This window comes from Streptomyces shaanxiensis (assembly GCF_039537145.1).
GTDB lineage: Bacteria > Actinomycetota > Actinomycetes > Streptomycetales > Streptomycetaceae > Streptomyces > Streptomyces shaanxiensis.
Genome location: NZ_BAAAZY010000029.1, coordinates 1 through 90,810, shown reverse-complemented (window position 1 = coordinate 90,810; position 90,810 = coordinate 1). Strand labels below are relative to the sequence as shown.

At 70.8% G+C, this 90,810-nt stretch carries 68 protein-coding genes, 10 tRNA genes, 2 pseudogenes and 1 riboswitch; of the genes and pseudogenes, 32 read left to right on the top strand and 48 right to left on the bottom strand.

Annotation, left to right across the window (positions count from 1 at the left end; translation table 11 throughout):
• Window positions 1-311: 311 nt before the first annotated feature.
• Entirely contained in the window at window positions 312-860 is a 549-nt protein-coding gene (locus ABD932_RS40520) for a MarR family winged helix-turn-helix transcriptional regulator (protein WP_345021073.1), read from the bottom strand.
• A 134-nt stretch (window positions 861-994) separates the two neighbouring features.
• Between ABD932_RS40520 and ABD932_RS40515 the strand changes: the two genes are divergently transcribed.
• On the top strand, window positions 995-2,257 hold the full coding sequence (locus ABD932_RS40515) for an MFS transporter (RefSeq protein WP_345021076.1): 1,263 nt from the start codon (window positions 995-997) through the stop codon (window positions 2,255-2,257).
• Between the two features lie 146 nt (window positions 2,258-2,403).
• Here ABD932_RS40515 and ABD932_RS40510 read toward each other — a convergent pair whose 3' ends face one another.
• Both ABD932_RS40510 and ABD932_RS40505 read right to left on the bottom strand, forming a co-directional pair.
• Entirely contained in the window at window positions 2,404-4,083 is a 1,680-nt protein-coding gene (locus tag ABD932_RS40510; protein ID WP_345021071.1) for an ATP-binding SpoIIE family protein phosphatase, read from the bottom strand.
• Between the two features lie 238 nt (window positions 4,084-4,321).
• Window positions 4,322-5,701, bottom strand: a complete 1,380-nt coding sequence (locus ABD932_RS40505; RefSeq protein WP_345021069.1) for an NAD(P)/FAD-dependent oxidoreductase — start codon at window positions 5,699-5,701, stop codon at window positions 4,322-4,324.
• A gap of 386 nt (window positions 5,702-6,087) precedes the next feature.
• Here ABD932_RS40505 and ABD932_RS40500 point away from each other — a divergent pair, with 386 nt between their 5' ends.
• Both ABD932_RS40500 and ABD932_RS40495 read left to right on the top strand, forming a co-directional pair.
• Window positions 6,088-6,858 (top strand): TetR/AcrR family transcriptional regulator, encoded by a 771-nt coding sequence (locus ABD932_RS40500; RefSeq protein WP_345021067.1) that lies wholly within the window; start codon window positions 6,088-6,090, stop codon window positions 6,856-6,858.
• 323 nt (window positions 6,859-7,181) lie between these two features.
• Window positions 7,182-9,158: a sigma-70 family RNA polymerase sigma factor gene (locus ABD932_RS40495; protein ID WP_345021065.1), complete on the top strand. Its 1,977-nt coding sequence runs from the start codon at window positions 7,182-7,184 to the stop codon at window positions 9,156-9,158.
• 61 nt (window positions 9,159-9,219) lie between these two features.
• On the opposite strand, the gene ABD932_RS40490 is transcribed toward ABD932_RS40495, so the two are convergent.
• Both ABD932_RS40490 and ABD932_RS40485 read right to left on the bottom strand, forming a co-directional pair.
• Window positions 9,220-12,597 carry an AfsR/SARP family transcriptional regulator gene (locus tag ABD932_RS40490; protein ID WP_345021063.1) on the bottom strand — a complete coding sequence of 1,126 codons (3,378 nt, stop codon included), beginning with the start codon at window positions 12,595-12,597 and terminating at the stop codon, window positions 9,220-9,222.
• Window positions 12,598-12,976: 379 nt separating this feature from the next.
• Window positions 12,977-15,076 (bottom strand): asparagine synthase-related protein, encoded by a 2,100-nt coding sequence (locus ABD932_RS40485; protein ID WP_345021061.1) that lies wholly within the window; start codon window positions 15,074-15,076, stop codon window positions 12,977-12,979.
• A gap of 757 nt (window positions 15,077-15,833) precedes the next feature.
• Here ABD932_RS40485 and ABD932_RS40480 point away from each other — a divergent pair.
• On the top strand, window positions 15,834-17,258 hold the full coding sequence (locus tag ABD932_RS40480) for an NsdA family TPR-like regulatory protein (RefSeq protein ID WP_345021059.1): 1,425 nt from the start codon (window positions 15,834-15,836) through the stop codon (window positions 17,256-17,258).
• 110 nt (window positions 17,259-17,368) lie between these two features.
• On the opposite strand, the gene ABD932_RS40475 is transcribed toward ABD932_RS40480, so the two are convergent.
• Complete coding sequence (locus ABD932_RS40475) at window positions 17,369-18,715, bottom strand: histidine-type phosphatase (protein WP_345021057.1); 1,347 nt, start codon at window positions 18,713-18,715, stop codon at window positions 17,369-17,371.
• Window positions 18,716-18,983: 268 nt separating this feature from the next.
• Here ABD932_RS40475 and lhgO point away from each other — a divergent pair, with 268 nt between their 5' ends.
• From lhgO to ABD932_RS40455, 4 genes are all read left to right on the top strand, one after another.
• The gene (gene lhgO / locus ABD932_RS40470; protein WP_250087713.1) at window positions 18,984-20,192 is read left to right on the top strand and encodes an L-2-hydroxyglutarate oxidase; all 1,209 of its coding nucleotides are present in this window, start codon (window positions 18,984-18,986) and stop codon (window positions 20,190-20,192) included.
• A 280-nt stretch (window positions 20,193-20,472) separates the two neighbouring features.
• Window positions 20,473-21,306: a tRNA (guanosine(46)-N7)-methyltransferase TrmB gene (gene trmB, locus ABD932_RS40465; protein ID WP_345021055.1), complete on the top strand. Its 834-nt coding sequence runs from the start codon at window positions 20,473-20,475 to the stop codon at window positions 21,304-21,306.
• Between the two features lie 127 nt (window positions 21,307-21,433).
• Window positions 21,434-22,822, top strand: coding sequence for a PrsW family intramembrane metalloprotease (locus ABD932_RS40460; protein ID WP_345021053.1), 1,389 nt, complete (start codon window positions 21,434-21,436; stop codon window positions 22,820-22,822).
• A gap of 36 nt (window positions 22,823-22,858) precedes the next feature.
• Window positions 22,859-23,104 (top strand): hypothetical protein, encoded by a 246-nt coding sequence (locus ABD932_RS40455; RefSeq protein ID WP_345021051.1) that lies wholly within the window; start codon window positions 22,859-22,861, stop codon window positions 23,102-23,104.
• 135 nt (window positions 23,105-23,239) lie between these two features.
• Here the strand turns inward: ABD932_RS40455 and ABD932_RS40450 are convergent, their stop codons facing one another.
• The 4 genes from ABD932_RS40450 to ABD932_RS40435 form a co-directional block, all read right to left on the bottom strand.
• Complete coding sequence (locus ABD932_RS40450) at window positions 23,240-24,268, bottom strand: M23 family metallopeptidase (RefSeq protein WP_345021049.1); 1,029 nt, start codon at window positions 24,266-24,268, stop codon at window positions 23,240-23,242.
• 11 nt (window positions 24,269-24,279) lie between these two features.
• Window positions 24,280-24,437: riboswitch (cyclic di-AMP (ydaO/yuaA leader) on the bottom strand.
• 244 nt (window positions 24,438-24,681) lie between these two features.
• Window positions 24,682-25,566: a PP2C family protein-serine/threonine phosphatase gene (locus tag ABD932_RS40445; RefSeq protein WP_345021047.1), complete on the bottom strand. Its 885-nt coding sequence runs from the start codon at window positions 25,564-25,566 to the stop codon at window positions 24,682-24,684.
• A gap of 131 nt (window positions 25,567-25,697) precedes the next feature.
• A tRNA-Met gene (locus ABD932_RS40440) sits at window positions 25,698-25,771 on the bottom strand.
• An 80-nt stretch (window positions 25,772-25,851) separates the two neighbouring features.
• On the bottom strand, window positions 25,852-26,985 hold the full coding sequence (locus tag ABD932_RS40435; protein WP_345021046.1) for a dihydrofolate reductase family protein: 1,134 nt from the start codon (window positions 26,983-26,985) through the stop codon (window positions 25,852-25,854).
• A 66-nt stretch (window positions 26,986-27,051) separates the two neighbouring features.
• Between ABD932_RS40435 and ABD932_RS40430 the strand changes: the two genes are divergently transcribed.
• Window positions 27,052-27,567 carry a MarR family winged helix-turn-helix transcriptional regulator gene (locus ABD932_RS40430; RefSeq protein ID WP_126393254.1) on the top strand — a complete coding sequence of 172 codons (516 nt, stop codon included), beginning with the start codon at window positions 27,052-27,054 and terminating at the stop codon, window positions 27,565-27,567.
• A 151-nt stretch (window positions 27,568-27,718) separates the two neighbouring features.
• Window positions 27,719-28,363 carry a GTP cyclohydrolase II gene (locus tag ABD932_RS40425; RefSeq protein ID WP_345021044.1) on the top strand — a complete coding sequence of 215 codons (645 nt, stop codon included), beginning with the start codon at window positions 27,719-27,721 and terminating at the stop codon, window positions 28,361-28,363.
• Between the two features lie 68 nt (window positions 28,364-28,431).
• Here ABD932_RS40425 and ABD932_RS40420 read toward each other — a convergent pair whose 3' ends face one another.
• The 4 genes and pseudogenes from ABD932_RS40420 to ABD932_RS40405 all read right to left on the bottom strand — a co-directional run bounded on the left by ABD932_RS40420 (window position 28,432) and on the right by ABD932_RS40405 (window position 33,912).
• The gene (locus ABD932_RS40420) at window positions 28,432-31,713 is read right to left on the bottom strand and encodes a S8 family serine peptidase (RefSeq protein ID WP_345021042.1); all 3,282 of its coding nucleotides are present in this window, start codon (window positions 31,711-31,713) and stop codon (window positions 28,432-28,434) included.
• Between the two features lie 245 nt (window positions 31,714-31,958).
• Window positions 31,959-32,114 (bottom strand): annotated as a pseudogene (locus ABD932_RS40415) (arsenite S-adenosylmethyltransferase); the annotation flags it as partial.
• Window positions 32,115-32,201: 87 nt separating this feature from the next.
• Entirely contained in the window at window positions 32,202-32,993 is a 792-nt protein-coding gene (locus ABD932_RS40410; RefSeq protein WP_345021040.1) for an MBL fold metallo-hydrolase, read from the bottom strand.
• 388 nt (window positions 32,994-33,381) lie between these two features.
• Window positions 33,382-33,912, bottom strand: coding sequence for a hypothetical protein (locus ABD932_RS40405; protein WP_345021038.1), 531 nt, complete (start codon window positions 33,910-33,912; stop codon window positions 33,382-33,384).
• Between the two features lie 146 nt (window positions 33,913-34,058).
• Here ABD932_RS40405 and ABD932_RS40400 point away from each other — a divergent pair, with 146 nt between their 5' ends.
• Window positions 34,059-34,592 carry an SMI1/KNR4 family protein gene (locus tag ABD932_RS40400; RefSeq protein ID WP_345021036.1) on the top strand — a complete coding sequence of 178 codons (534 nt, stop codon included), beginning with the start codon at window positions 34,059-34,061 and terminating at the stop codon, window positions 34,590-34,592.
• 376 nt (window positions 34,593-34,968) lie between these two features.
• Here ABD932_RS40400 and ABD932_RS40395 read toward each other — a convergent pair whose 3' ends face one another.
• The 5 genes from ABD932_RS40395 to ABD932_RS40375 all read right to left on the bottom strand — a co-directional run bounded on the left by ABD932_RS40395 (window position 34,969) and on the right by ABD932_RS40375 (window position 40,882).
• Window positions 34,969-35,841, bottom strand: a complete 873-nt coding sequence (locus ABD932_RS40395) for an alpha/beta hydrolase (RefSeq protein ID WP_345021034.1) — start codon at window positions 35,839-35,841, stop codon at window positions 34,969-34,971.
• 52 nt (window positions 35,842-35,893) lie between these two features.
• The gene (locus ABD932_RS40390; RefSeq protein WP_345021032.1) at window positions 35,894-36,604 is read right to left on the bottom strand and encodes an ABC transporter ATP-binding protein; all 711 of its coding nucleotides are present in this window, start codon (window positions 36,602-36,604) and stop codon (window positions 35,894-35,896) included.
• The gene (locus ABD932_RS40385) at window positions 36,601-37,437 is read right to left on the bottom strand and encodes an ABC transporter ATP-binding protein (protein WP_345021031.1); all 837 of its coding nucleotides are present in this window, start codon (window positions 37,435-37,437) and stop codon (window positions 36,601-36,603) included. Before ABD932_RS40385 ends, ABD932_RS40390 begins: the two co-directional genes overlap by 4 nt.
• Entirely contained in the window at window positions 37,434-39,449 is a 2,016-nt protein-coding gene (locus ABD932_RS40380) for a branched-chain amino acid ABC transporter permease (RefSeq protein ID WP_345021030.1), read from the bottom strand. Before ABD932_RS40380 ends, ABD932_RS40385 begins: the two co-directional genes overlap by 4 nt.
• A gap of 119 nt (window positions 39,450-39,568) precedes the next feature.
• Complete coding sequence (locus tag ABD932_RS40375; protein ID WP_345021029.1) at window positions 39,569-40,882, bottom strand: ABC transporter substrate-binding protein; 1,314 nt, start codon at window positions 40,880-40,882, stop codon at window positions 39,569-39,571.
• 342 nt (window positions 40,883-41,224) lie between these two features.
• Here ABD932_RS40375 and ABD932_RS40370 point away from each other — a divergent pair, with 342 nt between their 5' ends.
• Complete coding sequence (locus tag ABD932_RS40370) at window positions 41,225-41,929, top strand: hypothetical protein (protein ID WP_345021028.1); 705 nt, start codon at window positions 41,225-41,227, stop codon at window positions 41,927-41,929.
• Window positions 41,930-42,212: 283 nt separating this feature from the next.
• On the opposite strand, the gene ABD932_RS40365 is transcribed toward ABD932_RS40370, so the two are convergent.
• The 7 genes from ABD932_RS40365 to ABD932_RS40335 all read right to left on the bottom strand — a co-directional run bounded on the left by ABD932_RS40365 (window position 42,213) and on the right by ABD932_RS40335 (window position 50,785).
• Window positions 42,213-42,285, bottom strand: a tRNA-Lys gene (locus ABD932_RS40365).
• A gap of 130 nt (window positions 42,286-42,415) precedes the next feature.
• The gene (locus tag ABD932_RS40360; RefSeq protein WP_345021027.1) at window positions 42,416-43,996 is read right to left on the bottom strand and encodes an amino acid permease; all 1,581 of its coding nucleotides are present in this window, start codon (window positions 43,994-43,996) and stop codon (window positions 42,416-42,418) included.
• Window positions 43,997-44,044: 48 nt separating this feature from the next.
• Window positions 44,045-46,654, bottom strand: coding sequence for an FG-GAP repeat domain-containing protein (locus ABD932_RS40355; protein WP_345021026.1), 2,610 nt, complete (start codon window positions 46,652-46,654; stop codon window positions 44,045-44,047).
• A gap of 35 nt (window positions 46,655-46,689) precedes the next feature.
• A complete protein-coding gene (locus ABD932_RS40350; protein ID WP_345021024.1) occupies window positions 46,690-47,151 on the bottom strand; it encodes a hypothetical protein in 462 nt (153 codons plus the stop codon).
• 206 nt (window positions 47,152-47,357) lie between these two features.
• On the bottom strand, window positions 47,358-49,535 hold the full coding sequence (locus ABD932_RS40345) for a DEAD/DEAH box helicase (RefSeq protein ID WP_345021023.1): 2,178 nt from the start codon (window positions 49,533-49,535) through the stop codon (window positions 47,358-47,360).
• Window positions 49,536-49,778: 243 nt separating this feature from the next.
• The gene (locus ABD932_RS40340; RefSeq protein ID WP_345021021.1) at window positions 49,779-50,324 is read right to left on the bottom strand and encodes a hypothetical protein; all 546 of its coding nucleotides are present in this window, start codon (window positions 50,322-50,324) and stop codon (window positions 49,779-49,781) included.
• A gap of 110 nt (window positions 50,325-50,434) precedes the next feature.
• Window positions 50,435-50,785 carry a metallopeptidase family protein gene (locus ABD932_RS40335; RefSeq protein ID WP_188142321.1) on the bottom strand — a complete coding sequence of 117 codons (351 nt, stop codon included), beginning with the start codon at window positions 50,783-50,785 and terminating at the stop codon, window positions 50,435-50,437.
• A 94-nt stretch (window positions 50,786-50,879) separates the two neighbouring features.
• On the opposite strand from ABD932_RS40335, the gene ABD932_RS40330 reads away from it, so the two are divergent.
• The 8 genes from ABD932_RS40330 to ABD932_RS40295 all read left to right on the top strand — a co-directional run bounded on the left by ABD932_RS40330 (window position 50,880) and on the right by ABD932_RS40295 (window position 58,113).
• Window positions 50,880-52,451, top strand: a complete 1,572-nt coding sequence (locus ABD932_RS40330) for a metallophosphoesterase family protein (protein ID WP_345021017.1) — start codon at window positions 50,880-50,882, stop codon at window positions 52,449-52,451.
• An 80-nt stretch (window positions 52,452-52,531) separates the two neighbouring features.
• Window positions 52,532-52,604: transfer RNA gene (locus tag ABD932_RS40325), tRNA-Glu, on the top strand.
• Between the two features lie 37 nt (window positions 52,605-52,641).
• Window positions 52,642-52,716 (top strand) — tRNA-Asp (locus ABD932_RS40320).
• Between the two features lie 22 nt (window positions 52,717-52,738).
• Window positions 52,739-52,812: transfer RNA gene (locus tag ABD932_RS40315), tRNA-Phe, on the top strand.
• 174 nt (window positions 52,813-52,986) lie between these two features.
• Window positions 52,987-53,060 (top strand) — tRNA-Phe (locus tag ABD932_RS40310).
• A gap of 136 nt (window positions 53,061-53,196) precedes the next feature.
• Window positions 53,197-57,198: an ATP-dependent RNA helicase HrpA gene (gene hrpA, locus ABD932_RS40305; protein ID WP_345021015.1), complete on the top strand. Its 4,002-nt coding sequence runs from the start codon at window positions 53,197-53,199 to the stop codon at window positions 57,196-57,198.
• 93 nt (window positions 57,199-57,291) lie between these two features.
• A tRNA-Asp gene (locus ABD932_RS40300) sits at window positions 57,292-57,366 on the top strand.
• A gap of 552 nt (window positions 57,367-57,918) precedes the next feature.
• A complete protein-coding gene (locus ABD932_RS40295; protein WP_345021013.1) occupies window positions 57,919-58,113 on the top strand; it encodes a DUF6274 family protein in 195 nt (64 codons plus the stop codon).
• 495 nt (window positions 58,114-58,608) lie between these two features.
• On the opposite strand, the gene bldC is transcribed toward ABD932_RS40295, so the two are convergent.
• Both bldC and ABD932_RS40285 read right to left on the bottom strand, forming a co-directional pair.
• Window positions 58,609-58,815, bottom strand: coding sequence for a developmental transcriptional regulator BldC (gene bldC / locus ABD932_RS40290; protein ID WP_003949541.1), 207 nt, complete (start codon window positions 58,813-58,815; stop codon window positions 58,609-58,611).
• Between the two features lie 578 nt (window positions 58,816-59,393).
• The gene (locus ABD932_RS40285; RefSeq protein ID WP_345021011.1) at window positions 59,394-60,236 is read right to left on the bottom strand and encodes a DUF8083 family protein; all 843 of its coding nucleotides are present in this window, start codon (window positions 60,234-60,236) and stop codon (window positions 59,394-59,396) included.
• A 220-nt stretch (window positions 60,237-60,456) separates the two neighbouring features.
• Between ABD932_RS40285 and ABD932_RS40280 the strand changes: the two genes are divergently transcribed.
• Entirely contained in the window at window positions 60,457-61,545 is a 1,089-nt protein-coding gene (locus ABD932_RS40280) for a Leu/Phe/Val dehydrogenase (RefSeq protein WP_345021009.1), read from the top strand.
• Between the two features lie 372 nt (window positions 61,546-61,917).
• Window positions 61,918-62,175 (top strand): DUF3073 domain-containing protein, encoded by a 258-nt coding sequence (locus ABD932_RS40275; protein WP_126393280.1) that lies wholly within the window; start codon window positions 61,918-61,920, stop codon window positions 62,173-62,175.
• Between the two features lie 106 nt (window positions 62,176-62,281).
• Here ABD932_RS40275 and purM read toward each other — a convergent pair whose 3' ends face one another.
• The 6 genes from purM to ABD932_RS40245 all read right to left on the bottom strand — a co-directional run bounded on the left by purM (window position 62,282) and on the right by ABD932_RS40245 (window position 69,326).
• On the bottom strand, window positions 62,282-63,349 hold the full coding sequence (gene purM / locus ABD932_RS40270; protein ID WP_345021007.1) for a phosphoribosylformylglycinamidine cyclo-ligase: 1,068 nt from the start codon (window positions 63,347-63,349) through the stop codon (window positions 62,282-62,284).
• Between the two features lie 45 nt (window positions 63,350-63,394).
• Entirely contained in the window at window positions 63,395-64,924 is a 1,530-nt protein-coding gene (gene purF, locus ABD932_RS40265; RefSeq protein WP_345021006.1) for an amidophosphoribosyltransferase, read from the bottom strand.
• 61 nt (window positions 64,925-64,985) lie between these two features.
• On the bottom strand, window positions 64,986-65,759 hold the full coding sequence (locus ABD932_RS40260; protein WP_345021005.1) for an META domain-containing protein: 774 nt from the start codon (window positions 65,757-65,759) through the stop codon (window positions 64,986-64,988).
• 84 nt (window positions 65,760-65,843) lie between these two features.
• Window positions 65,844-66,644, bottom strand: a complete 801-nt coding sequence (locus tag ABD932_RS40255; RefSeq protein WP_345021003.1) for a maleylpyruvate isomerase family mycothiol-dependent enzyme — start codon at window positions 66,642-66,644, stop codon at window positions 65,844-65,846.
• Between the two features lie 10 nt (window positions 66,645-66,654).
• Complete coding sequence (locus tag ABD932_RS40250; RefSeq protein WP_345021001.1) at window positions 66,655-68,085, bottom strand: hypothetical protein; 1,431 nt, start codon at window positions 68,083-68,085, stop codon at window positions 66,655-66,657.
• Window positions 68,082-69,326, bottom strand: a complete 1,245-nt coding sequence (locus tag ABD932_RS40245; protein WP_345020999.1) for a hypothetical protein — start codon at window positions 69,324-69,326, stop codon at window positions 68,082-68,084. Before ABD932_RS40245 ends, ABD932_RS40250 begins: the two co-directional genes overlap by 4 nt.
• Before the next feature lie 368 nt (window positions 69,327-69,694).
• Here ABD932_RS40245 and ABD932_RS40240 point away from each other — a divergent pair, with 368 nt between their 5' ends.
• Window positions 69,695-70,240 (top strand): hypothetical protein, encoded by a 546-nt coding sequence (locus ABD932_RS40240; RefSeq protein WP_345020997.1) that lies wholly within the window; start codon window positions 69,695-69,697, stop codon window positions 70,238-70,240.
• Between the two features lie 44 nt (window positions 70,241-70,284).
• Entirely contained in the window at window positions 70,285-70,971 is a 687-nt protein-coding gene (locus ABD932_RS40235; protein ID WP_345020995.1) for a hypothetical protein, read from the top strand.
• Window positions 70,972-71,033: 62 nt separating this feature from the next.
• Here ABD932_RS40235 and ABD932_RS40230 read toward each other — a convergent pair whose 3' ends face one another.
• From ABD932_RS40230 to purS, 9 genes are all read right to left on the bottom strand, one after another.
• On the bottom strand, window positions 71,034-71,429 hold the full coding sequence (locus tag ABD932_RS40230) for a hypothetical protein (protein ID WP_345020993.1): 396 nt from the start codon (window positions 71,427-71,429) through the stop codon (window positions 71,034-71,036).
• Between the two features lie 26 nt (window positions 71,430-71,455).
• Window positions 71,456-71,941, bottom strand: a complete 486-nt coding sequence (locus ABD932_RS40225) for a protease inhibitor I42 family protein (protein ID WP_345020991.1) — start codon at window positions 71,939-71,941, stop codon at window positions 71,456-71,458.
• 4 nt (window positions 71,942-71,945) lie between these two features.
• Window positions 71,946-73,496 (bottom strand): WXG100 family type VII secretion target, encoded by a 1,551-nt coding sequence (locus tag ABD932_RS40220; RefSeq protein ID WP_345020989.1) that lies wholly within the window; start codon window positions 73,494-73,496, stop codon window positions 71,946-71,948.
• A gap of 53 nt (window positions 73,497-73,549) precedes the next feature.
• Window positions 73,550-73,978, bottom strand: coding sequence for a WXG100 family type VII secretion target (locus ABD932_RS40215; protein ID WP_345020987.1), 429 nt, complete (start codon window positions 73,976-73,978; stop codon window positions 73,550-73,552).
• Window positions 73,979-74,122: 144 nt separating this feature from the next.
• Window positions 74,123-74,962, bottom strand: a complete 840-nt coding sequence (locus tag ABD932_RS40210) for a M23 family metallopeptidase (RefSeq protein WP_345020985.1) — start codon at window positions 74,960-74,962, stop codon at window positions 74,123-74,125.
• A 22-nt stretch (window positions 74,963-74,984) separates the two neighbouring features.
• Complete coding sequence (locus tag ABD932_RS40205) at window positions 74,985-75,485, bottom strand: ArsR/SmtB family transcription factor (protein WP_250087759.1); 501 nt, start codon at window positions 75,483-75,485, stop codon at window positions 74,985-74,987.
• A 120-nt stretch (window positions 75,486-75,605) separates the two neighbouring features.
• Window positions 75,606-77,864, bottom strand: a complete 2,259-nt coding sequence (purL, locus tag ABD932_RS40200) for a phosphoribosylformylglycinamidine synthase subunit PurL (RefSeq protein WP_345020983.1) — start codon at window positions 77,862-77,864, stop codon at window positions 75,606-75,608.
• On the bottom strand, window positions 77,861-78,541 hold the full coding sequence (gene purQ, locus ABD932_RS40195; protein ID WP_345020981.1) for a phosphoribosylformylglycinamidine synthase subunit PurQ: 681 nt from the start codon (window positions 78,539-78,541) through the stop codon (window positions 77,861-77,863). The genes purL and purQ overlap by 4 nt, the downstream gene beginning before the upstream one ends.
• Window positions 78,538-78,801, bottom strand: a complete 264-nt coding sequence (purS, locus tag ABD932_RS40190; protein WP_015659417.1) for a phosphoribosylformylglycinamidine synthase subunit PurS — start codon at window positions 78,799-78,801, stop codon at window positions 78,538-78,540. Before purS ends, purQ begins: the two co-directional genes overlap by 4 nt.
• A gap of 280 nt (window positions 78,802-79,081) precedes the next feature.
• Here purS and ABD932_RS40185 point away from each other — a divergent pair, with 280 nt between their 5' ends.
• The 8 genes from ABD932_RS40185 to ABD932_RS40150 all read left to right on the top strand — a co-directional run bounded on the left by ABD932_RS40185 (window position 79,082) and on the right by ABD932_RS40150 (window position 83,660).
• On the top strand, window positions 79,082-79,399 hold the full coding sequence (locus tag ABD932_RS40185) for a histone-like nucleoid-structuring protein Lsr2 (protein WP_126393296.1): 318 nt from the start codon (window positions 79,082-79,084) through the stop codon (window positions 79,397-79,399).
• A 165-nt stretch (window positions 79,400-79,564) separates the two neighbouring features.
• Window positions 79,565-79,636 (top strand) — tRNA-Gly (locus tag ABD932_RS40180).
• Window positions 79,637-79,716: 80 nt separating this feature from the next.
• Window positions 79,717-79,789 (top strand) — tRNA-Gly (locus ABD932_RS40175).
• Between the two features lie 143 nt (window positions 79,790-79,932).
• Complete coding sequence (locus ABD932_RS40170) at window positions 79,933-80,892, top strand: ABC transporter ATP-binding protein (RefSeq protein ID WP_345020979.1); 960 nt, start codon at window positions 79,933-79,935, stop codon at window positions 80,890-80,892.
• Window positions 80,889-81,668, top strand: a complete 780-nt coding sequence (locus ABD932_RS40165; protein WP_345020977.1) for an ABC transporter permease — start codon at window positions 80,889-80,891, stop codon at window positions 81,666-81,668. Before ABD932_RS40170 ends, ABD932_RS40165 begins: the two co-directional genes overlap by 4 nt.
• A 17-nt stretch (window positions 81,669-81,685) precedes the next feature.
• Window positions 81,686-82,918, top strand: a complete 1,233-nt coding sequence (locus ABD932_RS40160; RefSeq protein ID WP_345020975.1) for a sensor histidine kinase — start codon at window positions 81,686-81,688, stop codon at window positions 82,916-82,918.
• The gene (locus ABD932_RS40155) at window positions 82,915-83,565 is read left to right on the top strand and encodes a response regulator (RefSeq protein WP_345020973.1); all 651 of its coding nucleotides are present in this window, start codon (window positions 82,915-82,917) and stop codon (window positions 83,563-83,565) included. The genes ABD932_RS40160 and ABD932_RS40155 overlap by 4 nt, the downstream gene beginning before the upstream one ends.
• Window positions 83,566-83,587: 22 nt before the next feature.
• Window positions 83,588-83,660 (top strand) — tRNA-Gly (locus ABD932_RS40150).
• 46 nt (window positions 83,661-83,706) lie between these two features.
• On the opposite strand, the gene ABD932_RS40145 is transcribed toward ABD932_RS40150, so the two are convergent.
• From ABD932_RS40145 to ABD932_RS40125, 5 genes and pseudogenes are all read right to left on the bottom strand, one after another.
• Window positions 83,707-84,606 (bottom strand): phosphoribosylaminoimidazolesuccinocarboxamide synthase, encoded by a 900-nt coding sequence (locus tag ABD932_RS40145; protein ID WP_345020972.1) that lies wholly within the window; start codon window positions 84,604-84,606, stop codon window positions 83,707-83,709.
• Window positions 84,607-84,727: 121 nt separating this feature from the next.
• Window positions 84,728-86,218 carry a N,N-dimethylformamidase beta subunit family domain-containing protein gene (locus ABD932_RS40140; RefSeq protein ID WP_345020970.1) on the bottom strand — a complete coding sequence of 497 codons (1,491 nt, stop codon included), beginning with the start codon at window positions 86,216-86,218 and terminating at the stop codon, window positions 84,728-84,730.
• A gap of 262 nt (window positions 86,219-86,480) precedes the next feature.
• Complete coding sequence (locus ABD932_RS40135) at window positions 86,481-88,358, bottom strand: hypothetical protein (RefSeq protein WP_345021074.1); 1,878 nt, start codon at window positions 88,356-88,358, stop codon at window positions 86,481-86,483.
• 381 nt (window positions 88,359-88,739) lie between these two features.
• Entirely contained in the window at window positions 88,740-89,993 is a 1,254-nt protein-coding gene (gene purD, locus ABD932_RS40130) for a phosphoribosylamine--glycine ligase (protein ID WP_345020968.1), read from the bottom strand.
• A gap of 107 nt (window positions 89,994-90,100) precedes the next feature.
• A pseudogene (locus ABD932_RS40125) lies at window positions 90,101-90,810 on the bottom strand (DNA polymerase III subunit gamma and tau); the annotation flags it as partial.

The window sequence follows — 90,810 nt, the reverse complement described above, 5'->3', positions numbered from 1 at the left end:
TTCTCGGCCTGACCCCCAGTCAGCGGGGCTTGTCTTCGCGGCTGTTGGGCCGTTCCGACGTCTCAAACCTTAGCGGATCCTCTCGGCGATTCCCAATCGGGCCGCCGAGCCCCAATTCGAATTGAATTCGGGCATGCCGAAATCAACCCCGTGGGGAGATCGTGCTGTGGTTTGGTTTGCCGCTCGCGCGGCGGGAGGTGCTGTCGCAGAACCGTTACGGCTCGGCGGCAACCCGAAGAACTTTACGGATCGGGCAGGGGGCTGTCAAGCATCCCTTGTCAAGATCTTTTGCTGTCCGGGGCAGCGTCGCATCAGTCCAGGTCGCTGAGGCGTCCGCCGGCGTCCGGCTGGGCGTGTTCCACCCTGCGGAGCAGGCGGGTCAGGACCTCGCCGAGGGTGGTGCGCTCCTCCGCGGAGAGGTCCTGGAGAAGGTCCTCCTCGAAGACGGAGGCGAGGCGCATGGCCTCGAGCCACTTCTCGCGACCCTCGACGGTCAGCTCGACGATGACGCGGACGCGGTTGGACTCGTCGCGCTCCCGGGTGACCAGGCCCTCGGCGACCATGCGGTCGATGCGGTGGGTCATCGCGGCCGGGGTGAGGCCGAGGCGCTTCGCGAGGTCGCTGGGGCCCATGCGGTAGGGGGCGCCGGAGAGGACGAGGGCCTTGAGGACCTCCCAGTCGGCGTTGCTGATGCCGAGGGCAGCGGTCTGGCGGCCGTAGGCGACGTTCATGCGGCGGTTCAGGCGGGACAGTGCCGAGACGATCTTCTCGACCTGGGGGTCGAGGTCCTGGAACTCGCGCTGGTAGGCGGCGATCTGTTCTTCGAGTGTCGGCTCACTGGCGCCGGGGGTGTCGCCCATGGGCCGAGTATGGCACGGGCCTGCTTGGCGTTGAAGTCCTTCCCTGTGTACTCTTTAGCTTCGAAGTTTAGCTTTGAAGTCTTCAGGTCTGCATATGAGGAGAGGTGAACGTGACCAGGGCGATGGGCGCAGCGATGCGCCGGATCCACGTGGGCAATGCACTCAGCGCGTTCGGGCTCGGTTTCACGGTCCCCTACCTGTACGTCTATGTGGCGCAGGTGCGGGGGCTGGGTTCCATGACGGCGGGGCTCGTCCTCGCCGTCTTCGCCGTCGCCGCGCTGGTCGTGCTTCCGTTCGCCGGGCGGGCGATCGTCCGGCGGGGCCCGCTACCGGTGCTGCTCGCCGCTCTGGTCACCGCCGCACTGGGGGCGCTGAGCCTGGGGCTCGCGGGGAGTGCGGCGGCCGTGCTGTTGTCGGCGGCTGCGCTCGGGGCGGGGCAGGCCGTGATGCAGCCGGCGCTCGCGACGATGATCGTGGACTTCTCCAGCGCGGAGACCCGGTCGCGGGCGTTCGCGACGCAGTTCTTTCTGCAGAACCTGGGGCTGGGCGTCGGCGGGCTGATCGGTGGCCATCTCGTCGACACGTCGAGCGTCTCGTCCTTCACTCTGCTGTTCGCGATCGAGGCGGCGATGTTCCTGCTGCTCGTCGTGGTGATGTCGACGGTGCGGATGCCGCGGGCGCCGCGGATCGAGGGGGCACCGGGGGCCGCGAAGGGGAGCTGGAAGCAGCTGCTCGGGAACCGGGCGATGGTGCAGCTGTGTGTGCTGGGCTTCGTGCTGTTCTTCGCTTGCTACGGGCAGTTCGAGTCGGGGCTCAGTGCCTACGGGGTCGAGGCGGCCGGGGTCTCCACGTCCGCGCTCGGGACCGCGCTGGCGGCGAACACGGCGATGATCGTGGTGGCGCAGTTCGCCGTGCTGAAGTTCGTCGAGCGGCGGCGGCGGTCGCGGGTCATCGCCGCTGTGGGGTTGATCTGGGCCGTGGCGTGGGTCGCGGCGGGGTACGCCGGGCTGGGGCACGGGAGCCAGGAGATGGCCACGGCGGCCTTCATCTCGACGTACGCGCTGTTCGGGCTGGGGGAGGCGATGTTGTCGCCGACGGTTGCTCCGCTGGTGGCGGACTTGGCGCCGGAGGGGATGGCTGGACAGTACAACTCTGCGTTCGCCCTGGTGAAGCAGCTTGCGTTGGCTGTTGGGCCGGCGGTGGGTGGGCCCATGGGGGCGGCTCTGCACGGGCCGTATGTCGTGACGTTTCTGGGGTTCTCGCTGGGGATCACGTGGCTTGCGTTGCGGATGGGGCGTCAGCTCACCGCCGTGCAGGATCAGCCGTGGCTGGCCAAGAGCCGGGTGGTGGCTCAGGGGAGTGCGTCGCCCAGCGGGCAGGCTCGTGCGCACGCCTGAGTTTGCTCGCCCCCGCCGCCCCTACCCCGTCCCTTCCCTGGGGGCTGCCGCCCCCAGACCCCCGCTACGGCCCTTAAAGGGCCTTGTCCTCAAACGCCGGACGGGCTGACATGCCTGGGCCGGGCTGAAACACACAGGTCCTCCGGTCAGGTTCTCGCGGCGTCCACGGCTGCCTTCGGCAGTACGAACTCGCACCACACCGCCTTTCCACCGCCTGGTGTCCGCCGTGAGCCCCACGCGGAGGCGATGGTGGCGACGATGGCGATGCCTCGGCCCGACTCGTCGGCCGGTTCGGCTCGGCGGCGCCGGGGGAGGTGGTCGTCGCCGTCGGTGACCTCGATGATCAGGCGGCGGTCGGTGCGGCGGAGGCGCAGGCGCATGGGTGGGGTGCCGTGCTGGAGGGAGTTCGCCACCAGTTCGCTGGTGGCCAGGACGCCCAGGTCGTGCAGGTCCTGCGGGAAGCGCCAGCTCGTCAGGACGCCGGAGGCGAAGGCACGCGCGCGGGGAGCCGCTTCCACGCCGCCCAGGAGCTCCAGGGCGGCGTTGCGGAAGAGGTCGCCGTCGGGGCCGGTGCGGGCCGGGTGCTGGAGGACGAGGACCGCTACGTCGTCGTCGTGGTCGGCGGTGACGCCCGCTGTGCGGACCAGGCGGTCGCAGATCACCTGCGGGGTGCCGGTCGCGCCGGCCAAGGCGCGCTCCAGGGAGGCGATGCCCTCGTCCAGGTCCTCGTCGCGGCGTTCGACCAGACCGTCGGTGTAGAGGACCGCCGTGGAGCCGGGGCTCAGGGCGATCGAGCCGGACGCGTGCATCCAGCCGCCCGTGCCGAGGGGCGGGCCGGTGGGTTCGTCGGCGCGCTCGACCGCGCCGTTCTCGTCGCGGACCAGGATGGGGAGGTGGCCGGCGGAGGCGTACACCAGGCGGCCCTCGTTCGGGTCGTGAATGGCGTAGACGCAGGTGGCGATCTGGTTGGCGTCGATCTCCGTGGCCAGGCCGTCCAGGAGCTGGAGGACCTCGTGCGGGGGGAGGTCCAGACGGGCGTACGCCCTCACCGCCGTACGGAGTTGGCCCATTACGGCCGCGGCGCGCACTCCCCTGCCCATCACGTCGCCGATCACCAGGGCCGTGCGGCCGCCGCCCAGGGTGATCACGTCGTACCAGTCGCCGCCGACCGCGGCCTCCGTGCCGCCGGGGTGGTAGGTGGCGGCGATGCGCAGGTCGTCCGGTTCTTCGAGCTCCTGGGGGAGGAGGGAGCGCTGGAGGGTGACGGCCGTTTCGCGTTGGCGGCGTTCGCTGGCGCGGAGGCGTTCGGCGGCTTCCGCGTGGTCGGTGACGTCGGTGGCGAATACGAGGACTCCGCTGCCGCTGCCGTCGCCCTCCATCACGGGGGTGCAGGTGAAGGTGTAGGAGCGGCCGTCGGGGGCCTTGCGGGACTTGAGGGTGCGGGGCTTGCCGCTGCGCAGGACCTGGTCGAGGAGCGGGAGCAGGCCCAGTTCGGCCAGTTCGGGGAGCGCCTCGCGGGCCGGTTCGCCCGGGGGGCGTACGCCGAAGGCCGCCACGTAGGCGTCGTTGACGTAGGCCAGGCGGTGGTCGGGGCCGTGGACCAGGGCGACCAGGGACGGGACTCGGTCGAGGACCTCGCGGACCGGCAGTTCGTCCAGGGCGGGGATCGGCTTGGCCTCGTCGGTGAGGTGTTCGGCGCGGGCCGCGGGGACGGCGCCCGGGCTCTCTCCCCGGCGTTCCTGGGTGACCGCCGCCGCGGTCTCGGTCCGCGCTGCGGCGCGGCGCTGCGTTCCGGGGAGCCGGGCGCTCCAGCGCGTGAAGTTCACGAATCCTTGCCTCGTGTCGTCGTCTTCGGCCTGCTCCGACCCGGCCTGGGGTCTGAGGGGCGGCACCAGCACCCCGGGAATGCAGCACTGTGGGGGAGCCTCGTGGGTCGAAGGGCGGGCGGGTGCCCGTCCGGGGTCGTCCAGGGTCGGGATCGGTTCGGGGATCAGTCTGGCAGTGCGGCCGACCTGGCCGACACCCGTCAGACGCCTGCCCCGTCGGTGGAGTTCCTGGGTCCGGTCAGGACGACCCCTTCGTGTCGTCTCCCCGGTTGAGGTGATGCTTTCCACCGGCCGCGAGTTCGAACTCCGCTCGGGGATGTTCGAGCGATCCGAGGGAGACGACCTCCCTCTTGAAGAGCCCCGACAGTGTCCACTCGGCCAGGACACGGGCCTTGCGGTTGAAGGTCGGCACCCTGCTGAGGTGGTAGACGCGGTGCATGAACCAGGCAGGGTAGCCCTTCAGCTTGCGCCCGTAGACGTGTGCGACGCCCTGGTGGAAGCCGAGGGAGGCGACCGAACCCGCGTACTTGTGGGCGTAGGCCTCCAGGGGTTCGCCGCGCAGGGCGTGAGCGATGTTGTCGCCGAGCGTCTTCGCCTGGCGCAGGGCGTGCTGCGCGTTGGGGGCGCACTCCTTGCCGGGTGCGCCGGCGGTGACGTCGGGGACGGCGGCGGCGTCTCCCGCGGCCCACGCGTGCGTGGTGCCCTCGATCGTCAGCTCGGGGGTGCACTTCAACCTGCCGCGCTCATTGAGTGGCAGGTCGGTCGCGGCGAGGATCGGGTGGGGTTTGACGCCGGCCGTCCAGACGACCGTGCGGGTCGGGAAGCGTGCGCCGTCGCTGAGGACGGCGACGCGGTCCGTGCAGGACTCCAGGCGGGTGTGCAGGCGTACGTCGATGTTGCGGCGGCGCAGTTCGGTCACGGTGTAGCGGCCCATGTCCTCGCCGACCTCGGGCAGGATGCGGTCGGAGGCCTCGACGAGGATCCACTTCATGTCCTCGGGCCGGACGTTGTGGTAGTAGCGCGTGGCGTAGCGGGCCATGTCCTCGAGTTCGCCGAGCGCCTCCACGCCCGCGTAGCCGCCGCCCACGAAGACGAAGGTGAGGGCGGCGTCGCGGATCGCGGGGTCGCGGGTGGAGGAGGCGATGTCCATCTGCTCGATGACGTGGTTGCGCAGGCCGATGGCCTCCTCGACGGTCTTGAAGCCGATGGCGTGATCGGCGAGCCCGGGGATCGGGAGCGTGCGCGAGACGGAGCCGGGGGCGAGGACGAGTTCGTCGTACGACAGTTGTTCGGTGCCGGTGCCCTCCTCCTCGGTGGCGAGGGTGCTGAGGGTCGCGGTGCGCTTGGCGTGGTCGATGGCCGTGGCCTCGCCGATGATGACCCGGCACTGGGGCAGGACGCGGCGCAGCGGTACGACCACGTGACGCGGGGAGATGGAGCCGGCGGCCGCTTCCGGGAGGAAGGGCTGATACGTCATGTACGGGTCGGGAGTGACGACCGTGATCTCGGCTTCGCCCCGGCCGAGTTCCTGTTTCAGCCTTCGTTGAAGGCGCAGGGCCGTGTACATCCCGACGTAGCCACCGCCGACAACTAGAATGCGCGCACGTTCCTTCACCATCCCATGACGCACCCGACGCTTGCGTTTGTCCACAGGCTCGACAATTTGTGTGACCGGAGGCCGTCGACCTCACGGTTTGGCCGATTTGCCGGAGTGCGCGGAAACATCCCAGGTCAGTGGGTGTGCGCCGGGGCATCACAGGTGGCTCAATCGGGACGTAAACGACTCGTACTCCGATCGAGGGGCGCTCCGTGCGGAACGTGCCCCTTCTGAATTGACCCTCGCTCAACTATGTTCTTGTGTCGACGGGGTGTAGGGGGATGCGCTCTTCGGGTCCGTGAGTCACACACGGCGGGCTCGTTGTCCGGGCTGGTTCCGCGACGCTCCGGCTTTTGCAATGACGGGGAGTGTCTCCGGGGGGAGACGTCATTACCGGGGGATCGCTTATGCATGTTCAGGATTCTCGATGGTCTTCCGCATCCGCCATCGCATCGGGCGGCGGAGCGGTGGGCGGCACGATGAGCGCGGCGGCGGGCAACGGACGCGCGGATGCGCGTACGACGCCGCTGCGCGTGGACGCACAGCGCAATCTGGAGCACGTGCTGCGTGCGGCGCGCGAGGTCTTCGGCGAGCTGGGGTACGGCGCGCCGATGGAGGACGTGGCGCGGCGCGCGCGGGTCGGCGTCGGGACGGTGTACCGGCGCTTCCCGAGCAAGGACGTCCTGGTGCGGCGGATAGCCGAGGAGGAGACCTCCCGGCTGACCGACCAGGCACGTGCGGCGCTCGGCCAGGAGGACGAGCCGTGGTCGGCGCTCTCGCGCTTCCTGCGCACTTCGGTGGCGTCGGGCGCGGGTCGGCTGCTGCCGCCGCAGGTGCTGCGGGTCGGGGTCGCCGACGACGGTTCCGGGCTCGACGAGGCCCGGGTGCCGCAGCAGCGGACGCAGCCGGGCACGGGTGAGCTGCGGCTGGTGTCCGAGCCGTCCGCGGCGGTGCCGACGGACGACGCGGGGGCGGCGGCGCTGCTCGACGTGGTGGGCCAGCTCGTGGAGCGGGCGCGCGCGGCGGGTGAGCTCCGGGCCGACGTGTCGGTGTCGGACGTCCTGCTGGTGATCGCGACGGCGGCGCCCTCGCTGCCGGATGCGGCGCAGCAGGCGGCGGCCTCGTCGCGACTGCTGGACATCCTGCTGGAGGGGCTGAGGTCGCGGCCTCAGTCGTGAGCCGGCCGAGGTGACCGTCGTGGCTCGGTGACCAGGAGAGTGACCAAGAGGCTGACCACGCGGGTGACCGAGAGGCGGGGTGCTGCGCCGCCCTCGCCTCGAACAGCGTCGCGGAATACGCCAGACATTTCCGGCATCATGGTCAACTTTCGCCCTGTGAAGGTTCTTTGAGCGTTTCCCACATGGGCGAGAGGTAGTACTACGGTGCTGGAAGTCCCCACGGATGGGTGGATGTCCGTACGGGTGGGGCCTGACCAAAAGCCCATATGGCACCCTGACCCGGTGTCCGGGACTGGTAGAGCTGGCGGCGGGGGCTTTCCGCGATGAGCAGTGACGGGTGGGACGAGTCACGCGGTGACGGTGACTCGGCGACTCCGCAAGTGCCGAGTCAGGGCGGACGGGCGGACCTGCCGCTGGGCGGCGGCCCCGCCGAGGGCCGCCGAAAGGCGCGCGCGGAGGGCAGCGTCCCCGCACAGCGCGACCGGCGCGAGGACGGCGCGTTGCCCACGCCGCGCGACCTGCCGCCGTCGGACGCCGACCTGATCGGGCGGATGCGCGCCGGTGACGACAGCGCGTACGAGGAGTTGTACCGGCGCCACGCGGAAGCGGTGCGCCGGTACGCACGCACCTGCTGCCGTGACGCCCACACCGCGGACGACCTCACGGCCGAGGTCTTCGCCCGCATGCTCCAGGCGGTGCGCGGCGGCTCCGGTCCCGAGCACGCCGTACGCGCGTATCTGCTCACCTCGATCCGGCGGGCCGCCGCGGACTGGACGAAGTCGGCTCGGCGCGAGCAACTGGTCGACGACTTCGCGGTGTTCGCCGCGCAGTCCGCGCGCGTGTCCGAGGTCTCGGGCGACGACACCTTGGACCTGGGCGCCGATGTGCGGGCGATGCACGAGGCCGAGCAGTCCATGGCCATGCAGGCCTTCCGGTCGCTGCCGGAGCGCTGGCAGGCCGTGCTGTGGCACACCGAGGTCGAGGACGAGTCGCCCAGCGAGGTGGCCACGCTCTTCGGGCTCGACGCCAACGGCACGCGCGTGCTCGCCAGCCGTGCCCGCGAAGGCCTCAAGCAGGCTTACCTGCAGGCCCACGTCAGCGCCAGCCTCGTCGGCGACGAGGGGTGCGCCCGCTACGCCGACCGGCTCGGCGCGTACGCCCGCGGCAGCCTGCGCGCCCGTGCCGAGCGAGGGCTGCGCAAGCACCTGGAGGAGTGCGCCAAGTGTCGGCTGGCCGCGGGCCAGATCAAGGAAGTCGCCAGCGGTATCCCGGCCGTCGTGCCGGTCGCGGTCATCGGCTGGTTCGGCGCCGCCGGGTACGCCAAGGTGGCCGGGCTGATCGCCGGTGGTGCCGGGGCGGGCGCGGCCGGTGCCGCGGGGGCGGCCGCGGCTGCGAGCGGCGGTTCGTCGAGCAGTGCGGCGGGGGGCGCGGCCGCGGCGGGCGGCAGTTCGTCCGGCGGGGCGGGTGCCGGGGGCGGTGCGGCAGCCTCCGAGGGGCTGGGCGCTCCGCTGAAGGCCGGTATCGCGGCCGGGGTGGTCGCCGTGGGTGTGGCGGCGGCGATCGTGCTCGCGCTGGCCGGCAACGACCGGCCGGCCCACAAGGAGGACGCCAAGCAGCCCCCCGTGCCCTCCCCCATCGTCGAGGAGACGCCGACGCCCGAGCCGTCGAAGGAGGAGCCCGTCCCGCAGCCGCCGGCGATCGTCCCGGCCGCGAAGCCGAAGCCGGCCCCGACACCCAGCCCGGCCCCGACGCCCACCCGCACGCCCGGTCAGACGCCCACGCCCTCCGCGGCGCCGACGCCTCCCCCCACCCCCACCCCCACACCGACACCCACGCCCACGCCGACTCCGACTCCCCCGCCCGCCCCGGTCGTCTACCAGCTGAGCGAGCTGTCGTACGACGTCGCCGGCGACGGCAGCGCACCCGAGATCCGGATCGGCGAGAGCAGCTGGGTGTGGCAGCGGTACGGCGTCTCGATCGCCGACAAGCGGTATGCGCACGGCGTCACCGTGCACGGCCGGTCCTCCGTCGTCATCGACCTCAACCGGGAGTGCTCGGCCTATGACGCGCTGGTCGGCGTCGACGACACCGCCCTGGGGCTCGGCAGGTTCTCCTTCTCGGTCTATGCCGACGGCGTCCGTCTGTGGCGGTCCGGAGTGCTCAAGGGCGGGGATCCGGCGGTGCCCGTCCATGTGAACCTCGCCGGGCGCGAGACCGTACGGCTGGTGGTCGAGCCGCACAGCACCGTCGACACCCTGATGTTGGCGGACTGGGCGGAGTCGAAGTTCAGCTGCGTGTAGCGGGTTCATCTGCGTACAGCGGGTCCAGCCGCGTGTAGCGGCGTTCAGCCGGCCCTCGGGTTCATGGTGCCCGTTCGGCGGGGACGTGGAGGTCGCGCACGGCCTCGTCGAGGTCGCGCAGGACGGCGTCGTAGGTGAGGGCGGTGCCCCGGGTGTGCTCGGCGGTGAACCGCTCGGCTCCCAGGGCGGAGCGGGCGGCGGACTCGGCCCGCTCGGCGTGCGTGCGCTCCGGCAGGAGGCGTGGATGGCCACCGCGCCAGTGCTCCGAGGCGGCGAGCAGACGGACCGCGCGCGGATGGTCGCCGAGGCGGGTCAGCAGCTCCGACGCGGCATCCGCGAGGGTCGCCGTGATCACGTCGGAACAGCGGTTCTCCACGGCCATGCGCAGGGTGTCGGCCAGGCGGGGCAGCCCGTGGGTCGGACCCGACTCCGCCGTCACCGTCAGGGCGTCGACCGCGTTCAGCATCGCGAGGAACTGGGGCGGTGGCGTGGCGCGCCCGGTCTCCACGCGGGCCGCCTCACACAGCTCACGCGCGCGTGCGGTGTCCTTGTCGTCCAGCGCGATCTGGGCGCGCATCAGCAGGACGAACGCCCGGGAGTCCGCCACGCCGTACCGGTCGGCCGCGGCGCTCGCCTCGTCCAGCGCGGCCACGGCGGCCGTACGGTCGCCCGAGCGATAGGCGATCTCGGCGAGCCGGGCGATGAGGAAGGGCGTCTCGGCGTACGCGCCCACCTCGTGGGCGAGGCGCAGCGCCTCCTCGAATTCGCCCCTGGCCTCCTCGAAGCGGCTGCGCAGCATGGCCGTCTCGCCGACCGCGCTGCACACCTGGGCCCGCATCCACCGGTCGCCGGCCCGGCGGCTGAGGCTCCGCAGCTCCGCGAGGTCGACGTCGACGTTCGCCAAGCCGCCCGGTGAGTCGACCAGCATGTGGGTGCGGAACATCAGGATGCAGCCGACCTCCCAGTCACCGCCGTACGCACGGCAGTTGGCCAGTACGGCGTCCATGACAGGCCCGGCGTTCGCCGTCTCGCCCAGCATGTAGTGGGTCAACGGCCAGACCAGGCCCGGGAGGCGGGCGGATTCGGGGCCGCCCGGCGCGAAGTGGGCCCGCACCCGCCCGACGTACCGCCTCAGTCGCTCCTCCCGCCAGTGCTCCACCGGTTCGAATTCGATGGCGAGGAACAGATGCAGCACGCGCAGACTCATCCGGGGTGCGTGCCGCGGGTGGTGTGCCTGGGCCTCCGGGGCGGAGAGGAAGGCGTCCACCGGGTCCGCTGCGGGAGCGGTCCCGAGGGCGGCGGCATCCAGGGAGACGCACAGGCGCAGGATCCGGTCGACCCAAGCCGCGCCCTCGACGCGGTAGTTGCGCAGCCACCAGAACCAGCCCATGGCGAGGGCGATGGACGTCGCGTCCGCTTCGTCGCCTGCCGTCAGGGAGCGGTCGAGGGCCGCCCGGATGTTGTCCAGCTCCGTCTCCAGGCGGGATATCCACGGGAGTTGGCGGGCGGAGCGCAGCAGCGGATCTGCCTCCTCGACGAGCGCGCGCACCCATGCGCGGTGTCGGCGCTCGGCGGCGAGGAGCAGCTCGGGGGCCTCGGCGGCGCGCTCGACGGCGTATTCGTGGATGGTCTCCAGCATGCGGTACCGCATGCCGTCGGAGCCGTCCCGCTCGCACGGGGTGGCCACGATGAGGGACTTGTCGACGAGCGCGCCGATGAGGTCGGCGGCCGGGCCGGTGCACACGGCCTCCGCCGCCGCGAGGTCCCAGCCGCCGGCGAAGACGGACACCTCGCGCAGCACCGTCCGCTCCCGCTCGTCGAGCAGCTCCCAGGACCAGTCGACGACGGCGCGCAGGGTCTGCTGGCGGGGCAGGACCGTACGGCTTCCGGAGGTGAGGAGGCGGAAGCGGTCGTCGAGTCGGTCGGCGATCTGGCGGGGTGTGAGCAGCCGTAGCCGGGCCGCCGCCAGCTCGATGGCGAGGGGCAGTCCGTCGAGGCGGCGGCAGATCTCCGCGACGGCACCCTCCTCGCGCGCGTCGCGCAGCACGGCGTCGGCGTCGGGGCGGACGGCCGCCGCGCGCTCCGCGAAGAGGCGGTGCGCCTGGTCGGGGAGCAGGGGCTCGACCGGACGCACGGACTCGCCGGGGACGCCCAGGGGTTCGCGGCTGGTGGCGAGGATCGTGAGGCCCGGGCAGCGGGTGAGGAGGTTCTCGGCGAGGGTGGCGGCCGCGCCGATGACATGTTCGCAGTTGTCAAGGATCAGGAGTTGGCTGCGCGGGGCGCAGTACTCGATCAGCAGGGCGAGCGGGTCGTCCTGCGGGGCCGTCAGTTCGGTGGTCTTGAGCACGGTCTCGCGCAGACCGAGCGCGCTGACCACCGCGCCTGGCACCGCCTCCGGGTGGTCGAGCGGGGCGAGCTCGACCAGCCATGCCTGTGGGAGCCCGGCGGCGGCTTCCTCGGCGAGGCGGGTCTTCCCAGAGCCGCCCGGTCCGGTGAGCGTGACCAGTCTGGCCCTGTGCAATTCGGAACGGATGGCGTCGAGTTCGAGTTCCCGGCCCACGAAAGAGGTAAGGCGGCGACGGAGGTTGCCGTTGCGTTCGGGGTGGAGAGGGGGGTGAGGGTTGAGAGGGGGGTTTGGGTGGTGAGGGTGGTGAGGGGACGGTGGGCTGGGCTGCGGTTGGGGTTTCGCAGCAGGGGACGGCTCCGTACTCGTCTCGACGGGCGCCGGTGTCAGCAGGTCGGTGTGCAGGGCGCGGAGCTGCGGGCCGGGGTCCGTTCCCAGGCCTTCGGCCAGGGTGCGGCGGGCGGTTTCGTACGCGGCCAGGGCGTCCGCGGGGCGGGCCGTGTCGCGCAGGGCGCGGATGAGCAGGGCGTGCAGTGATTCGTCGTACGGGTGCGTGGTGGTCAGTTCTCTGAGTTCGGGTACGGCGGCGTGGGCGCGGCCGAGTCGTAGGTCCGCCTCGATGCGGGCTCGGGTCGCCTCCAGGCGCAGGGCCTCCGGGCGGGTGGCGGCGGTGCGGTCGGGGAGGTCGGCCAGGGCCGGGCCGCGCCACAGGGCGAGGGCGGTGGTGAGGGTCTGGGCGGCGGATGACGGGTCGCCTCGGTCGAGGGCCGCGGTGCCCTGGTGCACGAGGCGTTCGAAGACGAAGAGATCCACGTCGTCGTGCGCTGCCGTGAGGCGGTAGCCGCCGGGGGCGGAGGTGACGGTGTCCTTGCCGAGGGTGCGGCGCAGGCGGGCGATCAGGGCCTGGAGGGCAGCGGGGGCGTCGTGGGGCGGGGCGCCGGCCCAGACCTCGTCGATCAGGGTGTCGGGGGTGGTGATGCGGCCGGGGCGCAGGGTGAGGGACGTGAGCAGGGCGCGGAGGCGGGGGCCGCCGATGGGTACGACGGTGCCCTGGTCGTCTTCGGCCTGGGTGACGCCCAGGATTCTGTACCGCACCGGGTCATTGTCGCGGGGGTGGATGTTGGGGGCACGGGTTTTGTCGGCGTCGGGTGTCGTAGGTGCGGTGGGTGCTGTGGGTGCGGTGGTCGTTCGGCGCGCCGGGAGGGGTTTCGCCCCCGCCGCCCCTACCCGTCCCGTCCTCCAGGGGCTCCGCCCCTTCGACCCCGGCCCCCTTTCTGGGGGCTGCCGCCCCCAGACCCCCGCTTCGGCCCTTAAGGGGCCTCGTCCTCAAACGCCGGACGGGCTGACATTGCCTGGGTCGGCGTCGAGAAGTCGCCCTTGTGAGGGATCGGGACAGCCCTACGCAGCCTCGAACGCCGGACCGGGTCGATGACGGGTGCGCCGGCGTCCACAGCAGCCACAGCAGCCACCGTCCCTACCCCCGCCGCACCGCCGCCCCCGCCCCCAACGCCCCCCTCTGCGGCGTGATCCCCGCCGGTACCGCTCGCTGTCGGGCGGGGGTGCCAGTCCAGCAGGTGCCGCGGCGGGCCAGTAGGCGGCGTAGCCAGAGTTCCAGGGAGACGAGGTCGGCGAGGCCGTCCAGGGGGAGGGGTTCGCCCTCGGCCGCTGCTCGGAGGGCCTTGCGGACGACTCGGGCCTCCACCAGGCCCGCCTGGGCCAGGAGGGGGGTGCCGAAGAGGGCCATCAGGGAGTCGGCGGCCACCCTCAGGCCGGTTCGTGCCGCTACCGCCGCCGAGGCGTGGGACGGGGCGCCCCAGCCGGGTGGGAGGTCGGCGACTCCGGCGCCCTCCAGGACCGTACGGAGGATCGCGGCGCGGGCGCCGGGCTGGACTCGCAGGGCCTCGGGGAGGGCGCGGCAGGCGCGGACGACCTGGTTGTCGAGGAAGGGGGCGTGCAGGCGCTGGAAGCGGATCTCGGCGGCCTGTTCCAGGACGCGGAGGTCCGCGGCGTGGCGGGCGAGGGCGGCACGCGCGCGGTAGTCGCCGGGACGCTGGCCCGGGCCGACCCCGTTGCGGTGCGACGCCGCTTGCAGGCGAACCGATACTTCAGCGAGCGCCTCGCCGGTCAGCCAGCGTGCCGCCGGGCCCGGTCTGGCCCAGGTGAGCGCGGCGAGCGACGCCCCTACGGCACCTCCGGGTTCGTCGAAGCGGCGGTGCAGGAGGCGGTCCGCCAGGGAGTCCAGGCCCGTTCGGTAGGGAGTGCGGGCCAGCTTGCGTGCCGCGCCGTACACGCGCGCGGGGACCAGCACCGAGCCGTCCGCCTTGGCCAGCGCCGCGACCGGGCGGACCAGGTGGCGCCGTTTGCGGTCCATCAGGAGGTCGGCGAGGCGGGCCGGGTGCGCGTCCAGGACCTGGCGGGCGCCGTAGCCGGTGAAGTGGTCCGCACTGCCGGACGCGAGGCGTGCGCGGTGTCTCGCCGCCGTCACCAGGCTCGGGCCCGGCTCGTCCGTCAGCGGGCCGTCCAGGTCGGCGTACGGCAGTGTGTCCTCGCCGCCGGTCACCACCACGTGGTGCAGGCGCGGGTTGGCCGCCAGGGTTCCGGCCCGTTCCAGCTCGGCCTCGCGGCCGCCGACCGCCAGGTCGTTGAACGTGACGGCCAGGAGGCGCTCCCCCGCGCCCGTGCCGTGGCCCAGGACCGTGCCCGGCATCCCCGGGAGGCCCGCGGCGAGCAGCGCCAGCGTGCCGGACGCGGGGCCGCCGGACAGGTCCGCTCCGATGCCCGGAACCGGCATCCCGCGCGCGGCACGCCGTTCGGCCGGGCCCATCCCTGGCACCGGTCCGGGGTCTATGTCGGCGCCGGGGACATGGCGGGGCGCGGACAGACGCGCGCGTACCGCCTCCACCAGGGCGTCGCGTACGGCGTCCACCGCGCTGTCCGGATCGGCCGTCGGCGCCGCCACCGCCAGCGAGGCGACCGGTTCGTACCCGGCGATCTCGCGCGCCCCGGCGCGCAGGATCAGCGCATGCCCCGGCGGAATGCGCCGTACGCCGTCGTACGGGGTGGAGTCGTGCAGGGCGGCCGGTACGTCGGGGGCGGCGAGCAGTGCGGCGAGGTGGCCGAAGTCGAGGTTGGCCTCGATGAGGTCGGCGAGGGGGAGCGCGGCCGTCGCGTACGCCGTACCGCCCGCCCAGGGGGTGTAGAACACCGGCCGCGCGCCCGCCAGATCGCCGCACACCGTGACCCGGCGGCCGACCTGGACGACGGCCGTGTAGCTGCCGGACCACGCCGTCAGATGCCGAAGTGCCCCTCCGCGCGCGGCGAACAGGCCGACCCGCAGCTGCTCGTCGCTCGCCCCGCAGGTGCCGAGCACCGCGATCCGGGTCTGCGCGTCGGCCTTCACCACGCGCACCTCGTCCGGGCGCCAGTCGCCGACCGCCCACAGCGGATCGGGGTCGCCCCAGAGGAGTTGGGAGCCCACCGGGTGCACGGTCTCGCCGTCGCTTCCGGTCGCCCCCGCGGAGCCGCTCCCGGCTGCCACCGCGGTGGTGCTGCTCCATCCCACCAACCACCGCATCGACGCCTCCACAGGCTGTGGACAACCAGTGCACCGTACGAACCGGTTCACCATGCTGCCATGAAGGACGCGCGCGGGAGGGGTGGCGGAGCCGCTCGAGCTCCGGTAACGCGCCCGCGTGGGCACCCCCGGGCGGCTGCGCGGCATCTGAACACCCGGACGGGGAAAGGGGATCCACCCTGGCGGAGCGAAGGGATCCAGTCGGGCTCAGCGAGGAGATCGCGTCACGCCTGCGACGCGAATGCGCCCCCGATGCGCTCCCCGAAAACGCCCTCTGCGCCCTCAAGTACCGTGGTCGGAGGGGTAATCACCCGAGAGAACCGGGGTCGATTTTCGGCCAAATCGGCGTCGTAGGGACAGGCTCACGCACGCTCCGTACAAGCCCTCCGCACTACTCGCCGTGCTCGCCGTGCGCGCAGTCCGGGGAACGGGATGCGCCCCCCGGACCGATCCGCCGCCCGCGGGGATGAAGGCGGCGGAATCCCCCAGCCCACTGGATCCAGTACAGCGGGCCGACCCACGCAAGAGCCATGGAACCGCTCCCCCGATGGCTGGAGAAGAGCGCACGGACGGGCGCACAGCCACACAGCGGGAGCACGCCACAACTGTGCGTAGGGGGTGCGCACTTGAGTGCGGACCACAATCCCGCCATCCGGAAGAATGCCCCTTAACGCTTGGGATGCGGCGAACTACGCTGGGTTTACGAATGCCGCGTGGTTATGCCAGCGCGGCAGCCGTCTGTGTCGAGGGGTGGCGCATGTCCAGGGAGCAACGCGGGCCGAACGAAAAACTCGGCACCGTTCTCGCCCTCGCGGGAATCAGCAACGCAGGACTCGCTCGACGCGTCAACGATCTTGGCGCTCAGCGGGGCCTGACTCTTCGCTACGACAAGACCTCGGTGGCGCGCTGGGTGTCGAAGGGCATGGTGCCGCAGGGTGCCGCGCCGCACCTCATCGCCGCCGCGATCGGCCAGAAGCTCGGCCGCCCTGTGCCGCTCCACGAGATCGGCCTGGCGGACGCGGACCCCGCACCCGAAGTGGGCCTCGCCTTCCCCCGGGACGTCGGACAGGCGGTGAAGTCGGCGACGGAGCTGTACCGTCTCGACCTCGCCGGCCGTCGCACCGGCACCGGTGGCATCTGGCAGTCGCTGGCCGGTTCGTTCGCAGTAAGCGCATACGCAACGCCTGCCTCAAGGTGGCTGATAACGCCGGCCGACAGCTCGGTGGCGCGCGAGGCGAGCCCCTCCGAGGGCTCCGGCGCACCGCTCAAAGTCGGCCACAGCGATGTGCAGAAACTGCGGGAGGCCGCCGACGACGCCAGGCGCTGGGACTCCAAGTACGGAGGCGGCGACTGGCGTTCGTCCATGGTGCCCGAGTGCTTACGCGTGGAGGCGGCACCGCTGCTGCTCGGCTCGTACTCCGACGAGGTCGGCCGTGCCCTGTTCGGGGCGAGTGCCGAACTCACGCGTCTCGCCGGGTGGATGGCCTTCGACACCGGGCAACAGGAGGCCGCCCAGCGGTACTACATCCAGGCGCTGCGACTCGCGCGCGCGGCGGCCGACGTACCCCTCGGCGGGTACGTGCTGGCGTCGATGTCGCTCCAGGCGACCTACCGGGGCTTCGGCGACGAGGGCGTCGACCTCGCCCAGGCCGCGCTGGAACGCAACCGTGGCCTCGCCACGGCCCGCACCATGAGCTTCTTCCGCCTCGTCGAGGCACGCGCACACGCGCGCGCCAGTGACGCACAGGCCGCCGGCGCGGCCCTGAAGGCGTCGGAGGGCTGGCTGGAGCGGGCCAGAGAGGGCGACAACGACCCTTCGTGGCTCGGCTTCTACTCCTACGACCGCTTCGCCGCGGACGCCGCGGAGTGTTACCGGGACCTCAAGGCACCGCGCCAGGTACGGCGGTTCACGGAGCAGGCGCTGTCGAAGCCGACGGAGGAGTTCGTGCGCTCGCACGGGCTGCGGCTCGTCGTCTCGGCGGTCGCCGAGCTGGAGTCGGGCAATCTCGATGCGGCATGCGAGCAGGGCGTGCGGGCGGTGGAGGTCGCGGGGCGGATATCGTCCGCGCGCACCACGGAGTACGTGAAGGACCTGCTGCACCGCCTGGAGCCGTACGGCGACGAGCCCCGGGTCGTCGAACTGCGGGAGCGGGCGCGCCCGCTGCTCATGGCACCGGCCTGACGGAGATCACGGAGATCTCCGGTACGCGCACACACGCGCACGCGTGCGCAGCGTGCGGCGGCTCGGCAGACCCGGGCCGCCGCCCCCTCCGTCCTGCCCGAGGCGGGCCGTTACGACGCGCTGCCCGCGCGCCCGAAGCAGCGCTCCAGCTCGTCGAGGTCGTAGAAGGAGCTGCCCTTGGCGATCGGTCGGCAGCCGGTCCTGAAGGCGGTCTCCTGCTCGTTGTAGAGCATGCGCACCAGGTAGGTGTCGCCCTTGCGGAAGACGTCCCACTGGATGTTCGAGCCCAGCGGCGCCGCAGAAGCGCCCCGCCACGGGTTGTCGGCGTAGGTGTACGGCTGCTCGGCCGTGGCGCCCTTCGTGCTGCCGGGCAGGCCCATCAGCGCGGCCAGCGGGATGATCTCCTCGGCGTGCGTGAAGCGGAGCTCGGCGCCCAGGTCGCCGGTGCCGGCGCGCTTGGCCTCGACCTTCTTGAAGAAGTCGTCGAGCACGACGTCCGCCATCTTGTACGTGATGTCGGCGCCGGCGAAGCCCGGGCCCTTCTCGTAGAAGTCCTCGGCGTCACTCAGGTACCCGAACCAGGCCGCGTCCCGCTTGGAGATGAACCGCTCCATGCCCCAGCCCTTGCCGCCGGGGCTCTCGTCGCTCATGGCGGGCGCGATGGCGTACAGGTTGTAGACGGCCGTGGCGGCGGCCACGCGGTCGTCGTCGGCGAGCCGGTCGACGAAGGCGCCCTTGAAGAGCTTCTTCAGTACGTCGCGGGCGGCACGGTGGGTGGTGGGCTGGCCGGTGATCGACTTCAGGGTGCTCGCGAGCCGCTGGTCGTTCGCTATGTAGTCGCGGTAGGCCGCGCCGCCGGCCGCCTTGTGAAAGTAGAGGAGGTCGACGTCCGTGCGGGTCGGGCCGATGAGCGGCTTCAGGGCGGGGTCGGTGCCGGCGAGCGCGGCGGCGTACAGGTTGGCGCTGTCGACGGCGCGGCCCTGACCCGAGCTGACGACGTCGATCTTCTCCTTGTCGCCGGCGATCCGCTGGAACAGCCCCGGCAGCCGCTGCTGCATCCGTACGGCCGTGTCGTGGATCTCCCGCTTGCCACGCCCGCTGAGGTCGCCGTAGCCCACGGTGCTCATGGCGTTCTGCAGCGCCTGCACCTTGGGCCCGAAAGCCCTGCCCTTCGCGGTGAGGGCGCCCGCGGCCTCGGCCTTCTTCCGCAGGGCGAGGACCAGGTCCGCGTCCTCGCCGTCGGTCGCGGCGCGGGAGCCGTGCCGGGAGACGTTCTCGGTGAAGACCGGGGTGAAGCCCGCGGGGGGCCGCTGGTAGCTGCGGGGGTTCTGGCCGGGCGCGTACGTCGCCTTGGTGCCGTAGCTGTTGCGGGTGCCGGTGTTGGTGCCCGCGGCGGCGGGGGTACCGACCAGGAGGGCGGCGAGACCGAGTGCCAGGGCCGGGGTGAGGCGTCTCATGGATGTGCCGTTCCGTTCAGTGCCGTTGCGTTCAGTGCCGCTGCGACGCACCTGTGCGGCAGCCGGGGGATCTGCCGCATCGTCGGAGCGGTACGTGAACACGCCGTGGCCGGATCACGGCTGATGACTGGCCGGAAGTCCCGCCCTTGCCAAAGGTTCCCCCTCGGAATCGCCTCGTCGGCCCGGCGCCGTGGCGCGGGAGCCCCGCGGGGGGTTTGAGGGCGTTGTCAGTGGCGCAGTGCATTATCGAAACCGGGAGGTGGAGCAGGTGCGGACGATCGCTTACGACTGTGATGTGCTCGTGGTCGGCGGTGGGATCGTCGGGCTGGCCACGGCGTATGCGATCACACGTGCCGCGCCGGGTACGCGGGTGACCGTGCTGGAGAAGGAGCCGGGGCCGGCCCGGCATCAGACGGGGCGCAACAGCGGGGTCATCCACAGCGGGATCTACTACCGGCCGGGGTCGCTGAAGGCGCGGTACGCGGTGGGTGGCGCGGCCGAGATGGTCAAGTTCTGCGCGGAGTACGGCATCGCGCACGCCGTCACCGGCAAGCTGATCGTCGCGACCGAGCGGGAGGAGCTGCCGCGGCTGCACGCGCTGGTGCAGCGCGGGCGGGAGAACGGCATTCCGGTACGGGAGCTGGGCGCCGCCCAGATCGCGGAGTACGAGCCGGAGGTGCGGGGGCTCGCGGCCATACACGTCGGGACTACGGGTGTGTGCGACTTCGTCGGGGTCGCCCGGCAGCTGGCCGAGGCGTCGGGGGCGGAGATCCGGTACGGCGCGCAGGTCGAGCGGGTGGACCGGCGGGCCGGGCTGGGGGTCGCGGTGCGGACGACGCGTGGGGACGTCGTGCGGGGGCGGGTGCTGGTGAACTGTGCCGGGCTGTACTGCGACGAGGTGGCCCGGATGACGGGGGACGAGCCGGGGGTGCGGATCGTGCCGTTCCGGGGGGAGTACTACTCGCTGGCGCGGCCCGAGCTGGTGCGGGGGCTGGTGTATCCGGTGCCGGATCCGGCGTTTCCGTTCCTCGGGGTGCATCTCACGCGCGGGATCGACGGGGATGTGCACATCGGGCCCAACGCGGTGCCGGCGCTGGCCCGGGAGGGGTACGGGTGGGGGGTCGTACGGCCGTCGGAGGTCGGGGGGACGGTGGCGTGGCCCGGGGCGTGGCGGATGGCTCGGCGGCACTGGCGGTACGGGGCCGGGGAGCTGCGGCGGTCGGTGTCCAAGGGGGCGTTCACGGAGGCGGTGCGGAGGTTGTTGCCAGCGGTGACGTCCGATGATCTGGTGCGGGCGGCGGCGGGGGTGCGGGCGCAGGCGGTGTTGCGGGACGGGGGGCTGGTGGATGACTTTCTGATACGGGAGGGGGCTCGGGCCGTGCATGTGCTGAACGCGCCGAGTCCTGCGGCTACTGCTTCGCTGCCGATCGGGCGGGAGGTGGCGCGGCGGGCGTTGGGGGTGTTGGAGGGGGCTTGAGAGGGCGCGCGGCGGGGGCTTGAGGGGGCGTGCGGCGCGGGTTCGGTGCGGGTACGAACGCCGGGTTCCTTCGCCCCCGCCGCCCCTACCCGTCCCGTCCTCCAGGGGCTCTGCCCCTTCGACCCCGGGGCGTTTCTGGGGGCTGCCGCACCCAGACCCCCGCTTCGGCCCTTAAGGGGCCTCGTCCTCAAACGCCGGACGGGCTGACATTGCCTGGGCCGGCGTCCAGGGGTGACGGCCGGGAAGCCGCCCTCCCCCTCCCCGTAAAATCAGTCTCACTGTGTCTGAGTCTCTCAACGCCCCAGAAGTCCCCCAGCCCGGCGCCGACGGCGGGCGGTCCCGTCACATCCCCGGTGTGTCTGTCCGGCACACCCGGGCCAAAGGTGAGCCCCGGTTCCCGGACGGGCCCAAGGCCGATCCTGCGGGGTCGCACTTCGAGCGGCGGATTCGGAGTTTTCAGCCGCGGCGGAGTCGGGTGACCGCGGGGCAGGCGGACGCGTTGCAGCGGCTGTGGCCCAAGTGGGGGCTGGACATCGACGGGCAGCGGATCGTCGACCTCGGTGAGCTGTTCGGGAACGAGAATCCGGTCGTACTCGAGATCGGGTTCGGGATGGGGGAGGCCACCGCCCAGATGGCCGCCGCCGACCCGGAGACCAATGTCCTCGCCGTCGACGTGCACACGCCCGGGCAGGGAAACCTGCTCAATCTCGCCGACCAGCGCGGGCTGAACAACGTCCGTGTCGCCAACGGCGACGCCATCATCCTGCTGCGCGAGATGCTCGCCCCCGACTCGCTCGACGGGCTGCGCGTCTACTTCCCCGACCCCTGGCCCAAGAAGCGGCACCACAAGCGGCGTCTCATCCAGCCCGAGTTCCTCAGCCTCGCCGCGACCCGGCTGAAGCCCGGTGCCCTGGTGCACTGCGCCACCGACTGGGAGCCGTACGCCGAACAGATGCTCGAAGTTCTGACCGGTCACCCCGACTTCGAGAACACCCGAGCCGACGGCGGTTTCGCGCCCCGTCCGGACTTCCGGCCGCTGACCCGTTTCGAGGGACAGGGGTTGGACAAGGGTCATGTGGTGAACGACCTGCTCTTCCGCCGCGTACAGCCGTAGGAGCAGCGGGAGGAGCAGCCGGAACGAAGACCGGGAAGAGAAACAGCACCGACAGCAAACCCCCCTCGGGCGCCGGAGCCCCTCGCGCGGCTGCGGGTGGCGCCCCTGTCTCGTTAGGGTCAATGCCGTGGCCACCAGTCCCCCGTACCCGACGTACCCCACCGGTCCCGCCGGCGGGACACTGCGGCACGCGCACTGGTGGCAGAAGCGGTGGGTGCGTTACGGCGCGCTGAGCACGCTGCTCGCGCTCTCCGGGCTGGTCATCCTCGCCCTGGTGCGTGAGCAGACCGGCACCGAGGGGTTCCTGGTCGGGCTCGGGCTCGCCGTTCTTCCCGTGCCGCTGCTCGTCGCCGCCTTCCGCTGGCTGGACCGGGTCGAGCCGGGCCCCTGGCGCAATCTGCTGTTCTCCTTCGCGTGGGGCGCGTTCGCGGCGGCGCTCATAGCGATCATCGCCAACAGCTTCGCGACCCGATGGATAGCCACGGCGACCGCCGATCCGTCCCACGCGGACACGCTGGGCGCCACCGTCATAGCGCCCGTCGTGGAGGAAACGGCCAAAGCGGCCGCCGTCCTGCTCGTCTTTCTCTTCCGCCGACGTGACTTCACCGGGATCGTCGACGGCGTGGTGATAGCCGGCGTCACCGCCACCGGCTTCGCCTTCACCGAGAACATCCTCTACCTCGGCACCGCCTTCGGTACCGACCAGCTCTCCGGCGACCGCGGCATCGCCTCCGTCACGGCGGCGACCTTCTTCGTCCGCGTCATCATGTCGCCCTTCGCGCACCCCCTCTTCACGGTCCTCACCGGCATCGGCTTCGGCATCGCCGCGCTCTCGGGCCCGCGACAGCATGTGCGCCGCGTTCTCCTCCCGCTCTCCGGGCTCCTGCTCGCCATGGGCATGCACGCCCTGTGGAACGGCTCGTCGGCCTTCGGCGAGTTCGGGTTCTTCGCCGTGTACGCCGCCTTCATGGTGCCCACGTTCGGGCTGCTGACCTGGCTGGTGATCTGGACCCGGCAGCGCGAACTGCGGACCGTGCGCGAGGAACTGCCCGCGTACGTCGTCGCCGGGTGGCTGGCCCCGGGCGATCCCTTCGCGCTCGGCTCGATGCGTGCGCGGCGGGTGGCCCGGCAGTACGCGCGACGGCGTGGGGGGCGGGCGGCGGCCCGGGCGGTGGCGCAGTACGAGGCGTACGCCACATCACTGGCGTTCCTGCGGCACCGGGGGCGGCGCGGGCGGGCCGGCGCGGACTTCGTCGTACGGGAACAGGAGCTGTTGCACGAGCTGTGGGGGCGGCGGGGGTTCGCTCGGCCGGCACTGGAGCATGCGGTCGCCGCGCAGCCTCGGCCTGCGTACGGGTATGGGTACGGATACGGGGCGCCGGGTCAGTGGCAACCGTACGGACAGGGGCACACCGCCAGATACGGGCCGACGCAGGGTGCCACGTACGGGCCGACACAGGGCGCCCCCTACGGGCCGACGGCGCCGTATCCCGCGTACAACCCGTATCGGACGTAGCACGGGTCTGCCCGACCACCAGGACGGAGAGCCGAGATGGTGCGCGTGAACGGCGGCCGCCACTCCCCGAGCGCCTCCCGGCCCCGGCCTGCCCGCGAGCCGGACAAGGGCCGGACAAGGACGGTGCGGACGGTCGTCCTGTGGCTGCTGGCGCTGGCCGCCGTCGCGTTCACCCTCACAGTCGTCTGGGGCTTCATCAGGCTCGACGACGACCTCGACAACCCCGAGGGCGGATTCTCGGGCTGGCAGTGCGCGGGCCAGTCCGGCACCTGCGATCCCTGAAAAACCGTGAGCCCGGCCTCCTGTGAGGAAGGCCGGGCCGCACGGTCAATGTCCCTGCACCCATCAATGTCCCTGCGCGATCAACGTCCCTGTGCAATCGGGAGATCGCCCCTCAGGACGTGAGTCTCTAGTCCCTCAGGGCGTGAGCCCCTTGCCGCGCAGCCACGCCAGCGGGTCGATGCCGCTCGTGCTGCCGTCGGGGTGCACCTCGAGGTGCAGGTGGGCTCCGGTCACGTTGCCGGTGGCGCCCACGCGGCCGATGACGTCGCCGGTGTTGACCTTCTGGCCGACGCTGACGCTGATCGAGGACTGGTGCGCGAACCACACTTCGGTGCCGTCGTCGAGGGTGAGCACCGTCTTGTAGCCGTACGACCCGTCCCAGCCGGCGAACGTGATGGTGCCGGAGTGCACGGCCTTGATCAGCGTGCCGGACGGCGCGGCGAAGTCGAGGCCGGTGTGGTAGCCGGAGGACCAGTAGGCGCCGGCCTGACCGAAGGTCGAGGTGATGGTGTACGAGGAGGTCGGCAGCGTGTACTGCTTGGCCAGCTCGGCGAGGCGCTCGGCCTCGGCCTTCTTGCGGGCCTCTTCCTCGGCGGCGGCCTTCGCGGCGGCGGCCTTCTCCTTGGCCTCCTGCTCCGCCTTGGCGGCCGCTGCGGCGGCCTCCTTCTCGGCGGCGGCGATCGCCTCGGCGGCGGCCTTGCTGTCGACCTGGTCCTGCTGCTGCTCGACCTGGGCGATGATCCGGGCCCGCAGCGCCTCACCGGCGTCGCCGGTGCCCTGCTTGGTCTCCTCGGTCGCGGCGCCCATGGTGCTGAGGGCCGTCCCGGTGTCCTCGGCGGCCGCGGAGGAGTCGTCGTCGGATATCAGGGGCAGGTCGGGCATGGTGATCGCGACCGGCGGCTTGCCGCTCTGCGCGCTGGCCATGCCGCCCGCGCCGACGGCGGCTATGACGCCGACGCCGAGAACCGTGGAGCTGCGGGCGAGTCCCCCGCCCCGCTGCTTGGCTACGCGGTGCCTGCCACGTACGGGACGAATGGACTCCGCGGTGGGGTTCCACTCCTCGAACGGGCCCTCGTCGGTGCGGTAGCGGTCGTAGCCGAAGGTGTCGTTGCTGCGCTGACTCGGCACGAACGGGGCTTGCGTAGCAGGCCTGTTGGACGCCACGTGGGCGTGCTCCTTTCCTTCCTTCTCGCCTACCGGGTTAGCTGACGGGTTCGGAGCAGGAAGGTCTCCTACGCGCGTATACCAACCGTGACTTCACGGTGGAATCCGCGCGATTCACCCCAGGGTGGTGGTTCCCCGGCTCCCTTGCGGGACTCGGCGCGTGCGCACGGAGCCGTCTCTTGTGACGGCTGGGACGACCGCGCTGCGTTATCGAACGTTAATAGACCCGGGGTGCGGATTCCAAGCTGTTCCACTTGATCATTAACGAATTTCGCCCGGACTTACAGGTCACGAGCGGTCCAAATCGGGCGAGTTGGCCGAGGCTCAGGCACCACACAGGTATTGACGGTATGTCAGTTGTTATGCGGAGGGCGGTCGCCCGATCACCCTTGGTGAGAAGGATCAAGGGCGGGTCACGGACGCCGTACGGCGATGAGCGCCATGTCGTCCGCCATCCCGCCCCCGGAGTGCCGGCGCACGTCCGCCGCCAGCACACCGAGCAACTCGGCCGGTGCGCGGCGCGCGTTGGCCCGTCCCGCGAGCCCCGCCTCCGGGTCGTAGAACTGCCCCTCGGCATCCCGCGCCTCGGACAGGCCGTCGGTGTGGAGCAGCAGCGTGGCCTCGCTCGGGAAGTCGGCCTCCTCGGAGGACTCGATCCCCTCGCTGCGCGTGCGCTCGCGGGCCAGCGCCCGCTCCAGTCGCTGGGCGACCGCCTCCAGCGTGGCCTCCTGCTCGGCGGCCTCGCGAAAGGCCCCGATGACGACGGCGACGGCCCCCACCGCCCCCATGCCCTTGCCGCGCACGTCCCCCACGATGATCCGCACGCCGTGCGGGCTGTCCTGCACGGCGTACAGGTCGCCGCCGATGGAGGCGCCCTCCTGCGCCGCCTCGTACCGCGCCGCGATCTGGAAGCCGCCGATCCGCTCGGTGGGTTCCGGCAGGACCGCGCGCTGGGCCGCCTCGGCGATCTCGCGGGCGGAGGCGAGGCGCTCGTCGCTGCGGCGGACGAGGAGGTTGATGAGGACGGCGAGCACGGAGACGACCACCACGGTGACCAGCTCGGTGATCACCTCCGCCCGGGGCAGGCCGCCGCGCAGGATGCGGAGCGCGAGCAGGACGAGGACGGCGGTGACGCCCGTGAGGATCGTGCCGTGCTGCGAGTAGAGCGGAGCGGTGAAGAAGGGGGCGCCGGTGAAGTCGGTTGGCGTCACGTAGTCGTACACGCTCCCGGCCCCGATCAACAGGGCCGGGAGCAGCCGGACGAACCGGCGTGCGTACGAGATCCGCCGTTCCTCCACCTGACCAGCGTTGCCGAAGTGGGGGTGGGGGGCGAGCGGGGAGGGCCGACCGGACGAGCGGGCGGACACCGGTCACGAGAGAAACACTCAGGGCCGGAACTGACTGATCAGTTCCGGCCCTGAGTCTTCAGTAGCGGGGACAGGATTTGAACCTGCGACCTCTGGGTTATGAGCCCAGCGAGCTACCGAGCTGCTCCACCCCGCGGCGATGACTTAACAGTACCCCATCCGCAGGACCGAAAGCACACGGCTTTCCCTCGACGCCGCTGATGAGAGCCGGATCACTCAGTTCGGCAGGTGCCCGTTCGGTGCCTTCGCCCGGTCCTCGTACTCCGGCAGGACCACCACCCGCACACCCTCCCCCGCCAGCATTCCGCTCCCGTCGGCCCCCGCCACGAACGTGTCCGGCTCCCGCCAGGCCGTCACCACCCGCCGGACCCCGGCCGCCAGGATCAGCCGCGCGCATGGCACGGGACGGGAGGCGCGGCGGGTGCACGGCTCCAGGCTGCTGTACACCGTCGCGGACGCCAGTCGCGGATCCCCCGGCGCGATCTTCGCGAGCGCTGCCTCCTCCGCGTGCACCGCGGGATCGCCGCCCTCCCGGGAGTACCCGCGCGCCAGCTCGGTCCCGTCGGCGGCCACCACCACGGCCCCCACGCTGAACGCCGTCTCCGACGGAGGGCACTGCGTCGCCAGCTCGCACGCCAGCGCCAGCCAGTGCCGGTCCGCCGCGGCGGGCAGGTCACCGGTGCCGGGCGCCGTCGGCTCGTAGCGCATCAGCACGACGTCCTCGATGCGCCGGGTCTCCAGCAGGCGCAGCCGCCCGGCCTGGTACCCGCCCGGCCCGAACAGCCGGGGCGCGTCCGCGTCGCCGACGAACAGCGGCGCCAGCACCAGCTGCAGCTCGTCCGCCAGCCCCTGCTGGAGCAGCTGCGTGTGGATCGTGCCGCCGCCCTCCACCATCAGCCGCTCGACGCCGCGTACCTCGCGCAGGTGCGTCAGCAGGCCCCGCCAGTCCAGCTCCGCGCCCAGCGCGACGACGTCCGCCGCGACCGGCGTCCGCTGCAGCCGCTCGGCGCCCTTCTCCGTCGTATAGACGACTTTCTCGCCGCCCGTGTGCCAGAAGTTCGCCGTCGGGTCCAGCTCGCCGGACGCGCTGACCGTGACCTTCAGCGGATACTCCGGCTTTCCCGCCGCCAGCCGCGCGGCCCGCCGCTCGGCCGAGTTCACCAGCAGTCGCGGGTTGTCGGCCCGGATCGTGCCGGCGCCGATGAGGATCGCGTCCACGGAGGCCCGTACCTCGTCGACCCGGTCGAAGTCGGCCGGGCTGGACAGGAGCAGGCGTTCGGGGGTGGTGTCGTCGAGGTAGCCGTCCAGGGAGACGGCGGCGGACAGCAGGACGTAGGGGTACGACGGCATCGGCGCGCTCTCCGGCTCGGCGGTCTCGGGCTTGGTTAAAGTTTGAAACAAACCTACACTGGCAGCATGACGACCCGCTGGCTCACCCCCGAGGAGCAACGCGCCTGGCGCGCGTACATCGGCGCCGCCCTCCTCGTCGAGGACGCGCTCGACCGGCAGCTCCAGCAGGAGGCCGGCATGCCGCACATGTACTACTCCATCCTCTCCACCCTGTCCGAGTCCCCGGAACGCCGCCTGAGGATGACCGATCTCGCGGAACGGCTGAAGATCACCCGCAGCCGGCTGACATACGCCGTGACCCGCCTGGAGAAGGACGGCCTGGTGCGGCGCGAGGACTGTCGCTGGGACAAGCGGGGCAGCGTGGCGATCCTCACCGACGAGGGGATGCGGGTCCTGGAGGGCGCGGCGCCGGGCCATGTCGAGACCGTACGGTCACTGCTCTTCGACCGGCTGACCCCGGAGCAGGTCGGGCAGCTGGAGGAGATCTTCACGGCGGTCGGCGAGGGGTTCCAGGGGGGCACCGCACAGGCCACCGGGGACGACGTGCCGTGGCGACGGCGCTCCTCCAAGTCCTGTTCGTGATCTGTCGGCCCTGTTCGTGATCTGTGCGACAAACCCATGAAGCGTTCCTGAAGTTGTTGCTTCAAATTTAAAGCATGGGGTAGTGTCCTGATCCGAGGAGCTGCTTCAAATCTGAAGCAGACGGCCCATGTACGGAACCCGGAGAACCCGCATGCCCGACTTCACCGCCGCCGCCACCCAGCGCGCCCGTGTCCGGGTCCCGCTGCGCTTCCAGGACGGCTACCGCGCCGACGCCGAACTGGTCACCTTCCACGGCCTCGCCGACGGTCAGGAACACGTCGCCGTCGTCCTCGGCGACCCGGCCCCCGGCACCACCCCGCTGGTCCGCCTCCACTCCGAGTGCCTGACCGGCGACGTCTTCGGCTCGGCCCGCTGCGACTGCGGCCCCCAGCTGCGGGAGGCCGTCGAGCGCATCGCCGAGCGCGGCGGCGTGCTGCTGTACCTGCGCCAGGAGGGCCGCGGCATCGGGCTGTACAACAAGCTCGACGCGTACGCCCTCCAGGACCAGGGCCTCGACACCTACGCCGCGAACGCCGCGCTGGGCCTGCCCGAGGACGACCGCGACTACACGGCGGCCGCCCAGATGCTCACCGCCCTCGGCATCGGCGAACTGGACCTGCTCTCCAACAACCCCGACAAGGCCGACCAGTTGCGCGACCTCGGCATCGAGGTCCGCGACCGCGTCCCCACCGGCGTCTTCGCCACCCCGGACAACGTCCGCTACCTGCGCGCGAAGGTCCTGCAGACCCAGCACACGCTGCCGCTGGGCGACCTCGCGGGGCTCAACGTGGGCTGAGCGGACGCAACAAGAAGGGGCGGGTGTCCGAACTCCGGACGCCCGCCCCTTTGTCGTGTGTACGACGGTTACGGCGTGACCTTCTCGATCGTCACCCCGCCCACGCCCGCGGTCGTCCCGCGTGCGTTCAGCAGCCGTACCTCACCGAAGAGCTGCCGGCCCTCGGGCACGGCCCGCGCGACGGTGATGTTCGCCGACACCTTGGCCGAGTCGCCCGTGCCGAGCTTCACCGGCGTCGACTCGTCGACGGTGACCGAGCCGAGCGCGGAGGAGAAGAACGCGTCCCGGTAGTCGAACTCGGTCGAGCCGGACGGCACCTCGAAGCCGACGACCTCGACGGTGTAGGTGCCGGCGGCCGGGTTCGCGATGGAGACGGCCTCCTCGGAGTCACCGTCCGCGGACTGGCCGACGAGCTTGCCCTCGGCGTCGTACACCGACAGGTCGAGGTCGGAGCTCAGGTCGGAGACCTTGCCGATGGCGACGTCCAGGGACGTGGTGCCCTCGGGCACCTCCACGGTGCTGGTCTGGGTCGCGCCGTCGGCGATGGTCGGCCGCGCGGTCTTCGACGAGCCGAGCGCACCGCCCTTCAGCTTGCCGTCGACGGCCTCCAGCTTGTTGGTCACCGTCCAGGAGGCGGCGACCGGGGTGCCGACCTTGGCCTCCGGCACGGTCACGGCGGCCGGGTCGAAGGCGGCGGCGTAGACGGTGGCGTTCAGCTTGTACGGGTTGTCCAGCAGGGCCGACGTACGGCGCACGTCGACCTCGATCTCCCAGACGCCGGGCAGCGGGTCCTCGTAGGAGGCGATGTCCGTCGTGTTCGGGTCGTTGTCGGGGGCCGTGACGCCGTACGGGCTGATGGCGCTGAACTTCGTCAGGCTGCCCTCCTTCAGTCCGTCCAGCGTGACCTGGAGCGACTTCGCGCCCTCGGGGACGGTGACGAAGTAGGACTTGAAGTTGTTGCGCTGCACCGAGCCGGAGGCGGTGAAGGTGTGCTGGACCGGCGTGGAGACCACGACGGTGTTCAGGATCTGCTTGTCGACGCCCACGGTGCGCGGGTCGTCGGCCTCCAGGATCGCGCTCTTGATGCCCGCGTGCTTGGGGGCGGCCTGCAGCTTGACGGTCACCGCCTTGTTCAGCGGCAGGTCGACGACCCTCGGGCCGACGATCGAGAAGGTGCGAGCCTTGTTGTTCGCCAGGCGCAGGGTGTGCGGGAGCGAGCCGGCGGGGCCGGACGTACGGGTGATGGTGACGTCGTACGTCTTCTTCTGCCCGGCCTTCAGACCGCCCTCGCGGTCGTAGACGCCCGTGCCGAAGCCCGGCGTCTTCAGTGCCTGGTCGAGCGCGGTGTCGACCGGGGCCTTCACGGCGTAGTCGTGCGCGGTGGCGCCCGCCTTGATGGCCTTCCAGGCGCCGGCGACGTCCATGAGGCCGGCACCCTCCTCGTACGCCTGAAGTCCCTCGATGTGCTGGGCGGTCGAGGTGAGTGCCGTGCGCAGCTTCTGGGGCGTCAGCTTGATGCCCCGCTGCTTGGCCGCCGACAGGAGCAGCGCGGACGAGCCCGCGGCCTGCGGCGACGCCATCGAGGTGCCGTTGTACATCGCGTAGCCGGCCGGCAGCTTCCAGCCCGCCTCGGCGATCGGGGCGCCGGGCATCCAGGCCGGGATCGTGCTGACCGCGGAGCCGGGGGCGACGATCGTCGGCGTGAAGCCGCCGTCCTCACGCGGGCCGCGCGAGGAGAAGTTGAACAGCTGGTACTCGTTCTCGACGCCGGTGCCGTAGTTGGCGGCGAAGGTCTCCTTGGAGACGCCCGCGCCGACCGAGACGACCTTGTCGGCGAGGCCGGGGTCGCCGATGGTGTTGGCGCCGGGGCCGGAGTTGCCGGCCGAGATGACGAGCTGGACGCCGTACGTGTCGATGAGCCGCGTGTAGACCTCGGCGCGGGCGTTGTTGCCGTCGTTCAGCGGGGGCAGACCACCGATGGACATGTTGACGACGTCGACGCCGCGGTTGGCGACCAGGTCGATCATGCCCTCGGTGAGCGCGACGTTGGAGCAGCCGGGGCCGAAGACGCAGGCCCGGGACGAGACGATCTTCGCGCCCGGTGCCGCGCCGTTCATCTTGCTGCTGCCGAGCAGGCCGTTGGCGGCGGTGATGCCGGCCACGTGGGTGCCGTGCGAGCCGGCGGTGAGGCCGATGTTGACGAAGTCGGCCTTCTTGCCGACCCAGTCGCCGCCCAGCGGGTCCATCGGGACGTCCTTGCGGACCTCCACGACGAAGTCCTGGGTCTCGGGGATGTCCGTGGCGGGGTTGTCGGTGCCGAAGTGCCCGACCTGCCGGCCGTCCTTGTACGGCTTCATCGGCGTGTCGTCGGTGAAGTCGCCGTTGTCGTTGACGTCGACGGTGACCGTGCCGGCAGCGGCGTTGTAGAGGACGCCCCAGTCGTCGGTCGTGTCGCCGTCGCGGTTGACGTCACCGTCGGCGTCGCCCTCCGTGACCTTGCCCTGGTTGGTGACGGCCTCACGGAAGGTGCTGATCTGGTACGAGCCCTCGGGCGCCTTCCAGCTCTTGCCGCCGAACGTGAAGGACGGGCCGGAGACTGAGGTGGTCATCGCCCGCCAGGTGCCGTCGCCGTCGACGATCGGGTCGGTGGCGGTCACCCAGTCGACGATCTTGCGCTCGCCGGTCGTCGTCTTCTGCAGCGCCGGGCTGGCGAGGTCGACACCGGTGTCGAGGACCCCGATGGTGACTCCGCGCCCGTCGGCCTTCGGGTTCTTCTTCACGAAGTCCACCGCGCCCGTCTCGAAGGACGGGTTGTACGGGTTCTTCGCGGGGGTGTTCTCGTCCGGGCCCGGGTAAGTGGCCGCGGAGGCGGTCGACTTGCTGCCGCTGTCGAGGCTCGGCTCTTCGAGGGGTATCTCGTCCCGCAGGTCGATGGCCTGCACGGAGGAGAGCTTCGCGGCGGCCGCGATGGCCGAGTCCGCCTTGCCGGTCGGCACGGTGGCCCGTACGTAGCCGAGCTTGTCGTACGTACGGCCCACGGAGCCGCCCTTGATCGCGTCCAGCTCCGCGGCGACCTTCTCGGTCTGACCGGGTGCGGTGGCGATCATCATCGTGACGGTCTTGTCGCGCTGTGCCTTGGCCTCCGCGAGGAGGTCGGCGTCGTCCGAACCGAGCTTGTCGTGGGCGGACTTGACGCCGGGGTCGGCCGCGGTGGCGGTGGTGCCGTCCGCGGCGAGGGCGAGGGGTATGGGCCCGGCCGCGGAGAGCGCGGCGACGAGGCCTGCGGCCACGGCGATACGGGCAGCGCGTTTCGCGCCCGATATCGGGGCCGGGTGGGGGGTGGTGGGCATGGTGATCCCTGGTGCTGAAGGAACGTAGGCGTCGGCGGCCGGAACGAGCACCTTCGACCGCCGCGGTCCGGATTGTGATCCCGGATGATCGCCTAGCTTTCCTCAAGGGACCGATTTCTGTTGATAGTTCACGGAGGGGAGATCGTGGACTGGCACATACTCGCCATACGCCACGGGGGACTTAACGGGCCAGGCTGTGACATTCCTGTGAGGCGGCAGGGGTTGGTGGGGTTCGTGGTGAGTCAGATGCCGCCGCCGGAGCCCGGGGCGAGGACGCGCTCACCCAGGCGGAGTTCGGCCACGGTGGTGGGGTTGCCACGGCCGAGGGAGGCGGCGAGGGCCATGGCGGGGAGGGTGTCGCGGTCGGCGCCGGCGTAGAGGGTGGAGCCGAAGTCGCCGTCCGGTCGCTCATGAGGAGATCGAGCGACGCGTCCGCGCGCCGCTGACCGACCTCGGCGTGACCACCCCTACGACCCTCTGCGCTCCGGTCAGCCCATCTGAAGCCGGTCGATCAGCCCGGCCGCGGTGAACTCGGCCACCAGCTCGGCGCGGCCCTCGGTGAAGTGGGCCCAACTGTCGAAGTGGACGGGAACGATCCACCGCGCCCCGAGTATCTGCGCGGCTTCCACGGCTCGGGCGCTGTCGAGGGTGAGCAACTGGCGGTCGAGGATGTCGCCGCGAGCGGCACCGGCGAAGAGCACGGCGGTGTCCACCGGCCCGAACCGCTCGGCGATCTCCTTGACCGGCCCGAGCTGGGCGTTGTCACCACTGACGTACACGGTGGGCAGACCGTCCCCGGCCAGCACGAACCCGACGACCTGCCCGATGACCGGTTCGAGTTCCTCCCGCTCGCCCGGGCCGTGCAGCGCGGGCACCCCGGTCACGGTGATCGTGCCCCCACCGGGCCGCCCCACCTCCACGGACTCCCAGTCCTTCAACCCCCTAGCGGTACCGCCCAGCCGCCCCGCCCCACTCGGCGTGGTCAGGGTCAGCGGCACATCGGCCAGCAGGGCGCGGCCGGAGACGTCGAGGTTGTCGGGGTGCTCGTCGTGCGAGAGCAGCACCACGTCCATACGGCCGAGTTCGGCGGGCGAGACGGAGGCAGCGGCGGTCTTGGTCAGCGCGCGACCGCCGCCCAGGGGGTAGTCGCCGGGGGCGTCGAAGGTGGGGTCGGTGAGGAGCCGCAGGCCGCCGTACTCGATGAGGGCGGTGGGGCCGCCGAAGACACGGACGGAGACGGGGGCGGGGACCTGCTCGGTGGTGGTGCGGGTGTCGACCATCGTCGGACCTCACGGTTGATAGGGATCGCATCCGTGAGGCACAGCTAACCGTGCCTCACGGATGGATGCAACCCAAACGTGAGAAGCCGCGCGTCATGCGCCCTGGAGCTCGTCGATGCGGACAGGGCCGCCGATGACGCCGCTCGGGCCACTTCATCCCCTTGGGAGTCGCCGCCACGTCATGTCATGTCACGTCATGGCGAGTCGTCGCGTGCGCGAATCCAGCGCCATCCGAAAAAGAACGCCCCGAACACTCCCCCAATTGCACCGACCCCGCACAACGCCTTCGCCCACGGAGCCGTGTCCTGCGTAATCCACAGCAGGCTCACGACGACCAGGGCCACGGAGAACAGGAATCGCTCTCCATGGCCCGGATCGCGGCGACCCCTCAGTCGCTGGTGTTGCCGCATTTATAGGTGACGCCCTTCATGACGATATCCCGATACCCCACCCGCGTCCCGAGCGGGACGGAATCGGTGCCGCCACCGCCGCCACTGTCCTTCTTCCGGCAGGAGTAACCGAGCGCCTCGAGCTTCTTGATGTCGCTCTTCGCCTGGAAGTTCTTGTACGACTTGATCATGGCGGCGCGCTTCTGCGCAGGTGTGGCTTCCTTCGCCTTCGAGTACAGGTAGCACCCGACGCTGGCGCCGATTCCCACCCATGACGCCCCCTTGGCCAGCGCCTTGGAAAGCCCGGCCGCGCCACTGCCGATCCCCAGGACCGCGCAGATCTCATCGGCTCCGGCGCGAGTCTGCCCCGCCTGTCCCGCTCCTGCCGCTGCCGTTGCCGCCCGTGTGACCGCTACGCCCCGTCCGCCTTCCACCGAAGCCGCATTTGCCGCCTGTGTGCCGATGCCGTACATCACACCGGTCATGGTGAAAGCGACCGCAGCGGAGATCCCCTTGCTTCGTATGCTCACGAAGTCATTCCCCCAGTACAATTTGAAATTAGCTTGGTCGAGAGGGGACGCTACCAGCGGGAATACACGTACGCAATAGCGAATTTCAATTGGCTTACATTTCCTCAATCTTTACCCGGATTGGGTTTTTCCCAGAGAGGGATTTTATGAACGCCGCGCTCGCCCGCCTCACGGATGTGGTCCCACCGCCGTCCGAGCCCCGGAACACGGACTGGGACGCGGCGGAGAGGCGGCTCGGCGTCGTCCTCCCCACGGACTACAAGGAGCTGATCCGCACCTACGGCGGAAGCAACTGGGACGACTACCTCTACCTCCTCGACCCGGGCTGCCCGAACGACAACTACGACCTCGTCGAGTGGGAGGACCAGCAGACCGAAGCGCTCGAAGGACTCTGGGAGTTCGAGAAGAGGCCTGCCGAACTGGCGGATGCCGGGAGCCGGGTGATCCCCTGGGCCACCACCGACAACGGCGAGTGCCTCTACTGGCTCGTCCGCGCAGGCCGGAACCCCGACGAGTGGACGGTCATGGTGAACGAGGCCCGCGGCGACCGCTGGGAGCACTTCCCCATGAACTGCACCGAGTTCCTCGCCGCCGTCCTCCAGGGAGACCTGCGGTCCGCCCTGCTCTCCTCCCGCTTCCCGCTCACCGGGCACGAGTTCCGGCGGTTGGTGGCCGTCTGAGCCCCAGAAGTCCCGGTGGACTTCGCCGAACTCTGGCATGCGCACGCACATCCGGAGCGACAATGGCCGCTCGGGCCCCAGGGTGATCCAACGTTGATCCGACGACGCGCAGGGACGGAGTTCCGTATGACGAGCCGGGGGGAGTCGGACGGGCTGAGGATCGCCGAGGCGCGGCGCAGCCAGGTTCACGCCTTCACCGCTCAGGCGAGTACACACGCGTTTGTGCATACGTGGACCGTGCGCCTCGGTGCTGGTCAGCAGCCGCGCATACAAGCTCTCCAACTCCAGCAACGGGTGTGGGATCCGGCGTGCCACGATTCCCTGGGCCGGGATGCCAGATCGGCCTGGTGTTGTCGGCGCTCTGGCAGAGTCGTGCTCACGGCAGCACCCGCTCGTTTTCAGTGTGAGCGAGTACCCGCTCCAGCCAGGCCAGCAGGTCGCCCTCGACTTCGGTGCGGTTTGTCTCGTTGAACAGCTCGTGCCGCGCCTCGGGGTAGATGCGGTAGGTGATGTCCGTGAGGCCGGCCTGCCGGTAGCGGTCGACGAGCAGGTCACTCAGCGCGAGCCCGGCGTTGAGCGGGTCCCGGTCGCCGACCAGGACGTGGACAGGCAGGTGTGCCGGGATGCCCCGGGGCTGCGCGAGTGCTGCCGAGGCGACGGCGACCTGCCGCATTCCCTCGGCGTCGAGGCTGGAGCCGCAGAGCGGGTCCGCGAGGTAGGCGTCGACGGCTTCAGGGTCGCGGCTGAGCCAGTCGAACAGCGTCCGAGCGGGCTCGAAGCCTTTGTTGAGGGCGACGAGCGGATCCCCGGTGTCGTCCGCCTGGTTGGCGAGCATGACGTCGACCGCCGTGGTGCCGGCCAGGGCAAGGGCGTCGATCAGGTGGGAGTGGTGCAGTACGTACTGCTGCGCGGCGAAGGAGCCGAGGCTGTGACCGAGCAGCACCAGGGGCAGACCGGGGTGCCGCTCCCGGATGGTCTCGGAGAGTGTCACCAGATCGCCGACGAGGCTGTTCCAGCCGTCCTCGCCGAGATGGCCGGGTGCGGCATGCCTGCTGAGCCCGTGTCCCCGGTGGTCGTTGGCGTACACGGCGAAGCCCCGGGCCGTCAGCGCCTGGGCGAGGGCGGAGTATCGGCCCGCGTGTTCGCCCATGCCGTGCGCGATCTGCACCACACCGCACGGCGGTTCAGCGGGCTGCCACTCGTGCACGTGGATGCGTACGCCGTCCTTGCCGCTGTCGAAAGTGAACATGATTCTCCTGGGAAAGGGTGAGGGGAGAGGCGTGGTACGAGACGGTGGGGGGTCAGGAACTTCCGCCCAGGTAGCCGGCCACGATCCGGGACCGGTCGGCTCTCAGCTCCCGGGCCGTGGCCTGCACGGTGAGTTCGCCGTGGGAGAGGACGCAGCCTCGGTCGGCGACTTCCAGGGCCAGGCCGACGTGCTGCTCGACGAGCAGCACCCCGCAGCCGGAATCGTCGGCGAAGCGCCGGACGACGGGCAGCAGTTCCTCGACGATGACCGGGGCGAGGCCGAGACTGAGTTCGTCGAGCAGCAGCAGTTTGGGACGACGGGCCAGGGCGCGCCCGAGAGCGAGCATCTGCTGTTCTCCGCCGGACAGGAGTCCGGCCTTGCGGTCCCGCAGGCGGGTCAGGACCGGGAAGTAGGCGTACGCCGCCTCCTCGTCGAGCCGTTCTCCCCGGTGTCGCAGCCGCAGGTGTTCCGCCACGGTCAGTGAGGAGAAGATGCCCCTGCCTTCCGGGACGTGCGCGATGCCCCGCCGCGCGCGGGCCGCCGCCGGCACCTGGTCGAGGGGTGTTCCGGTGAAGGTGATGGTGCCTGCGGAGGGACGCAGCAGCCCGGAGACGGCCTTGAGCGTCGTTGTCTTGCCCGCGCCATTGGCTCCCAGCAGGGCGACGACCTCGCCTGCGCCGACGGTGATGCTGAGGTCGCGGACGACGGGGGCTCCGTCGTAGCCGGCGGTGAGTCCGGCCACTTCCAGGACGGGTGTGCTCATGTTGTCTCCGGTGCGCTGCTGGGGACCCCGGGCCGGCCGGTGGTGAAGGAGGAAGGAGTGCCGCCGTTCGGTACGGGTGCGTCGGCGGGCTGGACGGCGGACGTGCCGAGGTAGGCGGTGATGACTGCGGGGTCGTCGCGGACCCGGCTCGGGGGTCCCGACGCGATCACCTTGCCGAACTCCAGGACGACCAGGTGGTCGCAGGTGCCCATCACCAGGCCCATGTCGTGGTCGATGAGGAGCAGTCCGGTACCCGCGTCGGCGACGGCACGCAGGCGGCGGCCGAGTTCGGCGCTCTCCGTGGTGTCCAGGCCGGCGGCGGGCTCGTCGAGGCAGATGATGCGGGGGCGGGCGGCCAGCGCCCTGGCCACGCCGACGAGTTTGCGCTGTCCCTGGGACAGCTCGGCCGGGGAGGCGTCGGCGAAATCCTGCAGACCCAGAGTGGTGAGGGCGTCGGCGACGGCGGAGGGCGGCGGTGTGCGGCGACCGAAGGTCTCGCCGAACGCCCTGACCCAGGTCGGTCGTTCCGCCGTCACCTGCAGGTTCTCCGTCACCGTGAGGTCCTCGAAGAGTTCGCTGCTCTGGAAGGTGCGGGCGAGACCTCGGCGGGCCCGGGCATGCGCCGGCATGCCGGTCAGGTCCTCACCGTCCAGTTCCACCCGGCCCCGGGCGCCGACCAGTCCGCTGACCGCGTCCACGAAGGTGGTCTTGCCCGCGCCGTTGGGGCCGATCAGTCCCACCAGTTGGCCTTCGGCGACATCCAGGGTGACGTCGCTGAGTGCGTGGACGCCGCCGTAACTGACGCCCAGGGAAAGGACCTTGAACATGCTCATCGTGCGACCTCCTCGGGGGTGGGCGCCGTTTCCGCCCCGGCGGTGTCCGGTGCGGCGTTCACGGCGATGGCCGGGGCGGCTTTCGCCGCGCGGGCGGCTTGCCTGGCCTTCTTGCGGCGGTGGCCCGCGCCCGCGATGCCGTCCGGGTTCGCGATCAGCGTCACGATCAGGGAGACGCCGGCGAAGAGCAGCGCCCAGGTCCCCTTGACGCCGAACCACTTGTCCAGGGCGTGCGGAATGAGTGCCTCGGTGGACATCAGGCCTGCGATGACGGCTCCGGAGACCATCGTGATGCCGCCGATGTAGGCGAAGCCGATGAGGCCGAGTGCGGCCAGCGCGGTGAACCGGACCGCGCTGACAGAGCCGAAGTTGTAGCCGTACAGGGTCCCCGCGGCGCTGGCGATGAAAGAGCTGATGGCGAACGCCGCGATCTTCACACCGCGTACGTTGACGCCTGCCGCCGCGGCCGCACGCTCGTTGGAGCGGACGGCGAGCATGCGCCGCCCCAGCCCGGTGCGTCTGAGGTTGGCCACGTACAGCCCCAGGGCGGCGGCGACGGACAGGACGAGGAAGCCGAAGAGGGGGCTGGGTTCGTTGCCGTCCAGGCCGCGGAAGGCCGCCCCCGGACCGAGGTTCACCCCGAACAGGCGGGGAGGGGGCACGGTCACTCCGGCGGTGCCGCCGAAGGACGTGTTGGTGAACAGGGCCTGTTCCATCGCGAGCGCGGCGGCCAGTGTGACGACGGCCAGGCTCACGCCGCGGACCCGCAGGGCGGAGATGCCGGCCGCCACACCGAGCAGGGTGGCCAGGAGGGTCGCGCCGAGGGCGTTGAAGGGAAAGGGGATGTGCAGTCCGGTCGCCAGGTGGGACAGGGCGAAACCGGCGGTGCCGGAGAGCGCGAGCTGCATCACGGAGATCTGTCCCACGTAGCCGGTGATGACGACGTACGAGAGGACGATGATCGCGCCGATCAGCGAGTTCGTCAGCGCCTGGCGGAAGTCGAACGGCAGCACGATCAGGGCGAGGGCGGCGGCGGCCGTGGCCAGGACGGCCGGTCGCAGCAGCCGGTCCGGCAGCGGTACGGCGGGCAGCCGCTGCTCGACGACCTCGCCACGGCGCGGCAGGCCCGCGCCCTTCACGTAGAGCGCGATGATCATCAGGATGAAGATCAGCAGCTGCTGGAGTCCGGGCATGGCGTTGCCGTTGTCGGTCGGGAACCAGCTCTGGGTGGACAGGTAGTAGACGACCGACTGCATGACGCCGATGAGGATGCCGGCGCTGCAGGCGATCCACAGTGAGGTGAATCCGGCGAAGAGAGCCGCCGCCAGGGCCGGGACCACCTGCAGCGGGAGCGTGACGGAGTCGACCTGGACGATGGGTGCGGCCAGGACCCCGAGCAGCCCCGCGATCAGCGCGGACAGCAGGGTGTTGGCGAGGGAGACGCTGTTGGGTGACAGACCGGCCAGCAGGGCCGCCTGTTCGTTCTCCGAGGCGGCGCGGGTGGCGAGCCCGAACCGGGTCCACCGGTACAGGGCCCCGAGGGCGAGCGCGACGGCGATCACGAGCCCGGTCAGGATGAAACGGTCGACGGGCGTGGTGACGCCCAGGACGGTGACGGCGTCCGAGGGCAGGATGCTGGGGGCCTGCTGGGGCTGGGTTCCGAACACCAGCAGCACGGTGGCCTGAAGGGTGAGCAGAATGCCGAGTGACGCCGCGAGCTTGGCCAGGGGTGAGACCGCGCGCAGGGGCTTGAACACGGCTACTTCGGTGAGCACACCGACCGCGAGCGCCGCCATGAGCGCCCCCGCCATGGCGGCGGCGGTCGGCAGTGAGAAGCCGAAGAAGCCGGTGCTCAGGGCCCAGAAGATGTAACCGGCGACCATCGCGACGGCGCCGGTCGACAGGTTGATGATGCCCGAACCCCGGTAGGTCGCCACGACGCCGAGTGCGATGCCGGCGATCAGTGCCCCCTGGCCCAGGCCGAGCACGGCGAAGAGCAGGATCTGTTCCATTTCTTACTCCTGGAGCGCCGTGTTCCTGAGGCCTCGGGGAAGGGGTCGGGCCTCAGGAACACGGCACGGGAAGGTCTGTCGCGGGCCGGATGCGACCCGGGCGGACGGTGGGACAGTGGTCACCGGGGCGGGCGGAGCCAGTCGGTCAGCGGCTGGAAGGCGCCCTTGCCCGTGTACTGGTAGAACCGCGCCTGGTCGTTGCAGACCGCGGGGGCGTCCGGGTACTTGGCGCATTTGACCTCGGCGGCGCCCATGACGACCGGCCCGGTGAACTTCTTCAGCTGTGCGGCGACGGTCTCCGGGGTGATCTTGTCGGCTCCCACGGCGTTGAGCGCCTTGGCGTACGTCAGGATCGTGCTCCAGCCCAGGGGTGCGAAGACCTGGGAGGCGGTCGCCTTGTCCAGCCCCACCTGGCCGGATGCCGCCAGGAACGCCTTGGAGTCGGGGGCCGAGGTGTCGGTCGGCAGCGTCTGGGCGACGCCGTACGTCCATGTGGGCAGATCACCGCCCAGGCCCTTGGCCACGTCCGGTGACATGCACAAGGGCGTGGACACCACGGGCTTGTCGATGCCGAGTTGCTTGAGTGCCTTGGCGACTCCGACACACCCGGAGCCGATCGTGATGGGCACGATGACATCGGCGGAGTTGGCGCCGGCCGCGGTGACCGGGCCGATCAGGTCCGTGGCCTGCGCGTCGAAGCCGACCGACTTGACGGTGAGGCCGGCGGCCTTGAGTCCCTTGACCGCCGCGCTGGAAGCGATCTTGTCGCCGGGGGTGTTCGTGTGGATGACCGCCGCCGTCTTCGCCTTGAGGACGTCACGCGAGTACGTGCCCCAGGTGCCGAAGATGTGCGGCAGGTCGCCGAAGGTGCTGTAGGTGTTCTTCGCCGTGGGCAGGGTGGGACCCGTCGCCACGCCGACCAGAACCGGCTTCCTGCCCGCCACCACGGAGTTGAAGGAGGCGTCGCCCAGGTACAGATTGCCGAGGCCGATGGCGGATACGGCCTTGTCGCCGAGCAGTTGCTGGCCGCACTTCTGCCCCTCCTCCTCGGCGGAGACCACCGTGCAGACGTTCAGCGCGAGCGGGTGGCCGCCGATTCCGCCCAGCTTCTCGTTGACGTACCGAACGGCTGCCTCGGCGCCCAGGGTCGCCTCCGGGCTGCCGCCGGGGCCGCCCTCGACGTTCACCCAGCCGAGCGTGACCGGGGACAGGCCGGAGTCGGCCTTGCCCGCCTTGCCTCCCACGTAACTCTGATAGTCGGTCACCACGGCGGCCGACGGGCGGGTGTCCGCGGCGGCCGACGAGTCGGCTGCGCCGGCACCGGCCGGGGCAGAGCCCGGGCTCTGCGCGCCACTGCAGGCGGTGAGGCCCAGGACGGGCGCCATGAGGGAGGCGATCAGGCCCAGTCCTCGGACACGCGGATGGGTAGGCATACGAAACCTCCGTGAGCGGAGCGAAGGGGAGTCATGCCGAGGGCATGCGCAACAGGGGGTTGAACGGCCGGCCGGGGACCTGGAGCGCACGGGGTGACCAGCGCGAAGGGCGGCTCGGAGCACCCGGAAAGGCCTGGTCAGGCGGCCTTCCCGAGGTTTCGTAACTTTCTTACGAACCGGGAATCTAGGTGTAGGCTTACCCCCTGTCAACGCCTCGGTTCACTTTGATTTAACGATCAAGCAGCTCGATTTAACGATCAAGCAGGGGAGGGGGAGGGTGTGACGACGCAGGCCGGAAGGCGCAGGCTGCCTCGGCGCTCGCTCGAGGAGACCCGGGCCCTCATGCTGGAAGCGGCGACCAAACTCGTCTGTGCGGGAACCGCCGACACCAGCGAGGCCGCGGTCTCCGCCGCACTGGCCCACGTGCGGGTCAAGCAGGTGACGGAAGAGGCCACCCGCATCATCCGGGGCCGACTGGGCGACGAGTCGGCGCCGGCGGTCACCACGGGATCGATCTACCAGATCTGGCCGGCTCAGGCCGACTTCCAGGCCGAGCTGTTGTTCCACCTCACCTCCCGGCAGGCGGAACTGGTACCGGGTCTGCCCGACAGCATCCGGCGCTTCGAGGAAGCCGTCGAAAAGGGCATCACCTGGCAGGAAGCCCTCAACGACGTACTGACCGACAACCACAGGAACCACCGGGTGGACCCGATCTACCGGGTGATGCTCGGTTTCTACGCCAGCGCCTCGAACCCCCGTGTGCGCGAGGCCCTCGGGCACTACGGCGAGTCGTTCACGAAGGTGGCCTGCGAGGCGTACCAGGCCCTGCTCGACACCTACGGGCTGCGCATGCGTGCGCCCTACCAGGTCGATCACCTCGCCACCAGCATCGCTTCCCTGCTGGACGGCTTCCACATGCGGTGGATCGCCGGCTACGGGGACCTGGCGGACCCGCACGGCGACGAGAACTGGTCCCTTGTCACAAGGGTTGCCGTCATGCTGTTCGACCAGTTCACCGAACCCGTACCCGCGGACGGCACTTCCTGAGGAACTGAGCCCCTCCCTGTGACCGGCACGGGGAGACAGGCGGCCGATCCCGCTTCCCGACTCCTGGAGCCCTCTCCTCGCCTCAGGGCTGCTCGACAACGACGGGTCCTGCCCCCGACACCACGGTCCTGCTGCAGCAGGAATGATCGGCGGCACCCGATCCGCAGGCCACGAGCACATCCGCTCACGCAGTGGCTCGAAAACGAAACAGCGCCCGACCCGACCGAAGCCGACTCAGGCGCTGTCTAGCAGGTCAGAGGGCATTCCCCCCGCCCACCACCGGTAGGCCCTGTGGGACTCGAACCCACAACCAATGGATTAAAAGTCCACTGCTCTGCCAATTGAGCTAAGGGCCCAGGCGATGTTGCCACCCCGAGCATAGCCGCACGTGGCCGAGTCTCCGATCGGGTATCGGGGACACGGCCGCGTCGTCGTCGGCGGAGGGCGGTGGAATGAGCCGTCACGAGGCCGTCATGCGCGGAAGTGCTACGGATCGACCGATTCGGGCGCTCCCGCACGCCCCGCCTCCCGAGCCACCGTCCGCTCATGCTCGGGATCGAGGAACCAGTGCCGAGCCGAGACCCCCCACCAGATCGCGGCGAAGCCGAGGACGGCCAGGACGGCGACCGGGGCGTAGTTGAAGGTCTCCCAGGTGACCGGGGACACCTGCGGCAGCATGAACAGCACCGTGATCACGCCGACCCACACCACCGCCACCAGTCCCACGACCCCCGACCAGCGGCCCAGGTGCCACGGCCCCCGCTCGAAGGCCTCGCCCTTCCGCAGCCGCAGCAGCGTCGGGATGACATACGCGATGTACAGGCCGATCACCGCGATCGAGGTCACCGCCGCGTATGCCGTGACGTTGATCAGGTACGGCAGACCGAGCACGAGCGCCCCGCCCGCCGCGAGCCACACCGCCGCGACCGGCGTCCGGGTGCGCGGGCTGACCGTGTGCCACACGCGGGAGAAGGGCAGGGCGCCGTCGCGTGAAAAGGCATAGATCATGCGGCTGTTGGCGGTCACGGACGCCATCCCGCAGAACAGCTGCGCCCCGATCACGACGAGCAGGAGCAGCTTGCCGGCGGTAGCGCCCAGCGCGTCGAGCAGGATCTGGGCCGGGGGCGCGCCCGTCGCGGAGTTCAGCGCACCGTCGTAGGACTGGATCGCGAAGGTGAAGCCGAGGAGGAGGACGAATCCCGCGATCCACGACGTCCAGATCGACTGCACGATCCCCTTCGGGCCGGCCGTCGACGCGTCGTGCGTCTCCTCCGTCATGTGGGCGGAGGCGTCGTAGCCGGTGAAGGTGTACTGGGCCATCAGCAGGCCCAGCGCGACCACGTACACCCCGCTGCCCCAGCCGGTGTTGTTGACGAACTCCGTGAACACGAAGGACGCCGACTGGTGCTGGTCCGGTACGAACGTCAGCGCGCCGACGATCACCGCCACGCCGATCACGTGCCACCACACACTCACGCTGTTGAGGATCGCGACGATCCGCACACCGAAGGTGTTCAGCAGGCCGTGCAGCACCAGGATCCCCGCGAAGAGCAGGATCGTCCGGCCCGGGGTCACCTCGAAGCCGAACTGAAGGTTCAGGTACGCGCCGAGGAAGGACGCGGCCCCGAAGTCGATGCCGGCGGTCACCGCCACCTGGCCGAGCACGTTGAACCACCCCGTGAACCACGCCCAGGCGGCGGCCGTACGGGGCGGCGCGAGCCGGTGCGCCCAGAAGTACAGGCCGGCGGAGGTCGGGTAGGCCGAGCAGATCTCGGCCATCGACAGGCCGACGAAGAGCGTCATCAGGCCTACGGCCACCCAGCCCCAGGTGATCACCGCCGGGCCGCCGGTGTTCATGCCGAACAGATAGAGGGTCAGGCAGCCCGACAGGACCGAGATGATCGTGAAGGAGACCGCGTAGTTGGAGAACGCCGACATGCGGCGGGCGAGAACCTGCGTGTAGCCGAGCTGGGCCAGCCGCTCTTCGTCAGAAAGACTTCCGGCAGAGAGATTTCCCGCGGAGAGATTTCCGTCCGACCGCCCACTCGCTATGGCGTCATCTGTCATGTCCCCAGCGATTCCCGCGCCGGGGGCATGACACACGTCACAGCTTGGCTAGAAAAGGCCCTTGTAGCCCTGCCAGCCACTCGCGATCTTCACCCGCGCCCCGAACGACCCCTTGCCGTCACCGTTGTTGCGCCAGACATTGCCGCTGCCGTCCCGCGAGACGAGGTCGGCCTTCCCGTCGCCGGTGATGTCCCCGGAGCCGACGATGACGTTGTAGCCCGTGCCCCAGTTCGCGAAGACCTTCACCCGGTCCTTCAACAGCCCGTTGCCGAGGCCGTTGTAGCGCCACAGCGTCCCCGCCTTGTCGCGGGCGAGGACATCCCCGTGGCCGTCGCCGTTCAGGTCCCCGGCACCCAGGATCTTCGTGTAGCCGGTCCACGCCGAACGGATCTTCTTGGCCGCCGCCAGCGTTCCGTCGCTCTTCGTCGCGAAGAGGTAGATGTCGCCGGTCGACGCCTTCCGCGCCAGCAGGTCGGCCCGCTTGTCGCCGGTCAGATCGCCGGGCGAGGTGAGCACGTCGTACGCGTTCCAGCCGGTGCCCAGCCTCACGTACGACATCGAAGTCGTGGGCGCCAGACCGCACTTGACCTCGTAGCCGCGCAGCGAGCCGTCGCTCATCCGCACCAGCACGTCATTGCACCGGTCGCCGTTCAGGTCCCCGAACGGCACCGCGACCGCCTTGGTCGACCAGCCGCCGCCCGAGACCTTCCCGGAGAAGGTGCCCTTGCCGGTGCCCTGCTGGAAGGTCAGCGTGCCCGAGGAGTTGAGGGTGAGGAGGTCGCCCACACCGTCCGGCAGCCCCTCGGAACCCGCGTGGTCGTGCCGGACCGGGTCGCCGTGCAGCAGCCGGACCGTGCCGCGCACCTCCAGGGGCGCGCCCACGCCGTCGGCGGGCGTGACCGCGAGCGTCCAGTCGTAGTAGCCGCTCGGCAGGAACGCGTCGCCGGTCCGTGTGGGGTCGTCCCCGTGCCACCCGACGCTCAGCTCACCGCGCGCGGCGCCGCCGTTCCGGGTGTCCACGACCGCGCCCGCCTTGTTCCGCACCGTCAGCTTCCAGCCCGCAGACGGCTTCGACAGCAGCAGGGCCGTCAGGTTGTCCGGCACCGTGTCCGTCTCGTACGCCTCGACGTACGCGGCGTTCTGCGCCGGCCCGAGCAACCGCAGCGGCTGCTGGGGCACTCCGGACGGTACGAGGTGCACGCGCTGCTGCTCGTCGACGTAGGCGGCGTTGGCGCCGGACTCGTCCACCGTCCAGCGCACGTCGCGCTGCGAGACGCCGGTGTCGGGCAGGTCGCCGATGACCCGGCCAGCCGCCGTGCCGTCCGCGACCGTGGTGAGCGTCAGCTTGCCGGCCTGCTTGTCGTGGGTGACGACGTACCCGTCGCCGAGCTTGGCCTCGCCCGCGGGGACGGGCACGGACTTCTTGGCCGTACGGTCGTAGACGCCGGCCTTGCCGTCCGCGCACGCCCAGTACAAGTACCGGCCCAGTGCCTGGAGTTCGGTGGGCGTGCAGCCGGCGTCGGTGGTGAGGGTCTCGGTGGTCCGCTTGGCGGTGAGGTCGTACGCGGTCAGGGTGCCGGAGGTGGCGGCCGCGGTCCACAGGGTGTCGCCGGAGAGGGCGGCGGGGGCGGGGGCGCGGGTCAGCACCGGGGCGGAGTTGCCGATCCGGAGGACGATCTGCTGGGTCGCGGTCGTATGGATCAGGTAGCGGCCGGAGACATCGGTGATCAGCCCGCCCTGGGGCAGCTCGGTGCGTTGCCAGATGTCACTGTTGCCGCGCCCGGCGAGTCTGATCCGGTCGGTGGTCTCGTCGTGCAGGATCCAGGCGATACGACCGTCCGCCGTGCCATGAACCTGGGCGCAGGCGACGTCCGTGGTAGCGCAGGCGGATATGGGGAGACCGGGGGTGAATTCACTGCGCTCGCCGAACACGGGGGTGCCGGACGGGGCGACGGTCCGCACCATGTCGTCGCGCAGGTCGACGCGGGGTTGGTCCAGGACGACGAGCCGCCCCTGCTCCAGGGACAGTCCCTGGATCGGCCGCGGCGGCTTCGGCAGGGCCTTGACCTGGGTGACGACGGGCGGGCCGCCGTCCGCGCCCGGGGTGATGCGCTGGATGCCCCAGTCGTCGGTACCGGTACGGCCGATCTTCACGGCCGTACCGCCCGGAGCGGCCGCGATCCCGTACGCAGCGGGGCGCAGCAGGGTCACCGGCTCGCCTCCCGTGATGGGCTGCGCCGTCGCCGAGCCGGTCCCGTTGACCAGCCAGTCACCGACGACGGCCAGGTCGCGGGTGGCGTTCGTCCCGTCGCTGAAGCCCTTGAGCGGGACCTCGACAGGGGCTCCCGAGAGGTCGCGCGGGAACACCAGGACCGTGGCCTTCGTGGAGGCGGAGACGACGGCATGGCCGCCGCCCAGGTCCACACGGCCGTACTCGACGGGGAGCGGGCCGCTCCAGCCGCGCACCTCACCGGTCACCCGGTCCACGGCGGCCAGCCCCGGCTGCCCGTCCACGTAGGCCCGGAAGTACAGCATCGCGGCGTCGGCGCCCCCCGCCATCAGGCCCAGCTTGAGGCCGGCCGGTCCTCCCGTGACCGTCAGGTCACCGGTCGTCCCGTCGGGCCCCGGCGTCAGCAGATGCACGATGCGTGTGGCCATGCCGTCTTCACCGGTCACGTTCCGAAAGGCCACCGTCAGGTTGTCGTAGGACGTGAGGTAGCCGAGTCCCTCGGGATGCGCAGGCTGCGCGTGGTGCCGTCGGTCGCGTCCCAGAAGTCGACGCGGCCGTCGGTGTACTTGTACGCAAGGACATCGGAGCCGGTCGGCGTCGGCGCCGTGCCCGCAGGCGCCGCAGGCACGCTCACCGACTCGCCGTCCGCATAACGCGTCCACACCAGGCCGCTGCGGCCCTCCAGGGTGTGGAACACGCCCTGGAGCCCGGCGGAGTCGTGACCACTGTGGGTCGACGAGGACCGGAACGCCGCCGCCGTGTAGTAGTCCCGCAACGTCGCCGGCACCACCGTCTCCTGCGGCACCTCCGCCGCCGACGCGCTCGGCATCAGCGGGCTCAGCCCCGCCGCGAGCGCCGCGGAGGCGGCGACGGCGATGGCGGCGCGTCTCGCGCGCGTGAGGCGTACGAAGGCATGACGAGCCAAGGAAAAGCCCTCCCCTGTGGATGAGAGGTGGCTGCAAGAAAGCGCCTCGGATCCCCGGCCCCCCGGTGTCCCGTCCCTCTCAGAAGTCGGCTGATCATACAGGGGTCGCACAGCCTTTCGGACCCGGAAATCCGCGACGAAAAAGCGCCGTGGCCCACCCCCTCGGGGGATGGGCCACGGCGCTGATCGCTCAGTGCCTACGGACGTCAGCCGTTGCGCTTCCAGCGCGGCTTGTCGTCCCGGCGCCCGAAGGACGAGCCGCCGGTGCTGCCACGGTGGTCGTCACGGCGGCCGTACGGACGCTCGTGGCCGCCGGAGCGGAAGCCCGGACGGTCGTCACGACGGTCGCGGTTGAACGGACGGTCGCTGCCACGGTGCCCACCGCGCTCGTCACGACGCTCGAACGGACGGCCGGCCGGACGGTCGTCGCGGCGGAAGCCGCCACGGTCGTTGTCCCGACGCTCGAACCCACGGTCGCCGCGGTCACGGTTGAACCCACCGCGGTCGTTGTCCCGACGCTCGAAGGAACGACCACCACGGTCATCCCGACGGTCGTCCCGGCGGAAACCGCCACGGTCGTTGTCCCGACGCTCGAACCCACGGTCGCCACGGTCACGGTTGAACCCACCGCGGTCGTTGTCCCGACGCTCGAAGGAACGACCACCACGGTCATCCCGACGGTCATCGCGACGGAAACCGCCACGGTCGTTGTCCCGACGCTCGAACCCACGATCCCCGCGGTCACGGTTGAACCCACCGCGGTCGTTGTCCCGACGCTCGAAGGAACGACCACCACGGTCATCCCGACGGTCATCGCGACGGAAACCGCCACGGTCGTTGTCCCGACGTTCACGGCGCTCGTACGACGGAGCGTCCGCCTTGTCGACGTCCTGCGCCGCCGGCTGCTCCGGCACGGCCACCTCGACAACCTCGGCGGCGACCGCCGCCTGCGCCTCGGCCACCGCGGCCTCCGGGTCGTCACCGCGCTCACGCGCCGCGCGGGCCACGAGCCGGTCGGACTCCTCACGCAGCTCGACGGCACGCCGCTGCGCCCGCTCCAGCTGCTTGGTGAGCTGGGCGACCTCGCGCTCGGCCTGCTGGGCGGCGTTGCCCGCGGACTCGGCCTGCACCTCGGTCATCGAACGGGCGCCGGTGATCTCGGCGACCTCCGGGTCGAAGGCGTTGCCGCCCTGGATGATGTGGCGCGAGGCGTCGACGCCCGCGTCCTCCATCAGCCGGAAGATCTGACGGCGCTGGTGCGGCAGCGAGAGGGAGACGACCGTGCCGGTACGCCCCGCACGCGCCGTACGGCCGGCCCGGTGCAGGTAGTCCTTGTGGTCACCGGCGGGGTCGACGTTCAGCACCAGGTCGATGCCGTCGACGTGGATACCGCGCGCGGCGACGTCGGTCGCGACGAGGACGTTGACGTACCCGTCCTTGAAGTCGGCCAGCGTCCGCGTCCGCGCGCCCTGCGTCATGCCGCCGTGCAGCGCGTCGGCCTTCGCACCGGCGTCGCGCAGCTGCTCGGCGACACGGTCGGCGCCCAGCTGGGTGCGGACGAAGATGATGGTGCGGCCCTTGCGGGAGGCGATCGCGGCGGTGACCGGCGCCTTGTCCTTTGGCTTCACGATCAGGATGTGGTGCGACATGGTCGTCACGGCACCCTGCGCGGCGTCGACCTCGTGCAGGACCGGGTCCTTCAGGTACCGGTCGACGAGGGTCTTGATCTCGTTCTCCATGGTCGCGGAGAAGAGCATGCGCTGACCGCCGGGCGGGACCTGGTCGAGCAGCTCGGTGACCTCGGGCAGGAAGCCCAGGTCGGACATCTGGTCGGCCTCGTCGAGCACGGCGACCTCGACGTCCTGCAGCGAGCAGGCGCCGCGGTTGATGATGTCGCGGAGGCGGCCGGGAGTGGCGACCAGCACATCCACACCCCGCTCGAGGGCGTAGATCTGGTTGCCCATCGACGTACCGCCGCACACGACCTTCATCTTCAGGCCGAGCTGGTCGCCGTAGGGCTGGAGGGCGTCCGCGACCTGCATCGCGAGCTCACGGGTCGGGGTGAGGATGACGGCGCGCGGACGGTGCTTCTCGGTGCGGCCGCCGGAGAGGCGGGCCAGCGTCGGCAGACCGAACGACAGCGTCTTGCCGGAGCCGGTACGACCGCGCCCCAGGATGTCCTTGCCGGCCAGGGCGTCCGGGATGGTCGCGGCCTGGATCGGGAAGGGGGTGGTCACGCCGTTCTGCGCGAGCTTGCGCACGACGCCCTCGGGGAGACCGAGGTCGGCGAAGGTGACCTCGGGGGTCGTCTCCTCGACGGTGTCGAGCTCGTCGTTCTCGCCGTTCTCGGACACGACGACGTGATCAGTACTGGAAATGGACATGCGTATGCGAAACCTTCCGGAGTCTCGTCGGCACGCGCCCGTCAACTCCGTGATTCGCAATACGACCGCCTCAATGCGGTCAGCCACGGCAAGGGAGAGAACGCGCCACACGGCGCGCTCTGCAGTGGCGCCGGGCAAATGGGATCAAACGATCTACCACCATACGCACCCCCAGCCCCCCAAGGCAAACCGACGGCCATCCGTGTAGGCAACGTCACGTACGACCGCCCCGCCGGCCCTACCTCACGCCGGTGCCCCCGCGGCCGGCGCCGGCTCCCGCTGGGCCAGTTGCGGCCCCGTCTCCTGGTGCGCCGACGACGACGGCTCGGCCTGCGTGGGTGTCGGCGTGGCGGACGTCGGCTGCTCGGTCGGCGTCGGTTCGGGATCCGCCGTCCGGGTGGGCGTCGGCTCGGCCGGACGCGTGGGCCCCGGCTGCTGGCTCTCCCCCGGCCGCACCGGCTTGCCCCCCGCCGGAGCGGACGCGCTCACCTCCGCGGACGGCGAAGCCGAGGGAGCCGCGGACTCCCCGGCCTTCTTCTTCCGCGCACCCTTGCCGTCCTTGTCCTTCCCCCGCTCCCGCTTGCCGTCCTCCGCATGGGCCCCGACCCCGGCCCCACCGCCGGACACGGCCGACCCCCCGTCGGGCGCCTCACCACCCCGCTGCCCGGCCGACTGCGACGGCTTCGCACTCCCGCCTCCGCCGTCGTCGCCCACGCTCATGCAGCCGGCGGCAGCGGCGACGGCCATGATCGTGGCGGCCAGACGGACGGGTACGTACAAGGGGCGCACGCGAGCCACCTCCAAGGGCGGGCGAAGAAGTCAACCTGCCCAACTCCCGCCGCCCACAAGAGGACACGCGCTCCGCGACAGAGCCTCACACCCGCACCACCGGCGCCCGCTCACCCGTACCCGAGCGCGTGCAGCCGCTCGTCGTCGATCCCGAAGTGATGCGCGATCTCGTGCACCACCGTCACCTCGGTCTCCTCGACGACCTCCTCCCGCGACTCGCACATCCGCAGCGTCGGCCCCCGGTAGATCGTGATCCGGTCCGGGAGCACCCCGGCGTACCACTCCCCGCGCTCGGTCAGCGGCGTCCCCTCGTACAACCCGAGCAGCTCGGGATCGTCCGCCGGCGGTTCGTCCTCGACGAACACCGCGACGTTGTCCATCAGCCGCGTCAGCTCCGGCGGGATCCGGTCCAGCGCCTCGGCGACCAGTTCCTCGAACTCCTCGCGCGTCATCTCCAGCACAGGCCCATTGTCGGGTACGACACCCAGGATGCCGCGGGGCAGGAGCCGCCAACGGCCCCGCATATCCATCCCGGCGCCTGGGCATACGGGACCAATGGCCCGCGTCCCCGCCGCAGTCCTGAAGGCCCTCGGTCACCTACCCAGGGCCCCACGCGCCCTGGCCCACCGCTACGCCACCCGCCGCCCGCACCCCACCCCGGAACTCGTGTCCCAGCCGCACCCCTGGACACGCGCCCTGGGCCTGGTGACCGTCGCCCTCGTCGGCACCTGGCTCGGCCTGCTGATCGTCGGCAACGTGCGCGTCCCGGTCGGCCCCATGGACACGACGATGACCCTGCGCCCCTCCCTCACCGGCGGCACGAAGATCAACGTCTCCCCGCTCGGTGCCCTCCAACTGGACAGCCACGTGGCCCCCGTCCGCCTGGACGTCAACGTCGACCAGCTCGACGCCGCCCGCTCCCAGGCCCTCGTCGACCACCCCGAACGCCTCTCCGGCCTCCAGGACGAGGTCTCGCAGGACGTCGCCCACGGCACCCGCGACCTGGCCGTACGCAGCTGCGTGGCCGTCGTCACCGGGGCCACCGCGCTGGGCCTCGCCGTCTACCGCCGCCCCCGCCGGGCCCTCGCGGCCGGCGGCCTGGCCCTCACCCTCCTGGCCGCCTCCGGAGGCACGGCGTTCGCCACCTGGAACCCCGAATCGGTCCTGGAGCCGAAGTTCTCCGGCCTGCTCTCCTCCGCCCCGTCCCTGGTCGGCAACGCACGCAGCATCGTCACCGAATTCGACGTCTACCAGAAGGAGTTGGCCCGCCTGGTGACGAACGTGACCAAGCTCTACGACGCCACCTCCACGCTCCCCGCCTACGCACCCGACCCGTCGACGATCCGCGTCCTGCACGTCTCCGACATCCACCTCAACCCGGCGAGCTGGAAGATCATCGCCTCGCTCGTCGACCAGTACAAGGTCAACGTGATCGTCGACTCCGGCGACACCATGGACCACGGCACGGCCGCCGAGAACGGCTTCCTGGACCCCATCGAGGACCTCGGCGCCCCCTACGTCTGGGTCCGCGGCAACCACGACTCCCGCGTCACCCAGCGCTACCTGGAAGACCTGAAGAACGTCCACGTCCTGGACGACGGCAAGGCGAAGACCATCGCGGGCCTGCGTTTCGCGGGCATCGGCGACCCCCAGTTCACCCCCGACCGCTCCCAGGTCCCCGGCGGCGACGCGGCCAACGAACTGGCGGGCGCCCGCCTGGCCACGTCCCTGCGCGACCAGGAAGCCGCCGGCACCCCCGTGGACGTGGCCGTCGCCCACGAACCGGTGGCCGCCCGCCAGACCGACGGCGAGGTCCCCCTGGCCCTCGCCGGCCACGTCCACCACCAGGAGATGGAGGTCCTGCCGTACGGCACCCGTCTACGCATCGAGGGCTCCACGGGCGGCAGCGGTCTGCGCGCGATCGAGGGCGAACACCCCGACCCCATCCAGACGTCGATCCTCTACTTCGACCGCGACACCCGCCGCCTGCAGGCCTGGGACGAGATCGAACTGGGCGGCCTGGGCCTGACGACGGCGGAGGTACGCCGCCACCTCCCCGAGGAGAACCAGCCGGGCGCGACGGACTCCCCGACCCCGTCCCCCACCTCACCCACCCCGACCCCGTAAACCGTTTTGGCGATACCTCCCGCCATCCCATATGCTTCTCACGTCCCCGACGCGCTGAGAAGCGCCCAGGCGGGCCGATAGCCCTCATCGTCTAGCGGCCTAGGACGCCGCCCTTTCAAGGCGGTAGCACGGGTTCGAATCCCGTTGGGGGCACGCAGTACGGTGTGCGACACTGTCGTACGCAACGCTTGGTCCTGTGGAGCAGTTTGGAGTGCTCGCCACCCTGTCAAGGTGGAGGCCGCGGGTTCAAATCCCGTCAGGACCGCTGAGGCTTCTCGAAGCCTCATGGCTGGGTAGCTCAGTTGGTACGAGCGTCCGCCTGAAAAGCGGAAGGTCGCCGGTTCGACCCCGGCCCCAGCCACAGCCGCCCTCACCAGGGCACACACCCCCTCAGGGTCCTCCCCGAGGGGGTGTTCTCATACCCCCACACCCACCCCACTCACCACCCTGTCCAGGTGGAGACCGCGCCCGCGGCGCAGCCGCAATCGGGTACAGCAAATCCCGTCAGGACCGCTGAGGCTTCTCGAAGCCTCATGGCTGGGTAGCTCAGTTGGTACGAGCGTCCGCCTGAAAAGCGGAAGGTCGCCGGTTCGACCCCGGCCCCAGCCACAGCCGCCCTCACGAGGGCATGCGGCCCCACCGAAGATCTTCGGTGGGGCCGTTTCCGTGCCGGACGACCGTGCACGGAGGGCGGGCACAAAAGGGTTCGACCCTTCTTTCCCCGGGATGAGATCCTGGATCGCGTATGTCTACGCACCCTGCCCCCGCCCTCGGCCCCCTGGCCCCCCGCCTGAGCGAGCTCTCCCTGCGCGACGCGCACCGGCTCGGTCGGCGGCTCGAAGGTGCGCGCAAGATCCGTAAGCCGGAAGCGCGCGCCGCCGTGCTCGCCGAGATCGAGGCGGAGATCGCCAAGGGCGAGGAGCGCATCGCCACCCGCCGCACGCGCGTACCGGTGGTGACGTACCCCGAACAGCTGCCGGTCAGCCAGAAGAAGGACCAGATCGCGGCCGCCATCCGTGACCACCAGGTCGTGATCGTCGCCGGTGAGACCGGGTCCGGAAAGACCACGCAGATCCCGAAGATCTGCATGGAACTGGGCCGCGGCGTACGCGGCATGATCGGCCACACCCAGCCCCGCCGCATCGCCGCCCGCACGGTCGCCGAGCGGGTGGCGGAGGAGCTCGACACGCCCCTCGGCGAGTCCGTCGGCTGGAAGGTCCGCTTCACCGACCAGGTGAACCCGGACGCCACCTTCGTCAAGCTGATGACCGACGGCATCCTGCTCGCCGAGATCCAGACCGACCGCGAGCTGCGCGCCTACGACACGATCATCATCGACGAGGCCCACGAGCGGTCCCTCAACATCGACTTCCTGCTCGGGTATCTGGCCCAACTGCTGCCGAAGCGCCCCGACCTCAAGGTCGTCATCACCTCGGCGACCATCGACCCCGAGCGCTTCTCCCGGCACTTCGGCGACGCCCCGATCATCGAGGTCAGCGGCCGGACGTATCCCGTCGAGGTCCGCTACCGGCCGCTCCTCGAAGAGGACTCCGACGACGCCGACCGCGACCAGATCACCGCGATCTGCGATGCCGTCGAGGAGCTCCAGGCCGAGGGCAAGGGCGACATCCTCGTCTTCCTCTCGGGAGAGCGGGAGATCAGGGACACCGCCGACGCGCTCGTGAAGAAGAACTACCGCTTCACCGAGGTCCTCCCCCTCTACGCCCGCCTCTCGCACGCCGAGCAGCACCGCGTCTTCCAGCCCCACACCGGGCGCAGGATCGTTCTGGCGACCAACGTCGCCGAGACCTCCCTCACCGTCCCGGGCATCAAGTACGTCATCGACCCCGGCTTCGCCCGGATCAGCCGGTACAGCCACCGCACCAAGGTGCAGCGGCTGCCCATCGAGGCGATCTCGCAGGCCAGCGCCAACCAGCGCAAGGGCCGCTGCGGCCGTACGTCCGACGGCATCTGCATCCGCCTCTACTCCGAGGACGACTTCCTCGCCCGCCCGGAGTTCACGGACGCGGAGATCCTCCGGACGAACCTCGCCTCCGTCATCCTGCAGATGACCGCGGCCGGGCTCGGCGACATCGAGAAGTTCCCCTTCATCGACCCGCCGGACCACCGCAACATCCGCGACGGCGTGCAGCTCCTGCAGGAGCTCGGCGCGCTGGACCCGACGCAGAAGGACGTACGCAAGCGGCTCACGGACACCGGCCGCAAGCTCGCCCAGCTGCCCGTCGACCCCCGCCTGGCCCGCATGGTCCTGGAGGCCGACCGGAACGGCTGTGTCCGTGAGGTCATGGTCATAGCGGCCGCGCTCTCCATCCAGGACCCGCGCGAACGTCCGGCCGACAAGCAGGCCCAGGCCGACCAGCAGCACGCCCGCTTCAAGGACGAGACCAGCGACTTCCTCGCCTATCTCAACCTCTGGCGCTACGTCCGCGAGCAGCAGAAGGAACGCGGCTCGTCGTCCTTCCGCCGGATGTGCAAGCAGGAGTACCTGAACTTCCTGCGCATTCGCGAATGGCAGGACATCTACTCGCAGTTGCGCACGGTCGCCAAGCAGATGGGCATCCACCTCAGCGAGGACGACGCCCCGGCGGACCGCATCCATGTCTCCCTCCTCGCCGGACTGCTCTCGCACATCGGCATGAAGGACGTGAAGGAGTCCAAGGACTCCGCGGGCGGCGCCCGCAAGAACGCCGGGGGGGAGGGTGGGAGAAACACAGCCCGCAACGAGTACCTCGGCGCCCGGAACGCCAAGTTCGCGATCTTCCCGGGCTCGGCCCTCTTCAAGAAGCCCCCGCGCTTCGTGATGTCGGCGGAGCTGGTGGAGACGAGCCGCCTGTGGGCCCGCGTCAATGCGAAGATCGAGCCCGAGTGGGTCGAGCCGCTCGCCGAGCACCTGATCAAGCGCACCTACTCCGAACCGCACTGGGAGAAGGACCAGGCGGCGGTGATGGCGTACGAGAAGGTCACGCTGTACGGCGTCCCGATCATCGCCCAGCGCAAGGTGAACTACGGCCGCGTCGACCCCGAGGCCAGCCGCGAGCTGTTCATCCGCAACGCCCTGGTCGAGGGCGACTGGCGCACGCACCACAAGTTCTTCGCCGACAACCGCAGACTCCTCAGCGAGGTCGAGGAGCTGGAGCACCGGGCCCGGCGCCGGGACATCGTCGTCGACGACGAGACGCTGTTCGACTTCTACGACGAGAAGGTCCCCGACCACGTCGTCTCCGGCGCCCACTTCGACTCCTGGTGGAAGCACAAGCGGCACGAGCAGCCGGACTTCCTGGACTTCGAGCGCGAGATGCTCATCCGGGAGTCGGCGGAGGCGGTCACGAAGGCCGACTATCCGGACTCCTGGCGGCAGGGGCAGCTGAAGTTCCGCGTCACCTACCAGTTCGAGCCGGGCGCGGACGCCGACGGTGTGACGGTCCACATCCCGCTCCAGGTCCTCAACCAGGTCACGGACGAGGGCTTCGACTGGCAGATCCCGGGCCTCAGGGAGGAGTTGGTGACGGAGCTGATCCGTTCCCTCCCGAAGCCGATCCGCCGCAACTACGTGCCGGCGCCGAACTTCGCGAAGCGGTTCCTGGACACGGCGGTGCCGTTGCAGGAGCCGCTGACGGTGGCCATGGCGCGCGAGCTGAAGCGGATGGTCGGAGTGCCCTTCACCGCCGACGACTTCGACTGGCCGAAGGTCCCCGACCACCTGCGCATCACCTTCCGGATCATCGACGAGCGCCGTCGCAAGCTGGCCGAGGACAAGGATCTGGAGACCCTGAAGCTCCGTCTGAAGCCGAAGGCGCGGCAGGCCCTCTCGCAGGCCGCGGCGGCCACCGCCTCCCGCGAGGGCGGCGAGTCCCTGGAGCGCAAGGGCCTGACCGACTGGACCATCGGCTCCCTCACCCGCGTCTTCGAGACCCGCCGCGCCGGCCAGCCGGTCAAGGCGTACCCGGCGCTGGTCGACGACGGCGACACGGTCTCGGTCCGCCTCTTCGACACGGAGGCGGAGCAGCAGCAGGCGATGTGGAAGGGCACGCGCCGGCTGATCCTCCGCAACATCCCGGTCAACCCGGCGAAGTTCGCGTCCGAGAAGCTCACGAACGCCCAGAAGCTGGCGCTGTCCGCCAACCCGCACGGCTCCATCCAGGCCCTGTTCGACGACTGCGCGATGGCGGCCGCGGACAGGCTGATCGGCGACTTCGGGGGGCCGGCGTGGGACGAGGAGTCGTACCGGAAGCTGTACGACAAGGTGCGCGCCGAGATCGTCGACACGACGGTCCGTGCGGTGGGCCAGGTGCAGCAGGTCCTCGCCGCCTGGCAGGCCGCTGAACGCCGCCTGAAGGCCGTACGCAGCCCCGCCCTGCTGCCGAACCTCACGGACGTGCGAGGGCAGCTGGACGCCCTTGTGAAGCCCGGATTCGTGACCGAGGCCGGTCTGCGGCGCCTGCCCGACCTCGTGCGCTACCTGATCGCGGTGGACCGCCGTCTCCAGCAGATGCCGACGAACGTCCAGCGCGACACGACGCGCATGGAGAAGGTCCACGAGATGCGGGACGAGTACGCCTGGCTCCTGGAGCAGATGCCGCAGGGCCGCCCGGTGCCGCAGCAGGTCCTGGACGTCCGCTGGATGCTGGAGGAGCTCCGCGTCAGCTATTTCGCCCACGCGCTGGGCACGGCGTACCCCATCTCGGACAAGCGGATCGTGAAGACGATCGACACGCTCGCGCCGTAACGGAGCGCATACGCTGGGTGAGTTCGACCGGGGGCTCACCCTCCTGTACAGTCTCTTCTCGCAGCGCAACGCACGAATGGCGCAGCGAAACCTGGTCCTGTGGAGCAGTTTGGAGTGCTCGCCACCCTGTCAAGGTGGAGGCCGCGGGTTCAAATCCCGTCAGGACCGCAGTGAAGAGCGAAGGCCCGCACCCGTCGAGGGACGCGGGCCTTCTTCATGCACCGCCCCACATCAACCCGCTCGCCACCCTGTCAAGGTGGAGGCCGCGCCCGCGGCGCAGCCGCAATCGGGTACAGCAAATCCCGTCAGGACCGCAGTGAAGTAGAGGGCCCGCATCCCGTCGAGGGACGCGGGCCTTCTCCATGCACCGCCCCACATCAACCCACTCGCCACCCTGTCAAGGTGGAGGCCGCGCCCGCGGCGCAGCCGCAATCAGGTACAGCAAATCCCGCCAGGACCGCAGTGAAGAGCGAAGGCCCGCATCCCATCAAGGGACGCGGGCCTTCTCCATACCCGGGAACACTAGGCCCCTTCAGGGCCGAACTGGGCGCCACGGCGGCGGGGGCTGGAGGCGGCAGCCCCCGGTGACGGCCCCCGCAGCGCCGGGGGCGCGCGCAACGCGGCGTCACCGCGCGAGCCCCACGCCACCTTGACGGAGTCACATTCGCTCGGTACCCAGAAATCAGGGCTCTTCCCGGCACGGCTCCCCGGAGGTGGCGTATGGCGGCATCGGCTAGGCACGAAACGCGGGCGCTGCTCCGCGCCCACCTGTCGGCCGCCACCTCGTACCGCCACCTGACCCGCCACTGCCCGATCTGCCACCGCCTGCTGCGGCTCGCGATGGACTCCGCCCCGCACCCCGCCCAGACGGCTCCGGACGAGGTCAGCGAGGACGAAACCGCTTCCACCGCGTGAGCCTCGCAGGCCGTCAACTCCCGTGCGGGCATGGGCTGCTGGAGCCCGAGCGCCCCATTAGCGCACTTGGGTCGACAACAACAAGCTCCCCGGTATGTGACGGGTGTCACCGCATGAGTTTCCGGAAGTGCGGTACTTACACCCCACCTACAACTGGTCAATTTAATATGTGCAATTGCACCAACTGGCAGGGATCGGTCCGCACACGCTCAGCAACCACCCAGAGCGACTCCACAGGAGATCCGACCCCCCTCCCCAGACTCCGACAAGCCTCCCCACAGGAGGCCGGCCGGCACACGCTCCGCACACAAAAAAGATCGCGCTGGACCCGGCGGAGTCCAGCGCGATCTACGACGCACCCTTGTTGCGTGCCTGCGAAGCTCTGATCGGCTTGGGCGTGGGCTCTGTTGGGGCAGAACCCGCGTCGCTTGGAGCTAGAGTTCGGGCGCCACGGCGAGTTGGGGGAACTGCCGGTTTGCCCGGTTATGCAGTTGTTCAGGCCTCGCTGCGCTGCTGCGGGATGCCCGCGAGCAGTGCGCGGACCTCAGCCTCGCGGTAGCGGCGGTGTCCGCCGAGCGTACGGATGGACGTAAGCTTCCCGGCCTTCGCCCACCGCGTGACCGTCTTGGGGTCGACACGGAACATGGTGGCGACCTCAGCCGGGGTCAGCAGCGGCTCGGCATCAGGGGTGCGAGCGGTCATGAGCGGCCTCCTCGGGAGAACCGAACCTTCTCGGTTCTTTCCTCTAAATTCTGCACCTTGACCCGCGTTGCCCGAAATGGCGGACGCGAGTCGAGTCGGTTATAGGACGAACGGCTTGTCCTCGGCACTACAACTACACCATCTGTCCAGCCGCGTCGGCCAAACCGATGGAATTGCCCTCCCAGGTGTTCATCAGCGACGGAAGCCGATGGACCATGCCATAGCGGACAGTCACGCCACTGTGACGATCAGTCACAGTGGCGTGCAGGAGTCTCAAGAACCCCCATAGCGTGCAATGTCGAGATGGAGCCCTCCCCGGACTCCTTGTCCTATTTTGGCACGAGGAGGGGTTAGGGGCGCAAGGGCCGCGTACGTGCGGTCCGTCACGCTTACGCGCGTTGACGCATCCTTGATACATACGCCCGGATCGGTCCCTACGTCCCATGTTGACGTGGCATCAAGAACCTCAGAGCGAGCACGAAACCCCAAAACGGGCGCCCCGTCAAACGCCAGTTCGTTACGTCACACAGTGTGTCAGATCACACCGGACGCAGTGGGTCAGGTCACAGTGGCCCGGCTCAGTTCGCCGAGCGCCGGTCCCGGACCGCCCGCCACCGCTCCACGAGCCGCGCGTAAGCCGCCCCCGCGGCCGCCCCGTCACCGTGCCGCAGCGCCTCGATGCCGGTGGCCACGTCGGCCGCCGAGTGGTCGTCCTCCAGATCGCCGGCCGGCAGGGTGTGCACCAGGCCGCCGTAGTCCAACTCGACCAGCGAGCGCGGGTGGAACTCCTCCAGCCAGCGCCCGACGTCCACCAGGCCGTCGATGAGCGGCCCCTCGTCGATGGCGTCCTTCAGCGTCCGCAGGGCCCGCGCCACCCGCCGCCGGGCCTGCACCATCGGCGTCCGGTAGCGCAGCATCGCCGGGATCTCGCCCGAGCCCTTGTCGAAGCGCCGCTCCTCGTCCGACACCAGCACGAACCAGTGCAGCGGCACCTGCCAGGCCGAGGTGCGGATCCACGGCCGGGCGTCCGGGTTGCGGGCCAGCCACCGCTCGTAGTCCTGGGCCGCCTGGTGCCGTACGACCTCCGGCAGCGCCGCGTCCAGCACCGGCTTCGGCAGCTCCTCGGGGAGCTCTCCGAGCGCCTGCCAGCCGCGCAGCCGGGTCCGCCACGGGCACACGCACAGCACCCCGTCGACCTCCGTGACGAAGGCGTCGCTGCTCTCGTGCACCGGCACCGGGATGGGCGGGGTGGGCAGCAAGTCGGCGAGGGAGCGGCGCAGTTCGTCCTGGTACGACGGGCGGTCGGAGCGGCGGGCGTAGCGGTCCCAGTGGCCGCGCTCCGGCTCCGGGAAGGCGGCCAGCGGCTCGTACACGCGCAAATAGGTCGCATACGGGACGATCACCGGGGACACCTTGGGCACGCCTGCTCCCTCCCCCGCCGTCTGCCAGGAAAACCTGCGAAACCCGCTGACAAACGTGCGGGAAATCTATGCAAATCGTCGCACGGCCTTACTCCGCGAGTAGGTGATCCTGAGCACTGCGGGTTGGACGGGCGCCAACGGGTCTAATCTCATGCTCACAGCCCCCGCCACCCGTACGGGAGCTCGCTCCAATCGCCGCCAGTACTCAGGAGTCACCACAGTGACCGACGTAACACACGGCGTCCTGCACACCCTGTTCCACTCGGACCAGGGGGGTCATGAGCAAGTCGTGCTCTGCCAGGACCGCGCCAGCGGCCTCAAGGCCGTCATCGCCATCCATTCCACCGCGCTGGGCCCCGCTCTCGGCGGTACGCGCTTCTACCCGTACGCGACCGAGGAAGAGGCCGTCGCCGACGCGCTGAACCTCGCGCGCGGGATGTCGTACAAGAACGCCATGGCCGGTCTCGACCACGGCGGCGGCAAAGCCGTGATCATCGGCGACCCGGACCGCGTCAAGAGCGAGGAGCTGCTGCTGGCCTACGGCCGGTTCGTGGCCTCGCTCGGCGGCCGGTACGTCACCGCGTGCGACGTCGGTACGTACGTCGCCGACATGGACGTCGTGGCCCGCGAGTGCCGCTGGACGACCGGGCGCTCCCCCGAGAACGGCGGCGCCGGCGACTCCTCCGTGCTCACCGCCTTCGGCGTCTACCAGGGCATGCGCGCCTCCGCACAGCACCTGTGGGGCGACCCGTCGCTGCGCGGCCGCAAGGTCGGCATCGCGGGCGTCGGCAAGGTCGGCCACCACCTGGTGGAGCACCTGCGGGCGGAGGGCGCCGAGGTCGTCATCACGGACGTCCGCGAGGACGCCGTCGGCCGGATCCTCGCGGCGCACCCGGAAGGCGTGACGGCCGTCGCCGACACCGCGACCCTGATCCGCGTCGAGGGCCTCGACATCTACGCCCCCTGCGCGCTCGGCGGTGCCCTGAACGACGACACCGTGCCGGCGCTGACCGCCACGGTGGTGTGCGGTGCGGCCAACAACCAGCTCGCCCACCCGGGCGTCGAGAAGGACCTCGCCGACCGCGGGATCCTCTACGCACCCGACTACGTGGTGAACGCCGGCGGTGTCATCCAGGTCGCCGACGAGCTGCACGGCTTCGACTTCGACCGGTGCAAGGCGAAGGCGGCCAAGATCTACGACACCACGCTGGCCATATTCGCTCGTGCGAAGACGGACGGTATTCCGCCGGCCGCCGCGGCCGACCGGATCGCCGAGCAGCGGATGGCGGAGGCGCGCGGGTCACTCTGAGACGTGGAACGGTTCCGGCCGGAATCCGAGAACGGATCCGGCCGGAACCCATGCTGCGTTTTCCCGGGGGCCGATCCCCGGACCCCTAGCAGGTTTGGCCGGTACCCGCGGGTGGGCAGTTGGAGAGAACTCTCACTTCTACCGGCGGGTCGACCGCCAAGAAGTGGTTAAAATCGCGGTTGACCAGCGAGGACGGGGCGCCTCGAAGGTCCTGGGCACACGCGCGTGCTGCGGGCGACGTACCGTATGGGCGCGGGCTCAGGTACCGTGGAAGCCCTACGGACCGGCCTCTCCACGGAGAGTCCGTTCCAGATCATGAACGCGTGTCGAGACTCTGGGGCCGTCGAGCCCCGTCACCGAGGGGGTCGAGCCATGGGGCGCGGCCGGGCCAAGGCCAAGCAGACGAAGGTCGCCCGCCAGCTGAAGTACAACAGCGGCGGGACTGACCTGTCGCGTCTGGCCAACGAGCTGGGCGCTTCGACTTCGAACCAGCCGCCGAACGGCGAGCCGTTCGAGGACGACGAAGACGACGACGACCCGTACGCGCAGTACGCGGATCTGTACAACGACGACGACGAGGACGAAGAGGACGACGAGTCCGGTCCCACGTCGCAGCGTCGCGGCGCTTGACGTAGCGCGCTTCGCAGTTCCCGTCACAACTGCACTTCACCCGGTCCGGGGCTTCGGCACTGGACCGGGTTTCGTGCTGCCGCTCAGGCATCCTCGGGCGGCGCTCCTACTTCGCGTACGTGCCCACCAGCGCGGCGCCCGTCTCGTGGTCGCCCCTGTCCGTGATCTCGCCGGCGACCCACGCCTCGACCCCGCGGTCGGCCAGCGTCGCCAGCGCCGCCTCGGTGGATTCCTCGGGCACGATCGCGATCATGCCGACGCCCATGTTCAGGGTCTTCTCCAGCTCCAGAAGCTCGACCTGACCGGTCTTGCCGACGAGGTCGAAGATCGGGGCCGGGGTCCAGGTGGTGCGGTCGACGATCGCGTGCAGGTTGTCCGGGATCACCCGGGCCAGGTTGGCGGCCAGACCGCCACCCGTGACATGGCTGAACGCGTGCACGTCGGTGGTGCGAGTGAGGGCCAGGCAGTCCAGCGAGTAGATCTTGGTCGGCTCCAGCAGCTCCTCGCCGAGGGTGCGGCCGAGTTCGTCGATCTGTGCGTCCAGCGCGAGACCGGCCTGGTTCAGCAGGACGTGGCGGACCAGCGAGTACCCGTTCGAGTGAAGCCCGGACGCCGCCATGGCGATCACCGTGTCACCCGTACGGATGCGATCCGGGCCCAGCAGGCGGTCGGCCTCCACCACGCCCGTACCGGCGCCGGCCACGTCGAAGTCGTCCGCGCCCAGCAGACCCGGGTGCTCGGCCGTCTCGCCGCCCACCAGGGCACAGCCGGCCAGCACGCAGCCCTCGGCGATGCCCTTGACGATGGCGGCGACCCGCTCGGGGTGGACCTTGCCGACGCAGATGTAGTCGGTCATGAACAGCGGCTCGGCGCCGCACACCACGATGTCGTCCATGACCATGGCGACCAGGTCGTGGCCGATCGTGTCGTAGACGCCGAGCTGGCGGGCGATGTCGACCTTGGTGCCGACGCCGTCGGTGGCGGACGCGAGCAGCGGGCGCTCGTAGCGCTTGAGGGCGGAGGCGTCGAAGAGGCCGGCGAAACCGCCGAGGCCGCCGAGGACCTCGGGGCGCTGGGTCTTCTTCACCCACTCCTTCATCAGCTCGACCGCGCGGTCGCCCGCCTCGATGTCGACGCCCGCGGCTGCGTAGCTGGCACCAGTTGTCTCAGACATGGCTAGTGAGAACCTTCGTGTCGTACGGCAGGTGTTACGGGACGCCTACGGGCGGCGGATCGCGTCGGCGGCGGCCGTGGCGGCCGGGCCGGCGGCCAGCTCCGTCTCCAGGAGCTGCTTGCCGAGCAGCTCGGGGTCGGGGAGCTCCATCGGGTACTCGCCGTCGAAGCAGGCGCGGCAGAGGTTCGGCTTGGCGATGGTGGTCGCCTCGATCATGCCGTCGATGGAGATGTACGCCAGCGAGTCGGCGCCCAGCGAGGTGCCGATCTCGTCGATGGACATGCCGTTGGCGATGAGCTCGGCGCGGGTGGCGAAGTCGATGCCGAAGAAGCAGGGCCACTTCACGGGCGGCGAGGAGATCCGGATGTGGACCTCGGCGGCGCCCGCCTCGCGGAGCATGCGGACCAGGGCGCGCTGGGTGTTGCCGCGCACGATGGAGTCGTCGACGACGACCAGGCGCTTGCCCTTGATGACTTCCTTGAGCGGGTTCAGCTTCAGGCGGATGCCGAGCTGGCGGATCGTCTGCGAGGGCTGGATGAACGTACGTCCGACGTACGCGTTCTTCACCAGACCCGCACCGAACGGGATGCCGCTCGCCTCCGCGTAGCCGATGGCGGCCGGGGTGCCGGACTCCGGAGTCGCTATGACCAGGTCGGCCTCGACCGGGGCTTCCTTGGCGAGCTTGCGGCCCATCTCCACGCGGGAGAGGTAGACGTTCCGGCCGGCGATGTCGGTGTCCGGGCGGGCCAGGTACACGTACTCGAAGACACAGCCCTTGGGCTTCGCTTCCGCGAATCGCGAGGTGCGCAGGCCGTTCTCGTCGATGGCGACGAACTCGCCCGGCTCGATCTCGCGGACGAAGCTGGCGCCGCAGATGTCGAGGGCGGCGGACTCGGACGCGGCGACCCAGCCGCGCTCCAGCCGGCCGAGGACCAGCGGGCGGATGCCCTGCGGGTCACGGGCGGCGTACAGGGTGTTCTCGTCCATGAAGACGAGACTGAAGGCGCCCTTGACCTGCGGAAGGACCGTGTGGGCGGCCTCCTCGATGGTCAGCGGCTTGCTGTCCTCGTCGACCTGGGCCGCGAGGAGCGCGGTCAGCAGGTCGGTGTCGTTGGTGGCCGCGACGCGCGGGGTGCGGCCGCCCTCCTGCTTGGGCAGGTCGGCGACCATCTCGGCGAGCTGGGCGGTGTTGACGAGGTTGCCGTTGTGGCCGAGCGCGATGGAGCCGTGCGCGGTGGCGCGGAACGTCGGCTGGGCGTTCTCCCACACGGAGGCACCGGTGGTCGAGTAGCGGGCGTGACCGACCGCGATGTGACCCTGGAGCGAACCGAGCGAGGTCTCGTCGAAGACCTGGGACACCAGGCCCATGTCCTTGAAGACGAGGATCTGGGAGCCGTTGCTGACCGCGATTCCCGCGGATTCCTGGCCCCGATGCTGGAGGGCGTAGAGCCCGAAGTACGTGAGCTTTGCGACCTCTTCGCCCGGAGCCCAGACACCGAAGACGCCACACGCGTCCTGGGGGCCTTTCTCGCCGGGGAGCAGATCGTGATTGAGTCGACCGTCACCACGTGGCACGGCTCCGAGTGTAGGCGAGATCGACCACTGGTCCGAATTGGGGATACGCGACCGTAAAGGATCACTCCGCGGCGGCCGCGTTCACGCGCTCGCCGTTTTCGCTGGTCAGAGTGAGGTTGCGGTGATTCACCTCGTACTTCACCGTGCCGTCGAAGAGCTCCAGGAGGGTCTTCTCCGTATTCATGAGTGAGGTGTCGCACATCATTCGCGTGGTGGACGCGGTGCCGAGCGTGATACGGCCGTCGCTGACCGTCGCCGTGGCCCTCACCTTGTTACAGCCGAGGCTGCCGCTGACCTGTCCGGTTTTCGCGTCGAAGGTGAGGTGGGCCTTGCCGTCGGCGTCGGGGCTGGTGATGGTCCACTTCGTGCCCTTGAGCGGGGCGGCCTCCTGCTTGGTGAGGGCGACGCGGTCGCCGTCCGGCGTGGTGAGGGTGAGCTTGTCGCCCTTGACCTCGGTGCTGAGGTCGCCGTCGGCGAGGGTGCGGGCGAGGGTCGTCTCGAAGTCCGGGGCGACGCCCTCGCAGGCCATCTCGGTCGCCTGCACCTTGTCGAAGGTGACATGGCTGTCGGCGAAGGCGGCGTCGGCGCCGAAGTTGTTGCAGCCCAGGTTGCCCTTGACCTCGCCACCGTCGGCGATGCGCAGCCAGGCGCTGTTCGGTGCGGCGCTCTTCTTCCCGTCGACGGTGAGGTCGTCGACGGCCCAGTGGACGCCGGTGACGGAGGCCGCCGCCCCGGCCCCGACGGTGTCACTGCCCGCCTTCTCGCCGCCGCAGGCCACGGCGAACGGGAGCAGGGTGAGTGCGGCGAGAGCGGCCAGTCGCTGCGGTTTGTCCATGCCGAGTGTGTCCATGCCGGTGGGACGGGAGGGACACCGGACCGGTTCCGCTTGGTTCCGCTTGTCGCCGGTCAGAGCAGGCTCTCACCCCATGAGCGGCAGCAACCCGCCCAGGTCGGCCCGCTCCCCGCTCGCGCTCACCTTGGCCTCCGCCACGGCGTCCTGCCAGCCCACCCGCCCGGTCGCGAGCCGGATCCAGGTCAGCGGGTCGGTCTCGACGACGTTGGGCGGGGTGCCCCGGGTGTGCCTCGGCCCCTCGACGCACTGCACGACGGCGTACGGCGGGATCCGCACCTCGGTCGAGCCGCCGGGAGCCTTCGCGGCGAGCGCGTCGGCGAGGAGACGGGTGCAGGCGGCGAGGGCCTGGCGGTCGTACGGGATGTCGAGGCCGGGGACGGCGGCGTTGAGGTCGTCGGTGTGGACGACGAGTTCGACGGTGCGGGTGACCAGGAAGTCGGCGAGGGTCATGGCGCCGGTGCGGCTGCCGATGAGGCGGCCGTCGGGGGCCGCCGCGAGCTTGTCCGTGATGCGTTCCTCGGTGCGGGCGTAAAGGGCGTCGAGGTCGGGATTGGCCGTGGCGAGCGCCTGGGCGTCGCCGGAGATGCCCTCGGCGCGCCCGGCGGTGGTGAAGGGCCACTCCAGGAGGGTCAGTCCCTGCTTCGCCGCCGGCTCGTCGCGGTCGAGGTTGTGGCTGACGGTCTCCACGGCCATGGTCACGTGCGCGGCCAGGTCCCGTACGGTCCAGCCCTCCAGGCGGGTGGGGAGGGCGAGTTGGTCGGGGGTGAGGGTGCGGATGGCCCGTCGTACGTGCCCGAACTGGGTGAGGACCGCGGTGCGGATCTTGGCCGGGTCGTAGGTGCGGGCGCGCTTCTTGGCCGGAGGCATGGCGGCGAGCCTAGTCGGCGGTGAACGTGGAGGCGGCAGGGAACTTGATGTCCGTGCAGTGGCGGCGGGCGGCGATGTCGTCGACGTAGGCCTTGAAGAGGGAGCGGAGGCGGGGCTTGATCACGTCCTCGTAGGAGTAGGGGACGCTGAGGGTGTGCAGGGCGGGCCGGCCGGAGCAGGTGGAGGCGGCCCACCAGACGCCGCCGCGGGACCCCGCCGTACCGGGGCGCAAGGGGGTCTGGTCGACGCCGAAGTACTCCGCCACGACTTCGTGGGCCTCGTCGCCGATGAAGGACCGGGTCTCCAGGTACCACGGAGAGTGGCCCAGCACGGCGGAGAGCTGCCTGTCGTCGTCCCGGGGCAGCTCCGGCCAGACCCGCCTGACCTGCGCCGGACTCGCGGCGAGCAGGCAACTCTCCTTGGCACTGTGCGCCCCGATCGGGGCCGGGAGGGCTCGGTCGGGCAGGCGGGCCGCCTCTTCGCGGCCGAGGAAACGGGCGTACCAGCCGCAGGTGCCGTTCGCGGACTGGGCCTTCACCAGCTTGGCGTCCGGTATGTAGAGCCGGTCGAAGAAGGCCGAAGCCTTTGCCTCGGGCGTGCAGTGGACGTGCTTCGCGGCCTTGTACGCGGCCTCGACGGCCAGCTGGATGAGGGTCCGGCGGTCCTGGAAGGTGACGTCGTCGTCGTAGGCGGCGCCCGCCGTCACGTCCACCGAGGTGATCCCGGCCGTGCCCGTCTTGCCTGTCTTGCAGGTGACCTTGACCGTGGCGCTGTCCTGGTCGTAGCTGCCGAGCCCGCCGTCGTCCTCCTGCGACAGGCCGAGGGGGTAGTCGGGCGACTCGTCGGCCACACGGGTCACGTCGTCGACGCGCTCGTCGTACTGATCGTCGAACGGGTCCTCGTTCCCCACGAGGTTGGCGTACTTGTCACTGGGGTTCGTGTACACGGTCAGGCCGAAGTGCCCGTACGTCGTCCCCGGCCTCCCCACCCGGTAGATCGTGCAGCCACCCGCGCCCGGCAGCGAGCCGAGCGTGAACGAGTCGTCGTCGGCGCTGCCCGCTCGCGCCCGTGCCGTGCCGCCGTTGAGCCCGAGCACCCGGTCGGGGTCGACGAGTCCCGCGCAGGCCTCGGTGATGCGCTCCCGGCTGGCCTGGCGGTCCCGGTGCTCCTGGGCCTCCAGCCACAGTCCCCAGCCGCCCGCCCCGATGCCCAGGACCGCGGTGACGGCGATCAGTTGGTTGAAGGCGTTGCGCGGGCGGCTGCCACGGTCCGGGGTCAACCAGCGGGAGCGGGGGAAGAGGATGCGGTCGAGGTCGAGGGGGGCGGAGGGAGCGGAGGTGCCGGAGGTGTCGGAAGGGTCGGAGGTGTCGGAGGTGTCGGAGGTGTCGGAGGTGTCGGAGGTGTCGGAGGTGTCGGAGGGGTGCTCTGAACGAGGGCTCATGACGACACCTGTTCCGTGAACGTGGCGTGGGCGGGGAACTTCAGGTTCGTGCAGCCGCGGCGCTGGGTGACGTCGTCGACGTAGGCGCGGAAGACCTTCTCGTACGCCGGGGTCGTGAGCTCGTCGTACTCCCAGGCGATGGTCATGGTGTGGATCTGCGGCCGGCCGTCGCAGACGGAGGAGGCCCACCAGAGCGAGTCGCCGCCGTCGCCGCGGCCCGCCTTGCCCGGTTCGGCGAGTACCGGGGATTCGCGGGGGATGGTGCGCCTCAGCTGCACGTTCTTCGCGCCCTCCCCGGAGTAGGTGTGGAAGGAGACGAACCAGGCGCCGGAGCGTGACGGGCGGTCGACGTCCGCCCGCCGGGCCGCGTCGGAGTACGCGACCTCGGCCTCACGGCCGTCGCTGAGGACGAGGCCGCAGGTCTCGTCCCACAGCTTGTCGTCCGGGCGGCTTTCTAGGACCTGGTCGGCGAGGCGCGGCTGCCGGGCGAAGCCGGCCTGGCGGTACCAGGCGCAGGTGCCGTCCGCGCGGGAGGCCGGAAGGGGGCCCTCCGTCAGGGCGGGTATGTCCTGCGGCGGGTCGGGCAGGCGGTCGGCGCAGCCCAGGCGTCCGGCGAGGTTGTTGGCGGTCGTGACGGCGATCTCCGCGAGCGTGTTCCGGTCGTGCGCGGTGAGCTGGCCGTTCTCGGTGAAGGGCGGGCCGGGGTCCATCAGCGAGGCCCTCGACCACAGCGTCCTGACGGGGCCGTCCGCCTCGCCTTCGGGGCAGGGGAGTTCGACGGTGACGCCCGTGTCGGTGACCACGCCCGCGATGCCGCCCCCGAGCGGCTGGTAGGGGTAGGTGTGATCGCCCCACTCGTTGATGAGGGAGTCGACCGGGTCCTCGGGGATCACGGGTTCGTCCTCCGGGAGCGTGCCCACCGCGGCCGTGAAGAACCAGCGCTCGCCGGTGTCCGTGCCGTACTTCTCGCCCGCCTCGGTGCTGAAGATCTCGCAGTCCTGCGGCAGGGCGGCGTCGAGTTCGATCGTGCCCTCGTCGGCCACCCGGTGCGAGATGGTGCCGCCGGCCGGGGAGAGCGCCAGCACGAGGCCGGCCGGGACGAGGTCCGCGCAGGCCTCGTTGATCTGGTGCCGGCCGTTGAGGACCTGCCAGATCTGTGTGCCGCTCCAGCCGATCCCGGCCACCGCCGTCAGACACAGCAGCACGTTGACGGACTTGCGCACCCCGCTCGGCACTTCCACTGTTCCCCGTTCCCCCGTTGATCAGCTCACCCGAAGCTATCAGCGGGGACTGACAACGGGCTCTGTGGCCGCTGCCGCCTTCCAGCCGCTCAGATCGAAACGTTTCGGCCAACTCGAACACGTTGACGAAACGGTCGGCTTCCTCCTGGTGCCTCCCCCCGGAGCCGGATAGATCATTTCCGGCCAGCACAGTGATCGAATGCCATGGCGCCCGCGCCGACCCCCCGCCTACAGTGGCCGCGCCCAGGAACGGCGGATCCGACCAATCCGCTTCTGTCCGGGGCGACTTGATGACCAGCGGGGGAACGCTGTGGCGCGTCAGGCGCGCCCGCATGCTCTGCCCCCGCGTCGACACATGGGGGAAAGCCTTGTTCATACGCAACCGTGCCGTCGCCGCCGGCCTCTCGACGGCCGCCCTGCTGCTCGCCGCCGTCCCCGCCGCCCACGCGGCCGACGCCTCCGCGACCGCCGACACCTCCACGGACCGGCTCGTCGCCGCGCCCGCCGAGGGCCGTACCAGCGACCGGGCGCAGGCCCTTCAGCAGCACCGTGCCCCGTCCGCCGGGGTGTTCGTCACCGACGGCGACCGCGTCCACGTCTCCTCCACCCCGCCGCCCACCGCCTCCGGCCACGGCTGGTGGAAGAAGATCAGCGGTCCCGGCACCAAGGCCAAGGTCACGGTGACGCTCCAGGCCCGCCCCTACGGCACGTCGGGCTGGAAGGACGTCGCCACGGGCTCGAAGACCGTGAAGTCCGGCGGCGGCGCCGGCAAGCGTGCCACCGCCCGCAAGACCTGCACCAACCTGATCCAGAAGACCGAGTGGCGCAGCATCATCGACGTCGACATCATCGGCGTCGCCGACTCGCCGGAGAAGGTCAGCACCAAGGCCGCCACGCTGTGGTGCGGCTTCTGATGGAGTACTGCCATGAGTGAAGGTCTTCCCGCTGGAGTACTGGCATGAGCGACGGCTTCCCCGCGTCCCTGGTGATGCGCGTGCACGGCCGGCTGACCCTGCACCCGTGGCTCGCCACCGCCCACCGTGAGGGACGGCTGGAGGAGGACCTGTTCTCCCTGGCCGTCGCCCGCACGACCGCCTACGGCTGGGCGGACTTCGGGCACGGGCTCGCCGGGGCGCGGTGGGGCCACAACGACGCCGGCGGCGACTGGACGCAGGACGGCGAGGTCCGGGAGATCGCCTGGATCCAGGTCGACTGCGCCGAGGCGCCGGCCGGTCAGCGCGTGCCGCTCACGCCGCTGGGCCGCGTCGTCGCCGAGTCCCTCTCGCGGGTCGGCACCTTCGACGTCGACGCCGTCGAGGTGAGCGTTCCGGTGTACGAGGCGGTCGACGCCGGGCGCGACTTGGCGTACGCCGCGACCTGGGCCGGTCTTGCCGACCCGGCCGGGCGCGCGCAGTGCACGGTGAGCGTCGACGCGATCGCCGACCCGGCGCAGGCCGCCGCGGTCGTGGCGGCGTGCCGGGCGCGGGTCGGGGAGGCCGCCCGCTTCGACCACGACGGCACCCGGCTGCTGTGCCGGCTGCGGGAATGGTCCCTCGATACCGCGATCTGGGTGCTGGAGATCGTCACCGACGCCCTGCGGGTCTCCGGGCTCGTCACCCAGGCACAGGTCCGCATCGAGGTCTGAGCAGACGCGACAGGGCCCCGCGTGCGAAGGCACGCGGGGCCCCTGCGTCTCGGCCGTGTCCTCTATGCGTGGGGCGTACGGGAATCCCGGCGCGCCCCGATGAGTTCGGCGACGGTGTCCAGCCAGCGCGCGACACGGCTCTCGGCGTCCGGACCGGCCGCCACGTCCGCCGCGGTCCGCAGCCAGCCGCGCAGCACCTCCGACGCCTCGGCCGACGGGAGCGGTTCGGGCAGCTCGGCGACGTACCGCACGCCCCCGGCCCGCACCGTGTCGGCGAGGAACGCCACCGAGCGCGGCAGCACCCCGAGCCGGTCCAGCGTGACAGCGGCCGCGACGGCACCGTCACCGAACAGAGCGGTGTGGAAGGCGTCCCGGGTGAGCCCGTAGAGCAGCAGGGTGCCGATGTCGGTGGCCGCGATCAGCTCGTCGTCGGTACGGGGGGCGGGGGTGGGCGGCATGGCGATGGTCCTCGGCTACGTGGCGATCAGCTGACAGTGATCGTGTAGAGGTAGTAGGTGGGGTTGTCCGTGTCGTCCGGGGTGTCCGTCTCGGCTGCCGTCGTGACCGGTAGAGGCGATGCGCTGCTCCCGGGGGACGGACTCGCCGTGACCTCGGCCGCGCTGTGGCACAGCCCGTGCGGGCAGTACAGCAGCTTCACCGTGGTCTTGCCGGGCGCCACCGCGGTGAACTCGAACTGCTGGGTACCTTTGCCGCTGCCGGTGACACCCTTGTCGCCGCCCTCGAAGTCCTCGCCCTTGCTCTCGTAGCGCAGCACGGCCGAGTCCGGCCGCGGCTCGGCCAGGTACCAGTTCTCGCCGAGCGAAGGGCTGGCGGGCACCTCCAGGGTGAACTCGTCGCCGGCCTCGACGGTCACCTTCCGCTCGTCGGTGCCGTACGAGTCGGGCCCGGTCAGCCCGCAGCCGGCGAGAGCCACAAGGGGGAGGGCCGCGAGGGCGGTGCGTATGCGCACGGTGTCATCCCTGCTCGATGTAGACGTTGTTGACGTTGTCGAACCGGTCGTCGCTGGCCGCGCTGAGGTCTCCCTTGACGAAGTCCTCCTCGCTGACCCAGGTCGTCGTGCCCCACGGGTTGTAGATCTGGAGCATGTTGCCTTCCTGGCCGACGATCATCATGCCGTGGCCCACCCAGTCGCCGTTCTCCTCGTGGCCCTCGACGTTGATCGGCACGGGTTTGCCCTCGGCGACGGACTTCTCGATGTCGGTCAGGACATCGCGCCGGTCGTCGTCGGACCCCATCTCCTGCACGTCGTAGCGGTCCCCGGTGTGCGGTGACAGCTGCGAGTCGGAGATCTCCTCCTGGCCCTCGGAGTCCATGCCGGCGGGCTGCCGGTCCCACAGCCAGCCGGAGTTGGCGCCGTCGCCCTCCTCGTGCAGCCGCATCTGCTCGTCGGTGAGCCGCTCGCGGAACGCCTCGGGCGAGTCGTCGGTGCCGTCCGGGCCGCCGGTGAGCCCCAGCGCGTACACCGGGTCCACCATGGCGCGCGCGGTGACGGTGGAGGACGGGACACAGGTGGAGCCGTCCTGGGACCAGTTCTGCTGGCCGTACGTCTGCTGCTCCTGACCCCAGCCGTTGGTGGTGACGGGGGCGAGGTGCTCCTGCAGCCACCGGGGGTCCTTGCCGTGGATCTTCCCGGCGAAGTCCTCGACCTGGTCGACGTCGTAGCCGGCGGCGAGGGACTTCATGATGTACGCGCGTTCCTGCGGGGTCTTCGCGTCCGCCAGCAGGCGTTCCATCCGGTCCTGGTCGGCGGCGGAGAGCTTCTCCATGCGGGTGCCGGCGCGTTCCAGGTCGTTGGCGGTGAGGATCTCGTTCAGCTCGCGGTCGCCGTCGATGTTGGAGGTGTCGGCCAGCACGAGGCGGTCGGCGGCGGAGAGGTTGTCGGTGCGCATCTGCCCCGCGCGGGCTTCGGCGGCGTACTTGTTCAGGTCACGGGCGGCAGCCCGGGCCGCGTCGTCGGCGGCCACGGCGGCGGCGAGGCGCTCGTCGACGCCGCCGGTGCCGATCGACCGGGCGCGCACCCGGGCCTGCTCCTCACCGTCGTCCTCGTGCAGGCCGTCGAACCAGCCGTCCTCCCCGCCGAGCTGTCCGCGGGCCTCGTTCAGCTGCTCACGGCCGGTCTGGTCACGCTTGCGGGCATCGACGAGGACATCGGCCAGGGTCAGCAGGGCCTGGGCGCCGTCGCGGAAGGCGCAGGCCATCTGGTCCGCCGAGCGGGACGCGGCGGCGACGACCTCGCCGGCCCGGGCGCCCGTCGTACCGACCCAGGCGTTCGGCAGGCCCTGCCTGGCGACCTTGTCGACGCGGTCGCGTACGTCGTCGGCTTCGTCGGCCTGCGAGCGGTAGCGCTTGGCGAGGGTCTTGAGGGTGTCCGGGTCGCCGGACGGAGCGGGAACGGCCAGGGCGGCGTCGATGGCCGCGATGAGATCGTTCTTGCTCTCGGCGCCCGCGATGGTGGAACACAGCTGCGTGAGGCGTGCGCGGCGGTCGGTGGTGGATTCGGTCACAGCGATCCCTGAGCGGTGCGGCGGGGCGGGAAGGGGCGTCGGAAAGCGGGGGCTCAGCCGAAGACGGACGGCGTGGTCCGCGGGTCGGCCTGAGCGGGCTGTGTGCTGATGCCCCCGGGGAAGGGCCGTTCGCCGTAGGCGATGGGGGCGACGATGCCGCCGCCGGACTGCGCGGCGCGCAAGCCGGTGACGGCTTCCCCTTCCGCCCCGCCGTAGGCGCGGTTGGAGGTACGCACCCGATCGGCGAGCTCGTGCAGCGCTTCGGACAGGGTCTTCGCCTCGGCCTCCCAGGCCCCGGCGTAGTCGCTGAAGGCGGGGCCCATGTCGGAGCCGCCGAGCGCCTCGGGCGTGTAGCACTGGGTGGCGGTGATCGCCGTGCGTATCCCGGCCGTGTCCTCTCCGGCGGCGTCCAGCTTGTCGGCCTCCGAGTCCAGCTCTCCGGCCTGTACTTGGTACCCGGTCCCGACCTGCCCCGCGCTCATGGCGCCCTCCCCCGTGTGCATCCCGTCATGGCGTCAAGGCCACCTGCTGTGCGGTGAGTTGCCGCGGCCGGCCGGTGCGATGACGGACCGATAGTAGGTCACTTGCGGTACGGCGCAGTAGACGGGATCTGTACGACGGCCTGCCTACACGGGCTGCGACGGCATTGCGGGAGCGGGCACCTCGAAGATCTCGCGGTTGCCGGGGACGCCGATCCCGCGCCAGGTGAAGGGGACGCCGCGGGCGGTGTCCGGATCGGCGCCGTCCATCAGCTGGAAGTGGAGGTGCGGCTCGGTGGAGTTGCCCGAGTTGCCGCAGCGGGCGAGCTGCTGCCCTGCGGTCACCCGGTCGCCCTCGCGGACGGTGAGCGAGCCCTGTTGCAGGTGGGCGTAGAGCGCGTAGGTCCCGTCGCCGAGGTCGAGGACGACGTGGTTGCCGACGACCCGCTTGGCGCCGGCCAGGTCGCGCACGGACGCCTCCACGGTCATCAGGTACAGCAGCGCGGGGAGAGAGGTGCGGCTGAGGTGGTCGCGCTGATCGCCGACGACGCGTACGACGGTGGCGTCGGCCACGGCGAGCAGGGGCGCGCCGAATGCGGGGAAGTCGCTGTTGCGGCGGGCGAGCGGCCACAGCCAGCGGAAGCCGGGGCGGGCGCCGGGCTCGGGTTCGGCGACGACGTCGATGGCGTACGTCTGGCCGTAGGCGTGCGTTCCATGGCTCGGCGTGCGGTCGGCCGGGCTGTTCAGCGCGGACCAGCGGCCGGTGACGGGCGGGTCGACCTCGAGGGGTTCCCGTGCCACGCGAGGGCTGTCCGGGGCGCCGCCCCACCTGTGGGCCACGACGAGGATCACGTAGGCCAGGACGATCGGCAGGAAGTTCCACCACCACGGATGGCCCAGGTCCAGCGAGACATCGGCTATGACCAGGCCGAAGAAGGTCAGCTGCAGCAGGCGGTAGACGATCTTGACGAGTTTGCGTGCGGACATCGTTCCCCCAGTTCGGTCGTGATTACGGACGGGCCGCCGACAGCGCCACCAGCAGCGGTACGACCCGCCCCGCCGGCACCTCGTAGCGGCCCCGCCCCGTCGTGTGGAGCCAGCCCGCGCCGGTCAGTTGGCGCAGGTGGTGGTAGATCTGGCCGGTCGTGCCGACCTCGTCCAGCTCGGCGAGCTCGGCCGCGGTGCGCCGGCCGCCGAGGATCTCGCGGAGCAGCCGCATCCGGACGGGGTGGCCGAGCGCCGCGAAGGACTCGGCGGCCTCGGTCCAGTCGGCGTCCAGCAGGCCCTCGGTCAGCGAGCCGTGCTGCCACTCGTACTGCTCCCCCGTCGGCAGCCGTACGGCACCGGTGAACAGCACTCCTCCGTCGGCCGCCTTCAGCCCGGCCAGCTGGTCCTTGAAGCCCTCCAGCGCCCAGAAGTCGCCCTCGCCGAGGCGGGGAGCGGTGTGCTGCGCATTCTCCAGCGCTGCCAGCCGTCGCTCCAGGTCGGCGACGCGTTGTTCGAGTTCCACACCTGCGATATTACGGAACTACGTAATTACGTGCAACCCATGAAGGGCGGCGCCACGCGGTGACCGCACGACGAAGCCCCCGCCCGGCGGACCGGACGGGGGCTTGCGGGGCTACGGAACTCAGGCGAGCAGCGCCGGAATGGTCTCCTCGTGCGCCGTACGCAGCTCCTCCAGGGAGAGCGCGAACTCGCCCTGCAGCTCCACCGAGTCACCGTCCACGACACCGATGCGGGTGACCGGCAGACCCCGCGCACCGCACATGTCGTTGAAGCGGAGCTCCTCGGAGCGCGGCACGGCGACGACCGCGCGTCCCGCCGACTCTGAGAAGAGGAGGGTGAAGGCGTCCAGACCGTCCGGGACGATCAGGCGCGCGCCCTTGCCGCCGAGCAGCGCCGACTCCACGACCGCCTGGATCAGGCCGCCGTCGGACAGGTCGTGCGCGGAGTCGATCATGCCATCGCGGGAGGCGGAGATCAGGATCTCGGCGAGCAGGCGCTCGCGCTCCAGGTCGACCTTGGGCGGCAGCCCGCCGAGGTGGTCGTGCACGACCTGCGACCAGGCCGAACCGCCGAACTCCTCACGCGTGTCGCCGAGGAGGTACAGCAGCTGGCCCTCCTCCTGGAAGGCGACCGGGGTCCGCCGGGCCACGTCGTCGATGACGCCCAGAACCGCCACGACCGGGGTCGGGTGGATGGCCACCTCGCCGGTCTGGTTGTAGAGGGAGACATTGCCGCCGGTCACCGGGGTGCCCAACTGCTGGCAGGCATCGGCCAGTCCACGGATGGCCTCCGCGAACTGCCACATCACCGCCGGGTCCTCGGGCGAGCCGAAGTTCAGGCAGTCGGAGACGGCGAGCGGCTTGGCACCGGTGGTGGCGACGTTGCGGTACGCCTCCGAGAGCGCCAGTTGAGCGCCCGCGTACGGGTCCAGCTTGGCGTACCGGCCGTTGCCGTCCGTCGCGATGGCGACGCCCAGGCCGGTCTCCTCGTCGATGCGGATCATGCCGGAGTCCTCGGGCTGGGCGAGGACGGTGTTGCCCTGCACGAAGTGGTCGTACTGCGAGGTGATCCACTTCTTGGAGGCCTGGTTGGGCGAGGCGACCAGCTTCAGGACCTGGTCCTTCAGCTCCTCGCTCGTGCCCGGCCGCGGCAGCTTGTTCGCGTCGTCGGCCTGCAGCTCGTCCTGCCAGGACGGGCGGGCGTACGGGCGCTCGTAGACCGGGCCCTCGTGCGCCACGGTCCGCGGGTCGACGTCGACGATCTTGCCGCCGTGCCAGTAGATCTCCAGCCGGTCGCCGTCGGTCACCTCACCGATGACGGTGGCGATGACGTCCCACTTCTCGCAGATCTCCAGGAACCGGTCGACCTTCGCCGGCTCGACGACCGCGCACATGCGTTCCTGCGACTCGCTCATGAGGATTTCCTCGGGCGAGAGCGTGGAGTCACGCAGCGGTACGTCGTCCAGGGTCACGCGCATGCCGCCGGAGCCGTTGGAGGCGAGCTCGGAGGTGGCACACGAAAGACCGGCCGCACCCAGGTCCTGAATACCGACGACCAGCTTCTCGGCGAACGCCTCCAGGGTGCACTCGATGAGCAGCTTCTCCTGGAAGGGGTCGCCGACCTGGACGGCCGGACGCTTCGAGGGCTTGGCGTCGTCGAAGGTCTCGGACGCGAGGATCGAGGCACCACCGATGCCGTCACCACCGGTCCGGGCCCCGTACAGGATGACCTTGTTGCCCGCGCCGGACGCCTTCGCCAGGTGGATGTCCTCGTGCCGCATCACACCGATGGCACCGGCGTTGACCAGCGGGTTGCCCTGGTAGCAGGCGTCGAAGACGACCTCGCCGCCGATGTTGGGCAGGCCCAGACAGTTGCCGTAGCCGCCGATACCGGCGACGACGCCGGGCAGGACGCGCTTGGTGTCGGGGTGGTCGGGAGCGCCGAACCGCAGCGGGTCGACGACCGCGACCGGCCGCGCGCCCATCGCGATGATGTCGCGCACGATGCCACCGACGCCGGTCGCGGCACCCTGGTAGGGCTCGACGTACGACGGGTGGTTGTGCGACTCGACCTTGAAGGTCACGGCGTAACCCTGGCCGACGTCCACGACACCGGCGTTCTCACCGATACCGACGAGCAGCGCGTCGCTCTGCGGCGCCTTCTCGCCGAACTGGCGCAGGTGCACCTTCGACGACTTGTACGAGCAGTGCTCGGACCACATGACCGAGTACATGGCGAGCTCGGCACCGGTGGGCCGGCGGCCGAGGATCTCCACGACCCGCTCGTACTCGTCCTTCTTCAGACCGAGTTCGGCCCAGGGCAGCTCGACGTCGGGGGTCGCGGCCGCGTGCTCGACCGTGTCCAGAGGCGTCCGGCTCATGCGTTGACCAGCTTCTTGAGGATCGAGGTGAAGAACGGGAGACCGTCGGTGCGGCCGGACCCGATGAGGGGCTCGACGGCGTGCTCCGGGTGCGGCATCAGGCCCACGACGTTGCCGGCCTCGTTGGTGATGCCGGCGATGTCGTTGAGCGAGCCGTTCGGATTGAAGTCGAGGTAGCGGAAGGCGACCCGCCCCTCGGCCTCCAGCTTGTCCAGCGTGTACTGGTCGGCCACGTACCGGCCGTCCATGTTCTTCAGCGGGATGTGGATTTCCTGGCCCTCGCTGTAGTCGCTGGTCCAGGCCGTCTCCGCGTTCTCCACCCGCAGCTTCTGGTCGCGGCAGATGAAGTGCAGGTGGTCGTTGCCGAGCATCCCGCCCGGGAGGAGGTGGGCCTCGGTCAGGACCTGGAAGCCGTTGCAGATGCCGAGGACCGGGAGTCCGGCCTTCGCCTGCTCGATGACCGTCTCCATCACCGGCGAGAAGCGGGAGATGGCGCCGGCCCGCAGATAGTCGCCGTAGGAGAAACCGCCGGGCAGCACCACGGCGTCGACCTGCTTGAGGTCCTTGTCCTTGTGCCACAGGGCGACCGGCTCGGCGCCCGCGAGGCGGATCGCACGCTGGGTGTCCCGGTCGTCGAGACTCCCCGGGAAAGTGACGACGCCAATACGAGCGGTCACTTCGCGGCCTCCGCGACTTCCTCCACCTTGACGGTGAAGTCCTCGATCACGGTGTTGGCGAGGAAGGATTCCGCAAGATCATGGATGCGGGCGAGCGCGGCCTCGTCAACCGGGCCGTCAACTTCCAGTTCGAATCGCTTTCCCTGACGTACGTCCGAGATGCCTTCGAAACCCAGCCGCGGCAGTGCGCGCTGCACCGCCTGGCCCTGGGGGTCGAGGATCTCCGGCTTGAGCATGACGTCGACTACGACGCGTGCCACGTGCACTCCCGGTGGTGTGGTGCTGAGCAGGTTCCTGCAGGTGGTTTCAGACTACCTGCACAAAATTTCTACGCGCGTCGACTTGTAGGAATCTACGTGACGGCTGTCACGACCGGGAGCAAGAGCGACGGGCGGCGAAAAGTTCCGGAAAAGATCCCAGATCGACACCCGATACCTATTGCGCTCGGACACGCGGGAGGATTTAGTCGGGCTTCACATCGCATTGTCGGGCACTGTACAAATGAATTGTCAGCGTGCCGGTACGAAGGGACCGATATTCGTGGCGCAGAAGGTCGTGGTCACGCTCTTTGACGACATCGACGGCTCAGAAGCGGCGGAAACGATCGCCTTCGGACTCGACGGCAAGTCGTACGAGATCGACCTGAATGAAGCCAATGCCAAGAAACTGCGTAAGGCGCTCGCGCCCTACGTGGACGCCGGCCGTAAGCGGTCGAAGTCAGGCAAGGCGTACAAGCAGACCGAGGTCGCCCCGGACCCGGCGGCCGTCCGGGCCTGGGCCCAGGCCAACAAGATGGAGGTGCCGGCCCGCGGCCGGATCCCCAAGAAGGTCTACGAGGCGTTCAGCGCGGCGCAGTGACGCCGGGCTGAGGCATGTCCGGGCCCCCTCAGGGCCCGTCAGCGGGCCCTGAGGACAGCCGACTTGGGCGGGCGCGGCAACCGACTTGCGCTACCCCCCTGCCGATCAGCTAATGTCTGGGACACGCCGCCGGGCGGGCCGGAAAAGCCCAGCTCGCGGAGGCTTGCGGGTGTAGTTCAGTAGTAGAACATCCCCCTTCCAGGGGGAAGGCGCAGTGTGCAATTCCTGTCACCCGCTCTGCACCGCCGTACGAACCACTGTTGTGGATCAGGTAGGCTGGTGCTCGCACCGATCGGTGAGAGCCGGTCGGAGGCAATGCGGACGTAGCTCAGTTGGTAGAGCGCAACCTTGCCAAGGTTGAGGTCGCGAGTTCGAGCCTCGTCGTCCGCTCGGGAATGAGACCCCGGTCCTGATGGACCGGGGTCTTTTCGTGTGCTCCCGTCATGTGCTCCCACCGGGCCTCTGACATTTGTCATGCCGAGTGGTGACAGCGCGCACTGCTTCCGGCTTCGGATCGCCGGGACGCTGGTGTCATGAACACCAACGAACACGAACACGTGATTGAGGTCACCGACCTGCGACGTGTGTACGGGGGCGGGTTCGAGGCGGTGCGCGGAATCTCCTTCTCCGTGGACCGCGGCGAGGTCTTCGCGCTGCTCGGCACCAACGGCGCGGGCAAGACATCGACCGTGGAGCTGCTGGAAGGGCTCGCCCGGCCGGCCGGGGGAAACGTCCGGGTGCTCGGGCACGATCCGTACGCCGAGCGGGACGTCGTACGGCCCCGCACCGGGGTCATGCTGCAGGAGGGCGGGTTTCCGTCCGAGCTGACCGTCGCCGAGACCGCGCGGATGTGGGCGGGCTGCGTGAGCGGGGCCATGCCGCAGGCGGAGGCGCTGGAGCTGGTCGGGCTCGGGCGGCGGGCCGGGGTGCGGGTGAAGCAGCTGTCCGGCGGTGAGCGGCGGAGGCTGGACCTGGCGCTCGCGCTGATCGGCAGGCCCGAGGTGCTGTTCCTGGACGAGCCGACGACCGGCCTCGACGCAGAAGGGCGCCGGGACACCTGGGAGTTGGTGCGGGAGCTGCGGGACGCCGGTACGACCGTGCTGCTGACCACGCACTACCTGGAAGAGGCGGAGAACCTCGCCGACCGGCTCGCGATCCTGCACGAGGGGCGCATCGCGGCGGCCGGGACACCGGCCGAGGTGACGGCGGCCCAGCCTTCGCGGATCTCCTTCGAGCTGCCCGAGGGCTACTTCGTGGGAGACCTGCCGCCCCTCGCCGACATGGGCGTGTGCGAGCACGAGGTCGACGGGCGCGTCGTACGGCTGCGCACCCGCGAGCTGCAGCGGACCGCGACGCGGCTGCTGGTGTGGGCGGACACGGCCCGGGTGGAGCTGCGGCGGCTGGACGTGCGGTCGGCGTCGCTGGAGGAGGCGTTCCTGGGGATCGCACGGGAGGCGGCGGAAGCTGCCGGGACGAAGGAGTACGCGGCATGAGTACGGCAGCGGTGACCACCCCGGTGGGGCGCATGACGGCGTTGGCCCGGGCCGAGCTGACGTTGCTCGGACGCAGCAAGGGCACGCTGTTCGCGGCGCTGTTCGTGCCGCTGGTGCTGCCCTTCAGCGCGCAGATGGCGGCGAAGGAGATGGACCTGGCGGAGGCCGGTCTCACCCTCGGCACGGTCATACTGCCCGCCTCGATCGGCTTCTCACTGCTCTACGCGGTGTACGCGACGCTCGTCGCCGTCTACACCGCCCGGCGCGAGGAACTCGTCCTCAAACGGCTGCGCACCGGCGAGCTGAAGGACACCGAGATCCTGGCGGGGGCCGCGCTGCCGGCCGTGGCCACGGGCCTCGCGCAGAGCCTGGTGCTGGCGGGCGGCTGCGCCGTCCTGCTCGACGTGGGCGCGCCCCGCGCTCCCCATCTCGCCGTGCTGGGCCTGCTGTTGGGGGTCGTACTGTGCGCGTCGCTGGCCGCCGTGACCGCGTCCTTCACCCGTACCGTCGAGAGTGCGCAGGTCACGACACTGCCCGTGTTGTTCGTCTCCATGATCTTCTCCGGGATGTTCGTCCCCCTGGAGGTGCTGCCGGACCGGGTGGCGTCGGTGTGCGAACTGCTGCCGCTGACCCCGGTGATCACCCTGGTGCGCGGTGGCTGGACCGGCGAGCTGTCGGCGTACGAGGTGGTCGGTCCCGTGATGACCGGGCTGGCCTGGACGGTCCTGGCCGTGTTGGCTGTACGACGGTGGTTCCGGTGGGAGCCGCGGCACTGAAGCAGGGGGGACGGCGGATGCGCGGGCCAGGTACGTGGTGGCGGGGGAAGAGCACGCCGGCGAAGGTCGAGACGTACACGAGGTGGTCGTTCCACTTCTTCGCGGGGATGGAGGTCGTGACGGTCGCCCTGCCGGTCACCGGCGAGATGGGGGCCGAACTGGGCGGCTGGATGATGCTCCTGGTGTGCGCGCACGCGACGGTCTGCGCCCTGGTCGTGTCGCGGGCGGTGGACTGGGTGCGCGGCCGGCGTGAGCAGCCCGTACCACTGCTGTGGACGCTCGGCGCCGTCACCGCGGCGGTCGCCGCCACGGCTCTCGCCGTGGTCGAGTACGGTCCGAAGGGTGACGGCGTCGACTCCGCGGCCGGCAGCCTCTTCAGCGTCGTCGTGTTCTTCGGCGTGGGCAACATCGCGCTGGGGGTGCACAGCCGCAGGCGCGTGTACGCCGTCGTCGCGGGCTTCGCCGCGGGTTCGGGGCTCGTCGTGCTCCTGATCAGCGGGTCCGCTTTCGCCGCGCTGGTCATCACCCCGATCGTGCTGCTCGGCGGCGGTTTCCTCGCCTTCATCGCCCTCTTCTCCGTCTGGCTCCTCAAGGCCGTCTACGAACTCGACGAGGCCCGCGAGACCCGCGCCCGGCTCGCGGTCGCCGAGGAGCGGCTGCGGTTCGGGCGGGATCTGCACGACGTGATGGGGCGGAACCTGGCGGTCATCGCCCTGAAGAGCGAGCTCGCCGTGCAGCTGGCGCGGCGCGGGCGGCCCGAGGCCGTGGAGCAGATGATCGAGGTGCAGCGGATCGCGCAGGAGTCGCAGCGCGAGGTGCGGGACGTCGTACGGGGGTACCGGGAGGCCGACCTGGGGATCGAACTCACCGGTGCGCAAGGGGTGTTGACCGCGGCCGGGATCGAGTGCGAGGTGACCGGGGAGGCGGCCGGGCTGCCTGTCGAGGTGCAGTCGGCGCTGGCGTGGGTGGTGCGGGAGGCGACCACCAATGTGCTGCGGCACGGGGATGCCGAGCGGTGTCTGGTGGGAGTGCGGGTGTCGGAGGGGCGTGTGATGTTGACGGTGGAGAACGACGGGGCTGCCGGAGCCTCCGACGGGGGTGGAGGCTCCGGCCTGGCCGGGCTGCGGGAGCGGCTGGCCGCGGTGGACGGGACGCTGAAGGCCGGTCGGGTCGGGGAGGGGGTGTTCCGGCTGGTGGCGGAGGTGCCGTTGGCGGGGGCAGGCGCGGGTGTGCGGGAGGTCACCGTATGACCAGCCTGGAGAGCGGGCGTATGACCGACCGTGCGACCGGGCCCGTACGGCTGCTGCTCGCCGACGACGAGCATCTGATCCGGGGTGCGCTCGCCACGCTGCTCTCGCTGGAGGACGACCTCGTGATCGTCGCCGAGGCGGCGAGCGGGACGGAAGCCCTGGCGATGGCGCGGGCGCACGAGCCGGACGTCGCCGTGCTGGATCTCCAGATGCCGGGGGCGGACGGTGTGAAGGTCGCCACATCTCTGCGGGCCGAACTGCCCGGCTGCAAGGTGCTGATCGTGACCAGTCACGGGCGGCCCGGGCATCTGAAGCGGGCCCTTGCGGCGGGTGTGCGCGGGTTCGTCCCGAAGACCGTCAGCGCTCAGCGGCTCGCCGAGATCATCCGTACCGTGCACGCCGGAAACCGCTACGTCGACCCCGAGTTGGCCGCCGACGCCATCGCCGCCGGGGACTCCCCGCTGACCGCCCGGGAGGCCGAGGTGCTGGAACTCGCCGCCGACGGGGCGCCCGTCGCGGAGATCGCGGAGCGGGCGGCGCTGTCGCAGGGGACCGTGCGGAACTATCTGTCGTCCGCCGTCTCGAAACTCGGGGCGGAGAACCGGCACGCGGCGGTGCGGCTCGCACGGGAGCGAGGTTGGGTATAGTGGTTCTCGCGCCACGGCGCATGCGAACGTAGCTCAGTTGGTAGAGCGCAACCTTGCCAAGGTTGAGGTCGCGAGTTCGAACCTCGTCGTTCGCTCTTGATGAAGGCCCCGGTCCACTGGACCGGGGCCTTTCTCGTGGGATCAGCTCCAGCTCGTGCCCGTCAGGCGCTCGTACGCCTCCAGGTACTTCGCCCGGGTCGCCTCCACCACCTCCTGCGGCAGCGGCGGCGGGGGCTGCTCGCTCTTCCTGTCCCAGCCGGACGCGGGCGAGGTCAGCCAGTCACGGACGAACTGCTTGTCGTACGACGGCTGCGCGCGGCCCGGCTGCCAGGTGTCGGCCGGCCAGAAGCGGGAGGAGTCCGGGGTGAGGACCTCGTCGGCGAGAACCAGCGTCTCCCCGTCGAAGCCGAACTCGAACTTGGTGTCCGCGAGGATGATGCCGCGGTCGCGGGCGATGTCCCGGCCGCGGGAGTACACGGCGAGGGTGGCCTGGCGCAGCTGGGCGGCGGTGTCGGCGCCGACCTGGCGGGCGACCTCCTCGTAGGAGACGTTCTCGTCGTGCTCGCCGACCGCCGCCTTGGTGGCCGGGGTGAAGATCGGGGCGGGGAGTTCGCTGCCGTCGGCCAGGCCCTCGGGGAGCGCGAGGCCGCAGACGGTGCGGGACTCGTTGTACTCGAGCAGGCCGGAGCCGGTGAGGTAGCCGCGGGCCACGGCCTCCACCGGGACCATCTGCAGCGACTTGCAGACGAGGGTGCGGCCCGCCCAGTCGGCGGGGGCGCCGGCGGGTACGTCGGTGCTCAGCACGTGGTTGGGGACCAGGTCGGCGAGCTGGTCGAACCACCACAGGGAGAGCTGGGTGAGGATGCGGCCCTTGTCGGGGATCTCGGTCGGCAGCACCCAGTCGTAGGCGGACATGCGGTCGCTGGCGACCATCACGAGGTCGCCCGCCTCGTTCTGGTACAGCTCGCGCACCTTGCCGGTGTGCAGGTGTACCAAGCCCGGAACCTGGATCGGCTCGGGCTTTTCTACGAATCCGGACACGGTTCCTCCCCGTGGTTCTGTCCAAGTGGCTCGATTCTCCCGTATGGCCGGGGATCGCCCTTGGGTGGGGGTCTGCTGGAGGGCCCTTCGGAGCAAGTTGGAATGGAGGCTCTGGTGGAGCTCAGTCACGTTTGCAGATGCGGTCCAGGAGGTTCGCGGTGGCGCGCTGGACGCGGGTGTCCACGTGGCCCGGGCGGTCCAGCGCCGGGGACCAGGCGAACGTGCCGGACGCGAAGACCAGGGCGCCGGAGGGGGCGCGGTAGAGGGAGGTCTCCTGGTGGCGGAGGGCGCCCTCGCGGTCGGTGTACGGGGAGTGGGCGAGCAGGATGCGCTCCTCGTGCTCGGGGAGCGGGGTGCGCGGGAAGTAGCGGTCGGCCTCGCCCGCGACCAGGCCCGCGATCTCGTCGCCCTCCTGGGCGCCGGTCGCCTCCCACAGCCAGTGGTCGGCGTTGCGGACGATCAGGGGGTGGGGCTCGGGGACGTGGCCCGCGTACTGGATGCCGATCACCTCCTGCTCGGGGCGGTCGATCTCCCGCCAGAGCACCGAGCGGCCGGGGCCCTGGCGCTTGCGGCAGGTCATCAGACGGTCGGGGACGCCGGACGGGGAGGGGCCCAACTCCACTTGCCAGTACATGGTGTTGGCGGAGAGGAAGACCAGGGACGTGCCGTTCTCGCGGGCGAGCTCGACGGTGCGCCGCATGCTCGTCGACCAGTACTCGTCGTGGCCGGGGAAGACCAGGCCGCGGTAGCGGGTGGGGTCGACGTGGCCGCCGTGCAGGTCGCGGGCGTCGGCGTAGGCGAGGTCGTAGCCGTAGCGCTCGGCCCAGCGGATGAAGTCGTAGGCGTGGCCGACGTGCAGGGGCAGGCCCGCGCCCGCGTACGGGCGGTCGAAGGAGACGGTGGTGGCGGCCTCGGCCTCGCCGAGCAGGCGGCCGTCCTCGTCCCAGGCGTGGTAGAGGCTGGCGCCGGTGCGGCCGTCCTCGGGGTAGAGGTTGTAGGCCTGCCAGGTGACGTCGGGCAGGAGCAGGAGCAGGTCCGCGGGGTGCTTGTCGCGGACGGTGAAGGGGATGTGGGAGCGGTAGCCGTCGGCGGTGGTCAGGACGGCCACGTACGCGCCGATGCTCCAGTAGCTCGGGATCTGCAGACGCCAGGACAGCCACCAGTGGTGGCAGGAGACCGTGCGGTCGGCGGTGAGCGGCGGGGGCTGGACGATGCCGGAGAGGCGGGGGCTGGTGGTGATCTTGGCGGCGCCGTCACCGCCGTAGTGGCCGATGCGGTAGACGTCGACGGCGAACTCCTGGGGCGGGTCCACGGTGATGTGGAAGTCCACGGCCTCGCCGGGGGCGACCGCGCCGGTGGAGGTGAAGCCCTTGATCTGGCGGCGGACGTCGTCGGCGGAGCGCGGGCCGGCGCTGCGGGGCGCGGGGACCCTGGGGGTGTCCGACGTCGGGGGGTGGGCCTGGCCGTCGACGTACCAGGGGACGACCTGGCCGGTGTCGTCGAAGTACGTCACGTTGCCGCGGAGCCAGGGGACGGGGCCCTGACCGAAGGGGTCCGTCACGGCGTGCGCGAGTGCGCCCGACTCCCAGCGGCGGATCTGCTCGGATCCCATGGCCGTACCCCTCCCTCGTGCCCCCGTGGTGGTGCGTCTGGTCGTGCGTCTGGTGGTGCGTCGAGCGCCGTGCGCCGGTACGGGCGCTGACTGCGCTTGCGGTTTCTGTCGCGTGGCGTGGGCTTTTGTGTGCCTGTCGTATGTCGTAAGCCCTTGCCATATGCGCTATCGATCCCAGCACATCACATTCCGCACGCATCCTGTCACTATTCGTTGCGAATTGGCCGAAAGTGGAACCGGGGCTTCCGACCTGGTACGGACGTCAGACCAGGCGTACCGGCTTCTCCGGGCGTATCCCCGACTCCACCAGCCAGGCGCGCAGGGGTACCGGATCGCCGTCCTCGATGAGGCTGAGGACTCTCGGGGTCAGGTCGGCCGCCCGCTCGCCGTCGATGAGGAGGGTGGGGCCGTCGAGCCAGTCCAGGCCGGGGATCGCACCCGCGGTGTCCATCGCGGCGCAGCACACCATCGCCGTCACGTGGTCGGTGAGCAACTCGCGGGCGGTGCGGGGTGGTTGGAGCGGGAAGACGGGGAGCGCGCCGGTGTCCAGGAGGGTGGTGCCGGGATCGGGGGACGCCTTCTGCTCGGCCGGGGTCGCGGCCTCCTCGCGGGCAAGTTCGGCGGTCAGCCCGGCGGCGAGGGCGGAGCTTCGTTCGGTTTCCTGGTCCTCGTCCTCGAGGGAGGCCTCCTCGGCCATGGCCGCGTAGGGGGCCCTGGGGGGCTTGGGCGGCTTCGGTGCCTCGACGGGTTCCGAGGGCCGGCCGGGGCTGCCGTGGGCGGCGGTGGGGTCGGCGGCTGGGAGACCGGTCGCGGGGAGACCAGCGGCGGGGAGACCGGTGGCTGTGGACGCCCGTGGGGTCGCGAGGTGTTCCAGGACGCGGGCCAAGGTCGGACCGTCCGCCTCCGGAGGTGTGCCTTCGGTGGTGCGGCGGACACCGAGGGCGTCGAGGACGCGGTGGAGGCGGGCGGCGTCGGTGCGCCACTTGCGGTCGACGACCTCCTCCGGATACGCCTGCCAGTCCACCGGCGACCAGTCCGGGCCGGGCTCGGCGGGGCCGCCGTGGAAGAGGCGGGCGGCGAGGAGCGAGGCCGCCTCGTCGACCGCGCCGGGCTCTTCGAGCAGGTCACAGGCGGGGCGCTCACCCAGCCGGGAGGCGAAGCCCTCGGCCAGACGGTCCCGGCGGGACAGCTCGGTGAGCGCCGCGACGACGCCCGCGTCCAGCCGCGACGGCCAGCGGCCCATCCGCCAGGCGGGCAGCGCGACCCGGGTGAGCAGCCGGTCCCAGCCCGCGTACGCCAGCCCGACCTGCTCCTGGGCGACGATCCGCAGTCCGTAATCCACAGCCTGTGCACGCTCGGCGGCGGCCGCGGCCACGCCCCGCTCCATCTCGGTGGCGTGGTCCCGGCAACTGCGCAGCAGCACCCGCGCGACCCAGCCGATGCCCGCGCACACCGCCCGGGATCCCGGGCAACGGCCGCTCGTCGAGGCGACGGCCACGGCGGCGTCCAGGCCCCGGACGAAGCGCCGGGCCTGGGCTATGTCCGGGTGCGCCGAGGGTCCCGTACCGGCGACGACCGGGGCGAGGACGGCGCGCAGCTCGCCGACGCGCATCCACCACAGGAACGGGGAGCCGATGACGAGGACGGGGGCGACGGGCGCACGGCGGGGCCCGCCGCGCATGGCGCCGCCGCGCAGACCGCCCAGCCCGTCGTCGTCCTCGCTCGGCGGCGGGCCGTGGGACGGGTGGGTGCGGTCCTCCAGCCAGCTGTCGCAGTCCGGGGTGAGCGCTATCGCGGACGGGGCGGGGACGTCGAGGCGGTCGGCGAGGTCGCGCACCATCCGGTACAGGTCCGGGGCCTGTTCCTCGGCTATCGGGACCGTCGGGGTGACGGCGGGGCGGGCGCGGGCGACGACCAGGGCGATGACGGCGGCGGCGATCAGGACGAGGACGGCGACGGGAGTCACGACCCAGCGGGCGGCGTGCCAGCCCGGGCCTACGAGGTGGCCGGTCGAGGCGCCGACGAGCAGCACCACGGCGAACGCCGCGGGCAGCAGGGCCACGGCGAGCGCGCGACTGCGGATGCGCAGCACGGCGAGCGCCCGGCCACGCGCGGCCTGCGCACCCACCTCGACACCCATACCGGTCACGGCCGGACCTCACCCCCTCCGCGCTGCCCTGGCTGTCCGAACTGTCCTGGCTTTGGTCACTCCCCCACTGTGGCACCCACCACTGACATCGCAATGCCGGTGGGCCAAGTGCCGGAACGCTTGCGCCGCACCCTAGTTGGGGCGTCGACCCACGTCAGCCGGATGGGGCATCGGTCACTCGATGGAATGGCTTTGGGGAGAGGTGGATGACGGACAGCGAGGATCAGGCCCTTGATCCCGGGAGGAACCCGGCGGGCGGGCCGACGGGAATCCAGGCAGGGAACAGGCCCCGAATCCTGAGACGGATTCGGGGCCTGTTGGGTTTATCGGAGCCCGATGGGTTTGGTCGCGCGGGCGGTTGCGCGCCCTGCGCTACGCGCCTTCCGCCGCCTTCGCCGCGATGTCCGTGCGGTGCTGGGAGCCGTCGAGCTTGATGCGGGTGACGGCCTGGTACGCGCGGTCGCGGGCCTCGGTGAGGTCCTTGCCCGTCGCCGTGACGGACAGGACGCGGCCACCGGCGCTCACGACCGCGTCGCCGTCGCGCTTGGTGCCCGCGTGCAGGACGTAGGCGTGCGGGGCGTCCTCGGCGGCCACCTCGTCGAGGCCGCTGATCGGGTCGCCGGTGCGCGGGGTCCCGGGGTAGTTGTGCGAGGCGACGACCACGGTGACCGCGGCGTCCTCGCTCCAGCGCAGGGGCTCCAGGTCGTCGAGGTCACCCTTGGCGGCGGCCAGCAGGACGCCGGCCAGCGGGGTCTTCAGGCGGGCCAGGACGACCTGGGTCTCGGGGTCACCGAAACGGGCGTTGAACTCGATGACGCGGACGCCGCGCGACGTGATCGCCAGACCGGCGTAGAGAAGACCGGAGAACGGGGTGCCGCGACGGTGCATCTCGTCGACGGTCGGCTGGAGAACGGTCTCCATGACTTCCGCGACCAGCTTCGGGTCCGCCCACGGGAGCGGGGAGTACGCGCCCATGCCGCCGGTGTTGGGGCCCTCGTCGCCGTCGAGCGCGCGCTTGAAGTCCTGGGCGGGCTGGAGCGGGACGACCGTCTCGCCGTCGGTGATGGCGAAGAGGGAGACCTCGGGGCCGTCGAGGAACTCCTCGATGACGACGCGCTCGCAGGAGTTGGCGTGTGCCCGGGCCGCCTCGATGTCGGCGGTCACGACGACGCCCTTGCCGGCGGCGAGGCCGTCGTCCTTGACGACGTACGGGGCGCCGAAGGCGTCGAGCGCCTCGTCGACCTCGGCGGGGGTCGTACAGACGTAGGAGCGGGCCGTCGGAACGCCGGCCGCGGCCATCACGTCCTTGGCGAAGGCCTTGGAGCCCTCGATCTGCGCGGCCTCACCGGAGGGCCCGAAGACCGGGATGCCCGCCTCGCGCACGGCGTCGGCGACCCCGGCGACGAGCGGTGCCTCCGGCCCCACGACCACGAGGTCGGCGCCCAGCTCCGTGGCCAGCGCGGTTACGGCCTTGCCGTCCAGGGCGTCGACCTGGTGCAGCTCGGCGACCTCGGCGATGCCGGCGTTGCCGGGGGCGCAGTGCAGCGCGGTGACGTCGGGGTCGAGGGACAGGGAGCGGCACAGGGCGTGTTCGCGGGCGCCGTTACCGATGACGAGGACCTTCACGGGGGTCAGCCTAACGGGGTTTTTGTGCGGGGCGATGAGTGGCCGGGGGTTGGTGACCTGTACGTTCCTCCAAGCCCGGCGCTCGGCGTCACCCCAGGGAGAGCCCCCTACTCGTTCGTGAACTCCTCCACCACCGTCGCCCCCAGCTCCCGCACGATCAGGTCGTGGCCGGACAGTGCCGACTCGTTGAGGTCGGGGTCGTCGTCCTCGGGGACGTCGTCCTCGGGGGCGACATGGGCCGGGGGCTCCGGGGCTGCGGAGGGCCGGGGTGCCTGGGCGGGGGCGGCGGTCGGTGCCGGAGCCGACGAGGCCGTCGGGGGTGGGGTGGGCGCGGTGGGGTTCGGCTGGGGAGGGGCCGGGGGCTGCGCGGTCGTACCGCCACCGCCGTAGCCCCCACCGCCGTAGCCACTGTTGCCGCCACCGCCGTGACCGCCGGTGCCTCCGCCGTAGCCACCGCCTCCGCCGAAGCCGGAGGTGCCGCCGGCCGCCGGGGCGGCCGAGCCTCCGCCCGACGGGTCGATGATCGCCTCGATCTTCCACTGGACGTTGAACTGCTCGGCCAGCGCCTGCCGCAGTACGTCCTCGCTGCCGCTGCTCGCGAAGTTGTCGCGGGCTCCGGCATTGACGAAGCCGAGTTGGAGGGTGGTGCCGTCGAAGCCGGCCACCTGGGCGTTCTGGCTGAGCAGGATCCAGGTGAAGCGGCGGCGGTTCTTGACCGCCTCCAGGATGTTCGGCCAGAGCATGCGGGGGTCGGGTCCGCCGCTCGGGGGCGCGTAGGCGGGTGCCGCGCCGGCGGTGGGAGCGGGTGTGGGTGGTG

Excerpts from the sequence above, each read along its gene's own strand:
- ABD932_RS40505 (WP_345021069.1), bottom strand. The coding sequence starts at position 5,701 with ATGGTGAAGGAACGTGCGCGCATTCTAGTTGTCGGCGGTGGCTACGTC.
- ABD932_RS40410 (WP_345021040.1), bottom strand. The coding sequence starts at position 32,993 with ATGGTCGACACCCGCACCACCACCGAGCAGGTCCCCGCCCCCGTCTCC.
- ABD932_RS40495 (WP_345021065.1), top strand. The coding sequence starts at position 7,182 with ATGAGCAGTGACGGGTGGGACGAGTCACGCGGTGACGGTGACTCGGCG.
- ABD932_RS40390 (WP_345021032.1), bottom strand. The coding sequence starts at position 36,604 with ATGAGCACACCCGTCCTGGAAGTGGCCGGACTCACCGCCGGCTACGAC.
- ABD932_RS40165 (WP_345020977.1), top strand. The coding sequence starts at position 80,889 with ATGAGTACGGCAGCGGTGACCACCCCGGTGGGGCGCATGACGGCGTTG.
- ABD932_RS40400 (WP_345021036.1), top strand. The coding sequence starts at position 34,059 with ATGAACGCCGCGCTCGCCCGCCTCACGGATGTGGTCCCACCGCCGTCC.
- ABD932_RS40425 (WP_345021044.1), top strand. The coding sequence starts at position 27,719 with ATGCCCGACTTCACCGCCGCCGCCACCCAGCGCGCCCGTGTCCGGGTC.
- ABD932_RS40520 (WP_345021073.1), bottom strand. The coding sequence starts at position 860 with ATGGGCGACACCCCCGGCGCCAGTGAGCCGACACTCGAAGAACAGATC.
- hrpA (WP_345021015.1), top strand. The coding sequence starts at position 53,197 with ATGTCTACGCACCCTGCCCCCGCCCTCGGCCCCCTGGCCCCCCGCCTG.
- ABD932_RS40480 (WP_345021059.1), top strand. The coding sequence starts at position 15,834 with ATGTCCAGGGAGCAACGCGGGCCGAACGAAAAACTCGGCACCGTTCTC.
- ABD932_RS40275 (WP_126393280.1), top strand. The coding sequence starts at position 61,918 with ATGGGGCGCGGCCGGGCCAAGGCCAAGCAGACGAAGGTCGCCCGCCAG.
- bldC (WP_003949541.1), bottom strand. The coding sequence starts at position 58,815 with ATGACCGCTCGCACCCCTGATGCCGAGCCGCTGCTGACCCCGGCTGAG.
- ABD932_RS40355 (WP_345021026.1), bottom strand. The coding sequence starts at position 46,654 with ATGGCCACACGCATCGTGCATCTGCTGACGCCGGGGCCCGACGGGACG.
- ABD932_RS40135 (WP_345021074.1), bottom strand. The coding sequence starts at position 88,358 with ATGGGTGTCGAGGTGGGTGCGCAGGCCGCGCGTGGCCGGGCGCTCGCC.
- purL (WP_345020983.1), bottom strand. The coding sequence starts at position 77,864 with ATGAGCCGGACGCCTCTGGACACGGTCGAGCACGCGGCCGCGACCCCC.
- ABD932_RS40385 (WP_345021031.1), bottom strand. The coding sequence starts at position 37,437 with ATGAGCATGTTCAAGGTCCTTTCCCTGGGCGTCAGTTACGGCGGCGTC.
- ABD932_RS40230 (WP_345020993.1), bottom strand. The coding sequence starts at position 71,429 with ATGCCGCCCACCCCCGCCCCCCGTACCGACGACGAGCTGATCGCGGCC.
- purM (WP_345021007.1), bottom strand. The coding sequence starts at position 63,349 with ATGTCTGAGACAACTGGTGCCAGCTACGCAGCCGCGGGCGTCGACATC.
- ABD932_RS40160 (WP_345020975.1), top strand. The coding sequence starts at position 81,686 with ATGCGCGGGCCAGGTACGTGGTGGCGGGGGAAGAGCACGCCGGCGAAG.
- ABD932_RS40455 (WP_345021051.1), top strand. The coding sequence starts at position 22,859 with ATGGTGCGCGTGAACGGCGGCCGCCACTCCCCGAGCGCCTCCCGGCCC.
- ABD932_RS40370 (WP_345021028.1), top strand. The coding sequence starts at position 41,225 with ATGCTGGAAGCGGCGACCAAACTCGTCTGTGCGGGAACCGCCGACACC.
- ABD932_RS40375 (WP_345021029.1), bottom strand. The coding sequence starts at position 40,882 with ATGCCTACCCATCCGCGTGTCCGAGGACTGGGCCTGATCGCCTCCCTC.
- ABD932_RS40295 (WP_345021013.1), top strand. The coding sequence starts at position 57,919 with ATGGCGGCATCGGCTAGGCACGAAACGCGGGCGCTGCTCCGCGCCCAC.
- ABD932_RS40235 (WP_345020995.1), top strand. The coding sequence starts at position 70,285 with ATGAGCGACGGCTTCCCCGCGTCCCTGGTGATGCGCGTGCACGGCCGG.
- ABD932_RS40430 (WP_126393254.1), top strand. The coding sequence starts at position 27,052 with ATGACGACCCGCTGGCTCACCCCCGAGGAGCAACGCGCCTGGCGCGCG.
- ABD932_RS40475 (WP_345021057.1), bottom strand. The coding sequence starts at position 18,715 with ATGAGACGCCTCACCCCGGCCCTGGCACTCGGTCTCGCCGCCCTCCTG.
- ABD932_RS40215 (WP_345020987.1), bottom strand. The coding sequence starts at position 73,978 with ATGAGCGCGGGGCAGGTCGGGACCGGGTACCAAGTACAGGCCGGAGAG.
- ABD932_RS40420 (WP_345021042.1), bottom strand. The coding sequence starts at position 31,713 with ATGCCCACCACCCCCCACCCGGCCCCGATATCGGGCGCGAAACGCGCT.
- ABD932_RS40345 (WP_345021023.1), bottom strand. The coding sequence starts at position 49,535 with ATGTCCATTTCCAGTACTGATCACGTCGTCGTGTCCGAGAACGGCGAG.
- ABD932_RS40140 (WP_345020970.1), bottom strand. The coding sequence starts at position 86,218 with ATGGGATCCGAGCAGATCCGCCGCTGGGAGTCGGGCGCACTCGCGCAC.
- ABD932_RS40170 (WP_345020979.1), top strand. The coding sequence starts at position 79,933 with ATGAACACCAACGAACACGAACACGTGATTGAGGTCACCGACCTGCGA.
- ABD932_RS40395 (WP_345021034.1), bottom strand. The coding sequence starts at position 35,841 with ATGTTCACTTTCGACAGCGGCAAGGACGGCGTACGCATCCACGTGCAC.
- ABD932_RS40500 (WP_345021067.1), top strand. The coding sequence starts at position 6,088 with ATGCATGTTCAGGATTCTCGATGGTCTTCCGCATCCGCCATCGCATCG.
- ABD932_RS40255 (WP_345021003.1), bottom strand. The coding sequence starts at position 66,644 with ATGCCTCCGGCCAAGAAGCGCGCCCGCACCTACGACCCGGCCAAGATC.
- ABD932_RS40380 (WP_345021030.1), bottom strand. The coding sequence starts at position 39,449 with ATGGAACAGATCCTGCTCTTCGCCGTGCTCGGCCTGGGCCAGGGGGCA.
- ABD932_RS40210 (WP_345020985.1), bottom strand. The coding sequence starts at position 74,962 with ATGTCCGCACGCAAACTCGTCAAGATCGTCTACCGCCTGCTGCAGCTG.
- ABD932_RS40485 (WP_345021061.1), bottom strand. The coding sequence starts at position 15,076 with ATGCGGTGGTTGGTGGGATGGAGCAGCACCACCGCGGTGGCAGCCGGG.
- ABD932_RS40435 (WP_345021046.1), bottom strand. The coding sequence starts at position 26,985 with ATGCCGTCGTACCCCTACGTCCTGCTGTCCGCCGCCGTCTCCCTGGAC.
- ABD932_RS40250 (WP_345021001.1), bottom strand. The coding sequence starts at position 68,085 with ATGAGCCCTCGTTCAGAGCACCCCTCCGACACCTCCGACACCTCCGAC.
- ABD932_RS40155 (WP_345020973.1), top strand. The coding sequence starts at position 82,915 with ATGACCAGCCTGGAGAGCGGGCGTATGACCGACCGTGCGACCGGGCCC.
- ABD932_RS40330 (WP_345021017.1), top strand. The coding sequence starts at position 50,880 with ATGGCCCGCGTCCCCGCCGCAGTCCTGAAGGCCCTCGGTCACCTACCC.
- ABD932_RS40360 (WP_345021027.1), bottom strand. The coding sequence starts at position 43,996 with ATGACAGATGACGCCATAGCGAGTGGGCGGTCGGACGGAAATCTCTCC.
- ABD932_RS40260 (WP_345021005.1), bottom strand. The coding sequence starts at position 65,759 with ATGGACAAACCGCAGCGACTGGCCGCTCTCGCCGCACTCACCCTGCTC.
- ABD932_RS40515 (WP_345021076.1), top strand. The coding sequence starts at position 995 with ATGCGCCGGATCCACGTGGGCAATGCACTCAGCGCGTTCGGGCTCGGT.